A 115,343-nucleotide genomic window follows, 5' to 3' on the forward strand; every position below is an offset into this window, starting at 1 on the left:
GACGAAGGCCTTGCAGCATTTCGATCAGGCATTGATCGGTGAAGACGCAGCCGCTGAGGTCTTCTGCAGCCGTGCTGACCTGAACAGCGACTTGGGACGCTACGATGCTGCTCTGACGGACTACGCGAAAGCTGTCGAGCTTAATCCTGAGTTTGCGCACGCTTACCGTAACGGCGCTTGGCTGTTAGCAACGTGCCCGGATGAACGTTTCCGCGACGCGCAGAACGCGCTTGAGGGAGCACAGCAGGCTCTAGCATGTGGCTACGGCGAACGGCACGTCGCTCTCGACACTTTGGCTGCCGCTCAGGCAAATGCGGGACAGTTTCAGCAGGCCGTTCAGACACTGAAGCAGGCGATTGCCCAGGCCCCACAGGAAGCCGCCGCGAGCTACCATCATCGACTCGCTCGCTACCAAGCAGGTCTGCCTTTCCGCACCCAGCCGATCATCAACGGCAACCACACGGACGTGCAGCGAGCAGACTTTCGGGAGTAAGCACCTGAGCCCTAAAGCGTTAGTTCCAGAGCCGAGAAGCATCAGTTCCTGAGCCGAGGTGCGTCAGCTCTCGGGTTGACCTCTCACACGCTTCCACCCGCCGGCTAACGCCTGGCGGCTCATTGAGATATTTGTGGAGTTGTTATTGCTCTACATAAACCACCACTCGCCGGTCTTCACTACATAGACCCCGAGTAGGAAGTTCGTCACGGCGTGGGCGACCACGCAGTCCCAGATGTTCTTCGTGCGGATCATCAGCCACGTCACCAGGCTGAACCACACGAACGCCGCGAGCAGTTCGCCTGGGTGCATCAGCATCGGAATAGCCGTCCCCGCCACGATGGCCGCCGGCGTGACGTAGCCGAAAGGGACACGCTCGAAGCGGTCGTCCACGACGAACCGCATGGCGAGCCCTCTCAAGAAGAACTCTTCGAAAATCGGCACCAGCACCGCCAGTCCGATAAACCGGACCACAAGGAATCCATAAGCCCACAGCGGGTTATCGGCGAGCTCTTCCAAGGGGTTATACGCGCTACGCGTTCCTGATTCGACCAACCAGCCCAGTCCGATCGGCTTGAGCAGAGCGACTTCCAGGTCGAGCTTGCAGAGAGCAATCCACAGGACGATCCCCACCACGCCAACCACAAAAGCCAACGGGCTGACTTTCAGTGGGAAGGTGCGATAACCCGGCCAGACGGCGATCATCGTCGCGATCACCAGTGCAACCTTCAGGGTGTAGATCACCGGGTAGTAGCGGTAGGGGATCAACGCATCGGCGGTCTCGACGGGGAGCGAATCGAGCGAGTTCTCATCGGCCTGCGTCTCGGCTGAGGCTTGCTCTTTCGCCTTTGGCTTAGAATCGGGCGTGGGCTCCAGCGTGGTCACCAGCATGAAAACGACCATCGGCAGCAGGAAAGTTGCGAACGGCCACCGCCGCAGCCAGCCCTCGGGCAACGGTTGTGGGGCGGGCAAATCGCCGTATTCCGGGGTTTCTTCTTCGATCTCGGTCATCGATGGTAATTCAAAGCGAGAAAAGCACTTAGGAGCATAAAGAGAAGAAGTATAGCCCAAGAAGTAGAGATAAAAGAGCCACCCGATTCGCCACAGGGCTCGCCACGCGCTCAAAATCGCTCTGGCGGCATCTCGACGAACAGCCTAAAAACCAGGCCTAAAAGTCCCCTAAACCGAGGCCGTAAGGAGAGTTTGGGCTAGCAGTTCTGCACCGATTACGTAGAATTGAGAGCTTGGTTTCGACTCGCTAGCGATCGCTATGCGTTCAACGGCAGTAAGACTCGTGGTCGGAACCAATCCCACCTTTGTGTCCAAGCCGCGAGGCGTAAGCCCGCGGGTATCCCCACGGCATTTCCCTTCCCTTTCCACCGCAGTATTTGATTAAGGCCAGAACGAGGCAATCACCATGGACCTCAGTAAAGTTCGCAACATCGGTATCTCCGCTCACATCGACTCGGGTAAGACGACCCTCAGTGAGCGTATCTTGTTTTACTCCGGACGGATTCACAAGATCGAGGATGTGCGTGGCGGCGGTGACGGTGCCGTGATGGACAACATGGAGCTGGAAAAGGAACGCGGCATCACGATCGCCTCAGCCGCGACCTACCTGAAGTGGGACGGCTACGACATCAACCTAATCGACACCCCAGGCCACGTTGACTTTACTGTTGAGGTGGAGCGTTCGCTTCGCGTACTCGACGGTGCAATTCTCGTGCTATGCTCCGTCGGCGGTGTTCAGTCACAGTCGATGACCGTCGACCGTCAGATGAAGCGCTATCACGTGCCTCGCTTGGCGTTCATCAATAAGATGGACCGCACCGGTGCGAATCCGCACAGCGTCGTCGAGCAAGTCCGCGACAAGCTGGGTGCCGATGCGGTACTGATGCAGATCAACATCGGCAACGAAGACAAGTTTGAAGGCGTCGTCGATCTAATCGCGATGAAGGCCTACTACTTCGATGGCTCCAACGGCGAGAAGGTCCGCACTGAGGACATCCCCGCTGATCTCCAAGAAGAAGCGGAAAAGTATCGCGCTCAGATGCTCGAGTCGTTGAGCATGTACAGCGACGATCTCATGGAGAAGCTGCTGGCCGAAGAAGAGGTTGGCGAAGACCTGATCCACGACATCGTGCGTCACGCCGTGATTGAGCAAGAGTTCTGCCCTGTGTTCTTAGGTTCTGCCTTCAAGAACAAAGGCGTTCAGCCACTGATGGATGCGATCACTCGTTACTTGCCTTCACCTCCCGAGATCACCAACACCGGCATGGACCCCCAGACCGGTGAGAAGCGTGTCCTCGAATCCGATTCGACCAAACCACTTGTTGCGATGGGCTTCAAAATCACCGACGACGAGTACGGCCAGCTTACGTACACGCGTCTCTACCAGGGCAAGATCGCCAAGGGCGGTACCTACTTCAATCAGCGTACCGGCCGCAAAGAGCGGTTCAGCCGCATCGTGAAGATGCACTCCGACAAGCGTGAAGAAGTTGATGCCGGTGAAGCAGGCGACATCGTCGCAATCATGGGCATCGACTGTGCTTCTGGTGACACCTATTGCGACGAGGCGAACTACTGCTCGCTGGAAAACATCTTCGTCGCTGATCCGGTCATCAAGATGTCGATTCAGCCGATGTCGCGTGACAACTCCGACAAGCTCAGCAAGGCACTGCAACGCTTCCGCAAGGAAGATCCCACGTTCCACGTCTTCACCGACGAAGAAACCAACGAGACGATTATCGCTGGGATGGGCGAGTTGCACTTGGAAGTGTACGTCGAGCGAATTCGTCGCGAGTACGGCGTCGAAACCGAAGTCGGTGCCCCGAAGGTGAGCTACCGCGAATCCGGCCAGCAGCCGTTCGACTTCGATCACAAGCGAAAGAAGCAGTCTGGTGGTTCAGGTCAGTACGGCCACATCATCGGCACGATGCGTCCGATGAGCGACGACGACCGCGCCGCGATGGAAGAGAAGGGCGAGTCGGGCATGCTCTACTTCGAAGATCAGGTCACCGGCGGTCGTATTCCCAAGGAATATATCCCCGCTGTGAAGAAGGGCTTCGAAGAGATGATGGAGAAAGGCCCCTTGGCCGGCTACCCCGTGGTCGACATGGCTGTCGAACTGAAGGACGGTACCTTCCACGACGTTGACTCCAGCGACATGGCGTTCAAGCTGACCGCTCGCGAATGCTTCCGCGAGCACTTCAATCGCATGAAGCCGCAATTGCTTGAGCCGATCATGAAGGTCGAAATCGAATGCCCCGAAGAGTTCCAGGGTTCGGTTGTCGGTCAAGTCAGCTCGAAGCGTGGCATGATCGCCGAAACGGAAACTGCCAATGGCATGACGACGATCATCGCCGAGGTACCGCTGGCTGAAACCTTCGGCTACTCGAACGATCTCCGCAGCCAAACGCAAGGTCAAGGCACCTTCTCGATGGAGTTCGCCAAGTACGCCCCCGTGCCTTCGAACATCCAGACCGAGATTATCGAAGAGCGCAAGAAAGAATTGCAGCCCGCCTAAGCAGACCCCCGCTTAGGCGGGCCCCGTCCAATACCTCGGTCGCTGAGCTTTGCTTGGCGACCGAGGTTTTTTTGTTTTGGTTGTCAGAGTGTTGTCAACGAATTGCACGAATCTCACGAATGCTCGTTGGATGCCTTGAGCAGAAGCCAAAGCCACCTTTTTTATTCGTGCAATTCGTGAGATTCGTTGACAAAAAGAACCGCTCACCGCACTTCCAAGACCAAGTAGAGCTGGGCATTCTCTCCCGCTGGCTCTTGAGCTTGGTTGCGGCTGCTCTGCGGGGCAATATGCGTCATCCCGCCCACCAGTACCGGTTTGCCCAACGGCATTCGCAATGTTGTCGTTAGTTCCTGCGTGTCAATTGCGACGAGGTCCACGTAGGGTGGCTGGGGAGAGCCAACTCGCTTGCCGAATTCACTATTCTCGCGATCTTGCTGCCCTTCGACCGTGATTGTTGACTTGAGATCAACAACCGCCTCTTCGATGCCTCGGATCTTCGTGGGCCGGATTTCGAGCAACGCACCCGAATTGTTCGTCGTGATGACTGGCTGATAGCCGACACTCGAATCGCGATCCTTTGTGACGCGACCAGAACTTAAGTTCTGCGCGAACTGAATTCGAACTTGGCCGCGATCCGCAACCAAGTGTTCCCGCTCGTGAGGATTTTCTAAGCTTCCGACCACAGGAATCCAACTCGACACATTGTTTCGTCGTGTACCGCTGATCAGATAAACAAGTTGGCCGCTGAAGCAGTTGGTAATTCCTCGCAGGCTCGTCCCGCGGCGAGTGAACTCGGAGAGCAAAGCCGGATCCACCGTCGGTGGGCTCTCTTTGCCGGTCATCAGCTTGTCGAGCTCATCGGAGCTAAGCAGCAACCAACGGGCATCAATCGTCAGCGTTTTCTGATCGGCTTGATTCTTGGCGAGCGAGTTGAGCAGGCCCTCGATCTGTGAGTGAGCGTTGCGCGACTGCCAAACGACCAGTGAATTTCCGAACGGCTGGATTTCTGCCTCACCCGAACCGTTCTCCTGCCAACTGGCAAAGTCTACCGTGGAGACGATCACATCAATCAACTGATCGAGCTTCGCCGAGTTGGCACTAGCTCCGGCAGGTTGAGGCATTCCTCCGCCACCGAACTGGGCAAGCCATTGCGGGCGGTGCCCCTGAGGTTGGGCAGCCAAGTCGTCTTCGACACTAAACATGCCACCCCCTCCTCCGCCTCCCATTCCGCCACCACCTCCGCCAAGCCCACCTCGCCCTCCACCCCTTACTGGTAGTAGCTTCGAGGAGTCATCGTAGGGCCGATCCTGAATGCTCATCACCAGGTCACCGACGTCGTAGGTGCGCAGGATGAACTCGTTATCATTTTGAGCGAAAGAGGGAGAGGCAATGAAAAGTAATGCGATTGTTGTGAAAGTAATAAATGATTTTGACATGATTGATTCCTCAAAAAACCAGAAGTTAGAAAACGTATTTCAATTCGAGCCAACCCCTAGCCCCTAGCGCAAGCTAGGGGTTGTGAACTATGAGCGACTCTTCACTTTCAACCCCAGGCTCGCGCCAGGGGCTACTTCGTTTGAGATAGTAAACTTTGTGACGTTGCAACACACGACTCATAACTCACATCTCACGCCTCACCTCAAGGCCCACTGGAGTCGAGCGTGATTGAATTGCCCCAACAACTTCGGATTCTGCGAAGCATCCAGCAGAAACGCATTCGCCTGGGGGCAACGACAGGCGAACAATGCGAACCAAGTTTCCTCATTCTGCGATGGTTGCCGCACTACACGCTCGATCAAAGCCTCAGTGACGGTACAGTCAAAAGACTTGCCAATTGCTTCGGTCGCCGCCGATCGTGTCCTCGGGTTGTCGTCGTCGAGTGCAGCGATCAACCGTTGCGAGATCATCCGGCGAGCTTCGCCATTGGTAATCCGCTCCGTGAGCTCCGGCCAACTTTCGATTCCCGCAATCGCCTCGAGTGTCGAGAGCGCTGTGGCGCGTAGTTCATCTGATTCAGTGAGTTCGATCAGTTCATCCAAAGAGGCCTGCGAGCCATGGATGGCTAACAAGCGAAGGATTGCCGATCGCTCTTCAATGGTGCCTAAGGGAAGTCGATCGAGTAGTTCTATTTCAACGGTTTCACTGGCGAAGCCCTGAAGAGCCAGTAAATGACCCGCAGCGATTTCAGGACGAGTCACAAGTTGTTCAAGAGAGTCTTCGATCGCCTCGTGAAGCGTCTTTTTCGTTTTCGGCAGACGGACTCTTGTGCGAGCCATGAACATGCGTCGTTCCAGATCGGTAGGCTCGCGACCAATTGATGCTGCCGAATCTGGCGGAGCGGGACGATTCGCGGCAATGACTGATTCCGGTTGCGTTGGTGGTTTTGGTGTCGGTTTGGGCAACTTCGATTCTTCTTTCGCTCCATGAAGCGGTGTCGCATTGGCAACCCGACTGTCCTCCTCAACGGGTTTGTCCTGAGCAACTTCCGCCGGCTGCGAAGACTCGCCGGGTGAAAGCACCGAGTAAGTAACCAACCCTCCCGTAGCGATCAAGAGAACAGCCGCCGCCATCCAAGGCACGAGACGACGGCCCGAAGTGTTAGTTTCTGACTCGCCAAGTGATTGCCAAAACTGCGTCAAGCGTTCCGTTTGCAATGGCTCTGGTGCAGAGGATTCATCGCTCAAAGCACGGTGAATCAATGCGTCGAGCGTATCGTCCGGTTGTTCGTAGTGATCGCTCATATGTTTTTTTCAATGGGCTGATCTGCTGAGTGGTAATCGATTGCTTCCGCGATTGACTTCCTCGCTAGGTGCAGGCATGAATACACATTGGCCGTGCTGATCTCCAGCACCTTGGCAATGGTTACTACGTCGAAATCCTCCTCGCCGTATTTCAGCAAAGCCACTTCACGCTGGCGAGCAGGTAAGCGGTCGATGGCAGTTCGGATGGCATTGTGCAGTTCATCACCGATCGCTTTCTCTTCCGGTCGCGGCCGTAAGTCGTGTATCTCTTCACTTGACACATGGCTCGCTGGCCGTACTCGCCGGCGTCGATCCCGATCGATATTCACCAGCAGCTGCATCATCCAAGCTCGGAAAGTTTCCGCTCCTTGGCACGTTGACCATTTATCAAACACCCGGCACAAAGTCTGCTGCACCACCTCCTCCGCCGTGTGGGCATCCCCCGTCAAGCGTCGTGCAAAGCGAAGCATCGCGGGAAGGTGCTCGATTACCAGCTCGTCGACCTCTCGCTTCGTCAATCTCGCGAAGGAAGATCGCTCAGCGGAAGGATCGGGCGGACTCGACATGGGCGGAGTGAACCAAGCGTGGGACTATTTAGTGAGACGCACGTGCCTCAGGAATCTCAAAGACAAAACGAAGGAAAAAGCAGTTTTCTTCGATCTAGAGGTGTTTGGGTCGCGAAAGCTGCCATTTATTGGCTGAATTGGCAGATTGAGGACATCATAGACTAGGCGAAGTACGGAACAGACATTCTCTCCTCAGACAGCGAGCTGGCGGCTTTCGCCCGGCTTGTCTTCTTAATAAATCAGGAATAGGCGACCAGCATGAATTCTAAACCCTCGACACGTTTGCGTATGGAAACCCTAGAGCCACGTTTGGTCTTGTCGGCTACGTTTCAGGATGCCGGCATCGATCAGTTGGCGATCAACGCGATTAGTGCTAGCCAGTATTCCAGCATCATTCTGGCGGACGAGACGCTGCAGAACACCCTCGATGCGATTGCCGGCACGCAGACGGCACCCGCGGGAGCGACGGTTCTGACCAGCGAAGCTCAATTCGCGACGATCACTAGCGGCACGGTAAACAATCCAAACGTCTACCTCATTCAAGGCGACTTCAACATCACCAGCACGATTAACGTCCCAAGTAACGTGCACATTTATGTTGAGGGATCGATTTTCAAACAAGGCTCATTCACCGCCCCCGGTGGTGTGCATTCAGTAGAGAACGGTAGCGATTCGATTTTCCGCGTGGATGGCACGGACAACATCAAGCTGATTGGTGTCGACAATGCACTGCTTCATAGCAATCCTAACCTGCAAGCGTCCGCGCCGCATACAACGGCGATTTACATCACTGGGAACGCGGACAACATCGAGGTCGACGGCTTTGAAATTGCCAACGTCTGGGAAGGTGTCGTCGCACGTTCCGGCGGACTGAATATCGACGACGTGGTTATCACGAACAATCACATCCGCAACACCGTGGGGCGAGCAATTTGGTCGCTGGGCTCGAACAATACGATTGCCGCCCATAACTTCATCACCAATGCCGGTGTTGACGGCCTCGACTGGGACGCTTTCACGGATTCGGCGATCGGTTACGAAAACGTGGTGATCGGTGCGGGTCGTTGGGCCGGCTTTGTTGAGGAAGCTGCTCACGACAGCTACTTCATCCGTGGGCTCTCGCTAATCGTTGATCTGAACAACCCCAACCGCGGCTTCATGCTCGGCTGGGCTGACAATGGCACGACCATCGGTGTGGTGAACAACTCCGGCCAACAAACCCGCCACAACTACTTCATTGACAACGTCGTCTTCGATCCCGGGAACATTCCTAACTCAGGCGGCGACTACTTTGCCAAGGCAAACACTGGCGGCAAAGGCCCGACATACTTCTGGGCAAACCGTGGATTCGGCGCGGGCCAATCGACCAATAATTTCGACAACGCGGAGTGGCTGACCTTCGTGCCCACCGCCGGTGGACGCGACAATGCAGTCAACGGTGTGCAGTTGTTGGCCGATCTCGATGCTCAGTTCAACGTGCCCAGTCTGGGTGACTTTAACTCCGATGGCAACGTCGATGCCACAGACTTGGCGCAATGGCAGGGCGACTACGGACTGAACGGCGATTCCGACGCCAACGATAACGGCCAATCCGACGGGTTCGACTTCCTCGCTTGGCAGTCGAATTTCGAGCTTCCGCCTGAAGCACAAACTTTCACCATTCTTGATACCGACTATACCAGTGCCGAAGGCTACAACACGGGCAACTTGCAGGCTCACCCCGAATGGGCCGGCCAACAGATTGCCCAGATCGATGCCAGTGGCTCAGGGACGGTCACTTCGATTGGTGGCCCTTTCGATCGCAATATGCACTCGTTCAGTCCCACCGGTGGCCTTGCATTCAATGCGGACGACTCGCTGAGAATTACCTTCGATTACCAATTCAATCTCAGCGGCAACGTCAACACGAATATGGCCAACGTCGGATTCCGTAACGAATTTCCCAACGCGGGCAATGGTTTCGAGTCGAAACCGCTGCAAGGGTTTCACATGGAGTTCAACGTCTTCGAGTCTTCGAATGGGGGCAGCGTGAAGTTCTTCCCCGACCTGAACGACACGGCGAACGCCGATGCTCTGATCCTCGAAGGCCCGGAGGTTGGCGTGAACCCCGCCGGGGGCGATCTTGTCTCCGACAACCTACGGATCACTTATCAGGCGAGCACCGACGGAGCTGGGAACTGGACGGTCGATAGCCTTGAGGTCGAGAACCTCGACACTTCGAACACCTTCACTTACGCAGGTCCCACGCAGACCTTCACCTATTCGGCCGCGGACGCCTACTTCTCTCAGCAACTAGCACCCAATGGCGATACTTCGTTTACTGCCGTTACTGATGGCGTAAAGTACGAGTACACCACCGCGGGCAACTCGGTAGCCGCTGCGAGCGCACCAGCGAGAACTTCCGAGAGCGGCCAGTCGCCCGACTTCACTCCACTAGCCCAAGCTTTGGCTGAGTCGCCAAACGGCAACTCCCAAGAGTCGGAATTTGCAGAAGCTAGTCATGAGGTGCCTCAGCAGGTCGACCGTTCCGTAAACGGGCTATCGAACGCTAGCCTTGAAAAAGCGAGCATCGTCGGTTCCGAGGACAGCTCTTACGAGGAGTCTATCGATCTTGCCCTAGCAGAATTTGACTTCGGGCTCCGCACGCTACTGTAGCTAGCAGCAGTTCATAACCCGAAGCGTGAGCAGGGGCTATACGCTTAGGGTTTGTCCCTCGCTTACGCTTCGGGTTACGATTTTGAAAACACTTCGAGTCGCCCGTTACCGAATTCTGTTTCGCGACAAACTAACGGCGCTGATCAGTAGCAAGATGAACGCCGATGGTTCAGGCACCGCTGCCAACGAGGTTGAACTGCCTGTGAAGTCTCGTTGAATCGCCAAAAGATCGAGCCCGTCGACGGTACTATTCCCATCACTGTCGCCGTCACCGAGGGCTGCCGCTACGGCTGCGTAGCCATTCTGCCAAACCGCTAAGTCCTGATCATCGACGGTGCGGCTGAAGTCAAAATCACTGTCGGCGAAATCGAATAAGCGGAAGTCGACCACCACGGGGAGGTGATCGTAGTTGTTTCCTGAGCCGTCAACCGTCACGTCAAGCTGCTGCAAGCCTGTCGCCGCGCGATCCGCGGCACTCATCTCTACCGTATTGAGAATGAACTGCTTCGACACGTCCAAGGCTGAGTCCGAGTAGACCACAAAGTCGAGCACACCCGGTGCAAAGCGTGAGTTGTCGTTCCGCCAAGTGTACTCGTTCGACCCGGTCACGTTATGCTTAGGCCGTGCATCGGTCAGGGTGCTGCCGTCCCAGTCAGGGGGAAAGTCAGCCCCGTAGGTGAACTCGTTGATGATGTTGCCATCGAGCAAGGTGTCCAGCGGTTGTGTTCCACCCACTAGGTTTAAGTCGCCCACGACGGCAAACGGTGTTCCCGGCTCGAGGTCGACTGCCCCGCCAGGAGTTCGCGCATCGCGTATCCAGTTCACAATCGCGTCGGACTGCCGCTGCCGCAGTTGGTCTTCAAAGCCACCGACGTCGCCACAGCATTTGTAATGATTGTTGAGAAAGTAAAAGTCGCTGTCGTACTGGTCGTCGGGCAAATCCACCAGCGCGATCGCTTGGCGACGATCGCCAGCAGGCGAAGTGTCGTCCCGCTGCATCGAAAGCGGATACTTGCTAGCGATCACGTTGGTGCCTCCCTGATAGACCTGCCAGCCATCACCCCCTAGCGGCGTTAACGTATTGAGCAGCACGCGCACATCCTCACCCGTTTTCGGCGTGCAGTCATTGCAGAAAGGATTGCCGATCTCTTGCAGATTCAAAATGTCAGGATCAAGCGCGGTAAACACCCGCTCGAACTTCGCACTCTGAAAAACGTTATTCTCAGCAAAGATCGAATCCCACAAGACGTTGTAACTCACCACACGGAGGTCACTTGCCTGCGAACGATCAAGAAAGGTGCCCGTCTGTGCCATGGCTAGCTGAGAGCAGAAGAGTAGCCAGAGTGGGAATGCGTAGCGGAGAGTCTTCATTCGGCAGGTGGTCGGGAAGTATTCGTAAATGATAGAATGACCATTATATGAGAGCGTGAAGAAGCCTGCAAAGTTGTGGGCGAAGAATCGCCGCAGAAACCAAAGACTAGACTTGTCTCTTTAGATGAACTTTTTGCCTGCTCAGTAGACCGAACAAGATTGCCATGCCGAAGTTGCCCTTTATTACTTACTTTTTTGTCGCGATCCCGTTGCTGCTGAATCCTCTGACTCTTGCTGACGAAGGAACAACTTCTGCACTCTGGGGCAATCGAGGCGAAATCTGGCAGCCTGGGGGACGCTTGCCGGACTATTCTTATGCGGGCTACCACCGTGGTGAGAAACCGCTTCCAAACCTACTACCCGAAGTAAGCGTGCTCGACTTCGGAGCAGTCGGTGATGGCGAAACCGACGACACCGCAGCCTTCAAGCAAGCTCTGAAAGAAGCCGCTGGCAAAACTATCGAAATTCCCGCAGGGCGATATCTCATTACTGACATTTTGGAGATCACCAAAACGGGGACTGTGCTTTTGGGGGCCGGCCCTGATCAGACCGTACTTTGGGCTCCGAAGCCTTTGGAAGAGATTCGTCCTAACATGGGTTCCACAACAACGGGTGATCCCACCTCGAACTATTCCTGGTCAGGAGGCGTCGTTTGGGCCCGTGGCGATTGGAGGGACAAACCTTTAGCGAAGGTGACGGCAGCAGCCCAACGGGGGACGACTTCGCTTGTGGTGGACGAACCGGAGGCGTTCGAAGTTGGCGACGAAGTGAGGCTGACTCTTCAAGGCGACGAGCAGCAGTCTCTCGCTAGCCACCTCTATGCAGACGACCCGTCGGATCTCAAGCATCTGAAACCGGTAAAACAAAACTGGTTCGCCCGCGTCACGAAGGTTGACCAAGAGGAGAAGTGTCTCACTTTCGACCGCAACCTGGTCTTCGATGTTCGCCTAGAGTGGAGCCCGACCCTCTTGCCAGCGCAGAGCAGTGCCGAAGAAATTGGCATCGAGAACCTGGCTTTCGAGTTTCCCGTCACTCCCTACGGCGGGCACTTTAGCGAACTCGGTTACAATGCGATTGCGTTTAGCAATCTCCGCAACAGCTGGGTTCGCAATGTTGAAGTTCGCCATGCCGACAGCGGCTTCTTCATCGGTGGTGCGAACAATACGCTGCAAAACATCCGCTTCCACTCAAGTCGTCAGCGCGATAGCCGTCGCAACTGCACCGGACATCATGGGGTCACTCTTGGAGGTACGGACTTGATGCTCGAAGATTTCGAGATCCAAACGAAATTCATCCACGATATAACCATGACTCGCGGCTCAGCATCCAACGTTGTGCGTCGTGGCAGGGCGGAAGACCTCACCTGCGACCACCACAAGTATGCGAACCACTCGAATCTCTATACAAACCTCAACGCCGGAAGGGGGACGAACATTTTCCGTTCTGGCGGCGGAGCCAAACGAGGCCGCCACGCCGGTGCTTGGAACACTTGGTGGAACATCCGTACCCGCCGACCTGTGAAGTATCCAACCGGTTGGGCACCAGAGATGATCAATATCGTTGGGGTGAAGTCAAACGAAGAGAGCCAAACAGCCACAGCCGGCCGCTGGTTCGAAACGATTTCCCCTGAGCAACTGCGTCCCGAGGATCTTTATGAGTCGCAGCTAGAGAAGCGGCTGGGTAAGTAGCTGAGCTGTATTAGCTGATCAAGCGCGGCAAATTCCCTCTCGAACTACCCACCAGAAAGGTTTGTGTCGAAAGATATGCGGTAGCTCACCGCAATGCGAAGCCGCTCGATGCTCATTCTTGCCCGGCAGCGAGAATCCGCTCAATCTCATCGACGCTCATTCCCTGATCGATCATCTCGCGTTTGAAGTCCGTGCTCACTCGATGCGAAGCGAACTTCTGCACCTCCTTTGCAACGCCAACGATGGCTGCGACAACGAAAAACAGCGACCCCAAGATGATAATCATGTTGAAGGGGATTGGCACTTCCACGGCTGTCTTGAGCATTTCAGACATCGTCGATTCCTAGGACTTGGGGCTTTGGGGGTGCGGGTAAATGAGTTGTTCGACCAGCAAACAGAAATCTTGGACTGCGACTAGAAGAATTCAATTTGGGCTATGGTTTCCTCGCGATTTGACCAGGTCTGACTGCAAGTGAGGGCCGTAGATACTAGCTCAACTATTAGCGAAAGGCTGCGGGACTGTTTGACTGTGATATATCGATAGTGCATACTTTGTTGACTGACATCTACCTCATTACCCCACGCTCATGCCTTGTTCGGCCAGTAGCCGATCTTCTTAGACTTAAACGCCACGCTGGTTATTCAACTAGCCTTCTTCTGCGTTTATGGCGTGACGGCATCGTACCGAATATGCTTCATTCCCTGTAATAAGGACCTCTATGCTCACAAAGTTATCGATTTACACACGTTTCGCTGCTGCATTCAACATGATTGCGCTTTTGGGTCTTACGCAGGTAGCTGCGGAAGATACCGTTGTCCGATTTCAAACTAACGCTGGCAGGTTTGATGTATTGCTCAATCCAACAAACAATCAAAATCTACAACCCCTCGTCGATAGCTTTCTTGATTACGTAAATAGTGGTCGATACGACAATACGGTTATGAATCGGTCTGCTGATCTGATTTCGGGAGACGACTTTGTCACTCAATGGGGTGGCTTTGTCGCTGATGTCGCAACAGTGGATCAATTGGGAACAGGCGGGTTTTCAACAGTTGAGGAGTTTGATTCGGTAATTCTGGACGCCGACAACGACGGCGAGATTGATTTTGATACAAGTGGCTTAGGAAACACAATCGGGACAGTGGCTTTTGCTTTGCGTTTTGGGGGGCCAAACACCTCGTCCAGTAGCGTTTTTGTAAACCTCAGTGACAATTTGTTCCTAGAAGAACAGGGGTATGTACCATTCGCGGTGGTTCAAGATCTGGCGGCTTTCATTGATACCATTGCCGACCTTCCAACGTTTGACCTTAGTTCACAAATTGGCTCTCCTGGCAACCTTGCGTATACTGACGTGCCTATTCTTGGTCAAAATAGATTCGTTGTCGTACGACGAGCATTCGTCATACCAGAGCCTGGAACTCTCTCGCTCTTCTTGTCGGTAGGTTCAATTCTTGTGATGCGCAGAAAACGGTAAGTGAGCTATTTTTCTCATTTCAGGCATCACTCGGATACCTATCACTCCGTCGAGGTTTGTTTGCTCAGCAACCCTGCCAACTCCCCAAAAACCACACCAGTTTTTGGCCACACGATTGGCTAAAATGAACTCACCCCAGCGATCTCTGAAAGTTGGCCCGAAGCTCAACACAGGGCATTGCGTGCCTTCGAGGCCTTCGCTGAGCAAAAGTCTCTACCACCTGCTTTGGCAATTGTGCATAAAGTCTTGCTGTAATTGGACTAACGACGGGAGAGTGGTGGCAGGGGAATTGCACTTTTGCACACGGAAATGCGGCGAGCGTGCAAAAGTGCAATTGTCGGGGCCTGGAAGACTTGATGGCAAGCTTTGGCGTGAATGACGGAGGAAAGACTCGGTAAATGCCACAGAACACAATGAGAAAACGCCCTCTCATCGCACGAACCCGATACGCTATACTTGAGCGGAAGGCGACTGCGGTGCAAGCACCGTGGTCAGATTAGGATTCTGAATAGTCATCCCTCCAGCCGAAACCCTACTACCTAAATACCTACGCTCGCAATGATTGCACCAGCCCAAGCACCGCAGCTTAATTCGTTTGAAGTTCGCATCCTTCGCCAGGACGGCCCCGAGGAGCCGAGTCGTTGGGAACGCCACACGGTCACTTATGAGCCGAATCTCAACGTGATCAGCGTGCTGCAAAAGATCGCCGCACAGTGTACGACTTCCGACGGCGACACGACCACGCCCGTGGCCTGGGACTGCAACTGCCTAGAAGAGGTCTGTGGCGCCTGCACGATGCTGGTCAACGGAAAGACACGTCAATCGTGCTCGGCGTTGGTGGACAGTTTACTCGCTGAGAACCCCGACGGCATCGAGCTTCGCCCGATGAGCAAGTTCCCGGTGATGCGTGATTTGGTTGTGGACCGCGGGCGAATGTTCCGAGCTTTGGAGCGAGTCAACGCTTGGGTCGATGTCGACGATTACTACGACCGCGGTGACGGCCCACGGGTTTCCCAAGAAACTCAAGAGATGCGCTATCCGCTCTCCGAGTGCATGACCTGCGGCTGCTGCGTTGAGGCTTGCCCGCAGTTCACCAAGGCCGAAGTGAGTCGCCGTCATGATGAGACCGACGCCGAGTATAAAGAGCGACAAGATGCCGCCTACGATCAAGAATTCGTTGGAGCCGCCGCCATCAGCCAAGCGATGCTGTTCAATGCTCACCCGACTGGCGCGATGAACGCCGGTGAGCGGCTTGACGCCCTGATGGGCCCTGGAGGCATCCAAGCCTGCGGCAACGCCCAGAACTGCGTGAGCGTCTGCCCCAAGAGTATTCCACTCACACGCAGCATCGCCAAAGCCGGTCGTCAGACAACACTGCACATGATCAAGAAGTGGTTTGATCGGTGAGTTGGAGCTCTCAGCCGTGAGCTGTCAGCTTCGTGCAAGTCGCCATTAGCCGGCGAGCACAACATTGCTGGAATTGGCTCGCCCGGAGCGATGTCGCCCCCGGAAGTGGCCAAGAAAATAATCTTCACAGGCTCTTCAGATACGCTACAATGCGACAGTTCGCAGGTGGCAATTCAACTCAGATCTGAGCAGTAGAATAGGCACCAGCCGCCCGCGAGCTTGAGTCTCTTCAAGAGTTTCACTTCTTTTCTTTGGCAACCGAGGAGGTTGCTCAGGTGCGGAAGGCGGACTGCTCCTCGCAAGTGGCAGTGCAAAGCTGCTCAGACGTCTGCTTTCGTAGTGAATCGCTTTCGTTCAATCCCTTTGATCGCCAGCGATGTCGGAGTTCGTTCAGATGAAGCTGTACATTGGAAATCTTTCTTACAACACCTCACAGGAAACTTTGGAAGCGGCGTTTACCGCGCATGGCGACGTGAGCGAAGTGGCGATCATCAACGATCGCGAAACGGGCCGCCCCCGCGGTTTTGCCTTCGTCACAATGAACAACGATGACGAAGCCCGCAGTGCGATGGAAGCCGTCAATGGCCAAGAAATCGACGGTCGTACCGTGACGGTCAACGAAGCGCGGCCCAAGCCCCAACGCAGCGGCGGTGGCGGACGCTGGTAAGAAGTTTAGCCGTGGCACTCGTGCCGCGTTTATTCTGCCGAGAGATCAACGCGAATCAGCTCTTGGTCGTTGCGTGCAAAGACACTCTGCATGGCAAACGCCGGGTGCGACCAGATCGTCATTCGGCGTTGCACTTTGCGGGTGGGCTCAAGAAGCTGTGCGCGAGCAAGCTCGTGATAACCTTTGCCGTCGAGCTTTGCTTGAATGAGCTCCCCCTGCTCGTTCGCCAGGTAAACTCGTTCGCCACTCATTTCGAGGTGCGGCACAAGAAAAGCGTTCCACCATCGGCCCTTACCGGTGGCATCACGCGTTTCCCAGACGAGCTCACCTGTCTTCGTGTCGAGACAACGGAGTTGTCCGTAGCTGCTCATGCCATAGAGGTATTCGTCAGTGACGATTGTGGTCGGCATAATCGAGTGCAGCGAGTCGTTCTTAATTTCGTTGTTGCCTTTGGTCGATCTCCAGAGTTCAGTTGGTGTTACCCCATCCTCACCGAGGTCGAGCATCAAAGGGCCTTCGTAGAAGGCGGTCAGGAAAAGCCGCTTGCCGAGCTTGCGGGGCATCGGGACGGTCAGGGCGTAGTTGGTGGGAAACGGATACTGCCAAAGCAGTTTCCCATTCGCCGGATCGAGCCCCGAAACGTGCGTCGCATGCCAGATGATAAGCTGCCGTCGTCCGCCGAACTCAAGAATCACTGGCTGGCAGTAGCCGACCCCAGGATCATCCAGGGACCGCCACAGTTCTTCGCCCGTATGCTTGTTGAAACTCACGACCAAGGCACCGTTTGCTCCGCCGACGAGACAGATGAGTTGGTCTCCTTCGACCAGCGGAGCCCCTGCCATGCCCCAAGTTGGGAGCTTCGTGCCAAAGTCTTTTTGAAAGTCCTTCTGCCAGATGATCTCGCCAGTTCCCACCTCAAAGCAGAACAGATGCCCAACTGCTCCGATCGTATAGACCCGCTGGTCGTCCACGGTCGGAGTCGCACGTGGGCCGGCGGGGTAGCTGATGGCGTACGGGGCTTCGTATTTGTGCAACCAGAGGGGCTCGCCAGAATCGGCATCGAAAGCGTGAACCCTTTCGAGATTTTCTTCAGCAACGCGATCCGTTACAAAAACCCGTCCGTCAGCAACTGCCGGCCCTGCGTAACCTTCGGCGATGGGGGCGGACCAGACTCGATTCAGCTCCTTGGGGAGGGTTTCGGCAAGGCCCGTTTCCCGCCAGATGAGATCTCGCTGCGGACCACCCCACTGCGGCCAATCGTCGGCTGTTGCTTCGCTCTGAAACAAGCAGAGATAGACGGCAATCCCAAGAAGCATCCTGAGGGGCTGGTGCATGATGAGTTTTCATGGATTCGAGAGGATTAGCGGACAGGTTCCGCAACCGCTGCGGCAACGCCTGTACCGCCACGGTTAGCGTTGGCCACCCGGGCGGCTCGCGCGGTGCGTTCCTTCCAAACTTCCTCGATGACTTCGCCACCAACTAGTCCGTACAGGCGAGGTCGTGGAGGGATGAGCGAGGTATCAACTTCCTCGTAGGTAAGCTGTGGTTCGCCTTCATTGTCGAGGGTTGCAACCGTGCTTTTCAGCCACTTCCGGTTCTTTTCCTCGAAAGCATCACACCATTGTTCCGCTTCACGTTTACGGCCCGAGGGGTCTGTCGACTCAATGCCGGGCATGTTGAAGTCAGGCTTGTAATGAGCGCCACGACATTCGTCGCGAGCAAGAGCGCCTTGGAGGAGAGTCTTGGCCAACGGGAACATGTCGCGGAGGCTCTTGGTGAATACTACGTTTTGGTTCGTCCAGTTGCCAGTGTCACTGAGTGAACAGTTCTCGACCTTTTCGCAAAGTTCGTTAACAGTGCTCAGGGCGTTACGGAGTTGGCTATTATCACGTACCACGGTGGCCGCCTTGGTCATCACGTCGCCTAGCTGCTGATGGAGAACGTAAGGATTCTCGCGTCCCCCTTCACGGGTAAGCAGTTTGTCGTGCTCCATCTGCTTAACCGCCCGTTGGCCGCGGAGGAGTTGGTCGTACTTCTCGTCACTGGCTGAGTCATCCAGCGAGTTGATCATGTTCTCAATGCAGGGGGCAGCGAACAGGCCACTGAAGATGCAGGAGAGTAGCGAGTTAGCCCCGAGACGATTGGCACCATGATACTGATAGTCACACTCGCCAATGGCGTAGAGCCCGGGGATGTTCGTTTGTTGGTTCCGTGGCGAACCGGGAACGAGTCCACCTTCAGCCGTCCGTTCGTAATCCGCCCAGAGTCCGCCCATCGAGTAGTGGACCGCTGGGAAGATCTTCATCGGGTTCTCCCGAGGATCGACGCCCTGGAACTTTTCATAGATATGCAAGATGCCGCCGAGCTTTCGATCTAATTCAGCTCTTGGGATGTGAGTAAGATCGAGGTAGACGCATTGCTTTTCGGTTTCAACGCTGAGGCCTTCGTTGACGCAGACGTTGAAGATCTCGCGCGTGGCAATGTCACGCGGCACAAGGTTGCCGTACTCAGGGTACCGCTCTTCCAGAAAGTAGTAACGCTCCCCAGTGGGGATATCGTCTGGGGCACGACTATCGTGAGGTTTGCGTGGAACCCAGACACGCCCCCCTTCGCCACGGGCCGACTCGCTCATTAGGCGGCATTTGTCCGCGCCGGGAATTGCTGTGGGATGGACTTGAATGAACTCGCCATTGGCATATTTGGCACCGGCTTGGAACGCACGGCTGGCGGCAGCACCGGTGCAGGCCATGCTCATTGTGCTACGGCCATAGATCAAGCCGCAGCCGCCGACGGCCATCGCCACAGCATCGGCGGCGAAGGAGCGAATCTCCATCGTGACGAGATTCTGTGCGATCGCACCACGGCAGCGTCCATTTTCGTCGATAACGGGGCCGAGGAAGTCCCAGCCTTCATACTTCGTGACTTTGCCTTTGGATTCCCAGCGGCGGACCTGCTCGTCGAGGGCATAGAGGAGCTGTTGCCCTGTTGTTGCTCCGGCAAACGAGGTTCGCTTGAACAGCGTGCCACCAAAGCGGCGTTGGTCGCGGAAGCCCTCCTGGGTACGGTTGAAGGGGACGCCGAGGCGGTCCATCAGGTTGATAATCCGCGGAGCCCAGTCAGCCATCTCCTTAACCGGCGGTTGGTGCTGGAGAAAGTCGCCACCGTAGACGGTATCGTCGAAGTGGAGCCACTCGTTGTCGCCAAGTTGCCGCGTACTGTCATTGACGCTGTTGATGCCGCCCTGAGCACAAACGCTATGCGAGCGCTTCACGGGGGTGAGGCTCATCAGGTCGACATCAATACCGGATTCGGCCAGCTTCATCGTGGCCGCCAGCCCTGCCAGGCCACCGCCGACTACTAATACACGTTGTTGAGTCATCAAAGTGCCTCTCGGATCAATACGCCTTATAGAATTGTCTCGCCGTGATCTAATGACCAATGAACAAATCCAAATGACCAATTCCGTTGGCAATACGCTTGCGATTGGTCATTTAGGCTTGGTCATTGGCCATTACTCTTCTGTCTCTTTTTCCGCTTCAGGCTCGTCGCTCCCATGCTCCTCATCCATCAGCCCTGCTTCGCGACGATGGTCGAGCATCTTTTCTTCAGTCGCTTTAACAGCTTCAAGCTTCTCAGGAGTATCAACGGCTGCTCGCATGCTGAACAAGCCAGTCATGGCGATGGCAGCTAGTAAGACACCAAAAGCTGTGCAGACCTTGGAGGCACGTTCCTGCGCTTTCTCGCTCGTCCAGACGCCCCAAGTGATGCCCATCGTCCACAGGCCGTTAGCCAGATGGTAGACGCACGAGAGAACGCCAATCACATAGAGGATCGTGACAAACGGGCCCTGCAAGGCCACGCCTGCGGTGGAAGTTGCACGATGAGGGTCGAACTGAGCGTGGTCGAGGTTCTTCATCGTTTCAAGCCAAGCCGGGTTGTGGCTGCCGCCGTGCATGTGCAACACGTGCCAGAGGATAAACGCAAAGGCGATCATTCCCGTGATCCTTTGCCATGTGTAGCGTCTGTTGGACGTGTAGCGATACTGGTTGGAATTGGGCATTGCTCCGCCGATAATCACGAAGCCGATCACGGCATGAAAGATCATCGGCAGGAAGATGAACGTCCACTCAACTAGTGGCAGTAACCGACCCAAGCGGTGAATCAGATCAACATTGGTTTGGAAGGTCTCCTCACCGACGAAAACACTTGCGTTCGTCGAGAGGTGCAGGACCATGAAAGCACCGACAGGGATCAGACCTGAGAGTGAGTGGAGCCGGCGAATGAGAAAGTCGTTGCGGGCGAGAAAGGAAGGCTGCTGGGCTTGGTCCACGACGGGCGTTCCTGCGGAAAACTGAGTTTCAGCCGCTGATTCATTCGCGGCAAGGAGCTGCAAAGTTCAAGCCGTTTAGTATAGAGCGGCCCCACTAAGTGACAACCGTCGAACGTAGGGCCTTCGGAACGCCAGCAGTTCTCTCAGCCTACAAAAAAGCGGCCTCAGAAGAGGCCGCGGTGGTCTTGGTCGAGAATTCAGGCAGATGACTACTGCCCAGCTCCGATCTCGTACTGCTCGCTAAGGTTCGGATTGCCCAGCAAACGTTGTGCTTCGGCCATCCGTTTTTTCGCCTTGGCCATATCTGGGTCATTCAGCAGTGCGGAACGGAAGGAGTTGACGGCCTTTTCGTACTCTTCGATTTCCATGTGGCAGTAGCCACGCTTGTAGTAATGCTCCGCGTTGGTTGGCTCGTTGCGGATCGCATCGTTAAAGCTGGAGATGGCTCGTTCGTAGTCCTTCAGCTGGTAGTAGGCCATGCCGCGGTTCACGTAGGCGAGGGCAAAGCTTGGGTCCTTCGCGATGGCTTCGCCATACTTAACGATGGCTTCGCGATAGTCCTCCTCGTTCGCGTGACTCAGCCCCATCCAGAAATGTGGGACTGGGTCAACAAAGTCGACCGAGGCAGCTTGCTCGAAATCGCCACGGGCGAGGTCATCGTAGCCCTGGTAGTGCCAGCAGATACCACGTCGCAAATAGGCCGCGGCCAGGTAAGGTGCTTGCTGCCCCGCGGGTGTGCTTTGAATAGCGGCGGTGAAAGACTTGATTGCTTCGCCGTATTGTCCGAGCATGCGCTCAGCAAGCCCGCGCTGGTAGTGGCCCAGTCCTGACTGTGGATAGCGGTCGGGATACTCTTCCAAGATCTTTTTTGCGTCGGCGATCACGGCCTCGTAAGCGGCTTCGCTCCCGGCGGTATCGTCTTCTTCGGCGCGCTCGTCACCCAATCGAATGCGAGCGTTGGCACGCTGTAGGTAACCATCGACAAAGATCTTTAGGTCTGAACGTTCCTTAGGTTCGTAAGCTTCGATCGACTTGGTCAATGATTCGATAGCTTCCTCGTACTTATCTTGAATGAGGAAAATCGTTGCGAGCGTTGAGAAGTTCTCGTAGTCGCCTGGGTCGAGTTCAGACGCTTTGTTCAAGTTCTTCTCGGCATCCTCATACTCATACAAACGAGCATGAGCGAGACCGCGGTCACGGTAAGCGCGGGCGTCCACTGGGTCTAGTGCAATTGCGTCGTCGAGAAAACGGATTCCGGTGACAGGGTCGTTCTGATAGTTGACTTCGATGTGTCCGATGTTCGACAGGACTTTCGCGTTCTGCCGATCAAGATCGAGTGCTTTTAAGAAGTCGTTGTAAGCAATGTCAATGGAACCAAGCTCAAGGGAAGCTTCGCCGCTACCGTTGTAGGCTTCGGCCGACTGGGCGTCGAAGTCGATTGCGGAGCGAAATGCTTTCTTGGCGGCATCGTAGTCTTCGATTGCGAGCAGAGCCCGGCCCTTGGCGACATAGGCTTCCTTGTAGTCGCCCTGTAGCTTCAATGCTTGATTCAAAGCGGCAAGTGCTTCGTCGTTCTTTTCCTCTTCCAAGAGGCGGATTCCTTCCTCGTAGGCAGTAACGGCCTCGGGGGCGTAGAGGAAATTGGCGTCTACCGCGTCACCCTCGGGTGCTTCGTCTTGAGCTTGCCCGGAAGTCATCGCAAAAGTCAGAGGCAGTGCCAAGAGAACGGCATAAAGTGGAAATCGACTCATGATCGGGTGCCTAGCTTTGATGGGATTGCAAAGGGTCGTGTCGCTACAGTTAGAGTGCCGTCCACACGAGGGTCTACGGCATGACTCATTCGTTTGATACGCCGGCGACAACCAGGAAGTTCTGCCACGATGGCAGAGTCGATGTGATTTTCGCCTACGCCAAAATACCACGTTCCAACACGCTAGGCACGTTTCGAGCGATTTGACGCAGACGTTTTCCTCGCCTCACCGAACGGGTGATCGGAAATTGCGGAATAAAACGTTTGCGATGACGCCTTGTCCTATCTTCTCGGACGTTATTAAGTCCTTTCAGTCGAGATGGAGAGCGTCAGTTTTTTGCCGCAGAGCGACATAGAAGAGCTTGGTTACCGAAGCTGCAAATGTGGAAAAAACCTCATTGGACTCTATCGCTTGGCCCACAGGGCTGGTCGTAATTTAGGGGCTCTGGGTTGTTTTGCGGTTTTGCGGTTCCTGGGTGGGGCCGATGGTGGCATTAGAACGATTCTGCAAATGACAAAACGCGCAGAAGGTTCTCCGTTCCAAAGAATAGGGATTCTCAACCGGGTTGCGACATAGCACATTTACGGCATCGAGCTTGAGGGTGGGGAAGCCGCAGACATCAGCGGACAGAAGGCGATTGCGCGTTTCTGCAGCCAGTCGGCGGTTCATTGATGGCCTTTGAACGCTGCGTAAGGATTCTCCAATGCTCTCAAACCTCTTCTTGCGGGAACCCCTGCGCCTATGTCGACGTGCTGCGGTAAAGCGTAACGGCATGACCGCCGCAGTTGCGACTCTAGCAGTCACTGTTGGAACTGCTATTAGTGGGGCGAGCCAACCAAATGTTTTGCTGATCTTTGGCGAAGATCACGGGGTGCAAATGGGCGCCTACGGCACTCATGGAATCGAGACACCCAACTTAGATGCCTTGGCAGCGCAAAGCGTGCTCTTCGAAAAGGCTTATGTCACGTTGCCCACCTGCTCGGCGTCGAAGGCGTCGATCATGACCGGTCTCTTTAATCATACAACAGGCGCACTTCACAACGTGCAAGAGTTTGTCGGCTCAGCAGAGGAGTTGCAGCAAGCCAACCCGAGTTGGTTAAGCAACCCAAACGCTTCTTACAACAAACTTCGGATCGATCCCCAGTTTCCAACCCTCGTCGAGAAGTTCAGCGCAGCCGGGTATTACACGGGAACTCAAAACAAGTTTCACTTGAGCAATCACGAATCGTTTCCTTACGACCATTGGTCCACGGGTAACAATGCGGGAAAGGTGGATAACTTCATTAGCGAAGCTCAAGCAGAGAACAAACCGTGGCTGCTCGTGCATCATGTGAAGCATACGCATCGTCCTTTCCCAACGACTGTCACTGTCGATCCCTACGCCGTCGAGTTGCCGGCCCACCTACCAGACACACCTGTCGCCCGACAAGACTGGGCTGAGTACATGTCTTCGGTAGAGAAGGCCGACAAGCAGGTCGGCGACGTGATGAAGAAGCTCGAACGTTCAGGCGAAGCTGACAACACCATTGTTGTTTACGTTGGTGATCATGGGCCGGCCTATCACCGCGGCAAGCTGTCGACGTACAACTTCGGGTTGCAGGTTCCTTTGCTGATCAGCGGGCCGGGAATCCAGCAGGGTGTGACAACTGCAGAGAAGGTTAGCACAGTTGATCTCATGCCCACCCTGTTGGACTATGCGAACATTGCCGAACCCGATCTGCAACATGGATCTTCACAGCGGGCGCTACTCGAAGGAAATCCGAATGCCCGTGGTCGGGATTATCTCGTCGGGATGGTGAAGAGCGACCGATCGATCACCGACGGGAGGTATCAGCTCATTTGGATGCCGAATGCCGAAGATACCGCGATGCCGCCCGATCATACGGACATTCCTATTTGGGGTAATCCGGTATATGGCGACATTGTTGCCAACAAGAACGATCCGGCCTACGCGGAGGCTTATCGTTTTCTCGACTTGGCGGACAAAGATCTTCCGGACTATACCCGCCCCGAGTTCGAGTTCTACGATCTTGAGAACGATCGCTGGGAAGTCAACGACCTTGCATCCCTCTCTCAATACGATCCTCACAAGAATCGCTTGAAAGTTGCTCTGCAATTGTGGGGGCATGAGCATGCGGATCCCGACGTCGACCTCTTCCGTGTTACTTCGGCGATGCCTTCCCATGCGGGACCGATCGATTTTGTCGATCGGTTCGATGGGAATCGCGTCGGACCGCTCAACAACGATCCGCAATGGAGAACGCGACTCTCCGGGGTAGGAGGCGAAGACTTTCAGATTGATCTTGCTAGCGAGGAAGTCGATGCGCCGCGGGGGTTCAAGGCGCTGGCCACTTACGAGGATGCACGCAAGGGGACCGATGACGACTTCGTTGTCTCGGTCGATACGGAGTTCGACCTTCCTGGTGTGGGGGCGGGACTCGTGTTTGGATACGTCGACGAAGACAATTTTTTCGAGTTTCAATTGCTCGACGGAAGAACTGCCGCTCAAGGCCTCGACAAAGATGTGCGACTCTTGCATCGTACAGGCGGCGTCGATAACTTGCTGATCTACGAAACGGGCTTACCGAATTACCAGGGGGGTCTGTACGGGCTCACTGCTGCGTACACGGCGACAACGCAGACTTTGGACCTGAGCATTCTCAACGACCAAAGTCAAAGCTATTTCACGCACTCCCTGCAGCTCGATTCGCCGATCGCCGGAGGTAGTCTTTTCGGGATTAGCTCGTATCTTTCGAACCATGCGAAATTCGATAACTTCGCTCTTCATATTCCAGCGGTCAACACACAAAGAGGACGCATGGATCGGTTCACGTCCCGCTCAGGACCGCTGGACGAAGACAACCGATGGTCTCTGCGTCTTCCCGGTACGAATGGGGAAGACTTCGTGATCGACCCGGCTGGGGAATTCGTTGATGCACCGCGTGGCTATCGAGCCTTAGCGACTTACGACAAAGAAACGCTCTACGCGAATGAAGATTTTGTTGTCTCGATCGAGACCCGCTTCAACCAACCAGGCGTTGGTGCTGGTTTGGTCTTTGGGTACACCGACGTGGATAACTTTTTCGAGTTCCAACTGCTCGATGGTCGCACTGCCGCCGAAGGAATCGACAAGGACGTCCGACTTGTCCAGATGCGGAACGGGGTTGAATCGATTTTGGTCTTCGATTCGAGCCTGCCTAATTACGACGGCGGTTGGTATCAGTTGTCCGCTGAGTACTCCGTGCTAGACCAGATCTTGGATCTGCAAATTCTAGACGACCAGGGCGGCCTTTACTTCACCCATTCTTTAGCGTTAGATAACGACATTGCCGGGGATAGTCTTTTTGGAATCAGTTCCTATCTGTCGAATCACGCAAAGTTCGACGACTTCAAGGTCGACATAACCAGCTACGAAGTAGCTGACGGCAACCTGCTTGGTGATTTCAACGGCGATGAAGTGCTCGACAACCAAGATCTCGATCTCTTGATTGCCGCGTTCGGACCTAGCAGCGAGGCAACCGCGCAGTTCAACTTGACCTTGCCCGACGAGATGATCGACGAAGCGGATCGCGACTTCTGGATGCAGGAGATTTTCCCGCTAGTGACCTCGGGTGGCGAAGTCTCGGCACTGATTGCCGGGGAGACCGCTGGAACCGAGGACCTTGAAGTCTGGGAAGACCACTTTGGGAATTCTAATTCCGTGGCTTGGGAAGAGGGGGACTTCGATGGCAATCTTGAAGTCGACGGGGCGGACTTCCTAATGCTGCAGACCTACTCAGGTAGCGGGAGTAGTCTTGCCCTGAACCAAGCGATTCCAGAACCCAGTTCCCTGGTGTTAATGCTGATATTCGCTACAGGTTTCGCTTTGCGGCTGAACCGTCGGTAATACCTGCCTCAGTTCAGCGAAGTTTCGGGCTGCTCTTCCTCGCCGACGGGAATCGCCCGTCTGCCGTAGGCTTTGTTCGTTTTGTTGTAGGCCTCGCTAAAAGCCACGGCATCTTCGCCGGTGAATTTGCGATCAAGGGTACGCAGGAAGTCGTTGTGCAGGTAGAGATGCACGACATGATCAGCTGGCGGCCCTTCCGGTTCCTTTTTCTCAGGCTCCTTCTCCTCAGTTTCAGCCTCTTCTGAGGGTGCCTCCTTTTGGTCCTCTTCGGAGTCAGCTTCGACGTCCTTCTTGCTGGCTCGCTTCCGTTTGGGCTTTTCGTCTTTGTCGTCTTTCTTCGACTTCGCCGTTTTCCGGGGGGACTTCTTCTTGGGCGCTGCCTTTTTCTTGGCCGGCTTCTTCTTTGGCTTGGCTGTTTCCTCGACCTCTGAGTCTTCCTCGATCTCGGAATCGACTTCGGAATCTTCGAGTTCAGAGTCTTCCTCGATTTCGCTGTCATCCTCATCGACGAGATCGAAATCCCCGCCGAAAAGATCGTCTTCGTCGTCGTACGCCATGCGAAATCTGCCTCAATCGAAACGAGAAACTAGAAGTGGCGAGAGATGCTCACCGAAGAATCACCCAGTATCGGCGTCAAGCGGACCTGCGTCAATGACCCGTAGGTAGCCCTGTCGCTCCGCGACAGGAATTGCGGAGTCTGAGAAAGCTACCGACTTATGGCAATGGTCAGCATTCTTGATGTCGCTGCTTTTCATCCCGCGGAGCGGGATGGCTACGTTACCGGCGGGCTGCCATACGCTGCTGGGCCTCGGCACGAGCCGCTTCGATGCCCGCTTGCAGGATGGCATCGGTCTGAGCAGGCACCTGTCCGTTGACGGGCTTAGCGGCGGTGCGGACGGTTACATGCGGCTGTACGCCATTCTTGCTGATCTTGATGTCGTGCGGAGAATAGAACAACGCGGTTGTCAGGCGAATGCCCGCCCCTGCGTAGCCCAGCGGGAAGATGCCCTGCACGGAGCCCTTGCCGTAGGACCGCTCGCCAACCACGGCTCCACGCTCGTTGTCCTTGATGGCACCGGCGAAAATCTCGCTCGCACTGGCACTGTCGCCATCTATGAGGACGACCAGCGGTACTCGCCAAGTTCCGCCGTAGTGGGCTTGGTAATTGAAGTCTTCTTGGGCACTTCGACCCTGCGTGCGGACGATGCCACCCTTCTGTAGGAACTTGTCGGCAACCTCAACACTTGCCGTCAGCAAGCCACCAGGGTTTCCGCGGAGATCGAGAACCAGCGACCGCATCCCCTTGCCGTGCAGTCGCCAAAGAGCGGCGTCGAGATCGCGAGCGGTCGTTTTCTGGAAAGCGGGGATCCGGACGTAAGCGATCCCGTTGGCCGCATCGACAATTTTCTCGCCTTCGAGGCTTGGCACGTCAACATGCTCACGACGAACGGTCAGCCGACGCGGTTGCTGGCCTTCGGTCACAGCGACAACTCGCACGGTGCTGCCCTCTTCGCCAGTGAGCATCGTAGCCGCTTGGTCAGTCGTCATGTCGGAAGTGCGAATGCCGTCGACTTCGACGATACGATCGCCATCTTGGATGCCAGCCCGCTCAGCGGGGCTGCCGGGGATGACGTGAACGATTAGGAGGGCACCATTGTCGGCTTTCAGCTCGACTCCCAGACCGACGAAGTTCCCCTCGATCTGCGAGTAAACGTCGCGAAGTTGGTCAGCCGTCAAGTAGGATGAGTAGTCATCGAGGCCACCTGCGGCGGCGGTGACGAACTCAAGCACGCTGGCTGAGCCATTCAAGCCGACGCGACGCTGGGCCAGTCGGGCAACTTCACCAGCTAACGCCGCCAAATCTTGGGGGCTGTTGATCGAGCGGGAACCGACGACTTGGTAGAGCTCACGTCGAAGTGCTTCGAGCTGATCGGTGCTGACGACAATCGCGTTCGATTTGCGGAACGCATCGTTGGTCAACGCGATGTCCAGCGAAGTAATCGCACGCACGCCCAGTCGCTGCCAAGGAGGCGTGTTTACGTAGTGGGTGTTGATCTTGCGTAATAGCTCCAGATATAGCGACAGCGATTGCTGGGTCGAAAGCGACTGGACCGACTGGCGGTAGCTACGGTCGTTGTAGCGTCGGTCGAGACTGTAGTGGAGCTTGGCAATGTCCTGGCGACGAACCAGCGTGCGCTCGCCAGGATGCTTTCTGAGGGCCTTTTCGTAATGGGTAAGCGCTTCGCTCCACCGCTTCTGTGTTTCTAGGTCGCTGCCTTCCCGCAAGATCGCTTCGAGCGTTGGGGCTGCGGTGCCTGCGCCCAGTGCGGATTCTGGAACGATGTGGATCGGTTGCTCAATGCCTGTCGCGTAAGAACCCGTTGCTGGGGCAGATTGGGCGCGGGCAGGCGAGAGAGAACTGGAGAGACCAACGAGGGCAATCGCGGCAAGCGACCACCAGACGTTCAATGTAGGGACCCGTTTCGGCATTGAGATGCTCATTCGTTTTTGCATGGGGAGGTCACGTCGCTTGAGCGGCAACGCATGCAGAGCTGCCAGATTCAGGAGGTCTGGCGACTCTTGGGCGGCATGAACTCACTTGGCGGGTGAGTCCTTGCCTAGCGGGCGCGTCGGGTCGAGAGCACGCTGGCTACCCAAAGTCTAGGACACAAAGTGCAGCCGGTCAAAATTGTGCGGTCGACTTTCCGAGGGTCTTTGGTGGGTTGCCCCAAAGAATCGTCACAGCCGGTGCTTGCCGATGCCGCACTCGCGGGTGGTTCTGCCGTTGCAAGATGTGCCGGGAGTAGCGGTTGTGCAGGCAAAACCTTGTTGTACCTGCTGTGACTTTTCTGACGTAGGGAGTTCCCTGCCAGAGGTGCGCCTCGCAGCGATGCGAGGATCGTCCCCAATCCATTCGGTGTTTAGAAAAGCATCCTGCTCGAAAGAAGGCTGGTGTCATCTCGTCACTAGCCTGACTGGTAATTGTTACGCAGGGGCGCGAAAAGGGTTCGACAGAATCTGCTGCCAGCCGCGGTGCTACGCACTGCCGGAAGTTTGCCTTTTCTCTCGTGTAGATTTTTCCAAGTCGCGAAACCTTCTGAAGCCTCGAAGACCAGCAGTGCGTAGCACTGCGGCTGCTGAGCAATACATCGCTCCTTCAAAATGGTTGCTCGCACTGCTATCGTAATCCGCTCGTCACGAGACAAGAGTTTACTGGAGCCAACCCTCAGAGCTTGCAATGCCCGATTCTTCTAGCCCAAAAATCGAACGTGCCCTCGTCAGCGTCAGCGACAAGACCGGACTAGCTGAGTTCGCGAAGACGCTCGTCGACGCGGGCATCGAACTCTTTAGCACGGGTGGCACGCGAAAGCATCTCGAAGATGCGGGCCTGCCTGTAAGAGACGTGGCCGATTACACGGGCTTTCCCGAGATGATGGATGGTCGGGTTAAGACGCTCCATCCGAGGGTCCATGGCGGGCTACTCTGTCGCCGCGATGATGAGAGTCACATGGCTGCCGCGCGCGAGCATGGCATCGAGATGTTCGACCTCGTAGTGGTGAATCTCTATCCCTTCGAGGAAACAATCGCCCGGGAGGATGTGACGATTGAGGAAGCAATTGAGCAGATCGACATTGGCGGCCCGTCGATGGTGAGATCGGCGTCGAAGAACCATGCGTCAGTGACCATTGCGACTTCACCTGAGCAGTACTCAGAAATTGCCGAGCAGATCAAAGCCAATGGTTCGACGACGCCCGAGTTGCGTCGCCAGCTCGCGCTCGATGCCTTTACCATGACTGCAATGTACGACGTGGCGATCAGTAGTTACCTGGAATTCGTGAGCGAGGAGGAAGCAGAAGCCGCTGATGAGGGCTTGCAGGTCCCCGAAGAGGTTTCCATCGAACTCGTGCATCGCGATTCCCTCCGCTACGGTGAGAATCCTCACCAGGAGGCCTTTCTCTTTGAGTTCGACGGCGCCTCGCCGAACAGCTTGGTCAACGCCGAACAGCTCAACGGCAAAGAGCTTTCCTATAACAATTATCTTGACCTCGATGCGGCTCTAGCGATTGCCCGTTCACTCCCCTCCCCTGGAGTCGCTGTATTGAAGCACAACAATCCGTGCGGAGCCGCCACGGCTGCGACCCTCGGCGAAGCGATTGAGAAAGCTTGGGCTGGCGACCCGGTAAGTGCGTTCGGTTCGGTGCTGGGAGTCAACGTGCCCGTGGATGCAGCGCTGGCCGAGTGTCTGGCGGAGCCGGGGAAATTTGTTGAGGCGATTGTGGCGCCCGAATTTACTGGCGAAGCCCTGGAGATTCTCACCACCAAGCCGAAGTGGAAAGCGAATGTTCGGCTCCTGACCGTCGGCGAAGTTACGCCCGGTCACGGCCAGTACCAATGGAGGCAGATTGATGGCGGGATGCTTTGCCAGACGGGGGACGATCTGCCGGACGAGCCCGGCGAGTGGAAAGTCGTCACCGAGGCCCAACCCACCGAAGAGCAACAGGCGGAGTTGGAATTCGCCTGGGCCGTTTGCCGTCATGTGAAGAGCAACGCGATTGTACTGACCCGTGATCAATCACTGGTCGGTGCAGGAGCCGGCCAGATGAGCCGCGTCGACTCTGTTGAGATCGCAATCCGCAAGGCGGGCGACCGGGTGCAAGGCTCGGTGCTGGCCTCGGATGCGTTTTTCCCGTTCGACGATTCGATCCACGCGGCCGCTGAAGCGGGAGTGACCGCCCTCATCCAACCCGGCGGGAGCCGCCGCGACGAGGAAGTCATCGCTGCCTGCAACCAGCACTGTCTGCCGATGGTGTTCACCGGAAAGCGGCATTTCAGGCACTGATTCAACCGCCTGGGGCTTAGCCGGGGCTAAGCCCCAAGCGGGAAATATGCCTTAGACTGGCATTATTGGCCCATTTGGGTGATAATTGGTCAGTCAGGGCAAAAGAGCGGCAGAGTCGGGTCACATTGGCCGCTCATCGTCCGAGCAGCGCAAATTGCACGGACCGGAACAGAACTTCTCTCAGAGGACTTATGCCATGAAGTCAATCTCCATGCGTACCAATTTTTCAGACAAGAAGCCCAGTGGCTTTACGCTTGTCGAGTTGTTGGTTGTGATCGCCATTATCGGCGTGTTGGTCGGGCTATTGCTCCCGGCGATTCAAGCTGCTCGGGAGCGCGCTCGGCAAGCACAGTGTACGAATCGCCAGAAACAGATCTCGTTAGCAATGCAGAGCTACGCGACCACGGGTAGCAAGGGAGCATACCCTGGTTGGGCTCAAATGCAGAAGCTCGGGCCAGCTTCGGCGAACGCGGTCGGTAACAATGAAATCCCCATACCTTGGTCAGCGAAGTTGCTAAGCCAGCTTGATCGGCAAGGGCTGTGGGATCAGGTCGTTGACTCGAATGTCATTCTCAGCATGAATAATGCAGCGATCTACAACAATCTCCCGAAGATCGAAGAGTACGTTTGTCCGAGCCAATCACTGACGAACGATAAGCTCGCCGCTCTGACCTATGTGATGAATTCGGGCATGCACGATCCGGCGCCCAATTCGGGAGACATGCGAGGTACTTTCGCTAGTGACTTGAAGCCAAATGGTGTAGGACATGACCAGCGAACCCACCGAAGAGGCCCCGAAGTACGTCCCGGGGCCGACATGGAGGACGGTGCGTCTCAGACGTTTCTTCTTACGGAGAATATCCATAAAGACAACGATGTTGTTGGTTCAACAGGCATGCCTAGTACTTGGCTTGGTCCTGTCGTTGAGAATTTTCAAGGATCAGCACCATTTGAAATGACCTTGAATCCGGAGCAACGTTACGGATTCGTCTGGGAATATAATTCTAATAGTCCTCTGACGGTTTTCGCGGATGGCTATATGGCTCCGATTAATCGAGAATCCAGTCCCGCTCCGGCATCCTATGGTGCGGCTGGATTCATTTACGCTAGGCCTGCCAGTGATCATCCAGGGATTTTTATCGCGGCATTTTGTGACGGTGGTGTCAAGACACTCGATGAATCCATTTCTTATCAGGTCTATCAACAACTGATGACACCCGTCGGAGCCAAGGCCCGGGAAACCGAGGACACAACGACAGGGAGTCCGCCGAACTACCTGCAGGGTTTTATGAGCCCACCACTTTCGGATTCCGATTTCTAAGAGTTGTTGAAACACAAGGTTTGCTACTCATGCCGGCGTCCTCTTAGGAGGTCGCCGGTTTTTCTTTTAGGTTGGTCGCGTTAGCATGGGTTAATTCCGCGCGAGCGTAGCTCGCGGGCTAATCTAAATGCACACTCCCCTTTGGTCCCCACCCCTTACCCCTCACTAATGTCTGACACGACTCCCCTCGACACCTCGCTCCTTCCGCCGCGGCAGATGTTTCGTTTGGCCGTGGATGTGCAGCGGTGGGAGCCAAAGAAGGGAGAGACGGTCGAGAAAATCAAACTGAGTGAGGAGTACCGATTGCCGGAGTTTGGCGAGCTTGACGGACAGCCGACCATCGCCGACGTGCGAATGGGCTGGAGCGTTAAGGGGCTTGTTTGGCAGGTGGCGGTTGAAGGCAAATCGCAATTACCCTGGTGTCGGGAAGGGCGGCTTGAAGAAAGCGACGGGCTGCAAGTCTGGGTCGATACGCGGGCGACACTCAATGTGCATCGGGCGAGCCGTTTTTGCCATCGCTTCTGTTTTCTGCCGCGAGGCACAGGACGAGGCGAGGCGGAACCGATCGCTGAGCAGATCCTCATCAATCGGGCCCGCGAAAATGCCAGGCCAACGCGTCCACGCGAGTTACAGATTGCCTCCAAGGTCACCAGTAAAGGTTACACCCTGACGGTGTTTGCGATTGCCGACGCGCTTGGTGGCTACGATCCGGTCGGCCAACCACGACTCGGCTTTACCTACGCGCTGCTCGATCGCGAGAAGGGTCTGCAGACGTTGGGCCTCGGGCCTGGATTTCCCTATGAGGAAGACCCCTCGTGTTGGGTCGAATTGCGGCTCGTTGACGAATCGTAAAACCGCGCTCCGCTTGGTTGGAATCTCTGGCAAGGATTCTTATCTTTCAGGATAAAAGACGCCGCCTCAAAGATGCTATCGTCAATAGCAGCGTTGACTGGAGAATCAGCTTCTCCTCTGAGATTGAATTGCTAGAGAGTGCTGTTCCACGCGGAGCGTGGAGTTACAAAAAAACGCCAGCCAACAAATGTGTTGACTGGCGTTTAATGTTTCTACTTTTGGCGTGGAGACTAGGCGACCAACTCTTCCTCGTCGTGGTCGTGATCATCGCCTTTGCAGTCGTCTTTGCCGCAGTGAGCCAGAAGTTCTTCTTCCTTGTCGTGATCTTTGCCCTTGCAGTCGTCTTTGCCGCAGTGAGCTAGAAGTTCTTCTTCCTTGTCGTGATCCTTGCCCTTGCAATCATCTTTTCCGCAGTGGGCGAGTAGCTCTTCTTCTTTGTCGTGATCTTTGCCCTTGCAATCGTCTTTGCCGCAGTGGGCGATCGTGTTTTCTTCCTTGTCTTCCTTCTTCTTGCTCTTGGCAAAGTCGGCGGAGGCGAAGCAGAAGCTAGCGAGTGCCAGCACAGCGAGAGAGTAGCTAAGCGTTTTCATGTTTCTTAAGTCTCCAGGTTTATGGAAGCAACCTAGCAGAGCAGAAGCGCTGAGCCGGGCAGTCCCGTCCGATTGCGATAAAACCCATTGTAGGCAATATCGATTCGCGAAATTAGTGAGAATCAGTACAAATTGCCCGAAGTTGGCTGATTTTGTCCGATTTCTCGGTTTGCTAGCGAAGGGCTTACCGTGTTTCTAGCGAACTTCTAACATCCGCTCCAAGGCGACCAGCGACCACCGGGCCGTTTCCTCGTCGACTTCGATCGTGTTCACTGGCGTGCCAGCGGTAAGATTCTCCAAAGTCCAGCAGAGATGTGCGAGATCGATCCGGTACATCGTGGCACACATGCAGACCACCGGCGACAGGAAGTGGATTTCCTGCTCGGGGTGATCTTGTTTGAGACGATTTACCAAATGGAGCTCGGTGCCAATGGCCCACTTCGTGCCAGCAGGGGCAGATTCGACGCACTCGATGATTTTGCCCGTGCTGCCCGACTCGTCGGCTAGCTCGAAGACCTCCTTCGGGCACTCGGGATGAACGAGGATTTTGATCCCCGGATGCTGCTCGCGGAACATCGCCACATGCTCTGGTTTGAACATTTGGTGAACGCTGCAATGGCCCTTCCAGAGGATCACTTTGCTGCCCGTGATCTGCTCTTCGGTGCTTCCACCGAGGTCTTCAGCGAACGGATCCCACACGGGCATCTGCTCTTCGGTGATATTCATTCCTAAGGCGGTGTTCCGACCTAGATGCTGATCAGGAAAGAACATCACCCTCTCGCCCCTCTGGAACGCCCACTCAAGCGCCGCCTTCGCGTTGCTACTGGTGCAGACGATACCGCCGTGTTGGCCGACGAAGGCTTTTAGGCTGGCTGCCGAATTGATATAGGTGACGGGGATGATTTTCTCGGTGTCGATTACCTCGGAGAGCTCGTCCCAGGCGTCTTCAATCTGGCGGATGCCTGCCATGTCGGCCATCGAGCAGCCGGCAGCCATGTCGGGAAGCATCACGCGGACACGCTTGCCATTGCGTTCGGCGAGCTTCTCTGGACGGTTGGCTAGGATGTCAGCCGTCTCAGCCATAAAGTGAACGCCACAGAAGGCAATCGCCCGGCAATCGGCGCTGTCGGCAGCCAGTTGGCTCAGCTTGTAGCTATCGCCGGTCAGGTCCGCGCGGGCGATCACTTCGTCTTGCTGGTAATGGTGGCCGAGGATGAGCAGTTCAGGCCCCATCTGCTGGCGGACGGCCTCGATACGCTCAATCAGCGCATCGTTTTCCAGCGACTTGTAGGGCTTCAGTTCGTGAGTTGGTGCAGGTTCGGCGAGAGTGGTCATTGCGGGAGAATACGCTATTGGGGTCGGTTGCCAGGGCTTCATTGTAGAAGAACGGTCTGGCCGAGGACAGCTAGCATGCCAGGAGGGCTAAGGCTAGCAACGACTTTACCTTCTGGGAAAGTTTTACCTGCGTGAGGGCCGATAAGTAACAGAGACCATGAGTACCGACGCCCCCACTGCCGAAACGAACTCCACGGAAGCTGCGCTGCCAGCGTATACCCGTAGCTTGCTAAAAGTGAGCCTGCCGGTCCGTGTTCAGTTGGCCGAGAAGAAGGAAAAAGTGAAGAACGTCGTAGAGATGGGGCCGGGCACCATTCTGACCTTCACGAAAAGATGCGATGAGCCACTTGAGCTGTTCGTTGATAATCAGCCGATAGCCGTCGGTGAAGCAGTGAAGTTGGGCGACAAGTTTGGCTTTCGGATTCATGAGATCACACTTCCTAGCGAGCACTTCTACCTGGTGCGGCGTAAGGCCGAGGAGCGTGTTGAGGGTGGTGACGGCGAAGACGCAAGCGTCGCGGAAGAAGCTGGTGAGTCGTCGTAGTGTTTAGCCGTCGAGCTTGCTCGGCGCTGAGTTTGCACTCGCTTCGGTTTCCTTATCATCGCTCTCTAAGTTCGGCCACCAGTCACGTTTCCAGAAATCGTCTTCCCAAAGGTTGCCGGTTTCGATCACGAGTCGATCGCGCTTCTTGTCGATGGCTCGGTTAAGCTTCTTGGTAAGCTTCGGCCCGGTCAGTTCGCTCTCGATATGCTTACGTAACGCGTCCCCCAGTTCGCGAACCAGGGGGCCTTTGGCGTTACTGACACGTCGCAGGTTCAACTCGACGAGTTTCAGGCGCGCGTCGGTAATTCTTGGATCAAGCGCGAGGCCCGGTTTGTCCTTGACTTTGCTGGCCGTGAAGCCTAGTTCGCAGTCGAGGTCCAATTCGACACGCAAGTCACCGACGATTTCTAGTGCAATCAGGTGAACGCCATAGTTGTAGACTTTCGCACGTGCCCAAGCATCGAGCGTTGTCGCAACTTTCAAAGTGAATCCGATTCGCCCTGCTTCTAGAGAGCGCAGACCAGTGATTGCAACCCTTAGATTCTCTTCTGGTTCGACGAGCTTGATTCGGTAGTGTTTCCACGTGCCGTGGTTGACCTCTTTCTTGCGACGGCGGAGTTTCATTTTGAAGCCCTTTCCTTCGGTCCGCAAGCCGGTCGTGATCCGCTTCGTTGTGCCCCAGTCCTTCTGTTTGTCGTAAGCTTCGGGGATGGCTTGCCGGATGAGGGTGCTAAAATTCTTGGCGAGCGCTTCTTGTGCGGGGTTTTCGTTCACCGCGACGCTTGCGGTTTCGCCGTGCGTAAAGTTTACCCATGAGCAAGCGAGCAAAACGGTGGCAAGTGAGCGTTTGAGCATAGCAAGCGTGTTAGAGTTCTCCGGCGAGCTGTTAGCTCGCGGCTACCTCATTAAAGCTGAGAGCTGACAGCCGAAAGCTGATAGACATAAACATGTCAAGCGGCGATTCAAGCGGGCATTAGAATTACGTTCAATAGCAACTTGTCGTTCGCCAACAAAAAAGAACCTGCCCCAGGCCCGAAAGCCCGAGACAGGTCCTCAGAGGGGGAATCCAAGTGATTCCTTAGCTCGTCGAAGTGTCCTGCATGATGCCTATTCGTTCGACGAGTCGATTATCCATTCTTAGCGAACAAAGCTAGCGGAAACCACTTTGCGAGGTTGAGCGATCCGTGCGTTTGGATCGGCAACTGGCGCGGGTGGGATTGGAGCAGCTTCGGTTGGGACGCTGACTTCAGCGGGAGCCGAGGAAGCAGCAGAAGCACCAGCGGTGCATCCGCAGCTTGGAGCGGCGCCACAGCAGCCATCGTTGCAACCGCAGCTTGCTTCGCAGCAGCCGTTGCTGCATCCGCAAGAAGCTTCACAGCAACCGTTCGAGCATCCGCAAGAAGCTTCGCAGCAAGAAGACTTGCAGCACTTCTTACGACCGAACAGCTTGCTCAAGAAGCAGCTACGCTTTTTCTTGCAGCAGCAGCTCGAAGCGCAACCGCAGCTTGCTTCGCAGCAACCGTCGCTGCATCCGCACGAGGCTTCGCAGCAGTTGTCACCGCAGCAGCCATCGCCACAGCAGTCGTCGGCACATCCGCAAGAAGCTTCGCAGCAGCAGTCGTCACCGCAGCAGCCATCGCCGCAGCAGTTGTCTGAGCAGCCACAGCTTGCTTCGCAGCAGCAGCTTTTCTTGCGATTGAAGAGCTTGCTCAAGCAGCAGGTACGCTTCTTCTTGCAGCAGCAGCTTTGAGCAGCGCAACCGCAGGAAGCTTCGCAGCAGCTGTCACCGCAGCAGCCATCGCCGCAGCAGTCGTCAGCACATCCGCAAGAGGCTTCGCAGCAACCGTTACCACAGCAGCCATCGCCGCAGCAGTCGTCGGCGCAACCGCAGGAAGCTTCGCAGCATCCGTCACCGCAGCAGCCATCACCACAGCAGTCGTCTGAGCATCCGCACGAGGCTTCGCAGCAGCACTTGCTCTTACGGCTGAAGAGCTTGCTCAAGAAGCAGCTACGCTTCTTCTTGCAGCAGCAGCTCGAAGCGCAACCGCAGGAAGCTTCGCAGCAGTTGTCGCTGCATCCGCAAGAGGCTTCGCAGCATCCATCGCCACAGCATCCATCGTCACAGCCGCAGCAGTCGTCGGCACAGCCACACGACTTCTCGCAGCAACATTGGGGCTCACAGGAGTCGCAGCCACAGCCGCAACCGAGCATTTTGTCCATCAAGCCGCCGTAGCTTTGGCTTGTCAGACAGATGCTCAACATGAGCGCTCCTAACAGTTTACCTTTCATCGATCAACGTCTCCTATAACGTTGGGGACACTTAAGGTGGGTGTGTCGGAAGTCGTCGACTTCGCTGGTATGCTCCGCACTCTCGCGTTGGTGTGTCGTGTTGACTTTGAGCGAGTGGCGTGGCGCCTTATGGGTTGGCAGAGCGGCGGGAGTCGGGCTACCCAGCTCAAGTGGGCAACTTCGACACGTGGTTCTCATTGCGGCCGTCCCCGGGCAGTGTGTCGAACCTGGTCGAGCCAATCCATGACTCGAAACTCATCTGGGCCAGGAGTCCAACACTCGCAATGAGAGGTGGGCGTCGCCTCGTTCCTTTGCTGCACCTCGCTGTGAACTAACGGTGCACCATGAAGCGACATCACGGACTATCGGCCCTGAGAAAGCAGGCGCTTGAGGATGCGGAAGTAATTTTCAGCAAGTGGTTTAGGTCAACTGTTGGGTAAACTTTGCCGGTCCGCGAAGCGGTTCTTGCGATACTGGTTGTCCGTTGGCGGAGCTGTGCGAGCGAGTAGAAATAGGGCGGAAAAGCTGCTATGGTTTACCTAAGTTGACGTGCAGATTCGATCGTCTTTGTCAGTTTACGCAGCAGTCGGAAGAGTCGACTTCCGGGGAAACCATGCCCTAATCGTCACAGCTTCTCACTAGCAGCACGTCCGCTTGTCGAGTCATGCACCAACCAAGACAATAGTCCCTCCGGCATTCACGCCCCCGCCTTACCTACCTCTCCCCGAAGAGCTTGCAGTGATCGAGTCACTTCCTCGCTACGCTAATCTTTGTTTACGAATCCTCATTCTCGGCTTGCTATTAAGCCCGACGAGCGACGCGTTCGCTGAGTCGTCTGCTGGTGGTTGGGCGACAGTCCGTGGCCCTCAACAGAATCGCAGTTCGACAGCCAAAGGTCTACCGACCAAGTGGAGCCCTCGCGGTGGCGAGGGGAGCAACTTACTCTGGAAGCGCGAGGACTTAGGGAGCCGAAGCACGCCGGTAGTTTTTGATGGCAAGCTTTACACGCTGGTGCGTGATAAACCGGGTACGAAGAACGAGGGAGAGAAAGTCATCTGCGTTGACGCGAAGACGGGCGAGGATATCTGGGAACATGCGTTTAACGTTTACGCCGCCGATGTCCCTGATACCCGCGTCGCTTGGTCCTCGTGCGTGGTGGATCCCGAAACGGGTCGCGTCTACGCGATGGGCGTCGGTAACTATTTTTGTTGCTTGGAAGGCGATACCGGCAAAGTTGTTTGGGACCGCAGTCTGCAAGAAGAATTTGGCTTTCTCAACACCTTCGGCGGGCGCACGAATCTGCCGCTGGTGTTTGAAGATACCGTGCTCATTAGTGCCGTGGTGATTGGCTGGGGCGATACGCCGGAGTTCGGCTCGCTGGCGAAGCCGGCTCACCGCTTCTTATGCTTTGACAAAGCCAACGGCGACCTACGCTGGCTCAACGGGACGGGCATTTCGCCGTACGATACGACCTACAGCACGCCGACGATCGCGGTAGTGGGCGGCGTGCAGCAGTTGATCTTTGGCTCGGGCGATGGTGGCGTGTGGGGCTTCCAGCCGCGCACCGGCGTCCGACTGTGGAATTATCCCTTCTCGCGACGCGGGCTTGATGCGACACCACTGGTGGTCGGCAACACGGTTTACATGTCGCAGAATCAAGAGAACACAGTCGGCACCGCGATGGGGGCGGTCGTGGCGCTGGATGCAACGCAACGTGGCGATCTGACCGGTAAAGAGCTTTGGAAACGCTACCAGATCATGGCGGGGAAGTGTTCGCCGGTGTTGATCGCCGATCAACTCTGGGTCGTTGACGACGGGGCCAAGCTTCATACGCTTGATCCCAAAACGGGAAAGCCAATCGGACGCCGTCAGAGCTTGGGCCGCGTGCAACGTAGCTCGCCCATCGTGTCAGACGGCAAAGTCTATGTCTGCACCAACGGCGGTCGCTGGTACGTGCTGGAGCCCGACGGTCAGCGAGTGAAAATCCTTGACCGTGTGCAACTCCCGGGGCAGGCTTCGAATGACGGTTCGCCCATCATTGCCGAGGGGCGGATTTATCTGCCGACTTCCGATTCGCTCTATTGCATTTCCGACGGCAAAGAAGCAAGCTACGATCCCTTGCCCGAATTGCCGCAAGAGGACCCAATCACCGACAAGACGCCAGCCGTGGTGCAAGTGATTCCCTACGATGCTTTGCTTAAGCCGGGTGAGAGTCTCACCTACACGGTCCGCACCTATAATGCTGCGGGGCAGTTTCTCGGTGAAGCGAACGGCGAAGAAGCAAGCTTTACGGTCAGTGGCCCTGGGGAGATTGATGCCAGCGGCAACTTTATGGCCTCAACCAGCGCACACCACACTGCCGCCCTGATCAAATGCAAGGTGGGCGACGTCGAGGGGACTGCCCGTGTGCGTATCATTCCACCGCTGCCTTGGGAGTTCGACTTTGAGAGCGGCGATAAGATGCCGCTCTCTTGGGTTGGCGGTCGCGTCAGGTACGTTCCTGAGGAGGTTGATGGCGAGCGAGTGGCTTTCAAGCCGGATGTGCTTCCCGTACCACGCAAGGCAGACAACAAGCTGGGTACCCGCAGCGACATGTGGATGGGGCCTTCCGACATGAGCGACTATACGATCCAAGCCGACGTCCGTTTGACCGAGAAGGATAGCAGTTTGGGTGACTTCGGCGTTTACAACTGTGGTTACACACTGACCGTACGTTCCTCGAATGAGGAACTTCGGCTTTACAGTTGGAGCCCACACGATCATCGCACATTTGCGACGGTGAACTTTGAGCCTGAGCCGGATGTTTGGTATCGGTTGAAGCTGAAAGTCGTTGCGGACGAATATTCAGCGAATGTCCAAGGCAAGGTTTGGCCTCGCGATGAGGAAGAACCCACCAAGTGGACCGTCGAGATGACCGATGAGCGACCCATCAGCAAGGGCAGTCCGGGCCTCTACGGCAATGCCGGACCAGCGCCGTTTTATGTGGACAACGTGACCGTGACACCGAATGAATAGTGGTGTGTTCAGCGGCGAGCCGAAGGCGACCCGTAACATGAAGCAATTCTGAAAAACCGTCGCCTGCGGCTTCGGGCTAAACGATCAAAAACGCAAGCAGCAATAACCTCAATGAATACAAAACCAAAGAAGATTCTCGCCCTCACACTTGCTGCAACCGCAGGTTGGTTAAGCAGTTTCAGCCTAGACCTCGTCGTTGGTAAGACGGTCACAGCAGCCAACGCGATTGACACGGAGCAGACCGGTGATTGGCCTCAGTGGGGCGGCACGCCCCAACGGAACAACGTCCCCGTCGCGTCAGGCATTCCCACCGAATGGGAGATCGGCGACTTCGACTACGAGACGGGCGAGTGGGATTCCACGAACGCGAAGAACATCAAGTGGGTCGCCAAACTCGGTTCGCAGTCTTACGGCAATGCGGTTGTGGCTGATGGACGAATCTTCATTGGTACCAACAACAGTGGCGGTTGGCTGAAACGTTATCCTTCGGACGTCGACCTCGGCTGCTTGCTCTGTTTCGATCTAGAAACGGGCAAATTCCTTTGGCAGCACAGTAGCGAGAAGCTCCCTTCGGGCCGCGTCCACGATTGGCCTTTGCAAGGGATTTGTTCCGCGAGCTACGTCGAAGGCGATCGACTGTGGTTTGTGACCAGTCGTGGTGAAGTTCGCTGTGTCGATACTGCCGGATTCCACGACGACGAGAACGATGGTCCGTTCAAAGAAGAAGAGGCGATCATCAAGGAGAAGGGGCACGAGTACAACATGAAGGAAGAGTCGGATGTCGTCTGGGTATTCGACATGATGGAAAAGCTGAAGATCTCGCAGCACAACATGTGTAGCTGCTCGGTGACTGCCGCGGGCGATGTGTTGTTTGTGAACACCTCCAATGGCGTTGATGTCGAGCACAACTACATTCCTGCGCCTGAGGCCCCCAGCTTCTTTGCGATGAACAAGAACACCGGCGAGGTTCTGTGGACCGATAATTCACCGGGCCTGAACATCCTCCACGGCCAGTGGTCTTCGCCCACTTACGCGGAAATCAATGGCCAAGCGCAGGTGATTTTCGGCGGCGGCGATGGCTGGGTTTATAGTTTTGACCCTGCTGGTGACGGGAAGGGTGGTCCGAAACTGCTATGGCGATTTGACGCGAATCCCAAGGAATCGAAATGGGAACTTATGGGCAAGGGAACGCGGAATAACATCATCGCAACACCCGTTGTGTACGAAGGGAACGTTTACGTTGCCGTCGGCCAAGACCCAGAACACGGCGAGGGCGTCGGTCATCTTTGGTGCATCGACCCCAATAAAGAAGGCGATGTTAGTCCCGAGTTGGCTTACAACTCGGAGGACCCCGACAAGATCATCCCTCACAAACGCGTGCAAGCGGTGATCCCTGAGGAGGGAGACTTCGCTCGACCGAACCCTAACAGCGCGGTGATCTGGCACTATGAAGGGTTCGACAAGAACGGCGACGGCGAACTTGAATTCGGAGAGACCATGCACCGCAGTTGCGGTACGGTCGCCATCAAGGACGACGTCCTCTACATCGCCGACTTTAGTGGCCTGTTCCACTGCCTCGACGCCAAGACTGGCAAGTTCAATTGGAACTACGACATGCTCTCAGCGGCTTGGGGCTCGCCATTGATCGTTGACGGCAAGGTCTTCATTGGCGACGAGGATGGCGAGATGGCAATCTTCAATCATTCAGCCGACCCCAAAAAAGCCATGAAGCCCGAGTACGAAGATGACCCTGAGAGCGAGATGGTTCCGTTCTACGGGCAACCTTACATGGGGGCAACGGTTTACAGCACACCGATTGTTTCTGGCGGAGTGCTGTACATAAGCAGTCAGTCGCATCTGTTCGCGATTGAAGCTGATCAAGAGTAGCGATGCCAAAGTTAGCCACGGATCGCACGGATGACACAAATTTGAAGAACAGAAGGCACGATTTCCATCCGTGTTCTCCGTGCAATCCGTGGCCTAATGTTTACGTTATCAGCTTGAAGACTATCCGCTGAAGTAAACATACGCCCCGATAATCGCGGCAACTACCGTTGCCGAGGCAACCACATCGAGCCCGCTCCAACTTGCGCGCGTTTTCGAGAGGTCTTCTTCCGAGACTTCGCCGTAGGTCAGGCCTTTTATCTGCTGGTAATTGGGAGCTGCCGTGAGCCAACTGACGATCGCCATGACGGCTGCGCTCACCAGAAAGATCAGCAGGCTGAAATACTGGAAGTACATGTTGTTGATGACATAGTTCAGGCTTCCTGGTGCATAACCGTCTTCGTAGCCTTTCCAGCCGAGGCTCACGGGGGTGTCGATAGCCAGCCGCCATAGGCCCAGAGCAAAGCCAACGATCAAAGCGGCTAGGCAGCCTTTCGAGTTTGCCCTGCGAAAGAAGATGCCGCCGAAGAATACGACGAAGATCGGCGGGGCAAGATACGCTTGAACGCTTTGTAGATATCCGTAGAGGCCCGACTGGTTGGCGATTACCGGCACCCAAGCCAATCCGAGAGCAACCATCACTGCCGTCGCGACACGGCCGATCCACACGAGTTGGCTCTGCGTGGCATCGGGGCGCAGCTTGCTATAGAGGTCAATGGTAAACAACGTCGAGCAGGCATTGAAGACACCCGCGAGCGAACTCATCAACGCTGAAAGCAGCCCGGCAACGACAATGCCGCGGATGCCGGCAGGCAGGACATTCATCACCATCATCGGGAAGGCCGCTTGGGCTTCGCCCCGCACGACTTGGCCGCTCTCATCGATCAAAACATCAAGTCCGGCGGTTTCGCCCTGTTTGGCCAGTGCAAAGCAGATCATCCCTGGGATGATGAAAATGAAGACCGGCAGCAGCTTTAGAAAGGCCGCGAAGATACTCCCACGGCGGGCCTGCGTTTCGTTGCGGGCACCCAAGACCCGCTGAACGATGTATTGGTCGGTACACCAATACCAGAGACCAATGATCGGTGCGCAGAACAGCATGCCGACCCAAGGGTAAACACCTCGATCGCCATAGATGGATTGCGAAGGTGAATTGTCGAAGTACCAAGCCGCACGGGTCTCTTCGCGAACGGGCTCCCAGGTCGCTTCGACCTCCTCAGGCATCATTGGCTGCCAGAGGTTGAACATCTCGCTACCGCAGACTTCGCGCAGTTTCGACCAGCCGCCGAGTTCCTGTAAACCGTAGTACGTGACGAGAACCGAGCCGAGAATCAGCACCAAGGTTTGCACGGCTTCCGTATAGGCGACAGCGCGGAACCCACCCAAGACGGTGTAAAGGCCAGTCATCAGGATCACGAGGATCGAGCCGACCCAGAAGCTATCGATGTTCAGCTCGCCAACGGTGAAACCGAAATCCGGCAGGAGGGTGCGAAACACGATTCCCCCGGCGAAGATGCCCACGGCAATTTTCGTTAGCACGTATGCGACTAACGAGATCACCGAAAGCATCCAACGCGAGGTCGCGGAGAAACGCTTTTCTAAGAACTCCGGCATCGTGAATACTTGCGACCGCATGTAGAACGGCACAAGGATCCAGCCTAGCACCAGCAAACACCACGCATGAAGCTCGTAATGCGCGAAGATCACACCATCAGTAGCCCCCGAGCCAGCTAGGCCAACGAGATGCTCAGAGCCGATGTTCGAAGCGAAGATCGACGCTCCGACGATGAACCAACCTAGGTGCCGACCTGCAAGAAAGTAATCGTCAGTGGTATCCTTGCTTTGACGAATGACCCACCAAGCTAGCAGGCCGAGCAAAGCAAAGTAGCCACCGATAACCAGCCAGTCGAGCGTTTCCAGCGATTGCATGAGTGCCGCCTAACTTCAAGAAGAGGTTGTTCGTTGAAGTGGCAGTGTACTGAAAAACTCAGTAAGTGCGAATCGGCTAGTGAAGGCCAGCGAAATCCAGCGAGCTAGCCCTTCTTCGCAGCTCGCTCGCGACGGCCGGGACGGTTTTTTCGCTTACGCGAACCGTTCTTGCTGCCTTCGGCAGTTTTGTTTTTCTTGCCTTTGAAGTTCGCGGGAGGTTCCGTGCTCCCTTTCCGGCGGCGCGGCTTGGTCTTCGTGGTCGAACTTGATTCGTTCTTCTCACCTTTGTCGTTAACGTCGGTTCGTGGAGCGTATCGCTTCTTCTTGGCGCCCAGGTTGTCGTTCTTACCGTCGTTGCTCGCGGGCCGCCGTTTTCCTCCGCCGAAGCGTTTTCCACCACCGCGTTTAGGAGGGCCATTTCCCCGACTTCTTTGTCCTCGCTTAGCGGGTGCCGTGATGGGATCGGTCGGTTCAAATCCTTCGATGCTCGGCTCGACAGGGATCGTTCGCTTGGTGAGCCTTTCGATTTGCTTCAGCAAACCTCGTTCGTCACCGGCACAAAACGAAACGGCCACGCCCTCGGCACCGGCTCGGGCTGTGCGGCCAATCCGATGGACGTAGACTTCGGGTGTTTCGGGAAGGTCGTAGTTCACCACATGCGAAACGCTATCGATGTCCAGCCCGCGAGCAGCGATGTCCGTGGCGATCAGCACCGGCGGATTGTTGCTCTTGAATTGGGCGAGCGCGCGATTACGCGCTCCTTGACTCTTGTCACCGTGGATAGCGGCAGCACGATGGCCATCTTTGCGTAGCCGCTTGACCAGTTTGTCCGCACCATGTTTTGTGCGACTGAACACAAGCGTTCTTCCTCGCGGCGTTTCGGTGAGGAAGTGAGCTAGGAACTCGGGCTTACGGCGTTTATCAACCAAGTGCACCGATTGCTCGATCCGGTCTGCCGGCTTCGAGTTTGGGGCAACTTGTATCGATTCTGGCTTCTTGAGCCACTGTTGAGCCAGCTTGCGAATCTCTCCAGGCATGGTGGCCGAAAACATCAACGTTTGCCGCTTCTCAGGAACCTTGGCGACAATGCGTTTGAGGTCCGGCAAGAAACCCATGTCGAGCATCTGATCGGCTTCATCAAAGACGAGGATCTCGATTTTCGAGAGATCAATGTGGCCTTGGTTCATCAGATCGAGCAACCGGCCAGGTGTGGCGACCAACGCATCGACGCCGTGCCGAAGGGCCTTCACTTGTGCATGTTGTCCGACACCGCCATAGACGACCGTCTGTCGAAGCGGCGTATATCTGCCATACTTCTTTAAGCTCTCTTCAATCTGGGCGGCCAATTCTCGTGTCGGTGAAAGTACTAGAGCTCGTAGCGTGCGGGGCTTGGGCTTCCCGCCGCGTGGGCGTTTCTGTTTATTTTTCGGATCGCGCCGCGGACCTGACTGTGATTTTGGCGGCAGGTTTTGCAGTAGGCGATCAAGCATCGGCAAAGTAAAAGCCGCTGTCTTGCCGGTGCCCGTTTGGGCGCAACCGATGAGGTCTTTGCCAGCCAGAACAACCGGGATCGCTGCGGCTTGGATCGGCGTTGCCGTCTCGTAGCCGAGCTCGCTGGTCGCCCGCAGGAAAGGCTCTGCCAGTCCAAGTTGAGTGAAATCCTGTGAGGTTGCTTCTGAGGGAGCGTCTTTCAATGTCACTAATCTATTTCTTTCGTGTTGCGATGACATCCGCCTGCCGTGGTCCAAGCCGCTAGACGAACGCCTAGTGACAGACCCTTAGCGACAGAGGTCACCCGAGAGCTTCGTGGGGTTCGAAGCTGATGCCAAATTGCCGACCTTATTCTTCTGGCTAACTCGCGAACGTCACGAGAGACGAAGAATCAACGCAAGCCAATCAATCTGGCTGGCGGCGGTCGCAAGGGGCAAGAAAATCAGTCGCGGTCGAGAGTCAGAAAGCCTGCCTTCCTAATCCTAGCAGATTGGAGGCGGCGAACCGCTTGCTTCGAGCTTCGAATGAACACAACCGTTGTGCCAGTCAGATTGCCGCAGTAATTGTCAGAACTACGCTGCTTGGCCGGAAGGTCTCACACCTTTGTATGACCTACAGGATAGCAGGCCAGACGTCGTGGGCAAGTCGAAATTGGACAAAGGCATGTGTTCCTAGCACCTCGAACTTCTTGTCATTCCGAAGGGAGGCTCGCCGACCGAGGAATCTGGGCTCAACTAGAGTGCGTTCCCGATTTCTCCGGTGCCGAGACACCTGTCGAAATGACACGAAGTGCGGAGTCGTGGTCAAGTCGTCCTAGGCTTTGATTTTATGGATAACTATTGATCCTAAACGCCTCGCCAGCTAGCTTGTCGAGCACCAACCTTATCTTTTCTAGCGATTTTGCAGCCAGTTCTGGGCGGAAACAGCATCGAATGGAAATCCTTCAACAAGCATTCGAGAAGGAAGCTTTTTTGCTCGACGTCGAGGCTTTCGACGTCGAGCAGGTCATCGAGAAGACCATTGATGGTTTAATCGCCAAAGGGCTCCTTACCGAGGAGGTTCGCGACGAGGTTGCTGCTGGGCTGATCAAAAGGGAGCAGCAGTCCTCGACGGCAATCGGTCATGCGGTGGCCGTACCGCATTGCTACCTCGACTGTTTAACCGACCCGATGGTCGTTTTTGTGCGGCTCGACCACGCGCTGAACCTTGGTGCACCTGACGGGATTCCGACGCGTTACTTTTTCACACTGCTCGGACCGAAAGAAGCAACCGCGGAGCATCTTGATACACTGGCCACGATCGCGCGGGCGACTTCAGATGGTGAGTTCCGCTACGATCTGCGCCGAGCCCGCAATCAAAACGATCTGCTGGAGTCGCTTACCCGATTCGACCAGCGTAGCTCCCAAGTCGTCGTTACCCTGCGAGACCCGGCAGAGGCACTCATCCATTCGGGGCAACTCTTTGGCGGTATCAAGCAAGATATCGCTCGTCGGCTGCCGCACTATCTGAGCGACTTTGTCGACGGCTTCAATTTCAAAACCCTCTCAGCGATCATCTTTCTGTTCTTCGCGTGCCTGGCTCCGTGCATTACTTTCGGTGGCCTGATGGGCGCTGCGACCAACAACGACATTGGCGTCGTGGAAATGCTGCTCGCGACCGCCATCTGCGGCACGGTCTATGCCTTCGTGGCAGGGCAACCCATGATCATTCTCGGCGGGATCGGGGCGCTCTATCTCTTCACAGCAATCCTCTACCAACTGTGCACTGATATGGAGCTGCCATTCTTGGCAACCTATGCCTGGGTTGGTTTCTGGACTTCTTTGCTGCTGATCTTGCTTGCTGTTTTCGAAGCGAGCGTGCTCATGCGGTATTTCACACGGTTTACCGATGAGATCTTCGCGGGTCTTATGTCCGTACTGTTTATCTATGAAGCGGTCCGAGCAATCGTCGGTCGTTTTAGAGTGAGCTTTGCAGCCGAGGAAGATAACCACGACGCCGCGTTCCTGACGTTGGTACTTGCGATCGGCACATTCTATATCGCGATGAATCTGTCTCGCTTTCGAAGTAGCCGCTATCTAGCGCCCTGGATGCGCGAATTCCTGTCAGACTTTGGCCCCACAATCGCATTGGGTTCCATGACGATTGTCGCAATAGCCATCATGGACGAAGTGAAGCCCGACATGCTCCAGCCGCCTGAGAAGTTTACCGGTACGACATCAGGGCGGGCCCTATTAGTGGATCCCTTTGTCGGCCCGAAATGGTCGTGGTTTGCTGCGCTGGTCCCTGCGCTCCTGGCGACTCTTCTGATTGTGCTTTCGCACAATATTACTGGCCGCCTGTTGAACAGTCCCGATAATCGGCTCCACAAAGGGGCCGCGTATCACTGGGATCTTGCAGTGGTCGGGATTTTGGTGGGCGTCTGTTCGCTGTTCGGTTGGCCGTGGTTTGTCGCCGCCACGGTCCGGACGCTCGCTCATGTGCGTTCACTGGCGACCTTTGAAGGTTCGGTTTCCACGGGAGGTGAACGCAGCCAACGGGTGATTCACGTTCAAGAGACACGTATGACGGGCCTAGTCGTTCATCTGCTGATCGGCACCTCGCTCGCACTTCTCTCCTGGTTGGAATACGTGCCGCTGGCAGTCCTCTACGGTGTGTTCCTTTACATGGGCGTGGTGTCGTTGGGTGGGAACCAGTTATTCGAACGGTTGCTGCTGCTGTTTGTTGAGCCCTCGCTCTACCCCCGCACGCACTACATGCGACAAGCACCCGTCAAAGTGATTCACAAGTTTACCGCCATTCAGCTCATCTGCTTTGTCGCCTTGACGGTGATCAGTCTCGCACCGTTTCCGACGCTGCAACTTCTGTTTCCTCTGTTCATCGCTCTCCTCGTACCCTTCCGTTTGTACTTGGGACGATTCTTTCAGAAGCAGCATCTAGACGCGTTGGACGCGGAGGAGACACCGGGAGAAGAAGAGGATCACTGGTCGGGGTAGTAGAGAGTGCTGCGGGCGGCTGCGAGATACGCATGAGCCAAGTTTTTGATTCGTGCATCCACAAAATTACCGCGAAGCGATTACGCAACATAGCCCAGGGTTCGATCATCACGAGCCCCAGCGAGTGTGATCGTACCCTGGGTTAATGGGTCCAAACAAACATCGACCGAGCAAGATGCCATGAGTACCGAAGAACTCAGCCGAGGTCGAAATCGAAACGGCATGCCTCGGCTCTTTGCGACCTCGCTTTGGTGCCGCCGGTTGTCTTGCCTTTCCGCTCGGTCGCTTCTTTGCGGTCGCTTGTTTTCCCAGGTTAGGTCAAAGCTCGCTGGGGCTCGCTATTGACCAACCCTGGGCTATGGGATGAAACGCCTTCGGCGTAATTATCGCAATCGCCGCTACCCCAGTGCTGGCTCGAACGACATCCGAGTTTGCCGTACCGGTACGCTCACCTCTTCCCGGCACCCGCGGCACATCAACAGGACGTACAGACTCGGCGCGAAGATGAGCGCCATGATCGTGGCCCCGCTTACGCCGCCGGCAATGGTTGTCGCTAGGGGCGGCCAGAAGCCGCCGCCGCCAATGATTAACGGTAAGAAACCGGCAATCGTCGTGAAGGTTGTAGAGAGCACATGACGCGTCGCGCGGACGACCACATCGCGCACCGCAGCCGGATCGCCAGTGGCGGCCTGTTCATCTTCTCGCAGGGCGGCGAGCACGACGATCGTGTCGTTGATCGCCACACCGATGAGGCCCATCGTGCCGACGATACCCATGAATCCAAACGGGTATTGGAACAGCGCAAGTGCCCCCAGGCTTAAGCCCACTGAGAGCATCGCGACCACGCCGATGATGCCCGCCATGCGAAAGCTACCAAAGCTGAGCACCAGGGTCGCCACCATCATCACACCAAGCACGCCGACGCTGGAGAGCAGGTTGCCGATGGCGTCGTCACGCTTCGAGGCTTCACCGCCGAATTCATAGCGGTAACCTGCGGGGAGTTCAAAGTCAGAATCGGCGAGCCGTTGTTGGAAATCCGCCAAGACGCCCGCGGGCAGTTCTTCCGCCGTGATGTAGGCCTGCACTTCGTTCATGCGAATCGTGTTAAAGTGCGGGATGACGGAGACTTCGGGCTTGAGGTTGATCTCAGCGATTGAAGAGAGGGGGATCCGTGCCGCTGAAGCGGCACGGCCATTTTGGTCTGGAGACTGGGGGCCCGCCGAAAGTAAGTCCAGCGAACCGACGGTGCTGAGTTGCCCGCGCTTTTCATTCTGAATTCGCACGCGCACAGGCAGCTCTTCGGTTGCTTCCAAGAGCGATCCGCCGATGGCCCCTTCGAGCGAGGCGTCTAGCTGGCGTGCGATCGTTGCGTTGTCGAGGCCCGCGAGGCGTGCTTGCTCTTCGTCGACATCAATCGCCAATTTCGGCAGAGCCTCGGCGAGGCTGGCGGTGGTGTGAATCACCTCGGGGGTTTCGGAGAGGACCGCACGAACTTCGTCGCCTAACTCACGCAGGACGTCTAAGTCTGGGCCGTAGAGCCGCAATTCAATCGGCGCTTCATACGGCGGTCCTTGGGCAAGCTGACGGACAAGAAAACGTGCCTCGGGGAACGCATCACTCAGCTCTGTTTGCAGCGAGCGAATCAGCTCGCCAACGCCCTCGGCACTCTCAGCCTGCACCAAGGCTTGAGCGTATTGCGGCGTGCCTTTCTTGTTGGAAAGCATGTTGTAGTAGAACGGTGGAGCGCTTTCGCCGATGAACCACTCGACCGCTTTGATCGACTTGTTCTTCAGCAAAATATCACGCGCTGCGAGTGCTGTTTCGGCGGTGTAACCAATCGAAGCCTGGGAAGGGAGCGTCAATTGGATCTGGAACTGATTGCGGTCCGCTGGTGGGAAGAACTGGTCGGTGAGAGTGCTGGCAGCAATGAATCCAGCAATCGGCAGGAACATTCCCAATGCTACGCCGATCAGTGGGCGATGAAAAACAGAGTCGAGCATGCCGCGATACAAAGTGGTAAGGCCAGCGTTGGAGAAGCCGCTCGACCACCAGTGACGCTTGCGTGTTTTTTCGGTCGTTTCGCTTTCGTCGCGACTCATTAGGGCCATCAATGAAGGAGTCACCGTCATCGCCAGCAGAAACGAACTGGCGACGGCCAGGATCACGCTCGTGGCGATCGACCCGACGAATTCTCCCGCAGGGCCAGGCATGAGCGAAATCGGCGCGAAGGAGAGCGCCGTCGTCACGGTCGAACCAAGCAATGGAACGGCTAAGTGCTTCACGCTACCAGCAACGGCGCTGCCTGGCTTTTCGCCAGCGGTAATCCGCTCGCGCACTTCATCGACCATCACAATCGCATTGTCGATCAGCAGTCCCAGTGCGATGATCAGTCCCGTGATCGACATCTGGTGCATCGGGACGCCCATCAATCGCATCCCGGCAAGCACCATGAGCGACGCAAGGGGTAACGCGGTTCCCACGACGATGGCACTTCGCCAACCCATCATGAACCAGACAACCACAATCACCGCGGTCGCTCCGACAACGAGGTTCCCCAAAAGGGTTGTCAGACGCGTTTCCACGTAGCGGTTTTGTTCGAACAACACCTTCAAGCGGACACCACTGGGCAGCGAGGATTCAAACTCGGCAAGCGTCTCCTTCAATGAATCTGTCCAGTGGTCGACACGTTTCTCTTCTTTCACGAGCGAGCCCAATGCGACCGCCGGTTTTCCATCGACGATGGCAAGCGAGCTTTGCGGCTCAGCAAACGCTTTGGAGACCTCGGCGATATCTCCCAAGGCAACGAATCGACCGGCTCCTTGAGTGCTTCGATTGTCGACGGCAATGGGCAGGCTCCGAACACGCTCGACCGAGTCGATTTCCGCATCGACTTCGAAAACAAGATTGCGAGTCTCTGAACGCAACAGGCCGGCGGAGACTTTCGCATCGCTGGCGGCGACGAGTTGAGCCACTTGCTCAACGGTTAAGCCGAGCGTCGACAGTTCGTCCTGTCGTATTTCGACGACAATCTCTTCGCGCGGATCGCCAAAGGTATCGACTTCGCGGGTGCCATTAATCGCTCTTAGGCGATCCTCCAATGCCTCGGCCTGACGTCGAAGGATTGCGTAGCTGGGCTCCTCGGGGAGGTCCCAAACGAGTGCAACGATGGAAGCGTATGCGGTAACCTCGAGTAAATCGAAGTCAGGGTCACTTGCTCCAGTTGGTAGTAGGGGCGTCGCGTCGTCGATTTTGTCTCGCACGCGAGACCAGACTTCATCGACAGCGTAGACGTTGTCCTTCAGTTCGATCGTGACGGTCGAAATGCCGCTGAGGCTGGAAGAACGCAGTTCTTTGATCTCTTCGATTTCCTGCAGCTCGGTTTCGAGCTTTTCGGTAACGAGGGCTTCAACACGTTCCGCACTCGCCCCAGGAAACTGCGTATTGATGATCGCCGCCCGCTGTGAAAGCACGGGATCTTCCATCCGCGGCAAAATGTAGTAGGACGAAAGTCCTGCCACCAAAATCAGACAGATCGCCAACATCAGCAAACGGCTGTTGTCGAAGAACAGACTGGCGAGCTGTCGATTTTCTTTGTCGGCGTCGTGCATTGTGAAGACTTTCTAGCGCTAATTTTGGCCACGGATCCACACGGATTTCACGGATGATTTTTCTAGACTTCTCATAGCCCGAAGTGTTAGTGAGGGAGAAAACTGATTAGTGGAATCCCTCGCTTGCGCTTCGTGCTGTGATTCTTAATCATCCGTGCAATCCGTGTTCATCCGTGGCAAAATTCAGGCTTGCACTTTCTTGTGGCTACTTTGCATTGGAGGGAGAATCAGTTTCGGGTAATTTTACGAGAGAAGCCGGATCGACGACGACTCGCTGACCGACGACCACACGATGCGTTCCGCTTGTCACGACTTGGTCGCCAGGGCGAAGTGTGCCGCGGACAAAACTGCGATCGTCGACGTTGTCGAGTAGTTCCACATCGCGGCGGGCGATTTTTCCTTGGCGGCTGCCGGCGGTCGACGTGCCCTCTTCGGCAGGTTCCACGACGAACACCGACCAAAGACCGCGAGTACTGCGTGAGAGGGCAGTCGTTGGAACCCAGTAGCCGTTCTTCTCGACGCGCTGCTCGGCCGCAAAGCGAAAGACCTGACCGGGCAAGGGTCCACTCTCGCCAGACCCGGCGTCTGCGACGAGATCGAGAATGACGTTCCGCGTTCGCGTGGTACGATCGACCTCAGGAGCCAAAGAACTGACTTCCGCTTGGACGGAATAACCGTCGACAAGCAGGGTATGCGTGCTGCCTTTCGAAAGTGTGGCGGCTGTGCTGGCTGGCAGTCCGACCCAGGCTTCGAGATGCGTGTCATCGACAATTTCTACGACAGGCGTGCCTGCTTGGATAACGATTCCCTCGTCAACCATCCGCGAAGCGATTCGGCCCGCATAGGGGGCACGAAGCAATGCATCTTCAGCATCGTGATCAAGGTCTTCGAGAAGCGCGTTGATCTGATCGAGCCGCGCTTGCTGTGCTGTTTTCTTTTCTTGACGCGTCCCGACGACAAGCTCTTCCAACTGCCGTTCGACCATGGTGACGCGTGCAGCGGCAGCCTCTGTTTCATGGAGGTACGTTTCGTACTCTTCCTGAGAAACGGAGGCCCCTTGAACAAGCTTCGCTCGCCGAGCTAGTTGCTTTTCCAAGACTTTCAATTGAGCCCGAAGTGTTTCAAGCTCGGCACGCTTAGCTGCGATCGTTTCTTTTCGCGGTCCGTTGACTAGTTCGAGCAGTATCGCTTCCGCCTCGAGACGCTGGGCTTTAAGATGTTCTCTGCGGGCTTCGATGTGCCGCGTGTCGAGTTTGCCAATGACTTGATCCGCTTCGACCCGATCCCCTTCGTCAACGGAAAGTTCAACGACCTCACCGCCGCGTTGAAAACCTAGCTGGCTGCGGCGGGATTCACGGAGGATACCCGTGTAGTCGCGCTGGCGAACATAGCTGTTGATCTGCTCGACGGTGAAAGTGCTAACCGGAAGCGGTGTGTTCGTCTCAATTTCTTCCGATTCCGCTGAGGCTGCTGTACTTCCCGCTTTGGTTGCTGCGAAAGCTCCGCCAACAGTCAGAGCGACCAAAGTTAAGAGGATCAAGTTGCGTTTCGTCAAAAATTGACGTTGCGTCAAATTCTTGGCAAAAAAAGAGTGTTCGGTGGCGGTGCTAGAACTCATCGGAAAATGCCTCTTCTCGGACCCGGTCCATCAAAGCTTGGTAGTCAACTTCATGCGAAAACGGACGCCAGCCATAGCCATCCAACATGAAGCTCTGATTATCTCTTAATGCCGCCACTGGTTCAGCGATGCCGTTGTCGCCCAGTGAATCGCTGGTTGCCATGATCGTGTACGCCCCGAAATTCAACGACCAGAGACCGAACACTAGGTCTTCAGGTGTCCGTCCTTCGGGCATTGTTAGGTCTCCATGAGCGAGTCCATCGCGAACAATGCCACTAATGATCTGCATGCAGCGAGATTCGCAGGACTGCATCATTTGTTGGCGTTCTTCGCTGGTTTTCTCCCAAATTGAGGCGGAACGAACGATCTGCTCCACGGCGAAATGAAGCGGAAACCGGTCTACAAACTCTTCAGCCGCCGCACCTACAGCAGCCATTCGCTCACGCGAATTACCGTTCCAAGTGGCTGCGACTTCAAACATCCGTAGGCGGGTTTCCAGCGCATCATTCGCCAAGGCGAGAATGATTTCTTCCTTGTTGCGGAAGTGCTGGTAGATCGTACCTTTGGAGTATTCCATTTCCGCGGCAATCCGGTCCATACTCAGACCGAGATAGCCCGACTCGCGCAACATTACGCGGGCAAGTTCGAGGATGCGAACTTCCCGCTCTTGTTTCTCGCGTTCTTTTCTTGTGAGGGTTGCGACCATGATTCAATTCTAACATCCTGTCGAAAATTGACAAGACGTCAATTATGCTTTTCGGCCTTTTCCATCCAGAACCTTAATGTGCCGTAAGTGCATTGTAGAGAACGCCTTATGGCGCCTGCGGCAGGCCTTTGGGGAATGCTAAGAGAGTTTTTACTGCTAATGCAACCGTTGGCCGGGCTTTGCACCCTCGTCGGGCGTCAGCAGATAAACCTCGCCGCCTCCGGGTCCGGCAGCAGCGACCATGCCTTCGCTGAGGCCGAACTTCATCTGACGCGGCTTCAAGTTGGCGACGCAGACGACGAGACGGCCGACGAGTTTCTCGGGTTCGTAAGCCGCTTTGATGCCGGCGAAGACTTGTTTGTAAACGCCCCCACCGAGGCTGAGCCGCAGTTTCAAGAGCTTACGTGCTTCGGGGACTTCTTCCGCCTCGACAATCCGCGCGACTCGAAGGTCGACCTTCATGAAGTCGTCGATAGTGCATTCTTCGGCCAGCGGTTCGTTGGCGAGTGCCTCGCCGCCATCTGCCCAAGGATCGGTAACGGTTTGATCGCCACCGGTCGCGGCATTCGCATCTTGTTCGTTTTCTTCTTTGCTTTCTTCAATCATGGCATTCACTTTCGATTCTTCGATACGCTGAAGCATGTGTTTGAACTTGTTGACGGGCGTTCCCACAAGTGGCTTCGATGCTTGATCCCAACTCACAATGGGCTCACCAAGTAATTCTCCCGTTTGCTCCGCCAACTTCGGCAGCACGGGAGCTAGGCAGATGACGATTTGTCGGAAAAGATTCAACGCGATCGTGCAGACGTCTTGCAGTCGCTGTGCGTTGTCGGGATCTTTGCGGAGTTCCCAAGGCTTATTCTCTTCGACAAACGGATTAGCCGCATCGGCGAGACTCATGATCAGCCGCATCGCTTGGCTGTAGTTACACGACTCGTACGCGGCAGCGATTTCTTCACCGAGCTTCACGCCGTTCTCGAAAAGCCCGCCATCGTCCGGATAGGTTTCAGAAAGGCCCGTCTTGGCCAGGAACTTCGCACTTCGGCTCGCTAGGTTGACGACCTTGCCGACGAGGTCGGTGTTGACTTTGGCGATAAACTCATTGAGCGAAAGATCGATGTCGTCGACTTTGCTGGAGAGTTTGGCAGCGTAAAAGTAACGTAAATAGGCGGGGTCGAGGTGATTCAGGTACGTCCGCGCTTTGATGAACGTGCCCTTGCTTTTGCTCATCTTCTCGCCATCGACGGTCAGGAATCCGTGGATGTGGACCTTCGTCGGCAGACTGAACCCGGCGGTCTTGAGCATGCCTGGCCAGAAAAGTGTGTGGAAGTAGGTGATGTCCTTGCCGATGAAGTGATGCACTTCGCAGTCGGGGCTCTTCCACCAGTCGTCGAAGTTCTCCCCAGTGCGATCGCACCACTGTTGGGTCGATGCCATGTAGCCGATCGGGGCGTCGAACCAGACATACCAGTAGTTGCCGGGGCTGTCAGGGATTTCGAAGCCGAAGTAGGGTGCAGGTCGCGAGATATCCCAATCACGCAACGGCTCGATCTTGCCCGCCTCGTCTTTGGCTTCGAGAAAGTGCCCTTTCAAATAGTTCGCGACTTCCGGCTGGAGGGCACCGCTGGATTGCGTCCAGTGGTTGAGGAACTCGTGCAACTGTTCCAACTCAATGAACAGGTGCAGTGCCGAGCGCACCTCCGGCGTCGCACCGCTGAGCGTGCTCACTGGATCGATCAGATCTGCGGGGCTGTAGGTCGAGCCGCATTTATCGCAATTATCGCCGTATTGCTCGGGCGAGTTGCACTTGGGGCAGGTTCCTTTGACGAACCGGTCCGCGAGGAACGTGTTCGCCTCGGGGTCAAACAATTGCTCGACTTTCTTCTCTTTGACGAGTCCCGCTTTGCGGATCGACGCCCAGATTTCGTGGCACTTTTGGCGATTCTCTTCGCTGTTCGTGCTGCCGTAATTGTCGAACTCGATGCCAAAATCCGCGAAGTCCTGCTCATGCTCGGCCTGCATTGCCGCGATCAGTTCTTCCTCGCTGCGGCCTTCTTGCTTGGCACGAATCATGATCGCCGTGCCATGCGTGTCGTCAGCGCACATGTAGCGGCAATCATTGCCACGCAGTTTTTGGAAGCGCACCCAGATGTCAGTCTGTAGGTACTCGACCAAGTGCCCGATATGGATCGAGCCGTTGGCGTATGGTAGGGCGGAGGTGACAAGGAGGCGGCGTTGGGTCATCTGCTAGCAGTGCTGGCGGTTGATTGGAATTTGAGACCGTATTGTATTTGAACCGCCAAGGACGCCAAGAGCGCCAACTTAGGAACCACAGATGGACACTGATAAACGCAGATAGGTCAAACGACGCCGCTCTGGAATCAAATGTCTTGCTTAAGATATCCGTGTGTATCTGTGTCCATCTGTGGTTTCAATATTCGCCTCGGCTAGCGAAAAATGCTAGCACTCTCGGCTGGTATTGCGGCTATGATGCATCTTGCCGACACTCCCGACCCGCGTTGGAAGAACTATCTCTTGGTGAAGAAGGAATCTCGCCAGAGAAGGTTCACCGGCGTTCCCGTGAGTTATTGATGCCCCGTAATTAAAGCCCCGTAATCCAACCGGCGCGATCGACCCAATGATCGCAACGTAGCCCGAACGTCCATGGAGGGACGCAATGGTTCGTTGTACTGCTTTTCTCTGCCTGCTTTTCTCAGCCGGCATCGTGCATGCCCAGGCGCAAAACCCGACGCCTGGCGTGACCTTGCTGCAATTCTCTTCACCAAGTTGCGGACCTTGTCGCTCGATGCGTCCCAAAGTGCGTCGCCTTCATCAGGCCGGTTACGCCGTGCGAGAAATCGACGTTACTCGTGAACCGCAACTTGCTGAGCGGTACCGCGTTCGAAGCCTGCCGACCTTTGTCACGGTTGTTGGCAATCGCGAAGAGGGTCGTCTCGTTGGAGCAACTTCGCAAGCGCAACTCCAGGAGATGATGCACAAGTCGTTGCGGATCGCTCAAGCAAGAACTGGAAACGCTCTGAGTGAGCGGTCGAGTAACCCAGAATTTGAATTGGTAGGCTCCCCACAACCATCGCGAACGGTGCCGCAGAATCGGATTGTCGACGTGAGTTCTCGGCAAGGGGATGCCGCCAACCAGGGGGCTACGGTTCAGCAACCGGCACAGACAAGGGAGAACTTAGGGGCGGCTAAGCCGCGAGCGGCTTGGCCACCTACTGCGTCGTCGCAGAATGCCAACGCCACGAGGATCAGTCCCGATCAACTGATCGCTGCCAGTGTTCGATTGACCGTTGAAGATCGCGATGGCCAGTCAACGGGAACCGGCACCGTTGTTGATTCGCGTGAGGGAGCCTCGCTAGTGCTGACTTGCGGACACATTTTTCGTAGCTCGGGTGGCAAGGGGCCGATCTCGGTGACCTTCTTTCAGTCCGGCCCGAACGGTGCCGTTGTGAAAGAAACATTGCCAGGTGAGCTGGTCGATTTCGATTTGGAACGCGACTTGGCATTAGTCAGCGTTTGGACGAAGAACCAAGTAACCGTTGCACCAATCGCCCCTCCAGCTGTACAAGTGACACGCGCCGATGCCGTGACCACCGTGGGTTGCAACGAAGGGGCCAACCCCACGGCAATCAACACCCAAGTGACCGCGATCAATCGCTACCAGGGAGCCCCCAACGTCGAGGCAGCAGGTGCGCCGATTGAAGGACGCTCCGGCGGGGGCATGTTCAACAGTGCTGGACAACTCGTGGGCGTTTGCTTTGCAGCAGATCATGAAGGGAATGAAGGGCTCTACGCGGCATTGGGTTCGATCTATGCGAAACTCGACGAGTTGAAACTCTCCAACGTTTATCGCAATCCCCGAGTTGGAAACATGGCTCAATTGAGCCAAGAGGAATCGACGCCGGTCGTACCGCCGACTCAAAACCAAGTTGCTGTTGCCGCGGCTCCAACGCCCCCGCTGACCATTCGCGGGCAGCAGCCGACGTCGACTTCAAGCTCTACGTCTCCAAACTCGATGACTCCCGATTGGCCGCCAAGGGAAGCGCCCGTTACGCCTGAGGTTGTCCAAGGCCCGGCTGCCAGCGCGACGCCTCTGTCGCAAGAAGAGCAGGCCGCTTTCGAGGAGATCCAGCGGCTTGGCGCCGATTCGGAAGTCGTCTGCATCATTCGGCCGAAGACGCCCGATGGGAAAAGCCAAGTGATCCGCTTGGAGAACGCTTCGCCGAGCTTCGTGTCGAAGCTTCGGGAACAGGCACCGCGGTAGCCCAGCTTCTCTTGGAACAAGAAAGCTAGCGCCCGTATAACCAGCACGACCGGTAGATGCCGATTCGCCCTCGTGGAATCCCTAGGGTCTACGCGAGACTTATGATTACAAAGCGCCTGTTTATTGGCGCGAAAATCGACACGTGGACAGTGAGCAAACTACCTTTAGAAGTGCAGAAAACTGCTCCAGCCACCTGGCTGCCATCGTGCCGTTTGTTTCTTGCGTTTGATGCTTCGTCGTGCTCACCTTCTTTTTTATCATTTCAGTGCTGAACCTTGCCCTCGGGTACGGGCTCGCTCTGTACTTGGGTAATCCGCTGGCGAGCAAACAGCCAGCACCCCAAATCGATGAGGAGAGGCCTGCGGTCGCTTCAGAGGAAGAGATTCACAAACTCCTTAACGATCAAGTTGAAGAGTCAGCCTCGGATGACCCTGCACAGGCTGAGCTTCCCGAGCCTACAGCAGTAGTTGAACCAACCCCGGCAGTTTCCGAAATCCCGATACAAGCTTCGCCAGTTGAGCCAATACCTCAAGCCTCAATAGAACAGGAACAAGAAGAGGTAACTGCTGAGGTTGCCAAGCCGCAGGCTTCTTTAGAACCACAGCCAGCCCCACCTACCGCTGAGGCCAACGGTGAGCCTGAGTTGACGGATGACCATGAGAAGAGCGAAGCGGAGACGCCTGCCCCTGATATCGCTGCTTGGCAAGAACAGCTTCGGGAGCAAGCCCAGAAGAATCAGGCGGGCGAATTAAATGACACTCTGTCGAGGCGAACGGGCACCATCGAAGAGCAGCAGCCGACTCTTGAGGAATTCGTGGGACGCCAGGACCAGGCGAACATTGAATCCTCCCAGGAGGCCAAAGTAGAGCCTGAAGCCACCGAGCCCGAAGCAGAGGTCTTGGCAGGGATCGAAGCTTTTCGGGACCAACTTTCGCAGAATCTCCCACAGCCGCTGGAGCCGCAGTCTGCTGAGCAACCATCAGCAGCAGACGCTGGCTCGTCAAAGCCAGCGATTCCTTCGGATTCACCCGCGACAGACTCTGGGGAGTCTGAGCCAGCGAACGAAGAGGCGACTCCAGAGGAAACCGTCTCGACGGAGGGTGAGGTCGAAAACGTAGATGCCGATGTAATGGCCGGTATCGATGCGTTCCGGCAGCAGCTTGCTGCCATGCGGGGCGAATGAAAGCGGAGTCGCTGTTAGGCAAGTTCGAAAACGGCCTCGATCTCAACAACCCAGCCACCGGGCAGCGAAGCTGCACCGAAAGCACTGCGTGCTGCCACGCCCTGCTCTTCGCCAAAAACGTCGCGCATCAATTCGCTGAAGCCATTGATGACGGCCGGTTGATCTTTGAAGTCAGCAGCGGTCTGCACGAGACCGACGGTTTTTACGAGCCTAGCAATTCGGTCGAGGCTACCGCAGTATTCGCGAAGCGATGCAAGCATCGCAAGCCCCGTCTGCCGCGCGGCTGCCTTAGCTGACTCAAGATCAATGTCGTCGCCGGCTCTCCCACAGGTTAGCGTGCCATCAGGCTGAAGTGGGCCATGCCCCGAGGTATAGAGCAGACCCTGGCATTCAACGACTGGTTTGTAGAGTCCAATTGCTTTAGGGGCGGGAGGAAGCGTTAGGTTTAACGCGCTGATGCGTGCTTCGTGACTCATGATAGATTCCTGATTGGGCTAAATATCGTAGACGTCCGACGGATCGAACTTGCGCTCGCCTTCAACTTTCCAATCGTCACTCTCGCGACGGCGAAAAAAACAACTGACATATCCCTCATGGCAGGCGGCACCTCCTACCTGTTCAACTTTTAGCAAGATCGTGTCGGCGTCGCAGTCGATGAAGACTTCCCGAACATGTTGAATGTTTCCGCTCTGCTCGCCTTTCTTCCAAAGCCGCTGACGGCTGCGACTGTAGTAGACAGCTTCTCCCTCAGCCAAAGTTTTCTCCCATGCCTCGCGGTTCATGTAGGCCAGCATAAGAACCGTGTTGGTTGCGTGGTCTTGCGCAATGACTGGTAAGAGTGTATTTGCATCTGTGAAGGCGGGCAGGTCAGACATCGCGTTGAACTTGTTGCAGGGTCGATTGGGTAAAGGTGATTCCGCCGAGCAAAATTCGTGCAATTGGACTAATCGGAGCGAAGCATACGGTCGGCTTATTGCGGAAGATTTTGCCTAGTGTCGTCAGTCGGCCTCACCGTTGACGATCCATGATACTACGGAGAAGCCGTTCGTGAAGCGTCGCGACTTCGTAAGAATCCTCCAGGCGAGCCTATCACAAACAAGGAGCTGCGATCGTGGACCATCCTGCAACCGTCGTTCTGCCGATTCACAATGGTGAACGGCGTATCCGATCGCTCATCTTCAAGATGCTGGAGATCGCGGAGACCCTTCAGTGCGACCTTCGGATCGTCATCGTCGATGATGGTTCAACCGACGAGACCTTTGAGACGGCTTGTGAGCTCTCAGTTGCTTATCCCCAAATAAGTGTGCTGCATCAGCCCGTACAACGAGGCTTAGGGCCCGCGCTGGATCGGGTACGCCGGATCGTGAATTCAGATCGCGTGATTGTGCATGATGGCGTTTCGCCTCTTGAGGTCAGCGAACTGGTTGCGATGCTCCGAGAGGACCAACGTGAAAAGGCTGTCGCCACGCCGCAGTCTGCTTCGGAAGCTCGCGGCTCGAGGCGATTTGCGTCGGTTACTGCTCTTCATGCGGCGATGGAACGCGCCCATCAGCCCCTTACGGCCTTCCGTTGGTTGGAGCTTGGTGACTACCTCTCGCCACGTCGGTTGACAACAGCACGTATTCCGCACGGGACGAAAGCGTTTGCAGTGAATGAAGGAGAGAAATCACCGATCACGACTCTCGAAAAAGTGTGATTGCTTTGTCAAAGAACTGGACACTTCAGGCTTCACAAAGTTCCTGTTCGAGAGCCGATGCTACGCTGACGGTAAACTCCTCTGAATTAAGCTAGTTACGGGCATTTCTTTTGGAAATATCAGAGAGAGATGTGCAAGTATCGATCGAGTAGCTGAAGCACCCGGTGGGAAGGAAAACCGCTACTTTTCACTTAGTTATCGATAAAATCGAAATCTAGTTGCCGTCTGGCGTTCGTAAGCCTACCATGTTGTTGGCGTCAAGAATTCTGTTGATGTTTCTGGGCCAGATAGCCTCAACAGACCCACACAGGGGAGACCCACAGCGGGGAGCGACGCCTTAGCCACTGCCATGGCATGATTCAACACGGCAAGTTGAGTTGGTCAGTGGTCGGAACAAAATGTCGACTTCTCACGAAAGCTTCGTCGAAGGTCGCGCTCATCTTTTCTTTTGCCAGCAACAGCACAACCGGAATCTAGTGTGAGGACTGTCGGAATTTCGTCGGTCCTCGAACAAGCTGAAGGGAGCGGGGCATGTTGGCATGTAGATGCTTACTAAGACAAGCAGAGGAGGCGCATCTTATCATGGAAATGACGAATTTCGGTTACGACCACACCTCCAATGGAAACACCCCGCTGCCAAGTCAAAGTTCTTTGGCGAGCGAGGATGCCATCCTGAAAGTGGTCGCTCCGCCGGCGGTAACGCATCGCTTGGCGGAAGTGAGACAGCAACAGGGCGTTTCAGTTCGTTCGGTGGCTCGGAAAATGGGCATCACGATGCAAGAGGTCCGTGCCCAAGAGGACCCGAGCAGTGACCTTCGCCTTTCTGATCTGTTGTGGTGGCAACAAGTGCTTGATGTTCCCTTGGCAGATTTGCTGGTCGACAACAACGCTCCGCTCTCGCCAACGGTGAATCAGCGGGCAAGTCTGCTACGCGTGATGAAAACCGCCAAGGCCTTGAGCGACAATGTGAAAGAGCCGAAAGCGAAACGCATGGCCGATATGCTTGTCGAACAGCTTGTTGAGGTGATGCCAGAACTCAAGGAAGTTTCTGCTTGGCATTCGGTGGGTCAGCGAAGAACTCAAGAAGAGATCGGCAGAATCGCTGAAAAAACGATTCCCGATAGCCTGTTTGGCGACTGAGGCGGCTTACGAGAATTGCGAAACGGTACGCCAAACTCTGTCGGCGAAAGATCGATTTCTGTTACGTGAAGCGTTGAAGCAGGTGGAAAGTGCCGCCCGTGCATTGTCTTGAAGGGAGTAGTTTCCCTTGGCTACTTTCGGAGGGGGTCATGGCGACGCGGGCTGGTGGGCGGTGCTTTCCATCGCATGTTGTTGCCTCTGACGACTGCGTTTAAGTAGGGCGACCGAATTTCGGAGCAGTGTCGCTGCCGCTAGGCAAGCCATGAGAGCTCCGACAAAGTGGGGCTCGAGAAAATACCACCAGCAGAGCCCCAGCAGCAAAACGATTATCTGCGAACCGCGTTGCCACTTCTGGGGCTCGACCGACTGGATGCTGAACCAAAGCTGGTCAACGTGTTTCCTGCCGTAGTAAAAGACGACCAGAAGGAAGCCCAAGGCGATCCAACGAGGAGTGCCTGGCCAGTCGCTCCGTTGAATCAGTAGAAGTCCGCTTGCGCCTTCGGAAACCAAGTGAACTGATCTGGTCGCGGACGCTTTAGAAACGAGGCCAGTCGTTGGCGATTCGGTTTCTACAACACCACTTGCCGTGACATTCCGCTCGACGTCATCCTCTGCGCTGAAGAGCGTTTGCAACTCTTCCCAAGTCTTGAGTCGTTCGACGGTATCTCTGACGCTCTCCGAATTCGTCCAGTTCTGAACGTTTTCGGAGGTCTCCTCACGAAGGCCCAAGACAGAATCTTCTAGCAGCTTCGAGATGCTTTCTTTCCAAGGCCTTAACCAATTGCGACTCTCCCAGGGATGAAGCTGTAAGGCGAGAGGAGTCGCTTGAGAGACAGCCGCGATGCGGGCGGCAATTCTTTGCTCGTGGAATTCCGTTGACTTAAGCTGCTGGGCGTTTGGGGCAATCTCATAGGTTCGCCCGGCCTGTCGAATTTGCCAGTGCATTTTTCTAAGCGGCAAATTGCGATTGGCCATTGTGATTTGAGGTGGCTGCAGACGAGGTGCTGGAGCATCGAGCACAACCATTTGGCGATAGGTGACGACAATCTCAACGGGCAAGTACGGCGGGCCAAATGTTACGAACTTGGATTCGACAGAGGTATTTGGCATCGCAAGAGATTGCCCGGCAACTTGAATACTGATGAGTTCCGCGTCCCGTGGAGCTTTCACCATGCAATTAGTAGCACGCCCAGGTTGCAGGAGAAAACGTGTCGTGCCGATCCAATCCCCGGTGGCATCTAAGACTCCATCGGTTTCGGCATAACGGATACGAGCTCGACGAAGTTCATTTGGGAAGATACGCTGCTCAGCAAGATAGTTCTCGTTCGTGACGATGAAGGATTGCCAATCAGTCAATCCCTTTGTGGCCTCACTCAATCGTGGACCTAACGGTTTTCGCCGCAAACCACTTAATTGCCAGGAGATCGATTTCTCGTTGACAATTGTCGGAATCACTAGAAATCGTTGCTCGATTTGTGCCTCAGCGAGGTCGATCTTAGGGGCCCGAATGCGATAGGCATTGGCATTAGCCAGGTCTCCGCGGACGATGAGCATTTGGTGATCGCCAGCTTTGAGGACGTCATTCAAAAGTATTTCGAATTGACGTAAGCCTTGAGCGTTCTGGCCGATCGGAACGACCTCAAAGAAGCCTCCCTCTTCACTGCGCGGAGTCCAATGTTGATCAGCTAGGATCGTGAGCCGATCTACCCTGCCCGAGATCACTCGTAGATCAACAGCGTATTCAGCCAACGATTCATCTCGCGAGACTGTAGCTGTCCGGGCGACAAACTGAGAATCGTTGGTAGAAATCCGCAACTTTGCCTCTGCGAGTTCAGCTGGGTTTAGTGAGTACTCGCCCAGATTCACCCTTGAGTTTGAGGTCATTCGGCGTTTTGAAACCGTGGTCGATTGAATCACTTCGCCACCGGAATCGAGAAGCTCAGCATGGATCTCCGAGCCTCGCGAAAGTTTGACAATGGGAGCGGGTTGCTCGGCATCGCGAATCTCGATCTTAGGGCAACTGAATTCACGCGACTTGGGATAGGTCAGAGTGCCCAATAAGCGGATCGTGCAAGGTTCTGAAAGCGGTTGTTTGAGGAAAAGATCGAGACGATTGGCCGAAGGGCGTGTCCAACGGAGAGGAATGTTGTTGTTCTCGTCGATGGAGATCTCAACGAGATCAACGACGAGTTCACTAGGTACGTTGAGTACGTGATGAAGTGATTGCAGGGAATCGATAAAGGTGGAGCGATATTCCAGGTCAGCGTGCCCGGCAGCGCAGTGGAGAGCCATCCTGGCGTCCAACATCACAAGTTGGCCACTGGGTCGTACCGAGACGGACCAATCTGGGTACTTGCTTTGCATTGCGTAGGCTAAATCGGGCTTCGGTGCGTTTTCGCTCCACAATGCACTGAATTCTTCCGGTGAAATCGGTCTCAACTTTTGGCGCCGACCCTCTCTGAAGCTTAGCTGTTCCGCTACCGATACCGCGAACAGTCTCCGAATGCGTTGGAGCCCTTTGATGTGAAGATACGGAAATGAGATCCGTCCAAGTGCAGGGCGGTCCAATTCAAACGAGATCTTAAGATCGAGTGGTAACGTGGAGCCTGCAGGTAACTGTAGTAGCGACTCCTCTCCACTTGCTTTCGGTAGAACTTCCAGGCTAGCTCCCTGTTGGTCCCAGACGGAATCGATTTGCATAATAGGGGAGTGGACCAGAGTCACCGTCTCAGGAAGATCCTCTCCGATGAGTCGCAGCTTCGCCTCGCCTGTGACTCGTTCAGGGGCAATGTCTAACCATTCGAATTGCTCGACACGCAACTTGGCAGAATCCGGCATTGCTTGGGAACTCCAAGCGAGGGCGAGCTGATCGCTTGCCCCCAATGTCGCTCTTATAAACTGGCCCTCACGGCGAGAATCGAGCCTCGTGGCACCTGGCAACGACAAATTCTTAAGTGCCTCTGGTTTAATGACTTCAAGTTGAGCTCCAGGAAATCTGGGGACGGATAAAGTGACTTCTGCCAGTTCATTGTGAAGCTCGACTTCGGGCGTCATCACCAGTCTTAGCTCATGGATGCCAGCCTCTTGTACTTGGAGTTGTAGGTTCTCTTGGTCCTTCGTCCAAACGGCCCGCAATGCTCCGCCGTTGAAGGAACTGTTCACGAGGTTCCAGTTTGCATCCTGCTTCTTCAGCGGCAATTTGACTGTAGTGCTTGTAAGATGTGTTCGGATGCGAAACGCCAGTACCGACTCGCCCGCAGAGATGCGTCCGTCCGCTTCACTGCGGTCAAGAACAATCGAGTATCTAGCGCCGAGCAACGCCCAGTCCGTGCCATTGTGCTCGCTTAGTTGGGCAGCACGTTGAAGACGCTGCAGTAGCGACTGGGGGACGTAGACCTCTCCTTCAGGCTCAAGTTCTCGCACTTCATAGGGGATGAGCACCGCCGGAGGCACTTCCGTTGCGCTGACCTTTCTTCCTTGATTAGCGAGGCTAGCAAATGTTGCAATAAAGATCACCGCGACTCGCAGGGCTTTCTTTTGGATTTCTGGGGGAGAGTCGTGGCGAAATAGTGTTCCTTGAAAAGCTGCTTGAACAATGACTCCTGAGAGGCAGCCGAGAAAAAGTGCCTGCAGCACGCTGATCGACATCGGAGGCAGAAGCAGACAGGCAGCACCCAGCCCGACGGCAATCATAAGCAAGAGTCGTGGCCTGTTGACGAGCAACCAGCAAGAAAAAAGTGCGGAGGCAAACCACGCAGCGCCCCAAAAGCTACTTCTCTGCTCTGGGAGCTGGACGGTTACAGGTGCTGGACGGGTCCCGAATTCGACAGTTGTCACTTGCGAAGTATGGAAGACTCCAGACACTTCGTTGGATTTGCTTGTCTTGGTTGTTTCCGGTTCTAAGAGCAATGGACCAAGGAGCCGCTGGAAAACATCTGGGCGAGATTCGTCGAGCCCGAGGCCCCCCGATCGATGAGATTCAACAACTTCGTAGCCAGGAGGTGTTCGCATGGTCCACCAGCCGTGGAGGGTCGGAAATGAAACACGCGGAAGACACGCTTCGAGTTGTTCGTCGTGCGATAGCGGTTTCGACTCGGCTTCGTACCGCAACTCGACCATGAAGTTCTGTTTCGGAGGTGTGGCAAAATGAAAGGCTCGGCCGGATGCTTGCTGAAAACGATCGCTCTCGAGGCTGATCACCTTTCCGTCAACTTCTGCTGAGAGCAACTGAGCCTCTTCAGGGAAGGTGAAGGCCACCTCGCCGACCGGATCCTTGCCAAGACGTTGCTCTAGCCGATAACTAACCGTACCCCGCAAGGCACCTGACGGCGCGTGTTCTGTGACCACGTTGACCTCAGAACAAACAATACTACGGTTCGGAGATCGCTTGCTCGACCCTACCACTCCCTCATTGCTCGCCGCTTGGTAGATAACTGGCAGCTTTCTCACGAGCAACGGACTCTCCTGGGGAAGGCGGTAGCAACCGAGCAGGGTGGCGTCTGTCGAATCCAATGACGGAGGGGTGACCGGTACGCTGCCGCTGGGATCGACTTGGTAATTCCCACCATTTCGGCTGCTGTTGGGAGACGCATCGAGGATGAGTGCCCAAGATTGCCACTGATTGGCAGAAGGTGAGTGGAAGCTATCGATCACCTGCCGCTCATCGACGATTTCGCGATGGTAATCCAGGCTGAGCGTGAACTCGCTTTCCATTGGATTTGCAAATTGAATTCGACAAGCCACGGGACGCGAGCGACGCCCTCTTCCTTCTGGAAGCGGTGATTCTGTTCCCGCTAACAGTTCTTCGACAACTAGATTCGCACTCTCGGATCCTAAAATCCATGAGGCTCGCCTGGGAAGTTCCTGAGAACTAACAACAATCAATTCGTTTAAAGGTCTTTCCTGCGGAGTCACCCGAAAATCGACCCGATAGTTGACCTTATTATTACTTATCGTTCCCTTGATCATTGCGTTTGATTCGTACGAGGGAGCCGACTGGCGAAGCTCGATGAAACGCTCGCCCTCCAGTGCTAGTAGATCGGTGATCAGGCGATTCGGATTGGGCTCTGCCCAAGTGAAGTCAGCGTCTAAATCCGCTGGTCCACTCGTAGGAGATGGGGAGCGCTTAAACTGAAGAGTCGTGCCAGAGAACCTGCCCGATTGAATTGCTAAAATATTCTCTGTAAGCCGATGATCGGGAAAGGAGAGCCAATTCAGTCTCTCCAAAGGCAGAGGAAGTGCCGAGGACTTCACTGTCCCACGTCCAAGAATCTTAAGAAGCACGGGTTCCTCGTTGCTTGGAGCGCGATGCAGCTGTATGCGTAGCTTGGGCGAACCGGTCGACTTATCGACATGCCAATGAGCTAGGTCCCCTGCCACCTCAGTCTGGACAGATTCGATGTCCCAACTTGGAAGTAGCTCCGCGTTAAGCCGAAAAGCGTTGGCTTGTGACGCTGATAGAGCGACTCGTACTTCTGAGTTCGAACGATTCTCGTCTATTTCGACAAGACTGACTTGTTCGATGAGAAACTGGCGACTGCGAGGAGCAACGCTTACCTCAAGAGAGGCTTGTTCGCTAAAGTATTGGAACTCGTACGCTTCAACGCGAGCATCCCGACTGTTCGAATTACCTGATTCAACCACATCGAATGTTTCAACGCTTATCAGACGAGCGTCCTCTGGCGAGAGAGATTGAAGTTCGAATCTGCGATCGAGCCGGACTACACAGCTCCCTTTTGTCCAACTCTCAAAGGGAACGATCAGCTTCGGTAACCGCCAAGCACGCCCATTGACTAGTTGGCTAGACGCTTTGACCACGATTTCATGGGTGGTCGAGTTATTCGGTAGCTCAATCATTAGTCGCTGCTTTATCTTTGCATCCCGACGCCAGGAAGCCGGCTGGCCATCGACTTGAATCTCGAGATGCCTGAATGAATCGGTGCTCAGCAAAGAAAGCGTACTGGCTTCGTCGACGCGCGCTATCTGGAAGGTTGCTTGGTAATCCAAGCCAATTGGACTCAAATGATAATCGTCGTGCTGGGAGACACGCAGGTTCCCTTGATCCAAACCTAGTTGTTCCTTTTCATCCGTAGCCCGAAAGAGATGTGTTGTGCTGGGGCGCAGATTGCAATACCAGACGCTCTCATCAACGGTCTTCTTCTCCAACTTGATCTTGGAGAGCGATTGAGAGGAGAGTTGGTAACCGGTAGGCAAGGCTAAGAAAAGCTCCTGGACAGCTGCATCGGAGAGACGAAATTTCCATGACGAACTCCCATCCTCGGTTGGGTCAGCAGCCAATCTCCACTTCAAGAGCAAGGTTCCACTGCGAGGAACCAGCAAGCCAAGTTGAGGCTGCCCGTCCGCTCGGGTCTTGCTCGGGATATGCCAACTGGCGACGATGGCCCGGCGTTCGGAATCTCCTTCCCACTGCGCATCGAGGATCGCGATGGCAGAGCAGGGAAGCAAGAGAAGTTGAGGTTGCTTCCCGTGGAGCCGGATTCTTAGCTCGGAAGTGCCCTCTAATTCGCCAAGCTCAGTTTGTTTGTCGACATTGACTCCTCCTCTTGCCCGATGGCTCGCGCTGACAACTTCAACGCGTTGTTTTCCACTAGTTGCACGCTGTGCGTCTTGAACAAGGTGATCGAAAGTTTCTCGGTCAATCGGCAAATACTTCTTTCCACCCGTCGGCCAAGATTCGGGGCGATTCTCGGGGACGTAGATGGTCCGAAACTCAACGCCCTGCCCTTTACCTTCAGTGGCCACTTGGGCGATCGCAGGGGCAATCCAAGAGCAGGAGAGCAGTGTCACGAAACCTAGAACTCGTGGCACCCCAAGTCGCTCTTTCGTGATAGGGTGCCGATTCTTGCCGAAGGTTAACGACATCATGACCCACCGCCGATGTTCGAAACGCCCGAAGCTGGAACTTCCGGCGTTAGTTTCTGGGCAATCGTCGCCGCGGGATCCAGGTTCTCAGGCTCGTTCCAGATTCCTGTAGATACGGTTTGGATATCGATCGATCCGTCGTTGTAAGCAGAACTCTGCAGGGCTGGCTCAACGGTTAGCCAACGTCGGAGCAAAGCTGTTGCGGCAACAAGTCCAGCGGCGACGATCACGAGCTGCGATGCTGCGAATGCCAAGTCGGGTTGGGTGAGGACAACAAGAATTAGAAGGCTACTCAAAACCAACCAGAACAGAGCACGCCGCCAGAGGGCGGTGTAGATCGAGAGAACCCCGAGAGCGAAGATGACAGCGACAGTCAGGCACTGAGGTATCAGTGCGGAGATAAAGTATCCCTCCACGAAAGAGGGTGCGGCTAGTGAACTGAATACATACTGGCTCGTTCCCACACCGGGCTCAATTGGTGCACGCAACGCGCCAGCCCACTGTTCGAGGTCGCTTTGGCTCTGCAAAGGTTGCCTCCCCCATCGCAAATTCCTCCAACCAAGTTGATATTCCCCGCTTATGTTTTTCGAACTCCCTGAGAGAACCAATGAACCAGGAGCGACGATGTGCCAATAAAAAGGAGCATTTGCGGACGTGTTGAGAATCTTCGGAATCCTTAGTTCCAAGCTTCGCCATCCGCTAGAAGCAGCCTGACGCATGATTCGCAATTCAATCGTATGCGGCAAAGCCTGGTCGGACTCAGGCAGATCGACGACCAAATTAGATCCGTCCAACTCAATCGAATCCTGCACTTGGCCATCAAGAGCAACTTCGAGTTGTTGATTGATCCAGGTTTCAGGTAGCGACAGAGTGACCTTTTGTCGGTTGGTCGTGATTCGATAAGCGAGACGATCTTGCTTCGTTCTGCCTGCAAGCCAAGTCTGCGCCCAAACCCGATCTAGTCGAAGTTTGCCCTTATCCCGGAAGAGTTTCTTGCCGATTTCGATCGGCAATGAGCTCGGCACTCCTGCGTACTCTACTTTGAGGGGATCCAGGCTTGCGGCTTTCGCTTCCACGGACGTCCATGCCGATCCATTGTTTCCAGTATCGATGGCGACGTACAAATCACCTACGTTGGAAATTCGAGCAATAGTGCTTTCTAAGGGTGCGAGAGGCTCAATGAGAGGTAGGTCGATCGAAGCACTAGAATTCGTAGGTCGAACGTCGCGCGGAATCGAGTACTGAATCTCGAGCAATCCTTCTCCCTTGAGCAGCCTTGGTAGTGCGATCTCTAACTTAATCTTCCTGGCATCGGTAAGCGGTGAATCTATCTCGGAAGAAGGGGCAGCGACGAATTCCTTAACCGCATCGGTTGCTAGTTCTTGACCATCCCAACGGAACCCAAGGGCTCCATTCTCCCACAGAGCTCTTGGAGCAATAACCCCAACCTGTTGTAGTGACTTGAAGCGAGCGAGATAGCCGAGGGATTGCTTCACGAGCACTTCCTCACTTCGAACACTCACGTCCAACTCTGAGGACACTTGGACTTCACCAGGACGATCCGTGACGCTGATTGCCAGCTCAGCTTGCGGTGAAAAGACAGCAAACTGCATCGCTGTCTCGGAAGAATCCTCAATGCCGTTTCGTCGGGTGGCCGTATTGCTGTCCAAAGCTTCGCTCTTGTTGGCGATGGCAATTCCCTTCGTCTCATCAAGCTGCGGTGTTACTTTCAGTGCACTTGCAGCTGTCATGGAAAGCTTGCCTGGGAGCGCAAAGGTTCCCAGGGGTTGGGGGAGCGAGAACCGATTCAGCCCGCGGGAAACTGGTCGACGCAAGGTGAAGCGAACCCTGGCTGTTTCTTCAGCCGGGCTTGCAAACGGAAGAATCAGTATTCCGTCGTTGTTAACATGCAGCCGACTACTTTCGACAAGTCCCCCTGACTCCACAGGTTCTTCGGTAAGTTCCCAATCCTTCAGGTCGATGCGAAGCGAAAAGAGCCTTGCTGCGGAGATCTCATATCCCAAATCGACAGCCAAAGTTGCGTCCTCATTCTCAATCGAAAGCTTGTATTGAGGACGGACTCTTATCCGCTCGATCCGCGGCTGAGTATGGGCCACAACTTCCCCTGAAGTCCCAGCGTACCGAAACGCCGCTGCGACTTCTGCCACGGAGAGTTCTTCGGGCAATTGGCTAGCGGCGATCTGTTCAACGGAGCCTGCGAGGTCATAGTAGCTTTGCAATCGATCACTGGTGGCAACACTAAGGAAGCCAGATTGTCGATGGATTCCTAAGATCCGAGGTACAGCCAACACCATCCTGTGAGAAGATCGATCTGATCGGACTGCTTTTATTGCGCTAAAGACGACGAGTGGAGGCTCAGACACCGGTGCTGGAAAGCGAATCTCGACGAGCGTTTCGCCTTGCTTCGGATTCTCCCGGCTAGGTTCCGTTTTCGCGGCACTCACTTTGCGGACACGATAAGATTCGTCGGAAACCTCCTCTGCAAGCTCAAAGCCAACTGGCAGTTCAATGCGGTAGCTTTCAATGGGTCGGCTATTCGTTGTCGCACTTATGAGGCAGTAGTAGCTAATCTCTTCAGGCGTCAGTTTGGCTCGGATGTTGAGTTCCGCTTCGATCTGACTTGGTTTGTTGCCTCCAGCAGAGACCGGCAGCCAGCTAATGTCTATGACTCCCGCGACGCCTGAAACCTCAAGGCGAGACCCGTTCTCGCGTCGTCGCTTCTTCGTAACCATTCGGACACTAGGAGCCATAATATCCAAGTCGGTCCCCGGAACCTCGATTTCGAGTTCGGACTTCGCCGCTTGTGGCAGATTGAGAGCGAACCTGCGAAGGTTCGCTAGATTTTCGACCGGCGTTGTGAATTTTATCTCAACGTTGAAGCGTCCATGCAATTGCTTGCTCAGCCAAAGTTCGTAGGCGTTTCGCTCCGCATTGAAGGTAACGGAGCTTTCGTTCGCTTCATTAGGAAAACGAACCTCCTCCAGCACCGCACCTCCTAGGTCAATCGGTACGCCAGTTCGTGATCGGCTCGACTTCACAATCGTCAGCTTCGCCAAGAGTTCGGCATGGTCGCCAACGACCTTGCCGCTGACCCTCAGCGATTCAATGATCGCTCCAGCGCTTTCTTCTGAATGCTGCAGGCCTTGATCTTTCAGAAAATCCTCATATCGATAGCCGATCACTCTTCGCAAGTTGCCGTCGGAATCGGGCAGATAAAAGACTGCCGGTTCGTCGGCGGGGGACATGAGAATTTGCCTGGGAAGACCCCTGTCCCTCGGCGACTTCGTAGGAGCAGATTCTCGCGTGTCGGATTTCTCAGGGGTACTGTTCACAGGAGGCGCTTCTGGCTCCTCCGAGCCAGAGTCGGCACGAGACCGGGAAGACTTCTCTTGGCCGTCGGCTTCTTGTGATACGGCCAGTGATCCCGTCGTCACCCATCCAATCAGCCAGCAGTAGACAAGGGCTAAGAACCCTTGAGCAGCGACCTTAGTAAAGGCTTTCGGTTTATGGCTTAGAAAGCGCAACACAGGGCTAGCCTAAGTGAATAGAGAATTAACCAGACAACAGGACGGGAACGAGTAGGCGTCGAGGAAAAGGCTCCGCCTCTGCCCAAATGAGTAGGAAGATTCCTCTTGCTGAATGGATCAGCTCAGAGGATTGCGAATCAGCCTAGACCCTATTGTAAACAACGCTTTTTACGCTCTAAATGCATCTTGGGTTCTTGCTCGGATCTCGGCAAACAATGTCCTGGATAAGTGAGTTAACCGTCATAAACGGACCGGATTTACCCCGAAAACCTCGGCTAATATCCACTCGTAGTCAGACTTAGGAGCGAGCGATGAAGTTCGCTAGTCGCGGCTGTGAAATAGCTGGCCTCAGCCAGGTCGAATTCTCCCCCCCGACTAGCTGTGACCGTGCCGCCAGCCTCCTTAACAAGCAGAGCTCCCGCAGCCGCGTCCCAAGGATGGATCTGGTGTGCCCAGTGAGCGTCTAACCTTCCACAAGCCACGTAAGATAGATTGAGCGCTGCCGAGCCAGTTCGTCGGACGGCTCGGCATCGTGTTGCGACATCGAGAAAAGACTTGAGATCAGGCGAATCGCGCGATAATTGTGGCGGAAAGCTAACCGCCACGAGCGATTTCTCAACGTTCTTCGCCTCACTTACCCGAATCGGCTCGCCATTGAGGGTGGCTCCTTCTCCTCGGCTGGCGGCGAACTTTTCGTTGAGTAGAGGATCAATGATCACGCCTGCCTGTAGCTCTCCGTCAGCGACCAGGCCAACCGATACCGCGAACAAAGGGAATTGATGCAGGTAATTGGTTGTGCCATCAAGAGGATCAATAACCCAGCAGAATGGTTCCGCCAGCAACTCGGCAGCCGGGGCCGACTTGGCGGCCGACTCTTCGCCCAGGATCGCGTGATCAGAGTAGTGGTGAGAAATAACCTGGCGAATAGCCTTCTCCGAGGCTAGATCAGCGTCGGTCACGAAGTCGCGACTCGCTTTTTCGCGAGCCCGGAAACGATTCCTCCATGCAAGTAGCTGCTCGGCCCCAGCTTGAGCCGCCAGATCGCAGATCGCTAATAATTCAGCCGGAGTTGGCATATTGCGAGAAATGGGGTGTTTGAGCCATCGGCAGCATACAGAAAGCCGCAATGACGTAAAACATTATGGGTTAGGTAATAACGACGAATGCTGCCAGAATTGTAGAGGAAATCTCGAAAAGTTTCTTGCTATGGCCGCTGAAAAAGCTGGACACGAGGGCAAAACCGGGTAGGATACGTAGTGAGCAGAAAAAGAGGATAGAGTGTTTTGCTCAGACGAGACCCGCTGCGATTTGCAGCAGGCGATTGCCTGATCTTCTTTATCCCCCCACAGCAGACATTCGGCCTCTTCTCTGTTCCGGCCCCGTCGCTTCACCTCGCGTGTTCGGCGGGGTTTTTTATTGCGCTGTATTCACCTGGCTTCTTAAAGCTTTTCATGCTGACTTCGTGCCAAGGAAATCATGGAAGAATCAATTTGGAAAATTGACGGAAATCAAACCACACTTCGGTTGCAAGGGTTTGCCGCAGGTCTTGATCTGAGCCGTTTTGATCTGGGTTTCACGAACTTAGAGATTGATGGTAGTAGTGCATCCGGCAAGATCCTTGGCGTCACAGTCGATAGCGGTGTTCCAGGTAGAACGGTGGACGATAGACGTAATGATGCACCGATGGAAGCCTATGTACGAGGTAGCCAGCTCGTAGCTACCTACGCGGCAACAGTCGATCGCCCCGTTGGCTTTCAGATTGAGTGGGAAGCTCAGTCTAGTGAGAGTGGCTTGGTGATACTCGACGTGATGATCTCGGTGCAAACTCCTCTGTTAGAAACTTATCCGGAAGTGACCGTCACCTCGGATTTGCGATGTCGAGAATTATCTTTCAACGCGAATGGCTCAACGACTGACGGCCTTGCTTTGCAAGATAAGGAGCTTCAATCCGAAGACTCAGGAATCTCTCTTGCGAGTTTATCTGAAGACGATTCGGAGGGTGGTCTCTTCTATTCAGAAATGGTTCACCCGACAGACTTTCTTTCGTGGCAAGGTCTCCCACAGGCAGACGGCGTCACTACCACCTGGAAACTCTGCGACCACTTCATGGAAAAGGGCGTCATTCGCCGATTACGAGCTCGTGGAATCTTGGTCCTTGATCGGACATGCTCTCGTGAATTCGCCTTGGAGCTTGCGCGAAAGGAATTCCGAAGACTTGAAGCAGAGCAGCCGCCGCTTACAGCTTAGCCGTGCATTCTACTAATTGGCGGACGTTGCCGCAGCTCTTTTGGCTGAACTTGCTTGAACCGAGTGGCCGTTTTTGCTGACTTCCGGCAGTGGCGACAGGTTGGTCAATTGACCTACGGGAATGATTTCCGCCAGGCCCGCGTCGGCCATCTCTTGGCCGCTTACGTAGCGGCCCGGATTGATCCACTTGTCCATCATTTCCAGGGAAACGCCAAACAAGTCAGCCAGCAGTGAGTCCATGTCTTTTTCAAGCGAACCAAAGTGGCGTGCCCATTCCGCTGCTTCGGCTAAGCCGACGTTTTCTTCGCTTTGCCAGCGCATGGGATGGAAGAGCAGCACACTGTAGGGTGTGACGAGGCGTCTCTGGCAGGCCGCAAAGGGCCACAGGGCCGCTGAGGAACATTCTCCCGTGACAATGCCGGTTGCGCGCAAGCCACGCAAGCGAATGAGCGTCATCAACGAGGTTGCGCAGTAGGGCGAGCCACCCGGCGAATCGAAGTAAATCGTGCACTCACCGCCCGGCTCGATATCCAATAATCGTTCGGTGAGTTCCGACTCATGTTCGGTCAGATCGCCAACGATCGCGATCTCTCGTCGTTCAGGTTTCTCAGTGTCGTGCGGATCTTGTTGCATTCGTAGCCCAACCACGGAAAAAATTCGTTCCCCCAACTGCAAACATTGTCTTCCATTGTAAAGAGAAATTCACAAATCGCCTAGCTTTCTGATTTCCTCCAGCTACTGCCTTTGAGAAGCTTTGCCGCTGGAAAAGCCCTATGTTTCAAGTGCGAATCCTCACCAAGGCCGAGAATTGTCGGCAATGCTGATTCTAGGAGATGGTAAGGCTCGTCCCGAACTTGCCGGTTGGAAGCACCGCCTAAGCCAGGTGCTCGCGTCGTGCTAGCCCTGCTGAACCAATATAGCCCGCGTCCCCTCCAAGCGTGGCGAACTCGATCGCGATCTTCCCGGGTAGGCTTTGAATCATCCGACGCGTTGCCTCGTCGCGAACGGCTTGCAGGAAACGCTCGCCTAGCGGGTGCCCTGCTCCGCCAAAGGTCACGCCCCCTCCAACTACCACGTTCTCGGGGTCGATCGTATGCACGACGGTCGCTATTCCGATTCCCAGATAGCGTGCTGTCTCCATTACAATATGGTCTGCAAGATCGTCTCCTGCCTCGGCTTCTTGAGCGAGTAGCAATGGCGTGAATTCCTCACCTTCATCCATACGCTTGCGAACGCTACTGGCGTCACCGGCAGCAAGTGCCTCGTGGACGCGGCGTTCGATCGCGTATGAACCACAATACGCTTCCAAAACCCCGGGCAAACCGATCGAAGCTTTGGGGGCGTCTTCGCTCGGGTCGATGATCAAATAGCCTAGCTCGGCTCCGCAACTATGGTTGCCTGCAATGAGATTTTCTTCAACGATGATCCCACCCCCGACCCCCGTGCCAAGGGTAAACATCACCATGCTGCGGTACTTCTCACCCGCTCCCCTCCAATACTCTCCGTAAGCGGCGGCGTTGGCGTCGTTGGCAAAGGTCACCGGCAAGTCGCACGCGGTGCTGACCAGTCCGCGGATGGGGCTGTTATGCCACTCAGGAAGATTGCCTGGATTGAGCAGCATCCCTGCTGGTACGTCCATTGGGCCGGGCGTTGCGAGTCCCGCACGCGCGAGGTCTGAGCGAACCGCGCCGGCTTCCACGATTAGTTCTTGCAGAGCTCTCCCGATGCGTATCGCCGCGTCCTCAGGTCCGTTTTTTGCCTCGGTGGCAATCGAACGAAAAACGAGCGTTCCGCCGTGGTTGTCGACGATGCCGAGCTTGATATTCGTGCCTCCCACGTCGATGCCGACGTATAAGGGGCCTTGGGCATCGTTTATAGAAATGAATGTTTTGGGGTCAGGCATAACTGGCTAGAGAGGCTTTCCATATCATTCGGTCAAGTTCAGAAACCGCTCATTGTAGCAACTCTTTTGAAGCGTGCGCCAACGCCTTCGGACAACCGCGCCCCAATCTACCACGTCCCCTGGCCAAGTAGCTCGGCATCAATCAGACTAAAAATTGCCGATCTGAATTTCGCCAATACGAGCAACCGTAGTCAGCAATCAACTGAAGTCGTCACTCCATGGGCTGCCTTGAAGACAAACCGAAGAAGTGGATTCTTCCCGGGAAATACGCGTGCGATAAGTGCTTCGCAACGCACGACAAGAAGGGCAAGCTTTGCAAGCCCATGAAGAATGAGAAACGCAAGAAGGACAAGAAGAAGTAGCAGGAACGTCCTACTTGCCGCCTCCCATGAGCTGCAATCGATAAGTCTTCGCCACAGTATGACCATCGCTGAAGGGCAGATCGAGAATCGCGTCCTTGCCTTCGAGGCGATAGACAAAGGGCTCGCCTGTTGAGGGGTTTTCCGGCACGGGGACGCATTTCACTTTCTCAAGTATTTCCGGGAACTGGCCTGTTTCAGCAGCGTGCATTCTGAGGGCTTCGATGAGCCGCATTGCTGCGATATCTCGAACCAACCTTGCTTCCGCTTTGCGGACCGCTTTGAGGGCAGGAAGGGCAACTTGTGCTAGGAGGGCACCGTAACTGTCGAGATTGCTTGGCCGGTTGTCTGTTTTGCCCTTATTCCAGTCAGCATGTTTGACCAGTTCGGGAAAAGGAAGCGTACTCCAAGTGGTGACATCGTCGAGTACACGGTGGTACTCCTGAGAAGCATCAACGAGGATTGCCTGTTCAGGAGGCATGACGCTTAGGTCCCATGCGGGCACGTTCTTCGTTTCCAGTCGACGTTTAGCAGCAGGGTAAACGTCGGCCATTTGATCGGTGTCAATTAGCTTTTGTAATGCAACCCGTAACGGTTCGTCGTTGTTCCCCAAAAGCTCCTGGAACTTGCCGAGGTCCTCGCGGAACTTTTGAAACTCAAGCCGCCAACGAGCCGCGTCGTACTGCTGTGCCTCAGGTGCTTGCAGAACCGGAAAGGAACGCAGGCCGAGTGACAGATCAAAGCGAATGGCATCACGCATGGGCACTGGCGGCTGGGGAAGTTCTGTTAATGGCCAGTACAGATTGGGTGACAAGGGAGAAGCCATTAATCGCACGATTTGTTCGTTCATCATGTTGAGTTCGGCGATGCCGATGAGCCGACAGACGAGCAGTTCAGGCTTGCTCATCGAGAGGGCGAACTCAGTGTGAAGCTTGATCGTTTCTAATGCTGTGTCATAGTCCCGAGTTGCGATTTGGTGACAGGCGAGCAGCGTGATGAACCGTGTGAGTTGTCGAGATTCTTGATGATCTTCGAGCGTGAAGTTGATGATCTCCACGCCCGTCATGTCATGGAGCTCGAACTGCCAATCACACTCGCTTCGCAAAGAGGCTTCTTGCAGTTGAGCCAGCATCCGGTCGAAGGGAAGCGTTTCGACAATCTCTCGTAGGGCTGGCTTGCCCAGATCGCGGTTGGCGAGACCTTCGAACAAATCGCTCGCGTCACGTCCATCGGGGCGACGGAATAAGAGCGGTTTGTGATCTCGCCAAGCTTGTTGCGACTCGTTAAGTGCCTTCAGAATAAAGGGCACGCAATTGCCTGACTTCTTCTCAACTTCCGGTTGCAACAAGCGATACTTCAATAAGGGTGTCGACGCAGCCGCGGGAGTCACCGTCAAGCGATAAGTCCACTTGTGGCCCTCTTCGGTTTTTTCTTCCGTGAAGTAGATGTCGGCGCTCGTGGGCCTTGAGGCAATGGTTGCCAGAGAGAAAGCAAGCAGTGATATGAAGGAGCGAGAGAACATGAAGCGGCTTTCATGTGGAATGGCAGTTGGACCCTTAAAGATCGCCTTCAAGCGGATTTTCACTCAGGATAAGCGAGAATCGAAGACTGAAAGCCGAGCCATTGGAAACCGAGCGTCGAGCAAGCTCGGCGGCTAACTCGCCAACGCTTTGCGCGCCTCACGCACCAGTTGTTCGGCCTCCGTCGGCGAATCCGCTAGTGCGGTGATATGCCCCATCTTCCGTCCTGGGCGAGGCTCTGCCTTGCCGTAAAGGTGGAGCCTCAGTTGCGGATGGGCGAGCACCGCCGTCCAGTTGGGCTCGCGACGGGAGCCGTCTTGGAACCACAGGTCACCCAGGAGGTTGGCCATGGCCGAGCAGGGGCCGATTCGATCAAACGAGCCCAGCGGTACGTTGCAGACCGCGCGGACTTGTTGCTCGAACTGAGAGCTGAGGCACGCTTCGATGGTCAAGTGGCCCGAGTTGTGCGGGCGGGGCGCTATTTCATTGACGAGGATTCTGCCGTCGGTCGTCAGGAAGAACTCGACGCAGATGAGGCCGATTGCGTCGAGCTGTTCAGCGACACTTCGAGCGATTTCAGCGGCTTCTGTGGCTAAGGCCGCGAGTGGCTCACTGGCTGAGGCTGCGGGAAGCGTGGTGACGTCGAGGATATGATTAGCGTGGTCGTTTTGCAGCGGGCCGCAAGTTTGGACTTCGCCGTTGGGATTGCGCGCCACGAGCATCGAGAACTCACATTCAAAATCGACCAAGCCTTCGAGAATCGCCGACTGGCGACCCATGGCTTCCCAGGCTGCGGCAAGTTCTTCGGACGTACTGACCCGCGATTGTCCCTTGCCGTCGTATCCCCAAGCGCTCGTCTTAATGATTGCTGGGAGACCGATCTGCTCGGCTGCAGCGGTAAGCTCTTCTTCGTTGGTGATGGGAGCGAACGGCGTGCAGGGAATTCCCGATTCACGCAGGAAGGTCTTCTCGCGGAGTCGCTCTTGCGTGGTATGCAGAACGTGAGCACTGGGCCTGACAAACGCGTGAGTTTCTGCCGTTTTGACGGTGGCGGAAGGAATGTTCTCGAACTCGAGCGTTACGACATCCACGCTTCGAGCGAATTCCGCGACAGCTTCAAGATCGTCGTACTCGGCGACCGTTTGCCACTGGGCAACACCGCCTGCGGGAGAAGGTTCTTTGAGGAGCCGGCTTTCAGGTGCAAACACGCGGACGCGATAGCCCATGCGTGTGGCGGTGTGCGCGAGCATGCGCCCCAGCTGGCCGCTGCCGAAGACGCCAATCGTGGCGCCGGGGAGGATTGACTTCTTGTCTTCACTCATGGGGCGAGTCCACTTATTCGGGCAGCTTTGTCTCACGTACTGTTTGAGTTTGCTTGTCCTGGTAGCTTTGCAGCTTCTCGCGGAGCTTCGGATCCGAGATCGCCAGGATTCGCACCGCCAACAGCCCGGCGTTCTTAGCCCCGGCGATACCGATGGCAAGCGTCCCCACCGGAACGCCCCCTGGCATTTGGGCAATCGAGAGCAGCGAGTCGAGCCCATTGAGTGCCTTGCTCTGCACCGGCACGCCCAGCACAGGCAGCGTAGTCATCGAGGCGACCATTCCCGGCAAGTGGGCCGCCCCGCCAGCTCCGGCGATGATCACCTGGAGATTTCTTTTCTCGGCTGCGGTGGCGTACTCGACCATCCACTGAGGCGTGCGATGCGCGGAAACGATCTCCCGCTCGTGGGCGACACCAAACTCCTCAAGGATATCAGCCCCGGCCTGCATGGTTTCCCAATCACTTTGGCTGCCCATGATCAGGCCAACCTGAGGTTGTGCGACTTGAGCTGAGCTATCAGGCATAGATTCAATTCCTTGCACCCGGAGAGCATTTCCACGAAGCTAGCATTGTAGCTTCGATGCCTGTTCTCCTGTAGTGCTTCAAGCCAGCTAGTTTTTACTCACTCATTTAGCTCATTCGAATGAAGCAACATCTGACCCATGTTTCGCTGCTGGTTCGCGACTACGACGAAGCAATCGAGTTCTTTACCGGGAAACTTGATTTCATCGTGACGGAAGATACCCCTGTTCCTGAGCAATCGAAAAGGTGGGTGACGGTACGGCCACCCGGCGAGGGGCAGGCATCCTTGGTTCTTGCCCGGGCGGCTGACAGAAATCAGAAATCCTTCATCGGGAACCAGGCCGGTGGTCGGGTGTTCCTGTTTCTCTCAACCGATGACTTTTGGAGAGATTACCAGCTCATGGTTGAGCGGGGAATTGTTTTCGTTCGGGATCCTGTCGAACACGATTACGGCACGGTGGCCGTATTCAAAGACCTGTACGGAAACCTGTGGGATCTGATTCAGCATAAGTGAGGGGAGCATGCTTGAGGCTTATAAGCGACTGATCGCCAACCAGTATGAAGCTGCTCTCTGCATGCTCGATCGTTGTGTGGAACAATGTCCGCAAGACAAGTGGCATGAGCCGGTAGCTAATTTGAAGTTCTGCCAAGCTGTCTTTCACACGCTCTTCTTCACGGACTTGTATCTGGGTGAGGATGTTCCCTCGCAACGCACGCAACCATTTCATCAAGAGCATGTTGCGATCTTCAAAGACTATGAGGAGATCGGCGGCGGCTTGCAGAAGAATACTTATGAGAAGCCGTTCATCAAAGCCTATTTGCAGCACTGCCGCGAGAAGGCAGCGAGAGTTGTCGCAGCAGAGACGGAAGAAACTTTAGCCGAGCGACCGGGGTTTGAGTGGATCACCGTGGTGAAGTCTCGCGACGAGTTTCACCTTTACATTATTCGCCACATCCACCATCACGCGGCTCAACTCAGCCTGCGGCTACGACTTGATACGGGTGAAGGCGTCGGTTGGGTCGGCTCGGGTTGGCGAAACGAGTGGTAATTCGATTTGATACCGTGAACGCATTATTGACCTTGGTAATCGAAGCTAGAATAATTTGGGCTCTGGCACGCCTAGTGCTGCAACCACAAACAAAGGTTTGATTCGATGGACAAACTGTTGCGAGGAGTCAAGGATTTCCAAGAGAACGTCTTCGAATCGTTGAAAGATACCTTCGATACGCTTGCCAAAGGCCAACAGCCGGAAACCCTGTTCATTACCTGCAGCGATTCGCGAATCGATCCGAATCTGGTCACGCAAACCAAGCCGGGCGAGTTGTTCGTCATTCGTAATGCGGGAAATATGATTCCTCCCTATTCGCCATCAAGTGCGACGGGCGAAGCGGCTACTGTCGAATATGCTGTTTCGGCCCTCGGGGTCAAAGAAATCATTGTCTGTGGTCATTCCCAATGCGGTGCGATGGGCGGACTGCTGGATCTTGGGAATCTTGATGCGCTGCCGACGGTGAAGGCTTGGCTGGGAAATGCCGCTTCGACGCTCAGTACTGTCAAGCAGAAGTACCCCGACGCCACCGGTGACGATCTCTTGGCTCATACGATCCAGTCGAATGTGCTGGCACAACTAGACAACCTGCGTACGCATCCATCGGTGGCTGCTGCCGTGGCGACTGGCAGCCTGAAGCTGACGGGTTGGGTCTATCGTTTCGAGACGGGTGAGGTTTTTCGTTATGACGAAGAGTCGAGACTCTACACCACCGTCTTTGGCGGTGATGGGGACTTGCTTGCCTAGTTTCTCTATTTGTAGATTTCGAAACGATGTACGATCGGCGATTGCACAGATATTTCACCGATAATAACACGCCATTTTCCGGCGTGACGATGGTCTATGTCCGACGAAGCACCGCAATCTCAGCCCCCGCGATTACAGTTTGACTTTGCAGCGATACTCGTGCGCATTACGCGAGAGTTGGGCATAGGAATTGAACATCTGCGAGCGGAGCAGTTGTTGACGGAGGCCCGCGCTGCGGAGCCCGGCGATCCTGCTGAAATGTGGGCGGAGTGGCTGACGCAGGGTGTCCGAGGGCTGGGGCTCCAAGGGAAGCAGAAGAAGCTTACGTTGGAACAGGCGCTCACCCTAGCGCAAGATGGCGCGCTGATTGTTGGAACGCCACTGGCACCCGGCGAGCCCAACATTCTGCTTGACTTCGATGGTGACTGCGCGGAAATTGCCAGTGCTGATGATGATACGTGTCAGCGTGTCGAGCGGGAGATACTTTTCAAAAAGTTGCCCGCAGATAAAGAGTTGCTCTGGCTGATCGTCAGCGATTTGGAATTCAGCCACACCAACGCTTCAAAGTTCGCAGACAATCCCGTCAGGCGATTCTTTTCGATCTTGCGTCCCGAATGGTCAGACATTTGGGTCGTGGCTGTCTTCGCGTTTTTCGCGGGTGTCTTAGGACTGGCGACACCGATTGCCGTCGAAGCATTAGTAAACATGGTAGCCTTTGGTCGGCTCATCCAACCGTTGTTGGTGTTGTCGATTTTGCTGTTCGGATTCCTCGCGTTCGCGGCAATGATGCGTGCTCTGCAGACCTTCGTTGTGGAGATCATCCAGCGACGATTATTCGTGCGTATCGCAGCGGATTTGGCGTATCGTTTTCCGCGTGTGACTCAAACCTCGCTGCATGGTGAGTACGGACCCGAGTTAGCGAATCGCTTCTTTGATGTGGTGACACTGCAGAAAGTGGTGGCTCAACTCTTGTTCGACGGCTTGGCAATTGTTTTGACGACCATTGTTGGTATGGCTGTCCTGGCGTTTTACCATCCGTGGTTGCTGGGATTTGACGTGCTTCTGTTGGCGATCGTCACCGCTGGTATCTGGCTGCTCGGGCGAGGAGCGATTAGTACGGGGATTGATGAGTCCAAGAAGAAGTACCGATTGGCGGCTTGGTTAGAAGATGTTATCCGCTGCGAGGTGAGTTTCAAGACTGCCGGTGGCGGGGAGTTTGCCCTCGATCGAGCGAACCTGATCACCGCAGAGTACCTCCGTGCCCGTCGCCGCCACTTCGCGCTGTTGTTCCGCCAAATTCTCTTCATCTTGAGTTTGCAGGCGTTGGCAGGAACCATTTTGCTGGGCTTTGGCGGCTGGCTGGTGATTCAAAGACAACTGACCTTGGGGCAATTGGTTGCGGCAGAATTGATTGTCGCGACGATTCTCAGCTCACTGGCAAAACTTGGTAAGCATATCGAAGGTTTTTACGACGTCATCGCGGGAGTCGACAAACTGGGGCACCTGTTCGACTTAAAGATCGATCATCAAGATGGGCTCCTTTCGATCAATCCTGGGAAAGGGGCACGTCTACGACTTACTGATGTAGCCCATTCTTCAGGCGGGCCATTGCTGCGAAAGGGAATCACCCTGAGTGTCGATCCGTTGGAGCAGGTTGCCGTGCACATGCCACAAGAGGCAGGTTGCTGCATTCTGTTTGATATCTTGTATGGCTTGCGTACTCCTGAAAAAGGTCACGTTGAGATAGAGCATGCCGACCCGCGTGACCTCAGCCCCGAAACTCTACGGGCGGCCGTCTCGTTGGTGCGTGGCATCGAACTGTTCGAGGGAACCGTCGTCGAGAACATTCATCTGGGACGCCCTCATGTTTGTATGAGCGATGTCCGCTGGGCACTTCAGTCAGTTGGGCTTTTGGACGATATCTTGCGCCTACCGCAGGGACTAGATACACCGATGAATGCGACCGGCATCCCCTTAAACCGTTCCCAGCAAACGCTGTTGATGATCGCACGCGGGATCTGCGGCCATCCGCGCGTCCTTCTCCTGGATGGAACGCTAGATGGACTGAGCGACGATGCATTTGAAACCGTTTATCAGTTTTTGTCTGAAGAAAGAGAAGCATGGACCCTTCTAGTTTCCACGTCACGTTCGCAAGTTGCCCTGCGATTTGATCGGATGGTGGAAATGGAGTCAGAGGTAAAAGTATGAGCACGACCGTTAACGAGCAACAGCCATTGCTGCCACTCACCGATGCCGCGTATAGCGAGATTGATTTCCCCTCGCTGCGGCTGGCACGTTCGTCGCGTAAGGCACGTCGCGTTGCTAAGTGGCTGATGGTTTTTTTGGCGGTTTGTTTTATTGCCATGATTTTTGCGCCGTGGCAACAGACCGTCAGTGGTGAAGGTTCGGTAGCTGCTTTCGATCCGGTCGATCGACCGCAAGCGGTGAAGTCCCCGATCAAAGGAATCGTCGCTGAAATTGGCGAAGGCATTTACGAGAACGCCCAGGTCAAGAAGGGTCAGCTCGTCTACCGAATTACCGATCAGGACCGAAAGTACTTGGATCGGATTCGTGGGCAGGTTTTCAATACGCAAGAAATCCTTAGGGTGGCTAAGCAACGGTTTGATCGAACGAACGACCAACTCGCATCGCTTCGGGTAGTCGTCACTGCGATGGAGGATCAGCTTAATTCGATTCGATTAGCTCAAGCAGCTGCACTCGAGGCGGCTGACTTTGGTGTGCTAATGGCCGATAACAAACTTGTAGCGGAGCGAGCAGCTTTGCAAGCTGCGAAAGACGTCGTCTGGCAAGCGAAGTTAGACTTTGAACGAAAGAAGAAACTGAACGAGAAGGGTCTGGAAACAGGTTTGAAGTTTCAAGAAGTGGAATTGAAGCTTCGGCAGGCGCTTGCGAAACAGGAAATGGCACAACAGTATGTCCAGTCAGCGATCAACGGGGTTGAAGAGAAGAAGAAGGCGCGAGATTCAAAACGTGAAGAATGGCAGAGCAAAATTGACGAAGTGAACTCGAAGCTCGCCAAGGCGAACAGCGACACCTCGAAGGCCGAAGTCGATCTCGCGAAAACGCGGGAAGAGATCAGCAAGACAAAGAACGATTTAGCGAAGCTCGAAACCCAAGAGGCACGTCAAGAAACCCAAGAGGTTCGGGCTCCGCGTGACGGCTTCATCATGCGTCTGATTGCCTATGACGAATCAACAATCGTCAAGCAAGGGGACACCCTCTTTACGATTGTTCCACAAACCGATGATCTGGCCGTGCAGATTTGGGTCAGCGGCCTTGATCAACCTCTGATCTCCCCCGGAAGGCACGTGCGTTTGCAGTTTGAGGGGTGGCCAGCGGCTCAGTTTTCTGGCTGGCCTAGCGTTGCGATCGGCACCTTTGGGGGCAAAGTGGCAATCGTCGATCCCACAGACGACGGGGATGGTCGATTCCGAATCGTCGTGGTCCCCGATCCCGATGACGAGCCTTGGCCTGAGCATCCCTATCTGCGTCAGGGAGTGCGAGCCAATGGTTGGGTGCTGCTTGATCAAGTCGCTCTCGGCTACGAAGTCTGGCGACGCATGAACGGCTTCCCGCCATCGCTCAAATCGAAAGCGAAAGCCAAGGAGCCGAAGCCTCCGAAGATTAAGATCTGAGATTCGAGCCGCAACTTAGCCAGCTTCGCCATTCCCCCAAGTCTCCGGTGAACTTCGAGGATAAATTCTCGATTCACCACGGACCGCGACTTTGCATTCCGATGTATTGAATAACCATTGGTTTGTCTTGTCGCACTCTCAGGCGGGGAGTGCTAGCAGTGGAAGCTTTTCGTGAGTTCTCGTTTTCTCGTTTTGATCGCAGCGATATCGTTCTGCGCCGTTGGCTGCCGAAGTGGCAAGGAGCAAGCGCCGCGCGCTGAGCTGGCTTGGTCTCCGCCGCCAGGGCTGAAGGTCGCAGCGCAAGAAGCGCCGACGGAAATTCAGCAAGCTGCCTACGCTCAATCCAACGTCAGCGGGGTGGCTGGTCGCCAATCAGAGGCTGCCCTCAACGAACTAGAGCCTGAGGCGACGCAGTCAGAAGGTTCGCAGTCTGGGGGCTCTCAGAGCTCGTCCCCAGCCACCCAGCAAGAAGCAGCCACTTCGGAAGAAAGAACCACTGATCAAAGCAATTCGAATCAGCCAGACGACGAGACCGAAGAACTCCTGCGACTACCCCCGGCAGTCGTGGCTGAGGAGATTCCGCAGCCCGATGGCGCCGACACGGTTGCATCGCTGGATCTTCAAGAGGTCGTCGTCTCGGTCCGAAATCACTTTCCGCTGATTCAGCAGGCTGTGGCGGCCCGAGCTATAGCCTCTGGTGAGATTCTGTCTGCTCAAGGCGCCTTCGATCATAAGCTGGAAGGCTTCAGCGAATCGCAGCCGTTGGATTTCTACGAGAATTACCGATCGGAGCTTGGTGTCAAACGGGATACCTTTTGGGGCGGCAGCACCTTCGCGAAGTACAAAATTGGGCGTGGGATTTTCGAACCTTGGTACGAGGAGCGAGAAACGAATAAGGGTGGCGAATTCAAAACTGGCTTCATGGCCCCAGTCATTCGTGATCGTTGGATTGACTCAAACCGTGCCGAGCTATGGCAAGCTCAGTTGGAACGGCGTCGCATTGAGCCAGTGATCCTGGCAGAAGTGATCGCCTCGGTACGCGATGGGAGCGTTGCGTACTGGAACTGGGTCGCTGCAGGAGCGAATTATCGTGTGGCAGAAGGACTACTCGAGTTGGCTCAGATTCGAACCGATGGCCTTGAGACGCAGGTGGAACTCGAGCAAAAGGCTCCGATTGATCTCGTCGATAACCAGCGGATTATAGTTTCGCGCGAAGCCAAGTTAATCGATGCACGACGAAAGCTTGAGCAGGCAGCCGTCAAGCTCTCTCTCTTTCTACGTACGCCTGATGGGGTGCCACTGTTGACCGATCCGGCGACGTTGCCTGCGGAGTTGCCCGTACCGACGGGATTACCCGCGCCAGAGCTGCTTGCCAACGAACAAGATACGCAGATGAGCGAAGCAGAGCGTGAATCGGTAGCTCGTGCCGAACTGCTGCCCGAAGATGTCGATCTCGCACTCGCGCAACGTCCGGAACTCTACGAATTGCAACTAGTACGTCGCCAGTTGAACGTGGCATTGCGTCAGGCTAACAATGAACTGCAACCTGATATCGACGCAGGGGTTCTTGTTGGCCAAGATGTTGGCGAGCCGACCAGTAGTAAGCGTGATAAGTCGGAGTTCGAGGTCGAAGCGCTCATCACTCTAGAGGTGCCTCTGCAGCGGAGCAAAGCACGTGGTAAGATCCGCAGCCTACGCGGCAAGCTCGCGAGTGTTTCGGCCAAAACGCGTTTCGCTTCGGATAAAATCGTCGCCAGTGTCCGACTCGCCCGGGCCGCTCTCATCGCCTCGATTGAACGCGTCGAACGGGCGACGGAGAGTTATGAACTAGCCCAACAAATGCTTGAGGCCGAGCAGGAGCTATTGGACAATGGCCAAAGCAACCTATTCCTCATCAACGCTCGAGAGAAACAAGCCGCCGACGCCGCTGTAGAACGGATCTCGGCCTTGTTTGAATACCATGTCGCACGTGCCGACTACGCGGCGGCGATGGGATTTGAAGGCCCCATCGATCAGAATTAAATTCCTAACCCCGCTCCCGCACCTCGACACCAGCCAAGATTGCGTCGCTCGGGTGCGTCACCACTCGGTCTCCCTCCTCGAGCCCCTCGATGACTTCGGCTTCGAGACCGTTCTGTAGTCCGATCTTCAAAATGCGCTCCTTCACCACGCCATTCACCACCGCGAACGCGGCCCATTGGTCGCCAATGCGGAAGAGAGCACTCGTGGGGACTTTCAAAACCGGAGATGCTTGGGCGATCACGATGCGTGCTTCAACGCGGTAGCCGTCTTTTAGCTCGGCACGCTCTGAGGGTGGGTCGAGTAAGTCGACGATCACATTCACGCGTTGCTCTTCAACACCTAGTGTGGAGATTTTGGTGAAGGCTGAGGGTTCCACCAGTCGCACACGTCCACGCAGTGGTTGCTCACCGCCCCAATGCTCCAACGAAACGGTCGCCCCAGGGGCGATCTTCACAGCATCACGCGAGAGGACATCGATTTCGACCTCCAGATCAAGGGCGTCGCCAAGTTCCAACAGGTTGGTGCCCGCGTTGACGAACCCGCTGCTTTCTTGAAAGACACGCAACACGAGGCCGTTGATGGGCGAGCGGATATTGAAGTTACGGCCATTGCTGGCAGTCTTCTCCTGGGAATCACCGACGTTGTTTCCGGAAGTGGGGCTCTCGGGAGGCAGCGAACGCATCAAGGCCGCCTCGGCTTGGTCGAGCTCGAACTTGGCGATTTCTTGGGCGTAGCGAGCAGAGCGGACACGCTCGACGTTGGTTCGGTCGGTCATTTCTAGCCGCTCGATTTCACTTTCCGACACCGCACTCGTGTTCTTGCGTCTTGTCTCACGTTTGCGCCGCAATTCACTCTCGCTAAGTGCCTGCGCTGCGAGAGCCTCTTCGAGCAGAGGGGTCATCTTCTGCAGATTTGCTTCGGCGGCTTTCACACGCGCTTCAGCCTGGGCGATGGCGCGGTCGTCCAGAAGTTCAGGATCGCGAGGCTCGATCGAAGCGAGAAGCGTTTCACCCGCGACGGCGGCGTCCCCAGGATCGTGGTCGATTCTCGTCAGCCGTCCAGCCAGAGGTGCAGAAACGACATAGCGTTCGCGGATCCGCGTTTTGCCATCTTGATCCACGGTGACGCGGATTTCTCCAATGGTGACCTCCGCCAAGTCCGCTTCAACGGGGGCCGGCATCAATCCGTAGCCGATGGCACCAGCGATGGCGGCTAAAAAGAGGATCAGCAGGAGACGACGAGCAAGCATGAAAGTGGTTTTTCAAGAATCAACTTGAGTTGGCTGGGTGAAGTCGTTCGTAGACCGTCTTCAAGCCGATGGGTTCGATGGAAAGCTCATCAATGGGTTGTGCGGCTAGCCAGCCAAGCAGTTTGGCAAGTTCGACGTCGGCAACTATGGTTGCCTTGTCATTACCATCGTAGTCGATTGTGAGATTCTTCCCCAATTCTCGCGAGGGGGCGGTTAGCTCGCCTTCGACGAGCGCTTCGATGCGATGCTGTCGGCGAATGTCGGCGATGCGTACTGTGTCGACAAGTTTACCATCGCGTAGCAGGACGGCTCGATCACAGACCTCTTCGACCTCAGAAAGCACATGCGACGAGAAGATGACCGTCTTCCCCGCTTCGCGTGTCTCTCGCACCAACTCCAGCACGTCGCGTCGGGCATTGGGATCGAGATTCGCGGTCGGTTCGTCAAGAATTACCAACTGCACGTCCGCAGCAAGTGTTGCCGCAAGTGCGAGCTTCTGTCGCATGCCGGTGGACATCTTACGTACCTGGCGGGTGAGATCGAGCTTCAATCGCTCGGCGATCTCTAATGACTTGGTGAGTGAAGTGCCAACACGTAGATTTGCGAAGAACTTGAGCGTTTGATGTCCCGAGAGCCCACGAAACAGGCGGGCCTCGCCGGGCAGATAGGAGAGTAGCTTGTGGACTTCGACGGACTGCCGATAGCAATCGTGCCCCTCGATCTCCGCCGAACCTGCCGACGGTTTGAGGAAGCCCAGCAGCAGGCGAAGCAGCGTCGTTTTCCCAGCGCCGTTGGGGCCTAGTAGACCGAGAATTTCGCCACGTTCAACTGTAAAGCTACAGTCAGAGAGTGCGGTGAGCTTGCCGTAGCGCTTCGTGAGCGACTTGGTTTCGAGCAACATAGGTTTCAAGCAAACTAGGAGGCGTTCGCGGCTACGATCGTTTGTCAATCGCAACGAAATCGCGCACGTTGTGCCCGGTGTAGATTTGTCGCGGGCGACAGATTCGCTTGTGAGGATCTGCGTGCAGTTCGCGCCAGTGGGCGATCCATCCTGGGAGACGACCAATCGCGAATAAGGCGGTGAACATCTTCTCGGGGATGCCGATGGCTCGGTAGATTACGCCAGAGTAGAAGTCGACATTCGGATAGAGGTTCCGTTCAATGAAATATTCGTCTTTCAGAGCGGCCTCTTCAAGCTGGCGAGCGATGTCGAAAATCGGATCGTCGATCTTCTGCTTTTCGAGCACTCGATGGCAGGCTTCTTTGATAATCGTCGCACGCGGGTCAAAGTTTTTGTAGACGCGGTGTCCAAAACCCATCAGGCGGAACCCGTCTTCTTTGTCCTTAGCCATGTCGACATATTTCTGGACGTTGCAACCATCGTCGCGGATGCGTGTGAGCATGTTGACGCAGGCCTCATTAGCCCCGCCGTGCAGCGGTCCCCAGAGCGCGCTGATCCCTGCAGAGATCGAGGAGAAAATGTTCGCGTTTGACGAACCGACCATACGCACCGTTGAGGTGCTGCAGTTCTGCTCGTGATCCGCATGCACGATCAGCAGCAAGTTGAGAGCGTCGGCAAAAACAGGGTCGACTTCGTACTCCTCGCTGGGGAGCGAGAACATCATGCGAAGGAAGTTCTCGGAGTAATTGAGCTTGTTCTTGGGATAGGTGAACGGCTGACCGCTCGACTTCTTATAAGCCCAAGCAGCAATCGTCGGAAGCTTGGCTAACAAGCGGACCATCGAGACTTCAACGTGCCAATCGTCGTGCGGATCGAGCGAGTCCTGGTAGAAGGTGCTCATTGCGCCGACGACGGAGCTGAGGATCGCCATCGGGTGGGCGTCACGAGGAAAGCCATCGTAGAACAGTCGCAGATCCTCATGAAGCATCGTGTGCTTGCGAATGATGTTGCGGTAGTCCTCTAATTGCTCCTTTGTCGGTAGCTCGCCGTAAATAAGCAAGTAAGCAACTTCGACGAAGTCGCAGTTGGCAGCCAGTTGTTCGATTGGGTAGCCCCGATAGCGAAGGATGCCTTCTTCGCCATTGAGAAAGGTGATCGCGCTGGTGGTTGAGCCGGTGTTTACGTAGCCTTGGTCGAGAGTGACGACACCTGTCGCGCTCCGCAGCTTGCCGATGTCGATGCCGCGTTCCTGCTCCGTTCCTTCGACAATGGGTAACTCCAGTTCATTCCCGTCCACGGTCAATGTGGCGGAACCGGAATCGACGGTCTGTGGGGTCGGAGGTTGGGTCGTCGCAGAGTTACTCATATCGATGGATTTCCTTCCACTGCACCGGCTGTCAATTGCGCGATCTGAGAGAAAGTCGCAATCGGAGAAGTCACCCGCAGAAGCTAGGCTCACCCGCCTCTAGAAAGCTGCCCCTACGGTCCCATAAGTGTACCGCTGCGGAGGAAACCATTCAATTGGGGGCTCAGCGTGAGCACGTCTTGCCTGAACGGAAACTATTTCTTACTGGGCCTGCGTTTCTAAGTGGACATCCATCTGTGGGAATGGGATTCCGATCCCTGCGCCGTCAAGCGACTTCTTTACCGAGCGGATGATGCCTTGTTTAGCCGCGAGGAAGTCGTCGTTGGTGGCCCAACCACGGACGGTCCAATTGATGCTCGATCCGCCCAGTTCTTGCAGCACCACATCGGGTTCTGGGTCGGACAGTACTTCCGGTACGCTCCTGACCGCTGCTTCGAGAATTTCCCGGGTCTCATCAAGGTCGGCCGAGTAGTCAGTTCCCACGGCAACGTCCGCACGACGTTTGGGATGGTAGGTGATGTTCTCGATGACCGCACCGAAGATTCCGCTGTTGGGGATGATAAAGCGGCGATTGTCGAAGGTGTCGATTGAAGTAGTGAAGAGTTCAATCTCGTAGACTTTCCCGAGGCTGCCCGCGATATTGACGACATCACCAACCTTGTAAGGACGGAAGATCAACAACATGGCCCCCGCTGCGAAGTTCGAGAGGGTACCTTGAAAAGCGAGGCCAACGGCCAAGCCGGCAGCACCGATCACGGCGGCGAAGCTGGTTGTTTGGACGCCAAAGTAACTAAGGCAAGAAAGAGCCGCCATCAACAGGATGCCCCAGCGGACAAGCTTCGAGAGAAACTTGGTGAGCGTTTCGTCGAACTTCACCCGCCGCATCCCACGGCCAACCATCGAAGAGGCCCAGCCTGAAACTGTCCAAGCCAGAATCATCAGCACCAAGACGAATGCGGCTCGCAGGCCGTAATATTCGGCCGCCGAGATCCACTCCTCCTTGGTCATCGCGGTAAACTGAAGCTTGTGGACATGCTCCAACATGCTTCGGCGAATTTGGTCGGCAGAGGATAAAGTGGTTTCCGGGTCGACAGCAGGAGCGGTTGAGTCGGCAGCTTGTGCCAGCAGCAGAAAGTTCATGGTGTTGTTCAAAGCTAGGCAGCGATGGTGAGCGAAGTTTCGCCGCGGTGCTGGCACCGCGGCCGGTGATATCTAAGCGGTTCTCACCAAACCAGGCCAGAGCAGTTTCCAGACGTTCAATTCAGCCAACCTCTAATTAATGAACTACTTCGCCCACGCTTTGCATTGCCTTGATGATCCTTACCAGTGTGCTGGCGTAGCGACACCAGATTGGCTGGCGATCTTCAAGCCGCGAGTTCGATGTCGTTCACGCCACGCAGAGCCGTTTCTTGAAGCGAGTGATAGCAACGTCGCTGCTCTCGCTCAGGGCATCGTTCGCCACCACGCGGATGATGGGTGGTTTCACGAAACGGCCGCTTTCGCCCAACTCTCCGTCGATTTCGCAGGCCGAATCCGCCGGGCGACGCGCGACACCGATGGCATGCGACCCAGCTTTGTGGGGCATATTCTTGTGGAGCTGCTGCTCGACGCCACGCTCATTGAAGATCATCCAGGGGCATTAGACACCTACTACGAGAGTCTCGCGAAGGTTTCTCCTGCACTGGTAGCAAAGCAGGTGAGTGAGATGAGCGGGCAGGATGCTGGCAACCTGGAAACCTTAATCCCCAAGTTCATCGAAACAAGATTCTTGGAGGATTATCAGGATGATGAGCGGCTCTGCTATCGATTGAACCAAGTGATGCGACGGGTTGGCCTTAACGAGTTGCCCGAAGAATTTGCGGAGTTGCTGCCAGCGGCACGAGAAGATGTCAGGAAGCGACAGGTAGAATTGCTCGGTCGCCAAAGTGCTAGCATCTAATAGCATACGTTCTAGGGCGAACGCTCTTGTTTGAACAGAGTCAATCTCGCTAGGCTCCGCAGATGGAGGAAGCTCAATCACCACCCGCCCCTAAGCTTTCGTTGGCGCGCCTCTCGACGGCGTTTGCCAAGCTGATGAGTCCAGCGGGTGAGGGTCGGACGGCGGCGGAGACGGAAGAACCGTCAGCGGATCCTACTCGATTGTCTCCCAAGATGCTGATTGAAAGCATGCTGTTCGTGGGTGACGAACACGGCAAACCGCTTTCTGCCGAATCTCTGGCTGGGCCGATTCGCGATGTGTCGTCCGATGAGATCGAGAATCTCATCTCGGAACTGAACGACGACTACCGCCAAGCGGATTCCGCCTACGAAGTTGTTAGCAGTCGAGCTGGCTATCGCATGCAGTTGCGTAGCGAATTCGACAAACTCCGAAATCGATTCTCTGGAGACGTGCGAGAAGCGAAACTTACCCCGGCCGCGCTGGAGGTTCTCTCAATCGTCGCGTACCGGCAGCCCGTGACCGGAGATCAGGTCAGCAAGCTTCGTGGAACGAAGTGCCACGCTATTCTGGCATCTCTGGTGCGTCGGAATCTGCTTAGCCTTGAGACTCTAGAGCCAGAACCCGAATCTAGCGTGAGGAGGAAAAGGCAGTACGTGACGACGGAGCGCTTCAATAAGCTATTTGGAGTGTCTTCTTCCTCAGAGCTTCCAAAAGCCGCTGATCACTCAGATCGGTGACTTCGCAAATTCGAGACGCATTTTCTGTAAGCCACGGCAGGATCGAGATTTGCGGCAATTCGTCGGGGTGTCTGCCCTAGCGTCGCCTGTGACGATGAGTAGAATCTGACGCCCGTTGCCCACTCTGCAAACCTTAATACGAATCGGCTCAATGCCACGCGCTTGCCTTGCTCAACTCCGTTCCGGACCGCCGGCCGTTATGCCGTCGCTATTGCTGTGCGACTTTGCCAATTTGGCGGGAGAGATTCGCGCGGTCGAAGCGGCCGGTGCGAGAGGCTTGCACTTGGATGTCATGGACGGGTGTTTCGTTGATAACTTCACTTACGGCATGACTATTGTCCGCGCCGCGAAAGCCTCGACGGATTTGCCACTTGATGTGCATTTGATGATGGTTGAGCCGGCGAAGTACGTTGACGACTTCGTCGATGCGGGCGCGGACATCCTGACGATCCATGCGGAAGCCGTTGAAGACCCCAAGCCCGTCCTTGAACAGATTCGCAACCGTGACATCGGAGCGGGACTCGCCATCAACCCACCGACACCACTTGAGAGCATCGCCGACGCTTTGCCATTGTGTGACCTAGTCCTCGCCATGAGCGTTACCCCGGGCCGTGGTGGACAAGCCTTCAACCCGGTGGCGTTGGACAAACTCAAGTCCCTCAAAGATCAAGTCGCGAAGGAGACCTTGCTCGAAGTCGACGGCGGAGTCAACAAACAAACCGCCGCCGCTTGCGGCTTAGCCGGAGCCCAACTTCTAGTCGTCGGATCAGGAATCTTCAAATACACCCAAGAAGAGTATGCAGCGAGAATCAACGAACTCACTCTGCTGGCAACCGACGAAAACCAAAGCTAACAGCCGATCGCCAAAAGCCGACGGCCAATTTCTATGCTGACGATCTACCTCATCCGTGCCGGAGACACTGAATACGACGGGCAAGGTCGAATTCAGGGGACGCTCGACATTCCCTTGAGCGCCGATGGTCGCGTGCAGGTTGAGGCTGCTGCGATCGCACTTGCGGAAGAGCGACCGCCGATCACAACGCTCTACACAGGGCCGTGCCAGAGTGTCCGACAGACGGCCGAAGCGGTCGGTTCCAAGTTGAATCTGAAGCCCAAGAAGCTGACGAGCCTAGCGAACCTCGATCACGGACTTTGGCAGGGGATGCTGGTTGAGGAGGTCCGCTCCAACCAGCCAAAGGTCTACAAGAAATGGCAGGAGACCCCCGAGGCCGTTTGTCCGCCCGAGGGCGAAACGCTCGGCTCCGCCCGGGAGCGACTCGCTAAGGCGATTGCCAAGCTCGTCAAGAAACATAAGCAAGGGGTCATCGCTCTGGTCCTCCCGAATCCTCTGTCAGCCGTCCTGCAAAGTGAACTGAGCCACGAGAAACTCGGCGATCTCTGGCATGTCGAGGGGGAAGCATCGCAGTTGTGGAAGAAAATCGAGTACGCACCGGCGATCAAGACCGCGACTTGAACGAATTTCAGACGCGTACTCTCCTCTTTGGCGGCATGGTCGGCGGCATGGTTGAGCGTGCCTCGGCCTGATACAATAATTCTGCGTCAAGCAAAAATTTTCAGGTTTGGTGCGTCTTAATTCGTTTCAGGTGCGGCACTTCGCAATGCACCAAACCCGAAAATATTTGTTTGACGAACCCCAGGCCCACCCAGGCAACCCGTTCAAGTAACCACACGCTCAATAATTTGCGTTCCATGGCAACAGGCGAAACCGAAGCAACCAGCGAACAAGAGAAGCCAGCACGTGAGAAGCGTGGTGTGCCCAGTGGTTTATGGCTGCGTTGCCAGGGGTGCGGGGCGACGGTGTTTCGTAAGGAGGTCGAACAGCGTCTTAGTACGTGCCCCGAATGCGACTTCCACATGTACCTCAGTGCCCCTGGACGGATTGAGGCGGTTCTCGACAGCGGCACGTTCGAGGAATGGGACGGCCACCTCACGCCGACAGACCCACTCGAATTCGAGGACAAGAAGAAATACCGTGATCGGCTCGTGGCTGAGCAAAAGCGGACCGGCTTACGCGATGCGGTACTCACTGGTTCGGGCATGATTCGCGCTCGCCGCGTCGCGTTTGGCGTGACTGACTCTGCCTTCATCATGGGGAGCATGGGTTCGGTTGTCGGCGAACGTCTGACACGATTGATCGAGCGAGCCACCGATCAAAAGCTGCCATTGATTATCGTCAGCGGATCCGGTGGCGGTGCCCGCATGCATGAGGGGATTCTTTCCTTGATGCAAATGGCCAAAGTGTCCGCGGCGTTAGCACGTTACAGTGAAGCGGGCGGCCTGTTTATCTCCGTACTCACCAACCCCACCATGGGCGGTGTGGCAGCCAGTTTCGCCTCGCTGGGAAACATCATTTTCGCGGAGCCCAAAGCGCTCATCGGATTCGCCGGCCCGCGGACGATCAAAGCAACGATCCGCATCGAACTGCCCGAAGGTTTTCAAACGAGTGAGTTTCTCCTTGAGCATGGCTACATCGATCGCATCGTTCGCCGGGCGGAGTTGAAGAGTGAAATCGCTCGTGTGATCGACTATTGCGAGTGGCAGTAGAGCGTTTCGTTCAATAACGCGCAGTGAACAATAAGCACGAATACTGCTTAGGTTGATTGTCTCTACTCAGGGGCTTAGAGTGGAGAGTTCATTGCTGGTTGTGTTCCTTGCTTTCATTCTCGCACTGCCTTTTCCTTCCTTGCAGCAAGTTGTAAATCATGGGCCTTAGTGGTTTTTTCAAATCGTTACTTGAAGGCGGCAAGGTCGACATCGCTAAGCGCTACGAGATCATGCGTGACGCGGTTTCAGGCACCATGAGCGATTTCCACATGGCACGGGATCGCCAGACAGAGCAGATCGTGGGCCTGAAGATTCTGGACAAGGAGAAGACCGAGCAGCTTGAAATGCGTTTCCGCGGTCTCGACAAACCCTCTGAGGGCGAGATCTCGATGCTGATGAAGCACCCGCTGATCGTTACCACCCACGGCTACGGGATGACGAGCAAGGGTGAGCACTTTGTGATCATGGAATTTCTTGATGGCCCGGGTCTGAACTCCTTGATCGTGGGTGAAAGCCCACTGCTGAACGGCAATCGTTTGAAACTCATGCGAGAGGCGGCTGAAGCGTTAGGCTTTGTGCATGAGTCCGGCTTCATCCATCGTGATATCTGCCCGCGGAACTTTGTCTGCGCAAAAGATGCAACTTCACTAAAGCTCATCGACTTTGGCCTGACCGTCCCCGCCAAGCGGGAATTCATGCAGCCGGGGATCCGCACCGGGACGCCCAACTACATGGCCCCCGAAATCGTCCGCCGTAAGCCGACGGACAAGACACTCGATATCTTCGCATTTGGCGTCTCGATGTATGAGATGTTTGCTTTTGAACTCCCCTGGCAACGCGGATCCGACGGCCTTGCTGCCATGAGTCACGGCCAAAGCGACCCGACTCCCCTAGCAAAACACTGCCCTGAAATCGATCCAACCCTCGCCGAAGCGATCCACAAGTGCATGCAGAATGACCCTAAGAATCGCTTTCAGTCGATGGGGGCGTTTCTCAACGCGATTCGCAATGTGAAGAGCGAAACCACTGGGTAGCGGCCAAAATCCCGCAAGCCAAGATCCTTAAAATCGGGGCCTTTTCCTTAGTAGAAGGGTTTCGTATACTCTGTGATTCTCAACAACACACCAAACATCGCTGTAAGGCTAACCCTCAGCGAATCCCTAGAATTCGAAGATCGCGAGACAAGTCATGACGATCGACAAAAGCCTCAAAGTACGCCGCGGTGGTGTTAGCTCGCGGAGCGTTCTCACCCGGGCCGAGCGGATTGTTCAGCTCAAGGACAATGGCCGCTGGGAAGAAGGCGATTCCCCCCTTGGCCTGCCTAAAGTGCGTGTGAAGAAGCTTGTACTCAAGAAGAAAAAGAAGAAGGCCAAAGAAGAAGATGCTGGCGAAGAGAAGTCGGAATAGGCTAGCTCTTCGATTTCAAAAAACAAAACGCCCGCCGAACAGATGCAGTTCGGCGGGCGTTTTTTGTTTGGGTTCGAGTAGTCGTCTACTCGGTGATGATGTCCTTGACCGTCTTTCCGCCAGGAATCATCGGCAGTACGTGCTCTTGGTAAGGCGTTTCGACGTCGAGAACATAAGGCCCATCGTAGGCGAGCATCTCTTCCAGGGCGGGGACGAGATCCTCTTTCTTGCGAACGTAGGCCGCACCACAGCCAAAGCCACGGGCGATGCTGACGAAGTCGGGGTAGCGTTCCGGCGGACCGATGCCGTCCCCTTCGCCGCTCCACTCGGGATTGTCGATCGGGCCTAGGTAAGTGTGGGCGCGGTTGCCTTGCATGAAGCGATCTTCCCACTGCACAACCATGCCGAGGTGCTGGTTGTTAAGCAGCAAGACCTTCACGGGGAGCTTCTCGCAGGCACAGGTCGCCAGCTCTTGAATGTTCATCAAGAAGCTTCCGTCGCCATCGATGTCGATGACCAGCCGATCAGGAAACGCGGTCTGAGCACCCATAGCGGCAGGTAGTCCAAAGCCCATCGTGCCTAGGCCGCTGCTGGAGAGCCACCTGCGGGGTTTGTTGAACTTATAGAATTGGGCCGCCCACATCTGATGCTGGCCGACACCCACGGCAACGACAGGGTCTTTGTCCTTGGTGAGCTTCCATAGCTCTTCAATCGCCAATTGTTGGGTAATGCCGGGATAGGTACGGTCGAACTTAAACGGATGGTCCGCCTTGAGTTGCTTGCAGTGGGCGACCCAGTCCGAGATGTCCTCGGGTGGCTCGACGATCTTGTTGAGCTCGGTCAGAGCATGCTTTACGTCGCTGCAAACGGGAATGTGGGCTTCCTTGTTCTTATTGAGCTCAGAAGCGTCAATGTCTACGTGGATAATTTTGCCGTGCTTGCAGAACTCCTCCACCTTGCCGGTCACGCGGTCGTCGAAGCGGACCCCCAAGGCGATCAGTAAATCGGCCTCATCAACCGCCTTGTTCGCGTAAACAGAACCGTGCATGCCAAGCATGTCGAGCGAAAGCTCGTTTTCGCTAGGGTAGATACCCAGCCCCATGACGGTTGTCGTGATGGGAATTCCCGTCTTGTCAACGAGTTCGCGAAGCTCTTCACTCGCTTCGGCAATAATGATCCCACCACCGGCGTAGATGATCGGACGCTTCGCCAGTTTGATCGCAGCGGCAATCTGGTTGATTTGCTCGGGGCGAGCCAATGGCAAATCGAATGAGTAGCCCGGCAGGTCCAGTGTAGCATCGTAGTCTGGGACGCACGAGTCAAGCTGAACGTCCTTGGGGATGTCAACCAGTACGGGGCCCGGGCGACCTGTCGCGGCAACTAAAAACGCTTCCTTGAAGACACGGGCCAAGTCGTTGACGTCGGTCACTAGGTAGTGATGCTTGGTGATGCCACGGCAGGCTTCGACAACTGGGGTTTCTTGAAACGCGTCAGTACCAATAACTTTCGTTGGAACCTGAGCGGTAATGGCCACCATGGGGATGCTGTCGAGCTTGGCATCGGCAATGGCGGTAATCAGATTCGTCGCGCCCGGGCCGCTCGTGGCCATACAGACGCCCACTTTGCCGGTGCTGCGTGAGATACCTTGTGCAGCGAACCCGCCACCCTGCTCGTGACGGGGCAGGATCGTGCGGATCTTGTCGCTGAAACGGGTAAGCGATTGGTGCAGCGGCATGCTGCATCCCCCTGGATAGGCGTAGATAGCTTCCACGCCGTGATTCACCAGCGATTGGATGACAATGTCTGCGCCTAGAGTTACGTCGCTTTTCGTTTTGGTTTTCTCAACAGTTGCCACGATGGCACCTCGGTTTGCATTTGCACTGGGTTGGGGCAGCGGGGGAATCTGAATCCTGACTGCCCAGGGAGACTCTCGTCGTTCAAAGACATCGTTCTACGATGACTGCTTGTATTATGACCGCAGTTCGACCGTAAACCTATCCATAGTAAGCGGATTCGCCGCCCAAAACAAGCATTTTCACGCCGCTTGTCGGCTTAGCCGCGGCGAAACCGCAAGCGTTACGATTAACGGACCGGCGGGGCCTCGGGAATGTTCGCTCAGCCGTGCATGCGGCGGGGAATCATGAACGAGTAGAGGATTACCACCGTTCCGGCCCCCATGAGGCTCCAGGGGACCCATTCGGTTGGTTCCACGGTCTTGATCACATAGCGGTCGGGGCTCTTACGATCTGGGATTCGCACCGTCGCCCGATCAAGAGCCAGCGCCTCGACCCCCAGCAGCAGGGCCGTGGCTCCTATTGCGAGAAAGAGGGATCGAAACATCGTCGGCACCTCAAGGCTTCAGGTTAGGGGGCGGGGGAGGGACTTCATTGGAAGAATCGACGCCCCCGGAACCGCCGCTCTAGTTTTCAGGACTAATCGGCAGCCTGTAGTGGATTTGCCGTTCGGCCCGTGCGTGCTAGCACGGTTGTGAGGGCTGCCCAGCGTGCTTGTCGGGGCTGTTCCGATCCACTAGCATCCGCTGCCCAAATTCCTCATCAATACATAAGTACGCTGCCATGCCTTATCCACTGACCGTTATCATTCCCTGCAAGGACGAACGAGCGAACATTGTCCACTGCGTCGAGTCGGCCACACGGGTCGCTGATGAAGTGTTGATCGCTGATTCAGGATCGACCGACGGCACTCTGGAGTTTACCCAACAGCACGACGCGTGCCGCGTTGTGGAACGCGATTACCGCACCTCGGGCGATTTCAAGAACTGGGCGATTCCCCAGGCGAAACATGAATGGGTGATGATCCTCGACGCGGACGAGCGTGTCACCGAACCGTTGGCAGCCGAGATCAAATCGCTGTTGGCAAGTGAACCGACCGAGGACGGCTACTGGATCTACCGAGCAAACCATCTGATGGGCCATCGCGTTCATCACACCGACTGGGCACGGGATAAAGTCCTACGGCTCTTCCGTCGTGACTTAGGTCGCTACGAAGGGCCCAGCGATCATGGCGAAGTGGTCGTCTCGACGGGCAAGGTCGGCAAGCTTAGCGAGCGGATGGATCACTACACACTCTGGTCGTGGGGCGATTACCTGAAAAAGTTCGACCGCTACACTCGCGTCCAAGCGGAGCAGTGGTATGAGCAAGGAAAACGACCCAGTTGGCAGCGAATGCTCCTCCGGCCCCCGTTGCGGTTTCTGCGAGATTACGTCTGGTTTCGCGGGTTTCTCGATGGTTGTATCGGCATGCAAATTGCCTGGACGGCCGCCTTTTACAGCTACATGAAACAAGCTCGCTTGTGGGAGTTGCACCAAGGCATGCAGCAAGGCGAGGTCGAGAAACCGAGTCCCTTGTCACAGGGGCCAATCGCTGACGCCGACCCGCTTGCTGCCTAGTTGCTCCCCTTGCGGTTTAGCCGCATGGTATCATGGAAAGCATGTCCCCAACGTCTCGCCCCTGGTACCGGCTTCGCATACGCACGCTGTTGCTGCTGGTGATCCTTGCAATCGTTGCTTGGAGTCTCTTCTCCTACTGGTCTGACTATTCAGAGCGCACGGCACGAGTTTCCCGTGAGCTGATGTCACCTGAAGTCGGAGCCTTATGCCGCGTTCTCTTTCGTGGCGATGCCATCGGCTTAGAGAACTCAGGTGTCCGCTGGGGCGAAGTGAACGGGGTCGCGAATTCCGTCAAAGGCGAGTTTGTTCGAATGAACGAACAATGGCTGGTGATCGAAACCTCGCGTGATGACAGCACGTTTGAGAAGTGGATTCCGCGCGAGCAGGTGCTTTACGTTGAGATCGAGCGATAAAGCATAGGCAGCCGCAGCCAAACCTGGCTGCCGGGAACTTGCTCGCAAGGATAGTCTACTCATGCGCTCCGGCAGGCTGTTAGCCTGCGGCTACCTTCGTCTGTAGGTTTCCTACGACGCCCCGATGCGGCTGTTCACTCTTGCTATGTTTGCGTTAAAATGCTGTCGTGGCGAAGACCAATGCCTCCCCGGTCGACGCGTATGCCGCTGCGGCGATTCGCGATCTAGCCGGCTATCTTGAAACGCTTGACGACTTTTCCGAGGTGCTTTCCAGCCTAAACCAAGGGCACGGGGGCACGCTTGGCGGAGTCTGGGGGTCTTCGCGCGCTCTCGTTGCCGCGGCTCTTCAGCGAGCGTGCACGGGCACGCTGCTTGTCGTTCTGCCTCACGCGGCAGATATCGACGTTTTCGTCAGCGACCTCGAACTGTTCACGTCAGCCAGCGTCGCCCCGCTTCCTGCTTGGGAAACCGACGCTGGCGAGCGCGTTCTACACGATGATATCTTCGGCGCAAGACTACGCGTGCTGAAGTCCGCGGAGAATCTCGAAGTCGTCGTCACTTCAATTCAAAGCCTGCTGCAGCCGGTACCCAGTCAGGAGACGCTCGCCGCGGCGACACGCAATCTCACCGTTGGTGAGCAACTCGACGAGGCCGAACTCGCTCGCTGGCTCGTCGAACATGGCTGTACGAACACCACGGCGGTGGAGCTTCCTGGTGAATTCTCTATTCGTGGCGGGATCGTTGACGTCTTCCCGCCCGATGCGCTCGACCCTTTTCGCATCGAGTTGTTCGGTGACGAGATTGAATCGATTCGCACATTCGACGTCGCGACCCAACGGAGCCTAGAGAGCCTGCAAGTCGCGCCGATCACGATGCTCGCTCCCAGCGCACAAAACCGCACGCACTTCGCCAGCTACTTATCGAAATCAAGCTGGGTGATGCTCGTGGAGCCGAGTGAGTTGGAGGAAGAGGGACGCTACTACCATCGCCGTCAAGAGAATGCCGAAGATCTGTTCGCCACGAGTACGACGCTCAAAGAACTTTACAAGTTTCCCTCGGTCACGGCAGCGGGTGTGCCGAGCGGTTCTTATGAAACGACGGCTCATCTTCAGTTCGAGTCGGTCGAGCAATTCTCCGGAGACGTTTCACGGGTGAAGCAGGAACTCGAAGCGGCAGCGGCAGGCCAGCAGGTTTTTCTGGTCTGCGATGCGGACTCCGAAGCGGAACGCCTGGCGGAGGTCTTCGCGGAGAGTTCGCTGCTCGTCAGCGGCAACCTTCGCTTCGCCCTCGGGCACCTCAAGAGCGGCTTCCGGCTGGTCGGTCGCCAGACAGTCCTCATCAGTGCGGCTGAGTTATTCCAGCGGCAGGAACTGGTTCGGGGGGCTACGCGGAAAACAGGGCGGGCGATCGATAGCTTCCTTGAGCTGCGCGACGGTGATCTGGTCGTGCATCTGTCTCACGGGATTGGCCGATATCGGGGGCTCCGCTTAATTGAAAAGGCGGACCAAGCCGAAGAGCATCTTGAACTCGAGTACGACGGCGGCACGCGCATCTTTGTGCCGGTCAGCAAGATCGAACTCGTGCAGAAGTACATCGGCGGGCGGAAGGCAAAACCAAAGCTGGCCAAAATCGGCGGCAAAGCCTGGGCTCGCCAAAAGCTGGCGGCGGAAAAAGCTGTGGTCGACATGGCCGCCGATATGATCCAGGTGCAAGCGACGCGGGCGGCGCGGCCGGGGATTGCTTTCCCTGAGGATACCCAGTGGCTCAATGAGTTCGAGAACGCCTTTCCTTATCAGGAAACGCCTGACCAGCTTTCCGCCATTGCCGCAATCAAGTCGGATATGCAAGAGCCCAAGCCGATGGATCGGCTCCTGTGCGGCGACGTAGGTTTTGGAAAGACGGAGATGGCCATCCGTGCCGCCTTCAAAGCGATCGACGCTGGCTACCAAGTCGCCGTGCTGGTGCCGACCACGGTGTTAGCCGAGCAGCACCGGCGGACCTTCACGCAGCGGATGGCGGAGTTCCCGTTTCAGATTGCCTGCCTCTCACGTTTTTGCACGGCAAAAGAGCAACGCGAAATAGTCCAGGGTGCCGCAGAGGGAACCATCGATTTGGTGATTGGTACGCACCGCCTCGCTTCGCCCGACGTGAACTTTCAAAACTTGGGGCTGGTGATCATCGATGAGGAGCAACGCTTCGGGGTGGCAGTCAAGGAAAAGCTAAAAGCGTTGCGTGCCGCGGTCGACGTGCTGACGATGACCGCCACACCGATCCCGCGCACCCTGCACATGTCGCTGCTGGGTGTACGGAGCATCTCGAACCTGGAGACCGCTCCGAAAGATCGTCTCGCGGTCGAGACGAGGGTTTCGCGTTTTGACGAAACGCTCTTGCGGCACGCCATCATGCGCGAATTGAACCGCGATGGGCAGGTTTACTTCGTGCATAACCGAATTCACGACATTCAGAAAGTCGCGCAACGGTTGAGCAGCATTGTCCCCGAGGCGAACATTGGCATCGGTCACGGACAGATGACGGCTACGGAGCTAGAAGAAGTGATGCTCGGTTTTGTCCGCAAGGAGTACGACATTCTCCTGGCCACGACGATCATTGAAAGCGGCTTGGACATTCCCAACGCGAATACCATCTTCATTGACGATGCGGATCGTTATGGTTTGGCGGACCTGCATCAACTCCGCGGGCGTGTTGGGCGCTGGAAGCATCGGGCTTATTGCTATCTCTTGATTGACGAGAAGCGAAACCTCTCGCCCGAGGCAGCCCGGCGTTTGCGGGCGATCGAGGAATTCAGCCAGATGGGCGCTGGCTTTGCTCTGGCGATGCGAGACTTGGAACTGCGCGGTGCTGGTAACTTACTGGGCACCCAGCAAAGTGGGCATATCGCGACGGTTGGGTATGAACTGTATTGCTCGTTGCTCGAGAAAGCCGTCCGGCAACTCAAGCAGTTGCCACCACGCGAGTCGGTTGATGTTTCAGTCGATCTACCCGTGATGGCGTATTTGCCGGGAAGTTATGTTCCCGACATGCGCACGAAGATCGATCTCTACCGGCGTCTGGCCCGCGTGGCGAATGAGGAGGAACTCGATGATTTCTCTGGCGAGCTAGCAGACCGCTTTGGGACGCCGCCAGAGCCCGTAGAGGAGTTACTACGCGTCACAAGGCTGCGAATCGCTGCCTACGAGCAAGGTATTCACGCGATCCATCTCGAAGATGAGTATGCCGTGCTGACCTATGCCCAGCGGCGGATAATTGAACGACTCGTTGCTAGCAGCGCCGGACGGTTGCGAATCGCCGACGCTCGCAGTGCCTATTTGCCGTTGGCGTGCGACGTTGAGGATTCTCAGGCGGTGCTAGGGGAGATCGAATCGCTCTTGCAGCCTGCGGCAGTCAGTGCGTAAACTCTCGCCGCGCTGCGGTTTGCACTTCGTGAACCGGCACCTTACGTAACTTGTGTCAGACATCTTTGAGGACGCTCCGCTGAACCCTCTTCAAAAGACTTTCCGACTTGTCGCCGCTTGGTTGCTGGTGTTTGTTGCAGTCGTCGTTGCGCATGCTCAGTCGACATTCGCTCCGCCGCCGTTGCCCAGGGAGCCAACCGCTTCCAACGTGCGTGGCATTTATAACCCAAGTCAGCAGAACAGCGGGCGTGCTGCTCCTGAGTTCGTTGCTCCAGCGGCGAAGACGCCAGCGATGGGTGTCCCGAACATCGGTGTTACGCCGACGCAAGCAGAACCCATTCAGGCGGCTCAGATTCTGGCCAAAGTTGATGGTCAAGTCGTCTTGGCGAGTGACCTGCTTTGGCAAGTGAATCAAATGATCGCCGATAATCGCGATCGCATCCCTGCAGAAGAAACCGAAACGGTTCGCGCTTCGTTACTTGAAAGACAACTCTACGGCCTGATCGACACGAAACTGCTCTACGCCGATTTTGTTAGCACGGTGCCGGCTGAGAACATTCCCAAGGTGCGGGAAAGCCTGAGTAAGGCTTTCGAGGAGCACGAAATCCCCCGCCTGATGAAAATGCTAAAGGTCGATAGTCGGGCCGCGTTGGAGGCGAAACTCGCCGAGTACGATGGCTCGCTGAAAGACATTGAGGGGATGTTCTTTGAGCGTTCGATCGCTGGCGAATGGCTCCGTCAAAAAACTCCAAAACCGAAAGAAGTGACTCACGAGCAAATGCTCTCTTATTACCAGGAGCATTTGAAAGACTACGAGTATGAGACCCAAGCCCGTTGGGAAGAAGTAATGGTCCGCTTGAAGAAGTTTGGAGGCGACCGGGAAAAAGCTTGGCGGGAGCTGGCCGACATGGGCAACGAGATTTGGAACTCCGTGGCCGCGAATCCGGGTCTCCGCGGCCCGGTGTTCAGCAGAGTTGCCCGCGAACGATCGCATGGCTTTACGGCTAAGGATGGCGGTGAGCATCCTTGGACGGTGGTCGGCGACCTGAAATGCGAAGCGATCAACGATGCGTTGCGTGACTTGGCCGTGGGACAAATGAGTGATCCGATCGTCAGTGAGCGAGGGATTCACATCGTTCGCGTTCTCGAACGCAAGCAAGCGGGCCGAACGCCCTTTACCGAGGCCCAGGCGGAGATTCGGAAGACGCTCGAAAAGAAACAGCGCGCGGGGCTCGTCAACGCCGAGATGGAGAAGCTTCGCAAGCAGGCCCAAGTTTGGACCCTGTTTGAAGGCGAGATCAGCAACTCGCGGTTGGCGGAGATTCTCGACGGCCGACAGCGACGGTAGGAATCGCGTAGGCAGCCGCAGGCTGTTAGCCTGCGGCTGCCTTTGTTTGACGAAGTTGGCTCAGCCTTCCATCTCTTTCCCCAGCTCGTAAACCTCCACCGCGTCGAGTACCGCGTCGTTGCTGTCGAACAGGCGCGCAACGGCCGCTTTGTGGATTTTCATTTTCGTGCCGCCAACACCAAGCGCGCCGTAGCAGATGTGGCCGTCGCGTTCGACCGCTTTGTCGTGAACCTCGACGCCACCAAGCCCCAGTGGCGGGACTGCGTTGAGGTCGAGAACGACCTCCAGCGAGGAGCAACCGGCTCGCATATCCGCTGGAACGAGCTCAACTGCTGGTGGACCGGAGGCGACTAGAATCTGTGCGCCCTCGATGGCATCGGGCATCTCCTCCGGTTGGGAGGTGACGACGGGGGTCAGCTCTGCGTCGGGAACAAACTCCTTGACTTCATGGCATACTTGTTGGGCGGTTTCCATCTTACGGGAGGAAACTCTCACAACTGCTCCCTCCTCGGCCAGCAGACGAACGACGCGTTTGCCGACCGAGCCCGTGGCCGCCAGCACAGTCGCCTGGGCGCCGCGGAGCGAAAGGTGGCGGCGAGCGGCCAGTACGGTTGCCGCGGCCGTGGTGTTCGCCCCATTGCTGTCGAGCATCGCCGAAACGCGCATCGGCCCGAAGAAAGTCTTCTGCACCTCAGCCATAACGGCTTCGCCCGCGATCACATCCGATCCGCCGACGAAAACGGCGGTCGACTTCAGGTCTTCAGGGCCTCGCGTAAAGATCGCCCCGTAGATGAGGTCACGAACATCGTCGGTCGTGATCCCGCTGTGGCGAAACAAATGATCGACCCCCGCATCGACAGCCACCACGCCGTCGAAGACGCTGGGCTGTGGATCGGTATCAAAGCAAACAAGGATTTTAGGCTTGGACATGCGAGAAAGTAGAATGGTGAGAGTCGAGAGGGGAATACACAGCAACGAAGAGTTTCTAGCCGCGGTTCTACGAATCGCCGGAACCTCGCAGCAGACCATCAACAAGAAAAAACCACGCGCCGCTAACCGACGCGTGGCCTGGGTCTCTTGTCGGTGTTGCGCCGTGACTAGAAGCCGCGGAACGGGTGGGCGGCTTCTTCCTTGCCGGCGATCATTTCGTCGGCTGATGGCTTCGCGCCCATCGCGTTGACGATCGCCATCTTGGTGGCTTCGTAGTTGTAGTCGTAGATCTTCTTGTCGTCGGCAGCTTCAGGGTGAATGAACACGCCGCAGACGATGACGAGATCTTCAGCCTGCCCTTTGTCGATCACGCCATCAGCCACGCTATCGGCAACGGCCTTCGCGACGGCTGCTTGAGCAGGACCGAACATTTGAACGGCCTGACGCATGCCCTTGATCGTGACCTTGGTGATCATGACCGTGGCTGGCTTAACGGCCAAGTTCGGGGTCAGCACAGCGAGTAGGTTGGTGTGGCCGTCGCTCTGGGTGGCCAAGGCGTTGGCAAAAGCGGTACCGACAGGGCCGTCTTTGCTACCGATCATAAGATCGATATGAGCGATTTCGTTGCCGTCGCCCGTGAGGGCCTCTCCGATGAACATCGACATAGTTTCGTTACTCCAGAAATGAGGGGCGTGCTAGATCGGTTCTTTCGTAGTTGATCAAGCTGGCGCTGCTTTGAATCCGCGATGCGAATCGGGTGCATCGCGCGGTGGCTAGGCCACAGTATCGTGAATTGGCTAATCTGCTTCGCTGCCGAACACTTATTTCGGCACGGTGCTGATGTCTGGCCCCAGTATGGCTAACTTTGAGGGCAACCGACGAGCCAGAAAGCATAGCAGCCCCCATAGGGAGAGTTCAACCGGCCTAAACAGCCCTGCCAACTCGCAGAAAACGCTTGCACTTCTCCGTCGAACTTCCTAGTTTATGGAATGCACCCTGGAATTTCGGTGGGGAGGTTCCGGGCAAGTGCTTCAGCATGAATTGCAGTGGGCGAGTCGGCCTACGTCGGCCATCTGATGCAATCTCTCTTCAGCATGCTCATGACTTACCAGATTCCTTCTGTTTGATTTCGGTAAAGGAGAGCATTCATGAATGTCGTGGGGCCAAGGGGCAAAGGTTTTACTCTCGTGGAATTGTTGGTGGTGATTGCCATCATAGGCACATTGGTCGGATTGCTACTGCCGGCGGTTCAGGCAGCTCGGGAGTCTTCACGTTCCAATACGTGTCGTATGAACTTAACGCAGTTGCACAAGGCAACCGCCCAGTACGAGATCGACAATAAGAAGTACCCCGGCTACGTGAATCCCATCGGCGGTGGCGCCAGTTGGTCCGCAATGCTGCTACCTTATCTGGAACGGCGCGACCTGTGGGAACGAATCCAAGTGGGAGCTAGTGCGAGTGCCTCGGTCGAAGTGTTCGTCTGCCCAAGCAACCCTCCGAAAACTGAAGGGGCGCCCGGGATGTCTTACCTGGCAAATGCAGGTTGGATCCAACGGGAAGAGATTTTCCCTAATTCCTTAGAATGTGGAAAAACGGAGAACATCGCAAACGGAGTCTTCTTTGACAAAACGCGAACGGACGTTAGCTCTCGAGCAGACATTCGTGATGAAGTTCGAGTGGATAATTCGTGCGTCCCCTCGCCTCAGCCAATCACTAAAATGACGTTCGCCTACATCCAAGCCGAAGGGGACGGCACAACCAATACGTTGTTGTACTCCGAAGGGATTAACGCAATGGTCTGGACCGGCATCACGGCCCCCGACAAAAAGTGGCACTACGGTTTCTGCTGGGAGAAACCTGTGACTATCGCGGCTGGTTACGAAGACGATAACAGCACGATCGAGACGGGCTCACAGTACCGCTACATCAATCGCATCCTCAAGTCGTTGACGAACAATCCAAACGAAAAGCCGGCCAACAGTTGTGCTCCTTCAAGTTATCACGCTGCGGGAATCAACGTGGCGTTCGTTGGTGGCAGCGTGAGGTACCTCTCGGAGCAAATCGAGCCCTTCGTTTTCGCGCAGTTGATGACGAGCAATCGGCGTGACTCCGATCTTGATGAAGAGAACCTGCCTCAGCCAGACGCCGACGACTATTGAACTGCTATGAAATGGCCACCCAACATCGGAGCAGCTTCCCACGGGGCCTGCTGAATGCACAGGAGAGTCGAATCGGGCTCTTTCTGGACAAAACGGCCCTTTCCTGCGACAATTCAAGATGAGCACGGTTTGCATGCCCGATGGGCCTTTTTCTTTTATTCATTCGATGTCGTCATGCAAAACGGGTTCGTGATGCGCGTGTAATGAACGGCGTTTTCAGAGGCAACGCAGTTCGTGGACACGAAGGTACTTTCGATCCCCTTGTCATCGCTAAGCACAGGTCTCGCCCTTGATGACTCAATGCCTTGAGCGACTTGCGAGAAACCGACGGAACACTTAGCACCGAAAACGAACAGAGGAGACTCCCTATGAGAAACGCTTACCCTCCCCAAACTCCAGGCCGCCAGCGAGGTTTTACGCTGGTTGAGTTGCTGGTGGTGATTGCCATCATCGGCACGCTGGTCGGCCTCCTGCTGCCAGCTGTACAAGCGGCACGCGAGTCAGCACGGAACAACACCTGCAAGAACAATATGCGTCAACTGGCGCTCGGTCTCAACACGCGGGAGTCGTCTCTCGGCGATTACCCCGGCTATGTCAACGAGCTAGGCATCGCTGATACCACTCGCCTCATCCGCGCGAGCTGGGTTGTGTATACGTTCCCTTACGTTGAGCAGAATGCGTTGTGGGAAAGATGGTCGCAAGGTCAAGTTAACCCTAACATGGGCGCTCTGACCGATCAGCTGTCTTCGGAGGATGGCGAGATCGCTCAGCTTGAAGTACTCACCTGCCCAAGCGATCCGCCAGTCACGCAAGGTCAGCCCTTATTAGCCTACGCAGCAAATGCCGGCTGGGCCCAGCGTACCGCTGAGAATTTAGGGAGTGTGCCCGTTGGGACCGCGTCTCCTTTCCAACCCGACGATCGAGAGAACGCAGCGAACGGAATTTTCTTTAGTCGCATCCGTGGCTGGGATGCCAGTCGTTTGTTGGGTCGTCCAGATAACCATGCTGGAACTCCGGAGATCACGATGAAGGCCGCTCTTATTAAGGATGGGCTCTCGCAGACGGTGATGCTCTCGGAAAATCTACGAACCATCAACTGGGCATACCTTCCCGCAGACGAGTACGATGTGAGCGGTGGCACCGGCAATCAGAAGTACCACTTTGGTATCACCTGGGAGCAGCCTGAGACTGTCGCCACGAACCTCAACGCCCCTATTCGCATTAACGGAAACACGGAGGGCGAGACCGCCACGACGATCAATTCGATGGTGCGAACTGACGGCTTCCCTTCAAGCCGTCACCCTGGCGGTGTCAATATGGCACTCATGGACGGGGCAACACGATTTGTCTCCGACAGCATTTCACCGTTTATCTATGCTCAAATCATGACTTCTCACGCAGCGAAGTCTGACTTGCACACGAACGATGGTACGCGGCCAGAGCACTACGAGTCGCAGCAGCCACCTGTGTCCGCTGGCGATTTCTAGAAATCGTCGTGATAAACGAGAATAAAAAAGGGACGCCACATTGCTGTGGCGTCCCTTTTGTTTTGCGCTCGGTTGCTGCTGAATATCAGCCGTCCCGACGCGACGGGATTAGCCCCCGGTTACCCTGGGAACCGGACGCTAACGCGTTCCGGCTGAAAACTAGTAGCGGGTCAAATCAATTCAGACTCAGCAACTCATCCGAGGAGGCTTCTTCTGCTTCTTCACCTTCTGCGGCAGGGGCGGCTGAGTTGCCGTAGCGTTCGGGAAAGAGCGCTCGATTGACCTCGGGAATCATCAGCTTCGCGAATTCGATGGCGGGGCTGTCGTTGATTTCGTCTTCGCTTTCGGTCACGGCAGTGGTGAAGTACATCTTGTAGAGGGCCGTGTTGTTGCCGTAGTAAGCTCTTGCGCCTCTGATGCCAAGCATGCTCGAGAATTTGCTGCCGCTGGAAGGAGCATCCCAGCCATACTGGCCTTCCTTATTGCCGTTCCACGACCAGAAGACGCGAATCTTGTGTCGCGAGAGGGCGTCTTCTTTCACATACTCTGCGGTGTAAAACATCCCCGGCTCGCCCTCTTTCGGGGCGATCTGGTGTTTGATCTTTGTGCCCAGCGGGGTGAAGCCCGCGCTGGGATAGCAAATGTCGGGGGTGTGACGAACGATGTTTCGCGAGTGGCCGACAATCAGCCACAGATCCACCTGCCGGCCCGTGTTCTGATCGACGTAGGTTCTCGACACGTGCCCCACCGCGCCGGCCGTGTCAGCCACTTCCGATGAGACTTCCCGATCCTGGCTTACCCAACTTCCAAGAGTCTTGGGCACTTTCTCGAAACGCTCGGCGAACTTCGACGCCGTCATACTGGAACTGTTAAACACGTCCGAGTAGTACCAAGACGCACCGGTCAGTGCAACTAGGCAGGTAAGAGCAACGGCAAGAGGAACAAGTAGGTTCTTCTGGGGCATGACGAGACAGGCACAGGAGGTGTTGAAAGGCAAAAACTCAGTCTTTCAACGGTAGACTTGTGCCGCGTGACTGTCAAGAAAGCATGCCCTTAATGCTACTTCTCGGAAGCCTCGAAATAGATCGCTTGCTGCAAGCCTCCTTCACCGGGCTGGGCAGCGTAAGCCGAGGTTGGGTTGATAACACGAATACCAGTCGTTGATTCCGCGGGAATCGCTTGGGCGGAAGTCTGCATGACGGCAGAGTCACGTTTTAAGGCATCTTTCACTGGAGGCAAAGGTTCGAGCATGCCGGTCAGTTGCGCGACCCGTTCGAGGCTCGGCGGCAGCGACGGCGGGGCATCCTGCGACCTGTTCGCTGGCGGTCGGTAGCCAGCAGGGCGAACGTTGTCGTCGATTACCGAGTCGCCGCTCGGAGCGACATTGGCAGCCGGGTTGACGAGCTGCTTTAGGAAGGCCGGAGGCTCTGGCGGTAGGGCAGCTTGAAAGTCCGGAGCATTAGGGATTTGTAAGCCGAGAGGATCGAGAGCCGGCAGTGGCTCAGAACCGTCTCCCGGTGCTGCAGGATCACCCAGCCCGCCGTCCTCGGCTGGAACTTCGGGGTCACGCTCTTGCTCTTCAGGGCCGGCTTGGTCTTCTTTGGAAGGTTGAGGTCGTACAAAGCCTCCGAGTCCTTCGTCTTCTCCCGCTGGCTCAGGTACGAGTTGCTGCCCTGCCGCGGCTGCCGCATCGTCGCCGGGGAAGGGTCGCCAGTGCGTCTGCCAGTATCCCCAGCTTTCGGTCTTGGGGCGGCAGGTTCCGTCGGCGGCACAAGGGGCCGGCGTACACGGGTGTGCAGCACGCAATAGTGAGCTGCCAGCAAGCATACTGAACAGGGTGACACCCATCAGAAATCCAAGCATCAGTTTGGCGAAGCAATTGCGTTTCATCGTGTTCGGTCCTTAGCGGCGTGTGCCCAGTCGTCTGTTGCGGCTCTTGGGAAAGCGTTGTTTAGGAAGTAGTTTTTCTATTAGGTCAGCCGCCGGGCGTTAGCCCACGGTTGCCTTGAGAACCGGACGCTAACGCGTTGCGGCTGATAGTTTGAAAACGGCCTCGGTTTCTTGGTTCTGTCTGCCCACACTCAACCGAGGCTTGTGAAGCTTAGCTGAGTGCGGACTGGTTGCTCTTCGTTGTCTCTAGCCTTAGAACGTATTGCCCAGGCCAAAGCGGTCGATACGGTTGGCGGTTGACGTACCCAGCGAGGTGATACCCAGGATTTGCTCGAACGGACTGAGCACGGTGCGGAGCACACTGCTGAACTTGGTGAGCTTGTTCGGGGCGATATATAGGCGGTCGCCCGGCATCATTTGATAGTTGGTGGCGGTAATCGCCCCGGTGGTAATCGCGTTCCAATCGACGGGCAGAATCTGC

Annotated in this window: 85 protein-coding genes (2 of these 85 running past the window's edge); 43 read left to right on the forward strand and 42 right to left on the reverse strand. The window is 55.7% G+C overall.

Going from position 1 to position 115,343, the window contains the following annotated elements; genetic code table 11:
* Positions 1-493 carry the 3' end of a tetratricopeptide repeat protein gene (locus RIB44_19265; GenBank protein MEQ8618718.1) on the forward strand. It extends 1,310 nt beyond the left edge of the window, so 493 of the gene's 1,803 nt are visible here — the last part of the coding sequence; the start codon falls outside the window, past its left edge; the stop codon is at positions 491-493.
* Positions 494-643: 150 nt separating this feature from the next.
* Here the strand turns inward: RIB44_19265 and RIB44_19270 are convergent, their stop codons facing one another.
* Entirely contained in the window at positions 644-1,504 is an 861-nt protein-coding gene (locus RIB44_19270) for a CAAX prenyl protease-related protein (GenBank protein ID MEQ8618719.1), read from the reverse strand.
* A 406-nt stretch (positions 1,505-1,910) separates the two neighbouring features.
* Between RIB44_19270 and fusA the strand changes: the two genes are divergently transcribed.
* The gene (gene fusA / locus RIB44_19275) at positions 1,911-4,019 is read left to right on the forward strand and encodes an elongation factor G (GenBank protein MEQ8618720.1); all 2,109 of its coding nucleotides are present in this window, start codon (positions 1,911-1,913) and stop codon (positions 4,017-4,019) included.
* A 203-nt stretch (positions 4,020-4,222) separates the two neighbouring features.
* On the opposite strand, the gene RIB44_19280 is transcribed toward fusA, so the two are convergent.
* From RIB44_19280 to RIB44_19290, 3 genes are all read right to left on the reverse strand, one after another.
* Positions 4,223-5,455 carry a hypothetical protein gene (locus RIB44_19280; GenBank protein ID MEQ8618721.1) on the reverse strand — a complete coding sequence of 411 codons (1,233 nt, stop codon included), beginning with the start codon at positions 5,453-5,455 and terminating at the stop codon, positions 4,223-4,225.
* Between the two features lie 198 nt (positions 5,456-5,653).
* Positions 5,654-6,760 (reverse strand): hypothetical protein, encoded by a 1,107-nt coding sequence (locus tag RIB44_19285; GenBank protein ID MEQ8618722.1) that lies wholly within the window; start codon positions 6,758-6,760, stop codon positions 5,654-5,656.
* Positions 6,757-7,326 carry a sigma-70 family RNA polymerase sigma factor gene (locus RIB44_19290; protein ID MEQ8618723.1) on the reverse strand — a complete coding sequence of 190 codons (570 nt, stop codon included), beginning with the start codon at positions 7,324-7,326 and terminating at the stop codon, positions 6,757-6,759. The genes RIB44_19285 and RIB44_19290 overlap by 4 nt, the downstream gene beginning before the upstream one ends.
* A 258-nt stretch (positions 7,327-7,584) precedes the next feature.
* Here RIB44_19290 and RIB44_19295 point away from each other — a divergent pair, with 258 nt between their 5' ends.
* Positions 7,585-9,981, forward strand: a complete 2,397-nt coding sequence (locus RIB44_19295) for an LEPR-XLL domain-containing protein (GenBank protein ID MEQ8618724.1) — start codon at positions 7,585-7,587, stop codon at positions 9,979-9,981.
* Positions 9,982-10,086: 105 nt separating this feature from the next.
* Here RIB44_19295 and RIB44_19300 read toward each other — a convergent pair whose 3' ends face one another.
* Entirely contained in the window at positions 10,087-11,352 is a 1,266-nt protein-coding gene (locus RIB44_19300; protein MEQ8618725.1) for a hypothetical protein, read from the reverse strand.
* A 164-nt stretch (positions 11,353-11,516) separates the two neighbouring features.
* Between RIB44_19300 and RIB44_19305 the strand changes: the two genes are divergently transcribed.
* On the forward strand, positions 11,517-13,040 hold the full coding sequence (locus tag RIB44_19305) for a glycosyl hydrolase family 28-related protein (GenBank protein ID MEQ8618726.1): 1,524 nt from the start codon (positions 11,517-11,519) through the stop codon (positions 13,038-13,040).
* Positions 13,041-13,152: 112 nt separating this feature from the next.
* On the opposite strand, the gene RIB44_19310 is transcribed toward RIB44_19305, so the two are convergent.
* Complete coding sequence (locus tag RIB44_19310) at positions 13,153-13,374, reverse strand: hypothetical protein (protein MEQ8618727.1); 222 nt, start codon at positions 13,372-13,374, stop codon at positions 13,153-13,155.
* Positions 13,375-13,759: 385 nt separating this feature from the next.
* Here RIB44_19310 and RIB44_19315 point away from each other — a divergent pair, with 385 nt between their 5' ends.
* The 3 genes from RIB44_19315 (at position 13,760) to RIB44_19325 (ending at position 16,589) form a co-directional block, all read left to right on the forward strand.
* Positions 13,760-14,515, forward strand: a complete 756-nt coding sequence (locus RIB44_19315) for a peptidylprolyl isomerase (protein MEQ8618728.1) — start codon at positions 13,760-13,762, stop codon at positions 14,513-14,515.
* Between the two features lie 558 nt (positions 14,516-15,073).
* Positions 15,074-15,922, forward strand: a complete 849-nt coding sequence (gene sdhB / locus RIB44_19320; protein MEQ8618729.1) for a succinate dehydrogenase iron-sulfur subunit — start codon at positions 15,074-15,076, stop codon at positions 15,920-15,922.
* A gap of 376 nt (positions 15,923-16,298) precedes the next feature.
* Positions 16,299-16,589 carry an RNA-binding protein gene (locus tag RIB44_19325; protein MEQ8618730.1) on the forward strand — a complete coding sequence of 97 codons (291 nt, stop codon included), beginning with the start codon at positions 16,299-16,301 and terminating at the stop codon, positions 16,587-16,589.
* 29 nt (positions 16,590-16,618) lie between these two features.
* Here RIB44_19325 and RIB44_19330 read toward each other — a convergent pair whose 3' ends face one another.
* The 4 genes from RIB44_19330 to RIB44_19345 form a co-directional block, all read right to left on the reverse strand.
* Complete coding sequence (locus tag RIB44_19330) at positions 16,619-17,923, reverse strand: PQQ-like beta-propeller repeat protein (protein MEQ8618731.1); 1,305 nt, start codon at positions 17,921-17,923, stop codon at positions 16,619-16,621.
* A gap of 26 nt (positions 17,924-17,949) precedes the next feature.
* The gene (sdhA, locus tag RIB44_19335; protein ID MEQ8618732.1) at positions 17,950-19,968 is read right to left on the reverse strand and encodes a succinate dehydrogenase flavoprotein subunit; all 2,019 of its coding nucleotides are present in this window, start codon (positions 19,966-19,968) and stop codon (positions 17,950-17,952) included.
* 132 nt (positions 19,969-20,100) lie between these two features.
* Positions 20,101-20,982 (reverse strand): succinate dehydrogenase cytochrome b558 subunit, encoded by an 882-nt coding sequence (locus RIB44_19340; protein MEQ8618733.1) that lies wholly within the window; start codon positions 20,980-20,982, stop codon positions 20,101-20,103.
* A gap of 146 nt (positions 20,983-21,128) precedes the next feature.
* The gene (locus RIB44_19345; GenBank protein MEQ8618734.1) at positions 21,129-22,670 is read right to left on the reverse strand and encodes a tetratricopeptide repeat protein; all 1,542 of its coding nucleotides are present in this window, start codon (positions 22,668-22,670) and stop codon (positions 21,129-21,131) included.
* 703 nt (positions 22,671-23,373) lie between these two features.
* On the opposite strand from RIB44_19345, the gene RIB44_19350 reads away from it, so the two are divergent.
* The gene (locus tag RIB44_19350) at positions 23,374-26,556 is read left to right on the forward strand and encodes a sulfatase-like hydrolase/transferase (GenBank protein ID MEQ8618735.1); all 3,183 of its coding nucleotides are present in this window, start codon (positions 23,374-23,376) and stop codon (positions 26,554-26,556) included.
* Between the two features lie 8 nt (positions 26,557-26,564).
* Here RIB44_19350 and RIB44_19355 read toward each other — a convergent pair whose 3' ends face one another.
* Positions 26,565-27,113, reverse strand: a complete 549-nt coding sequence (locus tag RIB44_19355; GenBank protein ID MEQ8618736.1) for a hypothetical protein — start codon at positions 27,111-27,113, stop codon at positions 26,565-26,567.
* A gap of 220 nt (positions 27,114-27,333) precedes the next feature.
* Positions 27,334-29,046, reverse strand: coding sequence for a S41 family peptidase (locus RIB44_19360; GenBank protein ID MEQ8618737.1), 1,713 nt, complete (start codon positions 29,044-29,046; stop codon positions 27,334-27,336).
* Positions 29,047-29,794: 748 nt separating this feature from the next.
* Here RIB44_19360 and purH point away from each other — a divergent pair.
* From purH to RIB44_19375, 3 genes are all read left to right on the forward strand, one after another.
* Complete coding sequence (purH, locus tag RIB44_19365) at positions 29,795-31,396, forward strand: bifunctional phosphoribosylaminoimidazolecarboxamide formyltransferase/IMP cyclohydrolase (protein MEQ8618738.1); 1,602 nt, start codon at positions 29,795-29,797, stop codon at positions 31,394-31,396.
* 196 nt (positions 31,397-31,592) lie between these two features.
* On the forward strand, positions 31,593-32,717 hold the full coding sequence (locus RIB44_19370) for a DUF1559 domain-containing protein (GenBank protein MEQ8618739.1): 1,125 nt from the start codon (positions 31,593-31,595) through the stop codon (positions 32,715-32,717).
* Positions 32,718-32,885: 168 nt separating this feature from the next.
* On the forward strand, positions 32,886-33,569 hold the full coding sequence (locus RIB44_19375; GenBank protein ID MEQ8618740.1) for a hypothetical protein: 684 nt from the start codon (positions 32,886-32,888) through the stop codon (positions 33,567-33,569).
* 230 nt (positions 33,570-33,799) lie between these two features.
* Here RIB44_19375 and RIB44_19380 read toward each other — a convergent pair whose 3' ends face one another.
* Positions 33,800-34,159, reverse strand: coding sequence for a hypothetical protein (locus tag RIB44_19380; protein MEQ8618741.1), 360 nt, complete (start codon positions 34,157-34,159; stop codon positions 33,800-33,802).
* 195 nt (positions 34,160-34,354) lie between these two features.
* Positions 34,355-35,494, reverse strand: coding sequence for a quinolinate synthase NadA (nadA, locus tag RIB44_19385; protein MEQ8618742.1), 1,140 nt, complete (start codon positions 35,492-35,494; stop codon positions 34,355-34,357).
* Between the two features lie 157 nt (positions 35,495-35,651).
* Here nadA and RIB44_19390 point away from each other — a divergent pair, with 157 nt between their 5' ends.
* On the forward strand, positions 35,652-36,038 hold the full coding sequence (locus RIB44_19390) for a FliM/FliN family flagellar motor switch protein (protein ID MEQ8618743.1): 387 nt from the start codon (positions 35,652-35,654) through the stop codon (positions 36,036-36,038).
* Positions 36,039-36,041: 3 nt separating this feature from the next.
* Here RIB44_19390 and RIB44_19395 read toward each other — a convergent pair whose 3' ends face one another.
* Complete coding sequence (locus RIB44_19395; GenBank protein MEQ8618744.1) at positions 36,042-36,893, reverse strand: hypothetical protein; 852 nt, start codon at positions 36,891-36,893, stop codon at positions 36,042-36,044.
* A gap of 427 nt (positions 36,894-37,320) precedes the next feature.
* On the opposite strand from RIB44_19395, the gene RIB44_19400 reads away from it, so the two are divergent.
* From RIB44_19400 to RIB44_19415, 4 genes are all read left to right on the forward strand, one after another.
* Positions 37,321-37,788: a hypothetical protein gene (locus RIB44_19400; protein ID MEQ8618745.1), complete on the forward strand. Its 468-nt coding sequence runs from the start codon at positions 37,321-37,323 to the stop codon at positions 37,786-37,788.
* Positions 37,785-37,982, forward strand: a complete 198-nt coding sequence (locus RIB44_19405; GenBank protein MEQ8618746.1) for a hypothetical protein — start codon at positions 37,785-37,787, stop codon at positions 37,980-37,982. The genes RIB44_19400 and RIB44_19405 overlap by 4 nt, the downstream gene beginning before the upstream one ends.
* Before the next feature lie 1,083 nt (positions 37,983-39,065).
* Complete coding sequence (locus RIB44_19410; GenBank protein ID MEQ8618747.1) at positions 39,066-41,342, forward strand: PQQ-binding-like beta-propeller repeat protein; 2,277 nt, start codon at positions 39,066-39,068, stop codon at positions 41,340-41,342.
* Positions 41,343-41,453: 111 nt separating this feature from the next.
* The gene (locus tag RIB44_19415; protein MEQ8618748.1) at positions 41,454-43,229 is read left to right on the forward strand and encodes a PQQ-binding-like beta-propeller repeat protein; all 1,776 of its coding nucleotides are present in this window, start codon (positions 41,454-41,456) and stop codon (positions 43,227-43,229) included.
* A gap of 120 nt (positions 43,230-43,349) precedes the next feature.
* Here the strand turns inward: RIB44_19415 and RIB44_19420 are convergent, their stop codons facing one another.
* On the reverse strand, positions 43,350-45,155 hold the full coding sequence (locus RIB44_19420) for a sodium:solute symporter (GenBank protein MEQ8618749.1): 1,806 nt from the start codon (positions 45,153-45,155) through the stop codon (positions 43,350-43,352).
* Between the two features lie 104 nt (positions 45,156-45,259).
* A complete protein-coding gene (locus RIB44_19425) occupies positions 45,260-46,855 on the reverse strand; it encodes a DEAD/DEAH box helicase (protein MEQ8618750.1) in 1,596 nt (531 codons plus the stop codon).
* Positions 46,856-47,578: 723 nt separating this feature from the next.
* Here RIB44_19425 and RIB44_19430 point away from each other — a divergent pair.
* The gene (locus RIB44_19430) at positions 47,579-49,639 is read left to right on the forward strand and encodes a PTS sugar transporter subunit IIA (GenBank protein ID MEQ8618751.1); all 2,061 of its coding nucleotides are present in this window, start codon (positions 47,579-47,581) and stop codon (positions 49,637-49,639) included.
* Between the two features lie 398 nt (positions 49,640-50,037).
* On the opposite strand, the gene RIB44_19435 is transcribed toward RIB44_19430, so the two are convergent.
* The 4 genes from RIB44_19435 to metG form a co-directional block, all read right to left on the reverse strand.
* On the reverse strand, positions 50,038-53,247 hold the full coding sequence (locus tag RIB44_19435) for an efflux RND transporter permease subunit (protein ID MEQ8618752.1): 3,210 nt from the start codon (positions 53,245-53,247) through the stop codon (positions 50,038-50,040).
* A gap of 205 nt (positions 53,248-53,452) precedes the next feature.
* On the reverse strand, positions 53,453-54,787 hold the full coding sequence (locus tag RIB44_19440) for an efflux RND transporter periplasmic adaptor subunit (protein ID MEQ8618753.1): 1,335 nt from the start codon (positions 54,785-54,787) through the stop codon (positions 53,453-53,455).
* A gap of 67 nt (positions 54,788-54,854) precedes the next feature.
* Complete coding sequence (locus RIB44_19445; GenBank protein ID MEQ8618754.1) at positions 54,855-55,571, reverse strand: TetR/AcrR family transcriptional regulator; 717 nt, start codon at positions 55,569-55,571, stop codon at positions 54,855-54,857.
* Between the two features lie 156 nt (positions 55,572-55,727).
* On the reverse strand, positions 55,728-57,815 hold the full coding sequence (metG, locus tag RIB44_19450; protein ID MEQ8618755.1) for a methionine--tRNA ligase: 2,088 nt from the start codon (positions 57,813-57,815) through the stop codon (positions 55,728-55,730).
* Between the two features lie 213 nt (positions 57,816-58,028).
* On the opposite strand from metG, the gene RIB44_19455 reads away from it, so the two are divergent.
* The 3 genes from RIB44_19455 (at position 58,029) to RIB44_19465 (ending at position 61,036) form a co-directional block, all read left to right on the forward strand.
* Positions 58,029-58,163 (forward strand): hypothetical protein, encoded by a 135-nt coding sequence (locus RIB44_19455; GenBank protein MEQ8618756.1) that lies wholly within the window; start codon positions 58,029-58,031, stop codon positions 58,161-58,163.
* Positions 58,164-58,248: 85 nt separating this feature from the next.
* Positions 58,249-59,853 (forward strand): trypsin-like peptidase domain-containing protein, encoded by a 1,605-nt coding sequence (locus RIB44_19460; GenBank protein MEQ8618757.1) that lies wholly within the window; start codon positions 58,249-58,251, stop codon positions 59,851-59,853.
* Between the two features lie 238 nt (positions 59,854-60,091).
* Positions 60,092-61,036: a hypothetical protein gene (locus tag RIB44_19465; GenBank protein MEQ8618758.1), complete on the forward strand. Its 945-nt coding sequence runs from the start codon at positions 60,092-60,094 to the stop codon at positions 61,034-61,036.
* Positions 61,037-61,050: 14 nt separating this feature from the next.
* Here the strand turns inward: RIB44_19465 and RIB44_19470 are convergent, their stop codons facing one another.
* Both RIB44_19470 and hisI read right to left on the reverse strand, forming a co-directional pair.
* Complete coding sequence (locus RIB44_19470) at positions 61,051-61,512, reverse strand: RidA family protein (GenBank protein MEQ8618759.1); 462 nt, start codon at positions 61,510-61,512, stop codon at positions 61,051-61,053.
* A gap of 18 nt (positions 61,513-61,530) precedes the next feature.
* Complete coding sequence (gene hisI / locus RIB44_19475) at positions 61,531-61,911, reverse strand: phosphoribosyl-AMP cyclohydrolase (GenBank protein ID MEQ8618760.1); 381 nt, start codon at positions 61,909-61,911, stop codon at positions 61,531-61,533.
* 236 nt (positions 61,912-62,147) lie between these two features.
* Between hisI and RIB44_19480 the strand changes: the two genes are divergently transcribed.
* Complete coding sequence (locus RIB44_19480; GenBank protein ID MEQ8618761.1) at positions 62,148-62,732, forward strand: glycosyltransferase; 585 nt, start codon at positions 62,148-62,150, stop codon at positions 62,730-62,732.
* Between the two features lie 582 nt (positions 62,733-63,314).
* Positions 63,315-63,872 (forward strand): helix-turn-helix domain-containing protein, encoded by a 558-nt coding sequence (locus tag RIB44_19485; GenBank protein ID MEQ8618762.1) that lies wholly within the window; start codon positions 63,315-63,317, stop codon positions 63,870-63,872.
* A gap of 147 nt (positions 63,873-64,019) precedes the next feature.
* Here RIB44_19485 and RIB44_19490 read toward each other — a convergent pair whose 3' ends face one another.
* From RIB44_19490 to RIB44_19500, 3 genes are all read right to left on the reverse strand, one after another.
* The gene (locus RIB44_19490; GenBank protein MEQ8618763.1) at positions 64,020-70,754 is read right to left on the reverse strand and encodes a hypothetical protein; all 6,735 of its coding nucleotides are present in this window, start codon (positions 70,752-70,754) and stop codon (positions 64,020-64,022) included.
* Positions 70,754-74,020, reverse strand: a complete 3,267-nt coding sequence (locus RIB44_19495) for a hypothetical protein (GenBank protein MEQ8618764.1) — start codon at positions 74,018-74,020, stop codon at positions 70,754-70,756. The genes RIB44_19490 and RIB44_19495 overlap by 1 nt, the downstream gene beginning before the upstream one ends.
* A gap of 557 nt (positions 74,021-74,577) precedes the next feature.
* Positions 74,578-75,378 (reverse strand): inositol monophosphatase family protein, encoded by an 801-nt coding sequence (locus RIB44_19500; protein ID MEQ8618765.1) that lies wholly within the window; start codon positions 75,376-75,378, stop codon positions 74,578-74,580.
* Positions 75,379-75,778: 400 nt separating this feature from the next.
* On the opposite strand from RIB44_19500, the gene RIB44_19505 reads away from it, so the two are divergent.
* Positions 75,779-76,549: a hypothetical protein gene (locus tag RIB44_19505; GenBank protein MEQ8618766.1), complete on the forward strand. Its 771-nt coding sequence runs from the start codon at positions 75,779-75,781 to the stop codon at positions 76,547-76,549.
* 12 nt (positions 76,550-76,561) lie between these two features.
* Here the strand turns inward: RIB44_19505 and RIB44_19510 are convergent, their stop codons facing one another.
* Complete coding sequence (locus RIB44_19510) at positions 76,562-77,182, reverse strand: ATP-dependent Clp protease proteolytic subunit (protein ID MEQ8618767.1); 621 nt, start codon at positions 77,180-77,182, stop codon at positions 76,562-76,564.
* 241 nt (positions 77,183-77,423) lie between these two features.
* Positions 77,424-78,452, reverse strand: a complete 1,029-nt coding sequence (locus RIB44_19515; protein MEQ8618768.1) for an ROK family protein — start codon at positions 78,450-78,452, stop codon at positions 77,424-77,426.
* 218 nt (positions 78,453-78,670) lie between these two features.
* On the opposite strand from RIB44_19515, the gene RIB44_19520 reads away from it, so the two are divergent.
* A complete protein-coding gene (locus RIB44_19520; GenBank protein ID MEQ8618769.1) occupies positions 78,671-78,814 on the forward strand; it encodes a hypothetical protein in 144 nt (47 codons plus the stop codon).
* A gap of 10 nt (positions 78,815-78,824) precedes the next feature.
* Here RIB44_19520 and RIB44_19525 read toward each other — a convergent pair whose 3' ends face one another.
* From RIB44_19525 to purE, 3 genes are all read right to left on the reverse strand, one after another.
* Entirely contained in the window at positions 78,825-80,333 is a 1,509-nt protein-coding gene (locus RIB44_19525) for a hypothetical protein (protein ID MEQ8618770.1), read from the reverse strand.
* Between the two features lie 132 nt (positions 80,334-80,465).
* Complete coding sequence (locus tag RIB44_19530; protein MEQ8618771.1) at positions 80,466-81,653, reverse strand: 5-(carboxyamino)imidazole ribonucleotide synthase; 1,188 nt, start codon at positions 81,651-81,653, stop codon at positions 80,466-80,468.
* A 13-nt stretch (positions 81,654-81,666) separates the two neighbouring features.
* A complete protein-coding gene (gene purE / locus RIB44_19535; protein MEQ8618772.1) occupies positions 81,667-82,176 on the reverse strand; it encodes a 5-(carboxyamino)imidazole ribonucleotide mutase in 510 nt (169 codons plus the stop codon).
* A gap of 119 nt (positions 82,177-82,295) precedes the next feature.
* On the opposite strand from purE, the gene RIB44_19540 reads away from it, so the two are divergent.
* The 6 genes from RIB44_19540 to RIB44_19565 all read left to right on the forward strand — a co-directional run bounded on the left by RIB44_19540 (position 82,296) and on the right by RIB44_19565 (position 89,648).
* Positions 82,296-82,688 (forward strand): VOC family protein, encoded by a 393-nt coding sequence (locus tag RIB44_19540; GenBank protein MEQ8618773.1) that lies wholly within the window; start codon positions 82,296-82,298, stop codon positions 82,686-82,688.
* A 7-nt stretch (positions 82,689-82,695) separates the two neighbouring features.
* A complete protein-coding gene (locus tag RIB44_19545) occupies positions 82,696-83,223 on the forward strand; it encodes a hypothetical protein (protein MEQ8618774.1) in 528 nt (175 codons plus the stop codon).
* A 105-nt stretch (positions 83,224-83,328) separates the two neighbouring features.
* Positions 83,329-83,970, forward strand: a complete 642-nt coding sequence (locus tag RIB44_19550) for a carbonic anhydrase (GenBank protein ID MEQ8618775.1) — start codon at positions 83,329-83,331, stop codon at positions 83,968-83,970.
* A gap of 96 nt (positions 83,971-84,066) precedes the next feature.
* Positions 84,067-86,178, forward strand: coding sequence for an ABC transporter ATP-binding protein (locus RIB44_19555; GenBank protein ID MEQ8618776.1), 2,112 nt, complete (start codon positions 84,067-84,069; stop codon positions 86,176-86,178).
* Entirely contained in the window at positions 86,175-87,626 is a 1,452-nt protein-coding gene (locus RIB44_19560; protein MEQ8618777.1) for an HlyD family efflux transporter periplasmic adaptor subunit, read from the forward strand. The genes RIB44_19555 and RIB44_19560 overlap by 4 nt, the downstream gene beginning before the upstream one ends.
* A 171-nt stretch (positions 87,627-87,797) precedes the next feature.
* Entirely contained in the window at positions 87,798-89,648 is a 1,851-nt protein-coding gene (locus tag RIB44_19565) for a TolC family protein (GenBank protein MEQ8618778.1), read from the forward strand.
* Between the two features lie 4 nt (positions 89,649-89,652).
* On the opposite strand, the gene RIB44_19570 is transcribed toward RIB44_19565, so the two are convergent.
* The 4 genes from RIB44_19570 to RIB44_19585 form a co-directional block, all read right to left on the reverse strand.
* Positions 89,653-90,897: an HlyD family efflux transporter periplasmic adaptor subunit gene (locus RIB44_19570; GenBank protein ID MEQ8618779.1), complete on the reverse strand. Its 1,245-nt coding sequence runs from the start codon at positions 90,895-90,897 to the stop codon at positions 89,653-89,655.
* A gap of 19 nt (positions 90,898-90,916) precedes the next feature.
* Positions 90,917-91,798 carry an ABC transporter ATP-binding protein gene (locus tag RIB44_19575; protein MEQ8618780.1) on the reverse strand — a complete coding sequence of 294 codons (882 nt, stop codon included), beginning with the start codon at positions 91,796-91,798 and terminating at the stop codon, positions 90,917-90,919.
* 31 nt (positions 91,799-91,829) lie between these two features.
* On the reverse strand, positions 91,830-93,164 hold the full coding sequence (locus tag RIB44_19580) for a citrate synthase (GenBank protein MEQ8618781.1): 1,335 nt from the start codon (positions 93,162-93,164) through the stop codon (positions 91,830-91,832).
* A gap of 201 nt (positions 93,165-93,365) precedes the next feature.
* A complete protein-coding gene (locus RIB44_19585; protein ID MEQ8618782.1) occupies positions 93,366-94,304 on the reverse strand; it encodes a mechanosensitive ion channel in 939 nt (312 codons plus the stop codon).
* Positions 94,305-94,443: 139 nt separating this feature from the next.
* Between RIB44_19585 and RIB44_19590 the strand changes: the two genes are divergently transcribed.
* From RIB44_19590 to RIB44_19620, 7 genes are all read left to right on the forward strand, one after another.
* Positions 94,444-95,103 (forward strand): hypothetical protein, encoded by a 660-nt coding sequence (locus RIB44_19590; GenBank protein ID MEQ8618783.1) that lies wholly within the window; start codon positions 94,444-94,446, stop codon positions 95,101-95,103.
* A 101-nt stretch (positions 95,104-95,204) separates the two neighbouring features.
* Positions 95,205-95,840 carry an SMC-Scp complex subunit ScpB gene (locus tag RIB44_19595; protein ID MEQ8618784.1) on the forward strand — a complete coding sequence of 212 codons (636 nt, stop codon included), beginning with the start codon at positions 95,205-95,207 and terminating at the stop codon, positions 95,838-95,840.
* Positions 95,841-95,991: 151 nt separating this feature from the next.
* Positions 95,992-96,693, forward strand: coding sequence for a ribulose-phosphate 3-epimerase (rpe, locus tag RIB44_19600; GenBank protein MEQ8618785.1), 702 nt, complete (start codon positions 95,992-95,994; stop codon positions 96,691-96,693).
* A gap of 33 nt (positions 96,694-96,726) precedes the next feature.
* Positions 96,727-97,314 (forward strand): histidine phosphatase family protein, encoded by a 588-nt coding sequence (locus RIB44_19605; protein MEQ8618786.1) that lies wholly within the window; start codon positions 96,727-96,729, stop codon positions 97,312-97,314.
* A 236-nt stretch (positions 97,315-97,550) separates the two neighbouring features.
* Positions 97,551-98,405, forward strand: coding sequence for an acetyl-CoA carboxylase, carboxyltransferase subunit beta (gene accD, locus RIB44_19610; GenBank protein MEQ8618787.1), 855 nt, complete (start codon positions 97,551-97,553; stop codon positions 98,403-98,405).
* A 158-nt stretch (positions 98,406-98,563) separates the two neighbouring features.
* Positions 98,564-99,439 (forward strand): serine/threonine-protein kinase, encoded by an 876-nt coding sequence (locus RIB44_19615; protein ID MEQ8618788.1) that lies wholly within the window; start codon positions 98,564-98,566, stop codon positions 99,437-99,439.
* Between the two features lie 154 nt (positions 99,440-99,593).
* Positions 99,594-99,812, forward strand: a complete 219-nt coding sequence (locus tag RIB44_19620; protein ID MEQ8618789.1) for a small basic protein — start codon at positions 99,594-99,596, stop codon at positions 99,810-99,812.
* Positions 99,813-99,897: 85 nt separating this feature from the next.
* On the opposite strand, the gene ilvB is transcribed toward RIB44_19620, so the two are convergent.
* Both ilvB and RIB44_19630 read right to left on the reverse strand, forming a co-directional pair.
* Positions 99,898-101,667, reverse strand: coding sequence for a biosynthetic-type acetolactate synthase large subunit (gene ilvB / locus RIB44_19625; GenBank protein MEQ8618790.1), 1,770 nt, complete (start codon positions 101,665-101,667; stop codon positions 99,898-99,900).
* Positions 101,668-101,927: 260 nt separating this feature from the next.
* Complete coding sequence (locus RIB44_19630) at positions 101,928-102,152, reverse strand: hypothetical protein (protein MEQ8618791.1); 225 nt, start codon at positions 102,150-102,152, stop codon at positions 101,928-101,930.
* A 236-nt stretch (positions 102,153-102,388) separates the two neighbouring features.
* On the opposite strand from RIB44_19630, the gene RIB44_19635 reads away from it, so the two are divergent.
* The 4 genes from RIB44_19635 to RIB44_19650 all read left to right on the forward strand — a co-directional run bounded on the left by RIB44_19635 (position 102,389) and on the right by RIB44_19650 (position 108,396).
* The gene (locus RIB44_19635; GenBank protein ID MEQ8618792.1) at positions 102,389-103,222 is read left to right on the forward strand and encodes a glycosyltransferase family 2 protein; all 834 of its coding nucleotides are present in this window, start codon (positions 102,389-102,391) and stop codon (positions 103,220-103,222) included.
* A 41-nt stretch (positions 103,223-103,263) separates the two neighbouring features.
* Positions 103,264-103,635 (forward strand): hypothetical protein, encoded by a 372-nt coding sequence (locus RIB44_19640; GenBank protein ID MEQ8618793.1) that lies wholly within the window; start codon positions 103,264-103,266, stop codon positions 103,633-103,635.
* 167 nt (positions 103,636-103,802) lie between these two features.
* Complete coding sequence (gene mfd / locus RIB44_19645) at positions 103,803-107,048, forward strand: transcription-repair coupling factor (protein MEQ8618794.1); 3,246 nt, start codon at positions 103,803-103,805, stop codon at positions 107,046-107,048.
* A 52-nt stretch (positions 107,049-107,100) separates the two neighbouring features.
* On the forward strand, positions 107,101-108,396 hold the full coding sequence (locus RIB44_19650) for a peptidyl-prolyl cis-trans isomerase (protein ID MEQ8618795.1): 1,296 nt from the start codon (positions 107,101-107,103) through the stop codon (positions 108,394-108,396).
* 60 nt (positions 108,397-108,456) lie between these two features.
* On the opposite strand, the gene RIB44_19655 is transcribed toward RIB44_19650, so the two are convergent.
* Positions 108,457-109,326 (reverse strand): NADP-dependent methylenetetrahydromethanopterin/methylenetetrahydrofolate dehydrogenase, encoded by an 870-nt coding sequence (locus tag RIB44_19655; GenBank protein MEQ8618796.1) that lies wholly within the window; start codon positions 109,324-109,326, stop codon positions 108,457-108,459.
* A 167-nt stretch (positions 109,327-109,493) separates the two neighbouring features.
* Positions 109,494-109,991 carry a formaldehyde-activating enzyme gene (gene fae / locus RIB44_19660; GenBank protein MEQ8618797.1) on the reverse strand — a complete coding sequence of 166 codons (498 nt, stop codon included), beginning with the start codon at positions 109,989-109,991 and terminating at the stop codon, positions 109,494-109,496.
* Positions 109,992-110,474: 483 nt separating this feature from the next.
* On the opposite strand from fae, the gene RIB44_19665 reads away from it, so the two are divergent.
* Both RIB44_19665 and RIB44_19670 read left to right on the forward strand, forming a co-directional pair.
* Positions 110,475-111,485, forward strand: a complete 1,011-nt coding sequence (locus tag RIB44_19665) for a DUF1559 domain-containing protein (protein MEQ8618798.1) — start codon at positions 110,475-110,477, stop codon at positions 111,483-111,485.
* A gap of 368 nt (positions 111,486-111,853) precedes the next feature.
* Complete coding sequence (locus tag RIB44_19670) at positions 111,854-112,972, forward strand: DUF1559 domain-containing protein (protein MEQ8618799.1); 1,119 nt, start codon at positions 111,854-111,856, stop codon at positions 112,970-112,972.
* A 175-nt stretch (positions 112,973-113,147) separates the two neighbouring features.
* On the opposite strand, the gene RIB44_19675 is transcribed toward RIB44_19670, so the two are convergent.
* The 3 genes from RIB44_19675 to RIB44_19685 form a co-directional block, all read right to left on the reverse strand.
* Positions 113,148-113,936, reverse strand: coding sequence for an exosortase-associated EpsI family protein (locus tag RIB44_19675; protein MEQ8618800.1), 789 nt, complete (start codon positions 113,934-113,936; stop codon positions 113,148-113,150).
* A 95-nt stretch (positions 113,937-114,031) separates the two neighbouring features.
* The gene (locus RIB44_19680; GenBank protein MEQ8618801.1) at positions 114,032-114,862 is read right to left on the reverse strand and encodes a hypothetical protein; all 831 of its coding nucleotides are present in this window, start codon (positions 114,860-114,862) and stop codon (positions 114,032-114,034) included.
* Between the two features lie 252 nt (positions 114,863-115,114).
* Positions 115,115-115,343 carry the final stretch of a polysaccharide biosynthesis/export family protein gene (locus RIB44_19685; protein MEQ8618802.1) on the reverse strand. 776 nt of this gene lie beyond the right edge of the window, so 229 of the gene's 1,005 nt are visible here — the last part of the coding sequence; its start codon lies off the right edge, out of view; the stop codon is at positions 115,115-115,117.

The organism is Lacipirellulaceae bacterium (genome assembly GCA_040218535.1).
Taxonomy (GTDB): Bacteria; Planctomycetota; Planctomycetia; order Pirellulales; family Lacipirellulaceae; genus Adhaeretor.

Bases quoted from the DNA above. Each gene is read 5' to 3' on its own strand.
- RIB44_19360 (MEQ8618737.1), bottom strand. From the start codon at position 29,046: ATGCCGAAACGGGTCCCTACATTGAACGTCTGGTGGTCGCTTGCCGCG.
- RIB44_19295 (MEQ8618724.1), top strand. From the start codon at position 7,585: ATGAATTCTAAACCCTCGACACGTTTGCGTATGGAAACCCTAGAGCCA.
- RIB44_19555 (MEQ8618776.1), top strand. From the start codon at position 84,067: ATGTCCGACGAAGCACCGCAATCTCAGCCCCCGCGATTACAGTTTGAC.
- RIB44_19460 (MEQ8618757.1), top strand. From the start codon at position 58,249: ATGGTTCGTTGTACTGCTTTTCTCTGCCTGCTTTTCTCAGCCGGCATC.
- RIB44_19670 (MEQ8618799.1), top strand. From the start codon at position 111,854: ATGAGAAACGCTTACCCTCCCCAAACTCCAGGCCGCCAGCGAGGTTTT.
- RIB44_19640 (MEQ8618793.1), top strand. From the start codon at position 103,264: ATGTCCCCAACGTCTCGCCCCTGGTACCGGCTTCGCATACGCACGCTG.
- RIB44_19370 (MEQ8618739.1), top strand. From the start codon at position 31,593: ATGAAGTCAATCTCCATGCGTACCAATTTTTCAGACAAGAAGCCCAGT.
- RIB44_19415 (MEQ8618748.1), top strand. From the start codon at position 41,454: ATGAATACAAAACCAAAGAAGATTCTCGCCCTCACACTTGCTGCAACC.
- RIB44_19515 (MEQ8618768.1), bottom strand. From the start codon at position 78,452: ATGCCTGACCCCAAAACATTCATTTCTATAAACGATGCCCAAGGCCCC.
- RIB44_19545 (MEQ8618774.1), top strand. From the start codon at position 82,696: ATGCTTGAGGCTTATAAGCGACTGATCGCCAACCAGTATGAAGCTGCT.
- RIB44_19455 (MEQ8618756.1), top strand. From the start codon at position 58,029: ATGCTAGCACTCTCGGCTGGTATTGCGGCTATGATGCATCTTGCCGAC.
- sdhB (MEQ8618729.1), top strand. From the start codon at position 15,074: ATGATTGCACCAGCCCAAGCACCGCAGCTTAATTCGTTTGAAGTTCGC.
- RIB44_19355 (MEQ8618736.1), bottom strand. From the start codon at position 27,113: ATGGCGTACGACGACGAAGACGATCTTTTCGGCGGGGATTTCGATCTC.
- RIB44_19630 (MEQ8618791.1), bottom strand. From the start codon at position 102,152: ATGTTTCGATCCCTCTTTCTCGCAATAGGAGCCACGGCCCTGCTGCTG.
- RIB44_19390 (MEQ8618743.1), top strand. From the start codon at position 35,652: ATGAGTACCGACGCCCCCACTGCCGAAACGAACTCCACGGAAGCTGCG.
- RIB44_19615 (MEQ8618788.1), top strand. From the start codon at position 98,564: ATGGGCCTTAGTGGTTTTTTCAAATCGTTACTTGAAGGCGGCAAGGTC.
- RIB44_19280 (MEQ8618721.1), bottom strand. From the start codon at position 5,455: ATGTCAAAATCATTTATTACTTTCACAACAATCGCATTACTTTTCATT.
- RIB44_19420 (MEQ8618749.1), bottom strand. From the start codon at position 45,155: ATGCAATCGCTGGAAACGCTCGACTGGCTGGTTATCGGTGGCTACTTT.
- RIB44_19540 (MEQ8618773.1), top strand. From the start codon at position 82,296: ATGAAGCAACATCTGACCCATGTTTCGCTGCTGGTTCGCGACTACGAC.
- RIB44_19680 (MEQ8618801.1), bottom strand. From the start codon at position 114,862: ATGAAACGCAATTGCTTCGCCAAACTGATGCTTGGATTTCTGATGGGT.
- RIB44_19550 (MEQ8618775.1), top strand. From the start codon at position 83,329: ATGGACAAACTGTTGCGAGGAGTCAAGGATTTCCAAGAGAACGTCTTC.
- RIB44_19495 (MEQ8618764.1), bottom strand. From the start codon at position 74,020: ATGTCCCCCGCCGACGAACCGGCAGTCTTTTATCTGCCCGATTCCGAC.
- fae (MEQ8618797.1), bottom strand. From the start codon at position 109,991: ATGTCGATGTTCATCGGAGAGGCCCTCACGGGCGACGGCAACGAAATC.
- RIB44_19490 (MEQ8618763.1), bottom strand. From the start codon at position 70,754: ATGTCGTTAACCTTCGGCAAGAATCGGCACCCTATCACGAAAGAGCGA.
- RIB44_19575 (MEQ8618780.1), bottom strand. From the start codon at position 91,798: ATGTTGCTCGAAACCAAGTCGCTCACGAAGCGCTACGGCAAGCTCACC.
- RIB44_19330 (MEQ8618731.1), bottom strand. From the start codon at position 17,923: ATGCACCAGCCCCTCAGGATGCTTCTTGGGATTGCCGTCTATCTCTGC.
- RIB44_19435 (MEQ8618752.1), bottom strand. From the start codon at position 53,247: ATGCACGACGCCGACAAAGAAAATCGACAGCTCGCCAGTCTGTTCTTC.
- RIB44_19510 (MEQ8618767.1), bottom strand. From the start codon at position 77,182: ATGCAACAAGATCCGCACGACACTGAGAAACCTGAACGACGAGAGATC.
- rpe (MEQ8618785.1), top strand. From the start codon at position 95,992: ATGCCACGCGCTTGCCTTGCTCAACTCCGTTCCGGACCGCCGGCCGTT.
- RIB44_19470 (MEQ8618759.1), bottom strand. From the start codon at position 61,512: ATGAGTCACGAAGCACGCATCAGCGCGTTAAACCTAACGCTTCCTCCC.
- hisI (MEQ8618760.1), bottom strand. From the start codon at position 61,911: ATGTCTGACCTGCCCGCCTTCACAGATGCAAATACACTCTTACCAGTC.
- RIB44_19580 (MEQ8618781.1), bottom strand. From the start codon at position 93,164: ATGAGTAACTCTGCGACGACCCAACCTCCGACCCCACAGACCGTCGAT.
- accD (MEQ8618787.1), top strand. From the start codon at position 97,551: ATGGCAACAGGCGAAACCGAAGCAACCAGCGAACAAGAGAAGCCAGCA.
- RIB44_19430 (MEQ8618751.1), top strand. From the start codon at position 47,579: ATGGAAATCCTTCAACAAGCATTCGAGAAGGAAGCTTTTTTGCTCGAC.
- RIB44_19445 (MEQ8618754.1), bottom strand. From the start codon at position 55,571: ATGGTCGCAACCCTCACAAGAAAAGAACGCGAGAAACAAGAGCGGGAA.
- RIB44_19665 (MEQ8618798.1), top strand. From the start codon at position 110,475: ATGAATGTCGTGGGGCCAAGGGGCAAAGGTTTTACTCTCGTGGAATTG.
- RIB44_19380 (MEQ8618741.1), bottom strand. From the start codon at position 34,159: ATGAAAACGCTTAGCTACTCTCTCGCTGTGCTGGCACTCGCTAGCTTC.
- RIB44_19345 (MEQ8618734.1), bottom strand. From the start codon at position 22,670: ATGAGTCGATTTCCACTTTATGCCGTTCTCTTGGCACTGCCTCTGACT.
- RIB44_19270 (MEQ8618719.1), bottom strand. From the start codon at position 1,504: ATGACCGAGATCGAAGAAGAAACCCCGGAATACGGCGATTTGCCCGCC.
- sdhA (MEQ8618732.1), bottom strand. From the start codon at position 19,968: ATGACTCAACAACGTGTATTAGTAGTCGGCGGTGGCCTGGCAGGGCTG.
- RIB44_19325 (MEQ8618730.1), top strand. From the start codon at position 16,299: ATGTCGGAGTTCGTTCAGATGAAGCTGTACATTGGAAATCTTTCTTAC.
- RIB44_19525 (MEQ8618770.1), bottom strand. From the start codon at position 80,333: ATGTTCTCTCGCTCCTTCATATCACTGCTTGCTTTCTCTCTGGCAACC.
- RIB44_19675 (MEQ8618800.1), bottom strand. From the start codon at position 113,936: ATGCCCCAGAAGAACCTACTTGTTCCTCTTGCCGTTGCTCTTACCTGC.
- RIB44_19590 (MEQ8618783.1), top strand. From the start codon at position 94,444: ATGAACTACTTCGCCCACGCTTTGCATTGCCTTGATGATCCTTACCAG.
- RIB44_19285 (MEQ8618722.1), bottom strand. From the start codon at position 6,760: ATGAGCGATCACTACGAACAACCGGACGATACGCTCGACGCATTGATT.
- RIB44_19290 (MEQ8618723.1), bottom strand. From the start codon at position 7,326: ATGTCGAGTCCGCCCGATCCTTCCGCTGAGCGATCTTCCTTCGCGAGA.
- RIB44_19300 (MEQ8618725.1), bottom strand. From the start codon at position 11,352: ATGAAGACTCTCCGCTACGCATTCCCACTCTGGCTACTCTTCTGCTCT.
- metG (MEQ8618755.1), bottom strand. From the start codon at position 57,815: ATGACCCAACGCCGCCTCCTTGTCACCTCCGCCCTACCATACGCCAAC.
- RIB44_19395 (MEQ8618744.1), bottom strand. From the start codon at position 36,893: ATGCTCAAACGCTCACTTGCCACCGTTTTGCTCGCTTGCTCATGGGTA.
- RIB44_19530 (MEQ8618771.1), bottom strand. From the start codon at position 81,653: ATGAGTGAAGACAAGAAGTCAATCCTCCCCGGCGCCACGATTGGCGTC.
- RIB44_19620 (MEQ8618789.1), top strand. From the start codon at position 99,594: ATGACGATCGACAAAAGCCTCAAAGTACGCCGCGGTGGTGTTAGCTCG.
- RIB44_19505 (MEQ8618766.1), top strand. From the start codon at position 75,779: ATGGAAGAATCAATTTGGAAAATTGACGGAAATCAAACCACACTTCGG.
- RIB44_19485 (MEQ8618762.1), top strand. From the start codon at position 63,315: ATGGAAATGACGAATTTCGGTTACGACCACACCTCCAATGGAAACACC.
- RIB44_19375 (MEQ8618740.1), top strand. From the start codon at position 32,886: ATGTCTGACACGACTCCCCTCGACACCTCGCTCCTTCCGCCGCGGCAG.
- purE (MEQ8618772.1), bottom strand. From the start codon at position 82,176: ATGCCTGATAGCTCAGCTCAAGTCGCACAACCTCAGGTTGGCCTGATC.
- RIB44_19315 (MEQ8618728.1), top strand. From the start codon at position 13,760: ATGCTCACAAAGTTATCGATTTACACACGTTTCGCTGCTGCATTCAAC.
- fusA (MEQ8618720.1), top strand. From the start codon at position 1,911: ATGGACCTCAGTAAAGTTCGCAACATCGGTATCTCCGCTCACATCGAC.
- RIB44_19520 (MEQ8618769.1), top strand. From the start codon at position 78,671: ATGGGCTGCCTTGAAGACAAACCGAAGAAGTGGATTCTTCCCGGGAAA.
- RIB44_19310 (MEQ8618727.1), bottom strand. From the start codon at position 13,374: ATGTCTGAAATGCTCAAGACAGCCGTGGAAGTGCCAATCCCCTTCAAC.
- RIB44_19655 (MEQ8618796.1), bottom strand. From the start codon at position 109,326: ATGTCCAAGCCTAAAATCCTTGTTTGCTTTGATACCGATCCACAGCCC.
- purH (MEQ8618738.1), top strand. From the start codon at position 29,795: ATGCCCGATTCTTCTAGCCCAAAAATCGAACGTGCCCTCGTCAGCGTC.
- nadA (MEQ8618742.1), bottom strand. From the start codon at position 35,494: ATGACCACTCTCGCCGAACCTGCACCAACTCACGAACTGAAGCCCTAC.
- RIB44_19585 (MEQ8618782.1), bottom strand. From the start codon at position 94,304: ATGAACTTTCTGCTGCTGGCACAAGCTGCCGACTCAACCGCTCCTGCT.
- RIB44_19635 (MEQ8618792.1), top strand. From the start codon at position 102,389: ATGCCTTATCCACTGACCGTTATCATTCCCTGCAAGGACGAACGAGCG.
- RIB44_19560 (MEQ8618777.1), top strand. From the start codon at position 86,175: ATGAGCACGACCGTTAACGAGCAACAGCCATTGCTGCCACTCACCGAT.
- RIB44_19570 (MEQ8618779.1), bottom strand. From the start codon at position 90,897: ATGCTTGCTCGTCGTCTCCTGCTGATCCTCTTTTTAGCCGCCATCGCT.
- RIB44_19605 (MEQ8618786.1), top strand. From the start codon at position 96,727: ATGCTGACGATCTACCTCATCCGTGCCGGAGACACTGAATACGACGGG.
- RIB44_19350 (MEQ8618735.1), top strand. From the start codon at position 23,374: ATGCTCTCAAACCTCTTCTTGCGGGAACCCCTGCGCCTATGTCGACGT.
- RIB44_19305 (MEQ8618726.1), top strand. From the start codon at position 11,517: ATGCCGAAGTTGCCCTTTATTACTTACTTTTTTGTCGCGATCCCGTTG.
- RIB44_19500 (MEQ8618765.1), bottom strand. From the start codon at position 75,378: ATGCCAACTCCGGCTGAATTATTAGCGATCTGCGATCTGGCGGCTCAA.